Below are 111,585 nucleotides of genomic sequence, written 5' to 3' on the forward strand. Positions count from 1 at the left end.
GGAGCTCAAGCCCCAGTTCTTCCCCGACCAGCTCCATTCCTGGCTCGGCCTGACCCTCGCCCCCGAAGGACACGCCGCCCGCGTCCTCTTCCCCGAGATCACCCCCGGCACCGAGCCCGCTCTCCGCGACGAGGACCGAAGCGTGGGTGCCGACGACTTCTTCACCGCCGGTACCGAAGACCGCTACCCCGACGTCTTCGGCCTCCTGCCCACCGGCCTCCCCGACACTCAGCCTCTGCTCGACCTCCTCGGCGGGCTTCCCCGGAACGCCCTGTCCCTAGGGCACGATGTGAAGGCGAATACCGACTTCCTCGCGCAGGTGGTCACCGGCCCGCCCGCGTGAACGCGCGACGAGGGCCGCTTCCCGTGTTCGGGGAGCGGCCCTCGTCGTATGCGCGGTGGGCGGGACGGTCAGACAGGTTCCGGTGCGGGCTGGGGCTCTGCGTGTTGGGGTTCCGCGTGTTGGGGTTCCGCGACGGGTTTCGGGTCCGGGAGGGGAGTGAGGGGGTCGCGTCCCACTGTCTGGTGGTGCGGAGGTAGGCGTAGATGACCGAGAGGGTGGCCAGGATGAGGAGGGGGCCGAAGAGCCAGGGGTTTTCGGCCATCTCCACCGGGAGGAAGCGGTAGGCCAGCAGGAGCGCGGTGAAGACCGTCGTGCCGTAGGTGATCAGCAGGATGCCCGAGCGGTCCGGGCCGCGGTCGTAGAGGCGCATGGCCGCCTCGATGGTGAGGGCGAAGACCACGCCGGCGATGACGTCCGAGCCGTAGTGGTAGCCGAAGCCCAGGGTGGCGCTGACGGTGGCGACCAGCCAGAACGCGCCGCCGTACCGCACCCAGCGGGGCCCTTGCGGGAGTGGATGAAGATCGCGGTGGCCCAGGCCGTGTGCAGGCTGGGCATGCAGTTGCGCGGGGTGAGGTCGTCGTACGTGAAGGGGTGCGGGACGCCGATCGACGGCAGGGTGTGCGGCCAGATGTTGGCCGTCGCCCACTCCACGCCGCCGGTGCCGGAGGCGCCCGGGCCGTAGGCGAAGACCGGGCCGACGACGGGGAAGAGCATGTAGATGCCCGGCCCGAGGAGGCCGATCACCAGGAAGGTGCGGACCAGGTGGTGGCGCGGGAAGCGGCGCTCGGCGGACACGTTCCGGAGCTGGTACAGCGCGAACACGATCGCGGCCACCGCGAGGTGCGCGTAGACCAGGTCGAGGACGTGCGGGCCGATCGGCTCGGTGGCCTTGAGGATGCGGCCCGCGATCCACGACGGGTTGCCGAGCGCGTGGTCGGCGGTCGCCACGTACTGGTCGAGCACCGTCGGGCGGGTCTTCCACGTGATCATGAGCCAGGAGTCGCCGACCTTGCGGCCGGCCACCAGCAGCAGGCCCAGTCCGACGCCCTTGAGCAGCAGGGTGCGTTCCCGGCCGGTGCGGCGCGTGATCGCGATGACCGCCACGCCCAGCATCACCCACAGCGCGCCGTTGCCGAAGTACCGGCCGTCGGTCACCTTGACGTCGGCCGCCCACCGCCCGAGGACGAAGACGAGGTCGATGCCGACCGCGAAGGCCGCCGCGATGAGGCGTTGCCGCCAGGTGAGCACCACCATCATCAGCGCCAGACCGGCGTACAGCGGGCCCGGCTTGGGCGGGAAGACGAGCTCCTTCGCCTGGGTGACCAGCGGGCCCGGCTCGCCGCCGACGCGGCGCGCGACGATCTCCAGCACGATGAAGAACGCGAGCGTCACCACGCCCGCCACGGTCCACAGGATCACCCGTGGTTGCCGCCACGCGGCGAGCTTGCCTCTGCTGCTTATTCGCGCGAACACTCAGGACACTATAGACGTCAACTGTTGCGATGATTTGTTTGGATCTGTGGGGGGTGCGGGGCGCTCCGTTGACGTTCGGGGCGGGGGTTCCGGCGCCGGTGCCGTTACGGTCGGCGACTCCTGGTGACCGGGGGTGCGGTGACGTCGGGCGACGGTGTCATGTCGTGCGCGCACGCCGGAGGGCGGCGGCATCCGGTTTCCGGTGCCGCCGCCCTCCGGCGTTTTGTTTCGCGCTCTCCGTCAGTAGGCGGAGTTCACGTTGTCCATCGAGCCGTACTTGTCGGCCGCGTAATTGCAGGACGCCACGATGTTGGCGACCGGGTCCCAGATGTCCCAGGACGTGCCCTCGACGTGGTACGCCTTGAACGTCGGGTCGATGATCTGCAGCAGACCCTTCGACGGCACACCGTTGACGGCGTTGACGTCCCAGTCGTTGATCGCACGCGGGTTACCGGTCGACTCGCGCATGATGTTGCGCTTCACGCCGTCGTAGGAGGCCGGGATGCCCTTGGCCTTCATGATGTCCAGGGCCTGGGAGATCCAGCCCTCCAGATTGTCCCCGTACGCCTTCGGCGCCGCGGCAGCGGGCTTCCGCACCGGTTCGCGGGTGGTGGAACGGTTCGCGGCCTGCTTCCCGGCCCGCTCCTTGTCCGCCTCGGCCTTCGCCTTGGCGGCCGCCTCGGTCTTCGCCCGGGCCGCGGCCTCGTCCGCGTGACGTGCCGCCTCGCCCTGGCCCTGACCTGCGAACGCCTTGGCCTCGAACGCCACCGGCTTGACCACCGGACGCGCGTCCGCCACGGCCGTACCACCGGAGACCACCGCGAACGCGACCGCGGCGGCACCCGCGGCACCGAGACCGGCGGCGGAGAACTTGTGGACCTTGGAGAGACGGGTATAGCCGGAGTGGGTGGAACGCATGGAGAGGTGAACCTTTCGGATCGGGAAACCGCCACGGGCCTGGACCGGCGCAAAGAAAAGCGCCGTTCTCGGTCGGACGGCGCCGTGCGGTCCACCCATTCTTAGCGGCGCTCGAAAACCCCGACAAGCACTGTGACCTACTCCCCCGCGTCGTTCACGCACCCACGAAACATGGGCGAATCCCCGGGAATTCGGGAACGCACAGCACTAAAGAAACCCGTATGTGATCGAGGCCCTATGCGCGGCCTCACAGCAGCCGCTCCCCACCGTCACCGTTCCCTCACCGAGGGGTGCGCGAAAAGGGAGTGCGGGGCGCGGGCGGGCGCGTCAGGATGGCCGGCGTCGTCCGAGGGAGGGGATTCCATGGGTCCTGGCGGGTGTCTGATCCTTTCCGGGCTGCCCGGGGCCGGGAAGTCGAGCGTGGGGCGGGAAGTGGCCGGCAGGCTGGAGCGGTCGGCGCTGGTGTCCGGGGACGCGGTGGCGGACATGATCGTTCGTGGGCGGGTGAGCGTGGTGCGGCTTCCGGAGCCCGAGGCGCGGCGGCAGCTGCTGCTGCGGGCCCGGAACATCTGCTCGCTCGCCGGGAACTTCGCCGACGCGGGTTTCACGGCGGTCGTCGATCACGTCGTCCCCGACCGGGAGGTGCTCGACCTCATGGTCGGGCTGCTCCGGCCGCGGCCGGTGCGGTTCGTCGTGCTCGCCCCGCCGGTCGCGGTGTGCCGGGCGCGCAACGCCGCGCGGCCCGAGCGGGAGCGGGTGGACTACGACGTGGCCCCGCTCGACCGGTCGATGCGGCAGCGGCTGGCCGGCGTCGGCTGGTGGCTGGACTCGGCGGGGATGACCGTGGAGGAGACGGCCGGGCTGATCCTGGAGCGGGCGGATGAGCTGGGCGTCGTGTCCGGGGGCTGACGTCCGGGGCTGCCGCCCGGGAGCCGACGGGGCGTGCGGCGGGCGCCGCCGGCCGTCCCGCTCACACGGGCGCCGTGGGCCTTGGCGATCCGGACGGCCGGGTGGCAGACGCCCCTCCCGGAGGCCGTGTGGACGAGCACCCGGACCGGGATCCGGCCGGGGCCCGGCGCCGGGACGGGCAGCCGGACCTCCCCTCTCAGGACCTCCGGGCCGCCGAAGGCGTCCTGGCTGATCGCCCGCATGCCGGCGGGAAGGGCGCTCGCCTTCATTCGCGCGCCCCTCAGCGCTGCGGGAGCGAGCCGACGAGGCCGCCGTCGACGATCAGGTCCTGCCCGGTGATGTACGCGGCGTCGTCCGACGCGAGGAAGGCCACCGCCGCCGCGATGTCCTCCGGCCGCCCCAGGGTGCCGAGTGGCACGTCGGCGGCGTTGCGGGCGTGCTGGGCGGGGTCGGTGACGGACTCCCGGTACATCTCGGTGTCGATGTAGCCGGCGCTGACGGAATTGACGCGGATGCCGCGCGGCGCGAAGTCGGCGCCGAGGGTGCGGGCCAGGTTGTGCACGGCCGCCTTGCCCGCGGAGTAGACGGAGGCGACGGCCATGCCGCGGTGCAGGGTCCAGGAGGCGTTGAGGACCACCGCGCCGCCCTTCCGCAGGAGCGGCAGCGCTTTCTGCACCGTGTAGAAGACGCCCTTGACGTTGACGTCCAGCATCCGGTCCACGTCGTCCTCGGTCAGCTCGGCGGCAGGTTTGAAGACGCCGACGCCCGCGTTGGCGAAGACCGCGTCCAGGCCGCCACGCCAGGCCGCCACGCGCCGCATCAGCGCGTCGAGGTCGGCCGGGGAGGCGGCGTCGGCGCGGACGGCTAGGACGCGGTCCGGGTCACCGCCGAGGGCCTCGCCGAGATCCTCGACCGCGGCCTTGAGTCGGACGTCGTCCCGGCCCGTGACGACCACGTGCGCGCCCTCGTCGAGGAGGCGCCGGGCCGTGGCGAGGCCGATGCCGCTGGTACCGCCGGTGATCAGGACCGTCTTGTCGGTGAAACGATTCATGCCTCATATCGTCGGATCGCGGGCAAGGGTCTGGGGAGCTTTCGCCGAACCTGTTGTCGACACCACCACCCTCGCGCTCTCACGACCACCCGGACGGCTCGCCGGGACCGGAACCTTCCCCCTTCCCGGGGTCGTCTCCAGTCCCCGAGGCGCTCGCACAGGATGAAGGGATCCCAGCGGTGACCGCACGTTCTTCGGGGACCGGCGAGAGCCGCGGGCGCGGCGCACGGGCCGGGACCGCGGCAGGGGTCTCGGCCGGGGCCGCCCTGGCCGGGCTCGTCGTGGTGGCGGTGCTGGTGCTCCGGCACGGCAAGGGCGGGTTCCCGGTCGACGTGGACGTACGGAGCTGGGCGCTCGCCCACCGGCCGGCCGTCGGGGTCTCCGCCGCCCGGGCGGTCACCGCCACCGGCACCGGCCCCTACCCCTACCTGCTGGCCCTCCTCGCCGGGTGCCTCGCCGTGCGCGACGGACGGCGGAAGCCGTGGGCGGCGGGCGTGGCGGTGGCCGTCCTGGGCTGCGGGCAGGCCATCCGGTACGCGGTGATGGAGTCGGTCGCCCGGCCCCGGCCGCCCGTCGACGGCTGGGCGACGCACGCCGACGGCTGGTCGTTCCCGTCCGGCCACACCTCCACCTCGGCCATCACGGCGGGCCTGATCGCCGCCGCCGTCCTGCTCCGCTCCCGCCGGGCCGCCGGGCCCGTGGTGACGGTGGCCGGGTGCTGGGCGGTGACGGTGGGGCTGAGCCGCGCGTATCTCGGGGTGCACTGGTTCACCGACGTCGTCGGCGGCTGGCTGTTCGCCACGGCCTGGCTGGGCGCCTGCGCGTGGGCCGCCCTCCGTTTTCTGCCCGCCACGCGGTACGGGTCCGTCCTGCGCGAGGGCCGGAGGGGCGGCAGGAATGGTGGGGACAGCGGGGGCGGCAGGGGCGACGGAGAAAATGGAAAGGGAAGCGGGGACGGCGGGAGCGGCGGCAGTGGCAGCGGTTCCCCCGGCCCGTCCGGCACACTCGGCCGCACCCGCCCCCTGCCCCCCTCCCATCCCTCCAACCCCTCTGAAACGTCCAGCCCCTCCGACCCCACCGGACCGCCCGGCGCACCCGACACTTCCGACCCCGCCTGACGGCCAAGCCCGCCCACCCCGTCCCCCCACAACTCACAGGCGCACCACCCCACCCACCCCTAGGGTGACCCGCATGCGCCCCCAGTACCCGTCGAAGCCCCGCTCCGGTGACCGTGTCGCCGTCGTGTCCCCCTCGTCCGGACTGCCCGGACTCCTCCCCCTCCCCTTCGAGCTCGGACTGCGGCGGCTGCGGGAGGAGTTCGGGCTGGTGCCGGTGGAGTATCCGGCGACCAGGAAGATGGGGGCGTCGCCGCGCGAGCGGGCGGACGATCTGCACGCCGCCTTCGCGGATCCGGACATCGCGGCGGTGTTCAGCAGCATCGGCGGCGACGACCAGCTGACCGTCCTCCCCCACCTGGACCGGGACCTGATCCGCGCGCATCCCAAGCCCTTCTTCGGTTACAGCGACAACACCAACCTCCACGCGTGGCTGTGGAATTCCGGCATCGTGAGCTACCACGGAGCGAGCGTGATGGTGGAACTGGGCCGGCCCGGGGCCCTGCATCCCGTGACCGCGGCCTCGCTGCGGGCGGCGCTGTTCGGCTCCGGGCCGTACGAACTCGTCGAGGCGCGGGAGTTCAACGAGGTCGACCGGCCCTGGGACGACCCCGAGACGTTCCGGAGCGCACCCCCGATGCGCCCCTGTCAGGGGTGGGCCTGGCGGAACCCCGACCGGGTGGTGGAGGGCGTCTCCTGGGGCGGCAACATCGAGATCCTGTCCTGGCTGCTCATGGCGGACCGGGAGATCCGGGAGCCGGCGGCGTACGACGGATGCGTGTTCTTCTTCGAGACCTCGGAGGACCAGCCGCGCCCCGCCGACGTCTATCGGGTACTGCGCTCCCTGGGCGAACGCGGAGTGCTGTGCCGTTTCCCCGCCGTCCTGGTGGGGCGGGCGAAGGGCTGGTCGCTGGACCGGCGGCGCGGCCCCGAGGAGGCGGACGCCTATCGGCGGGCGCTGCGGGCGGCGGTGGAGCGCGCGCTCGACGAGTACGCCCCCGACGTGCCGGCCGTCTTCGACGTCGACCTCGGGCACACCGATCCGCAGCAGGTGATCCCGTACGGGGGCACGGTCCGGGTGGACGGGCCGGCGCGGCGGATCACGGTCACCTACTGACGCGCGGGGAGGACGGACGCGCAGGGGCGGAGGACGGATGCGCGGGGGCGGGGGCTGACGCGCAGGGGCGGAGGACGGACGCCGCCCAGGAGTGGGGGCTGACGCACAGGGCCCAGGACAGCCCCCGCCCCCCGCGTTCCTGGTCACATGCCCGGAACGGGCCTGCTCCCCCGCCCGCGGCCGTGCTTCAATAGGGGCATGGCCAGCCACCGGAACATCGCGAAGGGTCGCAGCGACCTCGAGCCCTTCTGGCCGTCCCGTCAGCACCACGACTTCGACCGAGTGTGTTGTCGCGCGTGTCCTTCCGCGCAGGCCCACCTCCCTCGCTGACCCCCGTCGAAGTCAGCCGCCGGCACCATTGCCGGCCAACGGCCCGCGCCCAGCACGTCTTTTCGACGGCCATCGCGCGAAAGAGCTGAGCTCATGTCGAACTTCCGTACGCTGACCGCCGCTGCGACCCCGACCCCCTCTCCCGTCCGCCCCGCCCGAGCCGTCCGGCCCGCCCATCCCGCCGCCTCCCTCCCGGCCCAGCGGCACCGTCTCCGCGCCGTCGCTCCCGACGAGGCGCCGCCGGTCGCCGACCTGTTGCACCCGGGGACGACCTGGCTGCCGGCGCCGCAGGAGGCGCTGCCGGTGCTGCCGGGCCGGCCGCCGATGATCGGCTACCTGGTGCTCGTACCGGCCGACCTGCAGCCTGCCGGCGGTGTCGGCGGTATCGGTGCCGCCCACGTGACCGCCGGGGAGCCGGCCGGAAGCCTCCCCGGCACCGGTCCCGGCATCAATCCCGGCGCCGGCCCCGGCGCCGACTCCGCCGGCCGGGGCGACGGCCTGGTGAGCATCGATCCCGACCAGCGGATCGCCCGCGTCGCGGGCCGGCCGCTGGACCTCACCTACCTGGAGTTCGAGCTGCTGGCCCACCTGGTGGCCCATCCCCACCGGGTGCACACCCGCGACCAGTTGGTGACCACCGTGTGGGGCTACGGGCACGTCGGCGACGGCCGTACGGTCGACGTGCACGTGGCCAGGCTCCGCCGCAAGATGGGGGCGGAGCACCGGTCGTCGATCGTCACCGTGCGCCGCGTCGGCTACAAGTACGCGCCCCTGACGTCGGTCTGACACCTCATCAGTTCCCCCGGCGTACGCGGCGTACGCGCCCCCGGCGGCTATCCGACGTCCCGTCAGTTCCTCGGCGTCCGCGACATCCGCGCCGTCCGCCAGCCGCGTTCGCCGAGGAGGGCCAGCACCGCCGGCAGCAGCACCATCCGCACCACCGTGGCGTCCAGCAGGACCGCGACCGCCAGACCCACGCCCATCTGCTGCATGTCCTGCATCGACAGAGTGGCGAAGACCGCGAAGACGGCGACCATGATGGCGGCGGCGCCGGTGACGGCGCCGGCCGTCGAGCGGATGCCGTCCCGGATGGCCTCCGGGGCGGTGAGCCCGGACAGCCGGGCCTCGCGGATCCGCGAGACGACGAAGACGTGGTAGTCCATCGACAGTCCGAAGAGGATGACGAGCACGAACAGCGGCAGCCACGCCTCGACCGCGCCGGCGCTCTCCACGCCCAGCCACGACGCGCCCCAGCCGTGCTGGAAGACGGCGGTGAGCACCCCGTACGCGGCGGCCACGGACAGCAGGTTGAGCAGGACCGTGGCCACGGCGACGGGCCAGGACCGGAACGACGCGAGCATCAGCAGGAACGTCACGGCGGTGATGAACAGGAAGACCGGCACGATGCCGTCGCCGAGCCGGTCGGTGAAGTCGGCGGAGGACGCGAGCGGCCCGGTGACCTTGGCCTCGCGGGCCACGGGCTCCAGGGTGCGCGGCACCAGGTCGTCCCGGAGCGTGTCCAGGGCGCGCCGGGCGGCCCGGTCCGTACCCCCTTCGCCGCCCGGTCCCGCCAGTGGTACCAGGATCTCCGTCACGTGCTGCCGGGGGTGCGGTGTGACGGTGACGTCCTTCCCGAACCGTCCGCTCTCCGCCGCCCGCCGCCTGAACTCGGCGACGGCCGCGGTGAACCGGGGCGAGGTCACGTCGTCCGCCCGGACCACGACCTTCGCGGGGGCCGGGCCGCCGGGGAAGGTGGCGGTGATCCGCTCGTACGAGGTGCGCAGCGGGGCGCCGGCCGGCATCTGCCGTTCCAGGCCGAGCTGTTCGGTCCGCATGCCGAGGGCGGGCAGGGCGAGGACGAGGAGGACGGCGGTCGCCGCGGCGGCCATCAGGCCGGGGCGGCCGAGGACGGGCCGGAGCACCGCGCCGGAGATCCGCCCGGCGGGACGCCGGCGGGCGCGCCTGCCGCGCGGCAGCGGTATCCGGCCCTTGCCGACCCGGTCGCCCAGCCAGGAGAGCAGCGCGGGCAGGACGGTGACGGAACCGGCCATCGCGATGAACACGACGAGGATGGTGGCGAGCGCGAACCCTTCGAAGAGCATCAGCCCGGAGAGGAACATCCCGGCCATCGCGACCATCACCGTGAGCCCGGAGACGAGGACGGCCCGGCCGCTGGTGGCGGCGGCGATGCGCAGGGCGGTCTCCGGGTCGCGTCCGGCGGCCCGTTCGTCGCGTTCGCGCCGCAGGTAGAAGAGGCAGTAGTCGACGCCCACGGCGAGGCCGATGAGCAGCATCACGGAGCCGGTCGTCGGTGACACGTGCAGGGCGTGACTGGCGAGGGCGAGCAGGCCGTTGGCGGCGATGAACGCGGTGACGGCGAGGCCGACGGGCAGCAGGGCGGCGACCACCGCGCCGAAGACGACGAGCAGGATGCCGAGGGCGAGGGGGACGGCCGTCCACTCGGCGGTGGCGAAGTCGTCGCCGAGCACGTCGTCGAGCCACTTCCCGGCGACGGCCTCGCCGTACTCGTCGAAGACCAGGCCGGGATGGGCCTTGCGGGCCGCCGCGACCGCGTCGGTGACGGGCCCCACCCGATCCCCCGCCGTCGCCGGGTCGCCCTTGACGGCGAACCGGATCAGGGCGGCCCGGCCGTCGGCGGACGGCACCGGCGGCTTGCGGCCGGTGGTGACGCCGGTGGCGTCGAGGGCCCGGCCGAGACCGCCGGCGGCGGCCCGCCAGTCGCCCGGCGCCCGCCCGGAGATCATCACCGTCTCGCCGGCGGGCTCCTTGATGCCCGCGTCGGCGAGGATCCGCTCGGCGCGGGCGGAGTCCCCGGCGCCCTGTTCGGCGGGGGTCATCTCGGCCGTGCCCGCCATGCCGCCGAGCACGGACGTCAGCACGACGAGCAGCAGCCAGCCGAGGACGGCGGTCCGGCGGTGCCGGGCGCTCCAAAGCCCCAGCCGGGCGGCCAGGTTGAGGCGCGGGACGGGGCGGGGCGCGGGCGGGGGTACGAGCCGGTGCTCCGGCCCGGACGCCGGCGGGGACACGAGTCGGTGGTCCGGCCCGGACGCCGACGGGGGTACGGCCCCGGACGCCGGCCCGGGGTTCGTGGGGATCGTCATGCCCCAGACGCTACGAACGGAAGCCGCGCCTCCCCAGCCGTCCCGCACCCCTGTCGCCGGGACCGAAGGCCAGGTGAGAGGGTGTTGCCAGGTACACCCCCGGTCCGCCGTCTGCACCCCGTGACCGGGCGGCCGGCGGGGCGGCAGACTGGGGGCCGGATCCGGGGGCGACCGCCCCGGACGGGGTCACGGAACAACGGGGGAACGAAGAATCCATGAGGATCAGCAGAGCTTTCAGCGCCCTCGCGAGGTCCACGGGACTCGCGTGGTCGGGGGTGGTGGGATCGACCCTCGTCTACACCTACGTGGTGACGTCGCTCTGCCTGGTCCCCGTCGGGATCGGCGTCCTCACCACTCCGCACGCCATGAAGGTCCTACGGGCCTACGCGGACCGGCGCAGGGCGCGGTCCCTGGAGTGGGTGGACATCCGGATCCCCAGCCCGTACCAGCCGCTGCCCACGCGCGGCGGCTTCGTGGGCCAGGCCGAGCGCACCCAGGCACTGCTGCGCGACCCGGCCACCTGGCGCGACCTCCAGTGGCTGCTGGTCGACATGATCGCCGGCTCCCTGCTGGCCGCGCTGCCGGCCTCGCTCGTCCTCTACCTGCCGTGGGGCATCGTCCTGGCCGCCGGCGTGTGGAAGCCGATCGTCGAGGCCGGCGGCAACGTGTGGTTCACCTTCCTGCCCGTCGACGACCAGAACACGGCCAATATGGCCGCCGCCCTGGGCGCGGTGTACGCGATCCTCGGCGTCGCCTTCGCCCCGTTCCTGCTGCGCACCGACTTCCGGCTGGCCCGCACGCTCCTGCGGCCCACGCCGCAGCGGGAGATGGCGCTGCGCATCGAGCACCTGACGGAGACCCGGCACGACGCCGTGGACAGCTCCGCCGCCGAACTCCGGCGCATCGAACGGGACCTGCACGACGGCGCGCAGGCGCGGCTGGTCGCCATGGGCATGAGCCTGGGCACCGTAGAGGCGCTGATCGAGAAGGACCCGGCGCAGGCCAAGCGGCTGCTCGCCGCCGCCCGCGCGGACTCCGCCGAGGCCCTGACCGAACTGCGCGACCTGGTACGCGGCATCCACCCGCCGGTGCTGGCCGAACGCGGCCTTGGAGACGCCGTCCGAGCACTGGCGCTGCGGCTGCCGCTGCCCGTCGAGACGGCGGTGGACCTGCCGGGCCGGGCGCCCGAACCGATCGAGTCCGCCGCGTACTTCGCCGTGAGCGAGCTGCTCACCAACGCCGTCAAGCACTCCGGCGCCCGCCTGATCCGGATCGACCTGTACCACGCCGACGGGATGCTGCGGGCCGCCGTCACCGACGACGGCCGCGGGGGCGCCGACACCGGCGGCGGCACCGGGCTGCTGGGGGTCGAGCGGCGGCTCGGGGCGTTCGACGGGGTCCTGGCGGTCAGCAGTCCGCCGGGCGGGCCGACGATGGTCACGATCGAGATCCCGTGCGCCCTGACGGCGGTGGCCGGCTGAGGGAACGCCCGGGAGACCGGCTGCCGATCCCGTTCATCCCTCCGGAAGCACCCGGGAGACCGGCTGACCGATCCCGTTCGCCCCTCCGGAAACCCCCGGGAGACCGGCTGACCGAACCCGTTCGTCCCTCCGGAAACTCCGGCCCCGCCCGTACCGCCCGTCTCATCGCCGGGCGGCGGCGGGGCCGGCGCGATGGCACAGTGGACGCATGCCGGAGACCTCGCCCCTGGTGACCCTCTACGGACTGCGCCCGCACGAGGAGGGCGGCTGGTTCCGCGAGACGTGGCGCACCTCCCGCACCGCGGTGCCCGACGGTTACCCGGGCCCGCGGCCGTTCGCGACCGCGATCCTTTACCTGCTGCACCCGGGCGAGCGCTCCCGCCGGCACCGGGTGCGCTCCGACGAGCTGTGGCTGTGGCACCGCGGCGGCCCGCTGCGGATGCGCCTGGAGGGGGCCGGAGGGGAAGCCGGGGCGGAAGGCGACTCCGAACGGCTCCTCGGTCCGGTGGCCGAGACCGGACAGTGGCCGCAGGTGCTGGTCCCGGGCGGGGTGTGGCAGTCGGCCGAGCCCGCCGGCGACGAACCGGTGCTGGTCTCCTGCGTGGTGGCCCCCGGCTTCGACCCCGCGGACTTCACCATGGAGGGGTGACCGGGGCGTTGGCGAGACGCCGGCCGGAACGGCGGCCGGAACCGTGACCGGAGCTGTGACCGGAGCTGTGACCGGAGCTGTGACCGGAGCGGCGAGGGTGGCTTGTAAGAGACCATGGTGACACCGGGCCCACGGGGGCACGGGCCTGATCATCACTGTGGAGCCGTTGTGCGCGTCGTCATCGCCGAAGACCTCTTCCTGCTGCGCGACGGGCTGGTGAGGATGCTGGAGGCCTACGACTTCGAGGTCGTCGCCGCGGTGGAGAGCGGCCCCGAGCTGAGCAAGGCGCTGACGGAGCTGCGTCCGGACGTGGCGGTGGTGGACGTCCGGCTGCCGCCGTCGTTCACCGACGAGGGCCTGCAGTGCGCGCTGGCCGCGCGCAGGGCCGTCCCGGGGCAGCCGGTCCTGGTGCTGTCGCAGCACGTGGAGCAGTTGTACGCGCAGGAGCTGCTGGCCGATGGCACCGGCGGGGTCGGCTACCTGCTCAAGGACCGGGTCTTCGACGCGGAGCAGTTCGTGGACGCGGTACGGCGGGTGGCCGGCGGCGGTACGGCGATGGATCCGCAGGTCATCTCCCAGCTGCTGACCCGGCGTTCGCAGGACGCCCCGATGGCCCGGCTGACGCCGCGCGAGCGCGAGGTGATCGAGCTGATGGCCGAGGGCCGGTCGAACACGGCCATCGCCGAGCGACTCGTCATCACCGAGCGGGCGGTGGCCAAGCACACCTCCAACATCTTCGGGAAGCTGGGACTTTCCCCGTCCGACGACGACAACCGGCGGGTGCTGGCGGTGCTGGCGTATCTGGACCGGGGGTGAGGCGGGGGCACGGGGAGCGGGAGTGCGGTGAGGCGGGGGCGTGGGGGCCTGGCGATGTGGGGGCGTGGCGGTGTGGGGCGCGCACTCCGCGCGTGACCCGCGCACGCCCCTCACACCACGCGCATCCCCGCGCCGCGCGCCCTTTGAGGCTTCCGAAACTCACTGTTGTCGGTGTGCATCCTGGTGCTATCGTCAACGGCGCTGCGCAGCACGGGACTTCCACCCATAAAGAAGGAAGTCCTCCGCTTTTTCCGACCGTTATCCGACCCGCACGGCAGCACGGCACGCACGGTCCCGCCGCCCCGGCGGCCGGTGACCCCTCGAACCGGTCCGTCCTCTTCTCTCCCCCACCCACGCACCGGACGCGCCGCCGGCTCCAGGTCGGTTCCCTTCGCCCTGCCCTGCCCGATCGGCAGGGGTCAGACGTTCACGGATCAGGAGAGCACCCACCATGCGACTGTCCATGAAGACCGCCGTCATCGCCTCCACCGCGCTGCTCGGCCTGGGCGCCGCCGCCCCCGCCATCGCGGCCCAGGAGTGCGCCGTCAAGCAGTCCGCCACGGCGCAGTACGACTGCGGCCAGTTCGGCGTGCTGAACATCAGCCTCGAGGGATCGGCCGAGAACGGCGTCGGCTCCCTCTACCTCAGCAACGACCAGCACCTCTTCCCGGTGGACATCCCGGCGAACTCCACCTCCACGTCGCTCACCCTCCAGCGCCCCGACGGCACGACGGTGACCTTCTCCGGCACCTCGAACCCGGCCATCCCGGCCAACACGAAGGTGACCGTCGGCCCGCTGAAGGCGCAGGTCAAGGCGGGCGACAAGCTCGACTCGTACATCCCGGCGGCGGGCAGCCCCGACGTCTCGGCGAGACTGTCGATCCTGGGTGTCAACAACACCTGCAAGGCGGTCACCAAGCAGACGCCGGGCCCGTTCAGCTTCTGAGCGCGGGTCAGCCCGGACAGCCCCGACAGGCGGTGAGACCGCGAACGCGTGGGGTGCGGGGCATCGTACGGCCCCGCACCCCGCGTCCGCCCTCTCCCACGGCCGTACGGAGTACGCGCGTCCGGCCGGGAGGGGGCGTACGGCTTTTCCCGGGCGCCCGGGTACGGTTCCGCGCCTCTCCTCGCCCTCGTGAAGCGACCCTCGCACGGCGGTGCCGTCGCGGGCTCGGCTACGGTTCTCCACAATAAAAGTGGAAAGCGGAAAAACGCCCGCGACAGTGCCGAAGGCCGACAAGAGGGAGACGCGCGCATGCCGCAGTTCGACGCCTCGACCATCATCAACCTCCGCGACCTCGGAGGCATCGCGCTCGTGGGCAACTCCGCCGTCCGCCCCGGCCTGCTGCTGCGCTCCGGCCAGCTCGACCGGCACGACCCGGCCGCGGACCCGGCCGTCGCCGCGCTCGGCATCCGCACGGTGGTGGACCTCCGCAGCGAGAACGAGCGCCGCGAGCACCCGGACCGGCTCCCGCGCGGCGCCCGGCTGATCGTCGCCGACGTCCTCGCCGAGGGGACGCTCCCGGGCGGCGCGGCGATGCCGGCGCGCATCGAGTCGGTGCTCGGCAACCCGGCCGCCGCGGACGAACGCCTCGGCGGCGGCAAGGCGGAAAAGCTGATGTGCGAGTCCTACCGCGCGTTCGTCACCTCCGACGCCGCCTGCCGTGCCTACGGCCGGCTGTTCACCACCCTCGCCGAACCCGACTGCGGGCCGCTCCTGTTCCACTGCACCGCCGGCAAGGACCGCACCGGCTGGGCCGCCACGGTCCTCCTGCTGCTGCTCGGCGCCTCCCGGGAGACGGCGGAGGAGGAGTACCTGGCGGTCGCGCCCGCGGTACGGGCCGCCTTCGCCCCCATCACCGACCACTTCGCCGCGGCCGGCGGCGACCCCGAGATCGCCTCCGCGGTCTTCGGCGTCCGCCCGGCGTACCTGGCGGCGGCGCTGGAGGAGGTACGTCGGCTGTACGGGACGGTCGAGGGGTACGTACGCGTCGGCCTGGGCGTCCCGGACACGGCCGTGAACCGGATCCGCGCGCGGTACGTGGCGTAGGGCCGCGCGCGGAACGCGTCGGGCGCGGGGGCGTACGGACGCGCGGCGCCCGGCCCTCGGCGGTCCGACGGTCCGGCCTTACCCTCGGGCGCTCCCTTCGCGAAGGCGCCGCACGCGCGCGGGCACGGACGGCCGCCACCCAGGACGCCCGGCCTCGCGGCACGGCGCGAGCGCACCGGACACGGAAGCGCACGGACACGCAGGCGCCCGGCCCTCGGTGATCCGATGGTGCCCCTGGGCACTCCCCTCACGAAGGCGCCGCACACACGCGGGCTCGCACGCCACCATCCAGACGCCCGGCCCCGCGGCAGGCGCGAGCGCATCGGACACGGAGGCGTACGGACGCGCAGGCGCCCGGCCCTCGGTGATCCGATGGTGCCGCCCCGGGCGCTCCGCTCGCCGAGGCGCCGCACGGGCGGGCGCGCAAGCCGCCATCCGCGGGTCCCGGCCCCACCGCAGGGCGTGAATGCCCCTCCCCCAGCCGGGCCGCGCACCCGTGCGCCGTCGCTCGGCGGGGTGAGGTGACCATCCCACCATTCACTCGTTCTACCGACGTGGAGCAGCAAGCGACAGCCCCCCGGCCCCCGCCGGCACCGACGCCCCCGACGGTCACCCCAGCACCCCCGACACCTCCGGCGCCCTCTGTCCCCTCGACATCGAGCAGGCCGAGGCCGCGATCGTCGAGCACTACCCCCGCCTGGTGCGGCTGGGCTACCTCGTACTCCCCTCCGGTCTCGGCCGCAACCGCAGGGTCCTCACGGCGCACGCGCTGGTGCAGCGGTCGCTGCCGCGCAACCGGGTGAGCCTCGTCGAGTGCGCCCCGGACACCGTCCCGGGCCCGCGCGGGCCGGAGGAGCGGCGGAACGACGACCCCGGCTACGCCTACGTCCGGCTGCGGGTCCTGCGCGGCGCGCTGGCGGCGGGCCGGCCGCGCGGCCGGCTGTGGCCGCCGCGGCCCGGGCTGCTGCCGCCGCCGCTGCCGCAGGTGTGGGGCCTGCGCCTGTTCCCCCGCTCGGGTGGCGCCGACGAACTGGCCCTGGACCAGGCGCTCGGCCGGCTCTCGCCGCCCGCCCGGGCCGCGTTCGTGCTGCGCGCCCTGGAGCTGTCGTCCGACCGGGAGGTGCGGGCGCTGCTGGCGGCGGCCGGGGTGGCCGAGCCGGCCGCGGCCCTCGCCGAGGCCGCGGCCGTCCAGGTGCCGGCGGGGTCCCGTGACGGTGCGCTGCTGGAGTCGGCGGAGTTCGACCCCTGCTCGTTGCAGGCCCGTCCCACCGACCTGATGCGCCGCCGCCAGCACCTGCGCGCCGCGGCGGCCGCCCTCGCGGCGACCGCGGTCTGCGGCGCGCTGCTCGCCGTGCCGGGCGGCGGGTGGGGGCCCGACGGCGCCGCGGCCCCCGCGTACGCCCGGAACGCCGCCGCCGAACAGGCCCTCGACCCGGCCCAGTTGACCCGCGCCCCGGCCGACGCCTGGCGCCGCGCGGACCGCCCGGGCTTCGCCTCCTGGCCCGCGCGCGGCGACCGCACGGACGACGAGGCCCTGCTCCGCCGGGCGCTGTCCGTCTGGGCCCGCCCGGGGAGCACGGTCCAGGTGACCGCCACCCCCGGCACCCCGGCCGGCCCCGCGCCCGGCCCGCCGCAGCTGCTGTACGCGGGCGCGGTGGACTCGGCGGTGGTCGTCCTGCTCTACGACGGCCTGCGCGTCGTCCGGTACGCCGAACCGAGGAACGGCGACGACACGGCCGCCGCCCTGGACTTCGCGCGGACCGACGCGGCGGACGCGGACACGGCGACGGCCGTCGTCCTCGGCCGCACCGACGGCAACGTCCGCTATCTCACGGCCCCTTGGGTCACCTCGTCGGCCGTCCGCGACCTCCTCGACCCCGCCGGGGCCGCCCAGCCGCTGCACCGCGCCGCGGACGGGGTGACCGACCCGACGGCCGGCCCGGCCGCGGCGGGCGACTGCCGGTCCTGGCCGGTGCTCCAGCTGGGCGGCCGGCTGGCGACGGACCTCGGCGAGCTCGTCCCCGCGCGGCTCACGGGCGGGGCGCCCGGGGATGCCGACGCGGGCGCGCCCGAGCGCGCCGCCTGGGCGCACACCGCCTGCCTGCTGCCGAGCCTGCGCTCGCAGGGCGTACGGACCGTCAACACCTGGCAGTTCGCCCGGCAGCCACTGCCCGGCGGAGCCGGCGTCGCGGAGTGGCTGTGCACCCGCGCGGAGACCTGGCGCGGAGCGGGCAGCCGCGCGGTCGCCGGATTCCTGACGCCCGGCGGCCGGCCCGGCGCCCAGGCGGCCGTCGTCGCCCGGGCGGAGGACTCCCCCGCCTGTGGCACCCGCCAACCGCACGTCCTGGCGGGCGCGTTGTGGAAGTCGCCGGGCGGGAACTGGTACGCGCTGGCGGCGGGCAGCCCGGACGTCGCCTCGATCACCGCGACGGGCGGGGTCCACGGCACCGGGACCGGCCCGGTCCTCGCCCTCCCCGCCGGGCAGGGCGCGGTGGCCCGGCTGGCCGGGCGGACGCGGGACGGGAAGCGGGTGGCCGCGCTGCGGTGACGCCGGGGGCAGTGGGGTGGCCGGGGTCGGGCGCGGTGGCCGGGGTCGGGCGCGGTGGCCGGGGTCGGGCGCGGTGGCCGGGGTCGGGCGCGGCGTCACCGCCGGCCGGGCGTCGGCGGCGCTGGGCCTGGGCAGCGCTGGGTCTCAGTGGCGTCGAGGCCGGAACCGTGGCCGTGATCGGGTCCGACGGCGACGCCGCGGCCGGGCCGGCGATGACGCCGGGGCCGGGTCGACGGCGGCACCAGGACCGGGCCGCGGTGACGCCGCGGTCGCGTGCGGTCAGAGCGCGGCCAGCGCCGTCGCCGCCTCGGTGAACGGGCCGTCCGCCGGCTCCTCGGCCACGATCCGGCGCAGCACGGCCGCCATCCCGTCGTCGTGCGCCGCGCCCACCGCCGTCAGCGCCACGAACGAGTGCACGAGCTGCGACTCCAGCTCCGCGCGCGGGATCCGCCGGCCGTCCGGCCACCAGCGGGCGGCCGTCTCCGCGACCGAGATCCACGACCGAAGGACCACCTCCAGGCGGGGTCCCGGCGTCTCGACGCCCAAGTGCGCAAGCAGTTGGCCGTACGCCGCGTCCCGCACCTCGTCGATCAGGTCCGGGTGCGCGCGGAGCAGCGTGATGCGGCCGGAGCCGTGCGTCTCGACGAAGTCGAGGAACCGGCCGGCCACGGCCAGCAGCCCTTCACCGGGCGGCAGTTGGTCCGACGCCGTCAGGAGTTCCGTGAGGTCGTCCGCCGCGCGGCGCAGGGTCGCCTCGTAGAGGCTCCGTTTGCCCGCGAAGTAGTGGTAGACGAGGGGACGGGAGATGCCGGCCGCCGCGGCGATGTCGTCGAGGGAGACGTCCTCGGGGGGCCGTTCACTGAACAGGTCCAGGGCTACGGTGATCAGTTGCCGGCGGCGCTGTTCCACGTCCATTCTGCGGGGCGGCCGGGGATTCATGGGGGCATCCTAAGCGGTCGGTTGGGGGTGGGGGTGGGGTGCCCCGGTCCCACCCCTTCGCCGATTCCTGGGGGCTGCGCCCCCAGCCCCCCCTGTCGCGGCTCCGCCGCTCGTCCTCAAACGCCGGACGGGCTGACTGTTCAGCCCGTCCGGCGCTTGAGGACTCTCTGGGGGAGCGCGCAGCGCGCTTCAGGGGGTGCGGGCCCTCCCGCAAGAAACGGTGAAAGGGCGGGGCCGGGGCTCCACCACCACGGCCAGCGCCGCGTCCGCCCCCACCCTCGCCGTCAACCGGCCGTCGCGGCCCACGTGTACACGGCGCCCACTGAGCACGTCACAGTGCTCCCCCGCCGGCAACCCCGTCGCGAACGTCCGCTCAAGCGTCCTCCGCCCGTGATTGATCACCACAAACCCCTTCACACCCCGCCCAAAGGCGACCGCATCCGCACCGTCGTCCCACCACCGCGTGACCCCCGTGCCCCGCACCGCGCCGCGAAACCCGACCATCCCCGCCGTCTCCGCCCGCCGGTGCTCATACGTCCACCCAAGCCCCGGCGCACCGGCATCCCGGTCACTGAAGGCATACCCGGAGTGCACGTCAGGCGACCCGTAAGGCCACGCCAGCATCGCGACATTGGCCAGCGCGTACGCGGGCCCCACCGTCCGGTTGAGCGTGCTGCCGTCCCGCTCCGTATCCCAGTTGTCGACGAAGACGGACGCCTTGCCGCCGGGCACCCACCCGCGCGCCTCACCGAAGGTCCGCAGCTCGGCCAAGTGTCCCTGCCCCGGCGTCATGACGCGCTTGAGCTCGCGCGCGAAGCGGAACTCCTGGACGTCGCCCGTGCCGAGGTACTCCTCCGGGCGGACGGCCTCCCCCGCGCCGTAGATCGTCTCCTGCTTCCAGTAGACGTCCGGCTTGCTCAGCCGCGCCTTGACGGCCGCCAGGTCGGTGCTCGGGATGTGCTTGGCGGCGTCGATCCGGAAGCCGTCCGCGCCGAGCGCGAGCAGGTCGTCGAGGTAGCGGGCGAGGCGGTCACGGACCGCCTCGCTGCCCGTGTCCAGGTCGGCGAGGCCGACGAGTTCGCAGTTCTGGACGTCGTACCGGCTGGTGTAGTCGGAGATGGGCCGGCGGCAGCGGTGGAAGTCGGCGTCCCCGTACGTGCCGGGGTAGTCGTACTTCGTGTACGGCGTTCCGCCCGTGCCCGTACCGGAGCCGGCGGACATGTGATTGAGCACCGCGTCGACGACGACCTTCACCCCGGCCCGGTGGCAGGAGGTCACCATGTGGGCGAAGGAGGACCGGTCGCCGAGCCGGCCGGCGATGCGGTAGCCGACGGGCTGGTACGAGGTCCACCACTGCGGCCCCCGGATGTGCTCCTGGGGCGGCGACACCTGGACGTAGCCGTACCCGGCCGGGCCGAGGGCGGCGCCGCACTCGCGGGCCACGTCGTCGTACCGCCACTGGAACAGGACGGCGGTGACGTCCCGTTCACCGGGAGCCGCTCCCCGCGCCCCCGCGTGCGCCGGGGCGCGGACACGGTCGCACCCGCCAGCACGGCGAGGACGGCGGCCAGGGTGCGCCGGAGGACATTGGTGCGCGGCATGGCGACTCCCCGGATCGGCGGTCGGCGAACGACGGAAAGGCAGAGGACTGAAAGGCAGAGCAGCGAAGCCGCAGAACGAGCGAACGGCGCTTCGGCGGCGGCCGGTCAGATCCGCGCGGCCGGCCGTAACGGTCCCGTGCGCGCCGGAAAGCCCCCGGCAGCGGACTGCAAGGCCGTTGCAAACCACCGCAAGAAACCACCCGCACACTCCGCGAGCCCCGCGCCCCGAGACCGTACGAGCCCCACCCGCCCCGGTCAACCCTTCAGGACACACTCCGGCGGTGACGCCGCAATCCCCGCTTTCCCTCCTTGCAAGGTCTTTCGCAAGAGATTGCAGCCTGTTAGCTTCCTCCTCAGCTCGGGCCGCCCGCTCCTGGATCGGCCCTCGTGAAGAGGAGAACCGGATGCGAAGAGGCATATCGGTCGCCGCCGTCGTCGGTGTGCTGGCCCTGACCGCGACCGCCTGCGGTGGTGACGGCGGGGGTGGGGGCGGGGGCGACGGGTCCAAGGCGGCGAAGGATCCGGGCAGTGTGAGCGGGACGGTCACCTGGTGGGACACGTCGGACGCGACCAACGAGGCGCCGGCGTTCAAGAAGCTGGTGAAGGACTTCGAGGCCAAGTACCCGAAGATCAAGGTCGATTACGTCAACGTGCCGTTCGACCAGGCGCAGCAGAAGTTCAAGACGGCCGCGTCCACCGGCAAGGGCGCCCCGGACGTGCTCCGCTCGGACGTCGGCTGGACGCCGGGCTTCGCGCAACTCGGCTACCTCAAGGACCTCACCGGGACACCGGCCCTGGACAAACAGGACGACTTCCTCGAAGGGCCGCTGAAGAACGCGGCGTACGAGGGCAAGACGTACGGCGTCCCGCAGGTCACCGACACGCTCGGGCTGCTCTACAACAAGGACCTCTTCAAGAAGGCGGGCGTGGAGAAGCCGCCGGCCACCTGGCAGGAGGTCAAGGACGCCGCGAAGAAGATCAAGGAGAAGGCGGGCGCGGACGGCATCGGCCTCAGCCCGGACAGTTACTACTCGCTGCCGTTCCTCTACGGCGAGAAGAGCGACATGGTCGACGCGGCGGCCAAGAAGATCACCATTTCCGACGCGGCGTCCCGCAAGGGCATCGAGACCGCCGTGGACCTGGTGAAGTCCGGCGCGGCGCCCAAGCCGGCGGGCACCGACGGGTACAACGCGCTGAAGACGGACTTCAAGAACGGCAGGCTGGCGATGCTGGTCGACGGCCCCTGGGCGACCAAGGAGCTGTTCGGCGGCGAGGCGTTCAAGGACAAGGGCAACCTGGGCATCGCGGCGGTGCCGGCGGGGTCGACCGGGGTGGCGGGGGCTCCGGTGGGCGGCCACAACCTGGTGGTCTACGCCGGTTCGGGGAACTTCGACGCGTCGTACCTCTTCACCCGGTTCATGACGGACGCCGAGCGCCAGACCGAGATCTCGAAGGCGATCGGACTGCTGCCGACGCGCAAGGCGGCCTACACGCCGGAGGTGCTGGCCGACCCGGTCCGCAAGTCCTTCCACGACGCGCTGGCCACGGCGCACCCGCGCCCGCCGATCCCGCAGGGCGGCGACCTGTTCACCGTCTGGCTCCAGCACTACACGCGGATCCTGACGCTCAAGGAGGAGCCGCAGGCGGGTCTGGACGCCACGGCCAAGGAGTGGAAGTCCGCCCTCCTCAAGGACTACGCGGTCCAGGAGTAATGCCGTGACCGCTGCCGTGACCACGACCGCGCGCCCCAGCCTGGCGACACGTGCCCGCCGGTCGTTCGACACCCACTGGTACGCCTGGGCGATGGTGCTGCCGGTGGTCGTCGTCCTCGCCGTCCTCGTCGGCTATCCGCTGGGCCGGGGGATCTACCTCTCCCTCACCGACGCCAACGAGGCCAACGTCGGCCGCACGATCGGCGTCAACCACATCCCGTCGACGTACCGGTTCGTCGGGTTGGACAACTACTGGAAGGTGCTCTCCGGCCAGGAGGGCCACTTCTACGGCCGGCTCGGCTGGACCGTCGTCTGGACGGCGGCCTGCGTCTTCCTGCACTACGCGATCGGCCTCGGCCTGGCCCTGCTGCTCAACCGCAGGATGCGCTTCCGGGCGCTGTACCGGGTGCTGCTGATCCTGCCGTGGGCGGTGCCGGCGTTCGTCGCCACGTTCTCGTGGCGGCTGATGTTCAACGAGAAGTACGGCGTGCTCAACGCGATGCTGGAGAAGCTGGGCGTGGGCGCGGTGGACTGGCTCGGCGACAGCACGCTGCAGAAGATGTCGGCCGTCGCGGTCAACGTGTGGCTCGGCGTGCCGTTCATGATGGTCGCGATCCTCGGCGGGCTGCAGTCCATCCCGGCCGAGCTGCACGAGGCGGCCGAGATGGACGGCGCCTCGCCGTGGCAGCGGTTCCGGCACGTGACCCTGCCGGGGCTGCGGCCGGTGAGCGGGACGGTGATCCTGCTGGGCACCATCTGGACGTTCAACATGTTCCAGGTCATCTACCTGCTGATCGGGCAGGGCGCGAGCTCCGAGAGCGAGATCCTCGTGACGTACTCCTACCGGCTCGCCTTCCAGGGCGTCCGGGACTACGCGGGCTCGGCGACGTACGGGATCCTCATCCTCTCGCTGCTGCTGGTGTTCGCCGTGTTCTACCGCAGGCTGCTGGCACGGCAGGAGGAGGCACGGTGACCCGGACGGTACGACCGCGCGGGGAACGTTCCCGGGGCGCGTCCGTCGCCCTGCACGCGACGCTGGTCGTGGCCTCGTTGGTCTCCCTCTTCCCCGTCCTCTTCATCGTCTTCGTGTCGCTGCGGGGGCGGGACGGCTGGCAGGAGCCCACCCGGTTCTCGGGGTTCGGGTTCGGGAACTACACCCACATCTTCAACGAGACCGAGTTCCTGACCTGGTTCGGCAATTCGGTGATCGTCGCCTTGGGGGCGACCGTCGTCGGCGTGCTGATCGCGGCGACCGCCGGGTACGCGGTGTCGCGCCTGCGGTTCCCAGGCAGCCGGCCGCTGATGTGGACGTTCCTCGTGGTGCAGATGTTCCCTATGGCGGTGCTGATCGTGCCGCTCTACAACATCCTCGGGCAGTTGAAGCTGCTGGACTCCTACGGCGGCCTGATCCTCACCTACTGCTCGATCTCCGTGCCGTTCTGCGCCTGGATGCTCAAGGGCTACTTCGACTCCATACCCGCCGAGATAGACGAGGCCGGGCGGGTCGACGGCCTGACCCCCTTCGGCACGTTCTGGCGGCTCATCCTGCCGCTGGCCCGGCCCGGCCTCGCCGTCACCGGCTTCTACTCCTTCATCACCGCCTGGGGTGAGGTGGCCTTCGCCAGCCAGTTCATGAGCAGCGAGAAGCATTACACCCTGGCGGTGGGGCTTCAGACGTTCGTGGGGCAGCAGAAGGCGGAGTGGGGGCTGATGACGGCGGCGGCCGTGCTCATCACCGTGCCGGCGGGGTTGGCGTTCTTCTTCGCCCAGCGGCACCTTGTCGCCGGGCTGACGGCCGGCGGTACGAAGGGGTAGCCCTTCGGGGGTGGTTGCCCCCGGTCCCTCCCCCAGAGGGGGCACCCCCATTCGCCGATTCCTGGGGCTGCGCCCCAGACCCCCTTTCGCGGCTTCGCCGCTCGTCCTCAAACGCCGGACGGGCTGAATAGCGCGCCCACTCCAGCCCGTTGGGGGTCCCCCCTCTGGGGAGTTTGAGGACAACCGCGCGGAGCGCGGTTTGAGGGGGTCTGGGGGCTGGCCCCCAGGAATCGGCGAATGGGGGTGCCCCCTCTGGGGGAGGGACCGGGGCACCAGCCCGCCGCAGGCGCCCCTCCACCACCCTCCCCAACCCTCACCCGATAGGACCCCCATGACCCACAACCTCGCGCCCACCCCCACCACACCCACCACCCCGTCCGGCACGGACGCGTGGTGGCGCCAAGCCGTCATCTACCAGATCTACGTCCGCTCCTTCGCCGACAGCGACGGCGACGGCATCGGCGACCTCCGCGGAGCGAGGGAGCGGCTGCCGTACCTGGCGGAGCTGGGCGTGGACGCGGTGTGGCTGACGCCGTTCTACGCGTCGCCGCAGGCGGACGGCGGGTACGACGTGGCGGACTACCGGGCGGTCGACCCGCTGTTCGGGGACCTGCGGGACGCGGACGACCTCGTCCGCGAGGCGCACCGCCTCGGCCTGCGCGTCATCGTGGACATCGTGCCCAACCACACCTCGGACCGGCACGCCTGGTTCCGGGAGGCGCTGGCGGCCGGGCCGGGGAGCCGGGCGCGGGCGCGCTACCACTTCCGCCCCGGCCGGGGGACGGCCGGCGAGCTGCCGCCGAACGACTGGGAGTCGGTGTTCGGCGGCCCTGCCTGGACCCGCACCACGAACCCCGACGGCACGCCCGGCGAGTGGTACCTCCACCTCTTCGCCCCCGAGCAGCCGGACCTCGACTGGGACGACGCCGAGGTGCGCGCGGAGTTCGAGTCCGTGCTCCGCTTCTGGCTGGACCTCGGCGTGGACGGCTTCCGCGTCGACGTGGCGCACGGCATGGTCAAGGCCCCGGGTCTGCCCGACATCGGGCGAAAGGAACAAGCCAAACTCATCGGTGCCCAGGTCCTGCCGTTCTTCGACCAGGACGGCGTCCACGAGATCCACCGTTCCTGGCGCCGGCTGCTGGACTCGTACCCGGGGAACCGGATCGGTGTGGCGGAGGCGTGGGCGCCGACGCCCGAGCGGCTGGCCCTGTACGTCCGCCCGGACGAGCTGCACCAGGCGTTCAACTTCCAGTTCCTGACCTGCGCGTGGGGCGCGGCGCCGATGCGTGAGGTGATCGACGCGTCACTCGCCGCCACCCACTCCGTCGGCGCGCCCACCACCTGGGTCCTCTCCAACCACGACGTGGTGCGGCACCCCACCCGCTACGGCGGCGGCGAGCGGGGAACCCGCCGCGCCCGGGCCGCCGCGCTGCTGATGCTGGCCCTGCCGGGATCCGCCTACGTCTACCAGGGCGAGGAGCTCGGGCTGCCGGAGGTCGTGGACCTGCCGGACGAGGTGCGCCAGGACCCGGCGTTCTTCCGGGGGACGGGCAGGACGGCACCCGCGACGGCTGCCGGGTGCCGCTGCCGTGGTCGGGCGAGGAGGCGCCGTACGGTTTCGGGCCGGGCTCCGGGCCGGCGGCCAGCTGGCTGCCGCAGCCGGCGGAATGGCGGACGCTGTCGGTGGAGGCCCAGTCCGGCGACCCCCGCTCGACGCTGGAGCTCTACCGCTCCGCGCTCGCCCTGCGGCGGACCCTGCCGGGGCTGGGCGCCGGGGAGATGACGTGGCTGGCGGCACCGGAGGGCGTGCTGGCGTTCTCCCGGCCGGGGTTCGTCTGCACCCTCAACACCCTCCCCGAAGAGGTGGAACTGACGGTCCCGGGACGGCCCGTACTCGCCACCGCCGCCCTGGAATTCCACGGCGGAGCCGCCCGGCTGCCCGCGGATTCCTGCGTCTGGTGGGAAGTCTGAGATGGCGTCCGGCGGGAAGTCCGGGACGACGTCCGATAGGAAGTCCGAGAGGCGCCCGGTACAGTCACCTCCCGTGACCGCACGGCTGGCCGATATCGCAGCCCAGGCGGGTGTCAGCGAAGCAACCGTCAGCCGCGTCCTCAACGGCAAGCCGGGGGTGGCCGCCTCCACCCGCCAGTCCGTGCTGGCCGCGCTCGACGTGCTCGGCTACGAACGGCCGGTGCGGCTGCGGCAGCGCAGCGCCGGCCTGGTCGGGCTGATCACGCCCGAGCTGGAGAACCCCATCTTCCCGGCCTTCGCCCAGGTGATGGGGCAGGCCCTGACGCGTCAGGGCTACACGCCCGTGCTGGCCACCCAGACCCCCGGCGGCTCCACCGAGGACGAGCTGACCGAGATGCTGGTGGAGCGCGGGGTCGCCGGGATCATCTTCGTCTCCGGTCTGCACGCCGACACCTCCGCCGACATGCAGCGCTACGAGCGGCTGCGCGCCCAGGGTGTGCCGTTCGTGCTGATCAACGGGTTCTCCGCGCAGGTCAGGGCGCCGTTCGTGTCCCCCGACGACCGGGCCGCGATGCGCCTCGCCGTCACCCATTTGGCGGAGCTCGGCCACCGCAGGATCGGCCTGGCCCTGGGCCCGCACCGGTACGTGCCGGTGCAGCGCAAGGTCGAGGGTTTCCTGCGCGGCATGGAGGACCAGCTCGGCCTGGCGGTGGACGACGCGGCGGAGTTGATCGAGCACTCCCTGTTCACCCTGGAGGGTGGACAGGCGGCCGCCACCGCGCTCCTCGAACGCGGCTGCACGGCCGTGGTGTGCGCCAGCGACATGATGGCCCTGGGCGCGGTCCGCGCGGTCCGCAGGGCCGGCCTGGAGGTCCCCCGCGACGTCTCCGTCGTCGGCTTCGACGACTCCCCGCTGATCGCCTTCACCGATCCTCCGCTGACCACGATCCGGCAGCCCGTGCGGCCCATGGGCCAGGCCGCGGTGCGAGCCCTGTTGGAGGAGATCGGCGGGACGCCCGCGCCGCACAGCGAGTTCGTGTTCCTGCCGGAGCTGGTCGTCCGCGGTTCGACGGGCTCGGCGCCGGCCGCGCGAAGCAGCGCCCCGGGCGCACGTACGACGTCCGCGCGCCCGGCCGAAAGCGCACCAAACCCGACTTGAGATCGATCTGCGCTCCTGCGGACTCTGGCACACTGTGGGTCTATGGGTGAAGCGACAGCAAGGACCCTGGAAGGCCGCACGGCCTCCCCGCCGCCCAACGGGGAATGCGGGGACAGGCCGCCCGTGGAGCGACCGTCGCGGCGCGGGCCGCGCACGCCGCGCCGCCCGCGGCTGTGGTTCGAGGTGCTGCTCATCGCGATCGGCTACTGGACGTACTCCCTCGTCCGCAACGCCGTTCCGGAACAGCGCGCCGACGCCCAGCGCAACGCCGACTGGATCTGGTCCACCGAGCAGACGCTCCACATCGCCGTGGAGCACACCGTCAACAAGGCGGTGAACTCGGTCACGTGGCTCATCGTCGGCATGAACTACTACTACGCCACCCTGCACTTCGTCCTCACCATCGGCGTGCTCGTCTGGCTCTACCTCCGGCACCCCGGCCGCTACGGCGCCGCCCGCCTGGCCCTCTTCGCCACCACCGGCGTCGCCCTCCTCGGCTACTACCTGTACCCGCTCGCACCCCCACGGCTCATGGACGACGGCCCCGGCTTCGTCGACACCGTCCTCCAGCACCACACCTGGGGATCCATGGCCTCCGGCAACCTCGCCGACGTGTCCAACCAGTACGCGGCGATGCCGTCCATGCACATCGGGTGGTCGGTGTGGTGCGGCGTCACGATCGCGCTGCTGGCGCGGTCGGTGTGGGTACGGGTGCTCGGCGCGCTGTATCCGGTGGCGACGCTCGCCGTCATCGTGTCGACGGCGAACCACTTCTGGCTGGACGCGGTCGGGGGGCTGCTGTGCTTGGTGTTCGGGTTCGGGGTGTCGTACGCGTGGTACCGGGCGTTTCCGTACCGGCTGGCGCGGCAGGTTTCCGCTTCGCGGTGAGGGTGCCCCGGACCCGCCCTTTCACCGTTTCCTGGGGCTGCGCCCCAGACCCCCTTTCGCGGCTTCGCCGCTCGTCCTCAAACGCCGGACGGGCTGACTCTCAGCCCGTCCGGCGTTTGAGGACAACCGCGCGGAGCGCGGTTTCGGGGGTGCGGGGGCTGGCCCCCGCAAGAAACGGTGAAAGGGAGGGACCGGGGCACACCCCCCTACCCCCCATAAAACCGCTCCTCGACCACGGCCCGAGCCCGCCGCGTAACCCGCCGGTAGTCATCGAGCATGTCCCCGACGTGTCCCGGCTCATACCCCAGATACCGCCCCACCGCCGCCAACTCCCGCGGATCCCCGGGAAACGTATCCCCCGGCCGCCCCCGCACCAACATCACCGCGTTCCGCACACAGGTCGCGAGCACCCAAGCCTCGTCGAGAATGCGGGTCTCCTCCGCGTCCAGGAGCCCCGCCGCGCACGCCGCCGCGAGGGCCTCGCGCGTACGGGTCGTACGAAGCCGCGGCTCGCCGTGCCCATGCCGCATCTGCAACAACTGCACGGTCCACTCCACATCGGAAAGCCCCCCACGCCCCAGCTTGGTATGCGTGGTCCGATCGGCCCCCGGGGCAACCGTTCCGTCTCCATCCGGGCCTTGAGCCGCCGGATCTCCCGGACGGCGTCCTCGGACAGCCCCTCCGCCGGATACCGCAGCGGATCGATCAACTCGACGAACCGCCGCCCGAGGTCCGCGTCCCCCGCCACGGGCTCGGCCCGCAGCAGCGCCTGGCTCTCCCAGATCAGCGACCACCGCCGGTAATAGGCCGCGTACGAAGCGAGGCTGCGCACCAGCGGCCCGGACTTTCCCTCCGGCCGCAGGTCCGCGTCGATGAGCAACGGCGGATCGGTGGTCGGGAGTTGCAGCAGCCGCCGCATCTCGTTGGCGACGGCGAAGGCGGCCTTCGCGGCTTCCTCGTCGCCGACCCCGTCCCGGGGCTCGTGCACGAGCAGGACATCGGCGTCCGACCCGTACCCCTGCTCACGCCCCCCGAAGCGTCCCATCCCGATGACGGCGAACCGCGTGGGCAGGGTGTCGCCCCACTCCGCGCGGACGGCGGCGCGCAGGGCGCCCGCCAGGGCGGCGGCGTTGAGGTCGGAGACGGCCCGGCCGACGAGGTCGCAGCGGGCGCCGTGGTCGCGGGGCCCGGCTTCGGGCGCGGGTGCGCCGGGTCGTCCGTAGGCGCCCACGATGTCGGCCGCGGCGGTCCGGAACAGTTCCCGCCGCCGTACCCCGCGCACGGCGACGATCGCCTTCTCCGCGTCCTCGGCCCGGCCGACGGCCGCCAGCGTCTCCTGTTCCAGCGCCTCGCGGTCGCGCGGGCGCAGCCCCTCGGGGCGCCGAGCAGGGCGACCGCCTCGGGGGCGCGCAGCAGCAGGTCGGGGGCGAGCCGTCCGGCGGACAGGACGCGGGCGAGGTTCTCCGCGGCGGCGCCCTCGTCGCGGAGCAGCCGCAGGTACCAGGGGGTCTTGCCCAACGCGTCCGATACCTTGTGGAAGTTGAGCAGTCCCGCGTCGGGGTCGGAGGAGTCCGCGAACCAGCCCAGCAGCACGGGCAGCAGCGTACGCTGGATCGCCGCCTTCCGGGTCACTCCCGAGGCAAGCGCCTCCAGATGGCGGAGCGCGGCGGCGGGGTCCGCGTACCCCAGTGCTCCGAGGCGCTGTCCGGCGGCCTTGGGGCTGAGCCGGATCTCGCCGGGTTCGAGCTGGGCGACGGCGTCCAGCAGCGGCCGGTAGAACAGCTTCTCGTGCAGCCGCCGCACCTCGCGGGAGTGCCGCCGCCACTCCTTGCCCAGTTCGGCGACGGGTTCCGTCCGGAAACCCAAGGACCGTCCCAGCCGCCGCTGTTCGGCCTCGCTCTCGGGTACGAGGTGGGTGCGCCGCAGCCGGTGCAGCTGGATGCGGTGTTCCATGGCGCGCAGGAAGCGGTAGGCGGCGTCCAGCGCGGCGGCGTCGGCCCGTCCCACGTACCCGCCGGCGGCGAGCGCGGCCAGCGCGTCGAGGGTGCCGCCGCTGCGCAGCGTGGCGTCGCTGCGACCGTGGACGAGTTGCAGGAGCTGGACGGCGAACTCGACGTCCCGCAGGCCGCCGGGCCCGAGTTTGAGTTCGCGGTCGAGCCGGTCGGCGGGGATGGAGGCGACGACGCGGCGGCGCATCTGCTGCACGTCGGGGACGAAGTTCTCGCGCTCGGCCGCCTGCCAGACGAGCGGTGAGACGGCGTCCGCGTACTCCTGCCCGAGCGCGGGGTCGCCGGCCACCGGCCGGGCCTTGAGCAGGGCTTGGAACTCCCAGGTCTTGGCCCAGCGCTGGTAGTACGCGAGGTGGCTGCTGAGCGTGCGCACCAGGGGCCCGTTGCGGCCCTCGGGGCGGAGGTTGGCGTCGACGGGCCAGATGGTGCCCTCGGGGGTGATGTCCGAGCAGACGCGCATCATGCGGGAGGCGAGCCGGGTGGCGGCCCGGAGCGCGGTGCCCTCGGGGGTGTCGCCGCGTGGTTCGGCGACGAAGACGACGTCCACGTCCGAGACGTAGTTGAGCTCGTGGCCGCCGCACTTGCCCATGGCGATGACGGCGAGCCGGCAGGCCGCCGCGTCGTCGGGGTGCTCGTCGGAGGCGATGGCGAGGGCCGCGCGCAGGGTGACGGTGGCCAGGTCGGCGAGTTCGGCGGCGGTCTCGGCGACGTCGATGGTGCCGGTGACGTCCCGGGCGGCGACGGTGAGCAGGCAGCGCCGGTAGGCGGCGCGCAGCGCGTCGGACGGCGTCAGCCCGGCCTCCCGCCCCGCTTCCGCGCCCTCGGCGAGGGCCCGTTCGAACTCGGCGGTGCCGGGGTGCAGGTCGGCCCGCTCGAACGTGACGAGCGCGTGCCAGTCGCCGGGGTGCCGCGCGAGATGGTCCCCGAGCGCCTCGGACGCGCCGAGCACCCCGAGCAGCCGGTCGCGCAGGGGCTTGGCAGTGACGACGGTGTCCAGCAGCGCCTGCCGCTCGGCCGCCCCGTGCTTCGCCTCCAGCGACTCGGCGAGCCGGACCAGTCCGAGCAGCGCGAGATCGGGATCGGCGGTCGCCCCGAGCGCGTCCAGGAACACCGGGTCGCCGCGGAGCGCCGCGAGCCCGTCGGAGCCGTCCAGCAGCCGCTCGGCGGCGGCCGGATCCGCGAACCCGCTCCGCACCAGCCGGGTGTACGTACTGCCGCGCCGGCTCTCGGGCCGCCCGTCCGGCACTGTCATCCCATCGCCCCATCGCCTCCGACTGACCATGCCCGGTCAAGGCCCGATCTCCAGCGTATCGGCAGCGGCGCCCGGGGGAGGCGCGGCACCCGCTCCCCGATCGGGGCCGAAACCCCGGTTCCCGCCCCGGGCCGTCGCCGTGCCTGCCACGCTGCCGACCAGCACCGCGGGGACGCCGGTGGCCGGTACGTGGAGGTGGCGCGAATGAGTGACGAGAACGGGTGGGAGCTCGACCCCGACGACGAGTCCGTGGTGCTGGTCGCCGCGGTGGGACGGCAGCTGAAGCTGTGGCGGGAAGCGGCGGGGATGGACGCGGCCGGGCTGGCGGCGGCCCTCGGTTACGGCAGGGAACTGATCTACAAGGTGGAGCGGGGCGAGCGCGTCCCCCAGCCGCGCTTCCTGGAGAAGGCGGACGAGTTGCTGGGGGCGGGCGGAAAGCTCGCCGCCCTGCGGGAGGACCTGACCGAGGCTCGCTACCTGAAAAAGGTCCGGGACATCGCGAAGCTGGAGCGGGACGCCGTCGAGCTGTGGGCGTATAACAACTCCGTCATCGACGGGCTCCTCCAGACGGAGGCTTACGCACGGGCGGTGTACACCAACCGCCGCCCGCCGTTCGGCCAGGACGAGATCGAACGGCGCGTGGCCGCGCGGATGGCCCGCCAGAAGACCATCACGGCTTCGGCGCGACAGCCCTTCTTCAGCTTCGTGCTGTGCGAGGCTACGCTGCGCCGCATCGTCGGGGGCAGAGCAGCCATGCGGCAGCAGCTCCAACACCTGCTGGAGATCGGCCAAGGGCCAAACGTAGAGCTCCAAGTCCTGCCCCTGCGCAGCGAGGAGAACTGTGGTCTCGACGGGCCGTTCAGACTGCTGAAGCTCACGAACGGCACGATGGTGGGACTGTACGGGGTGCAACTCTTCAGCCGCGTGGTCACCGACGCGAAGGAGCTCCAAGTCCTGGACCTGCGTTACCGAGCCGCCCGAGCGCAGGCGCTCGGTCCCAAAGAGTCCCTGGCCTTTGTCGAACAGGTACTGGGAGAGACATGACCCTCGGATCCACCGGCGGAGCCGACCTCGCTCTGGAGTGGAGGGAAGCAGCCACAGGACATCAGCCGTCACCCCCTTGACGCACGCCTCGTTCACGGGATTCGCTTCCGATGGGCGACTCCACGGCTGCCCGGGGTGGGTAGATCGGCGCTGAGGAGGTGAAGGAAAATGCCGTCGACTCACGAAAACGCTGCAGGTCACGAAGTATGGTCCCCCACGCACGCGGGGGTGGTCCTCCCTACTCGCTCACCGCGCCGCATGCGGCGCGATGGTCCCCACGCACGCGGGGGTGGTCCGCCGGTTATTCGCGTCCTCAAGCCGTGGTCCGAGTGGTCCCCGCCCACGCGGGGGTGGTCCCGGGTAAGGGGTGGGTATCTACGCCCACCCTCAGTGGTCCCCGCGTACGCAGGGGTGGTCCGCAGGGCAAACGACTCCGGGCCGATCCTATTGCGTGGTCCTTGCGCACGCAGGGGTGGTCCGCCCAGGTCGGGCTCGGTGGCCCGGTACAGGAGGTGGTCCCCACGCACGCGGGGACAACGCCAAAGCGCGGGGCCCGCAGCCGACAACCGCGGGCCCCGCCATACCCCTTGAGGCAGGAGACCCGCCCGCCCCGCCGGGCTAAAGCACCGGCAGCATCTTCCGCAGCTCGAACGCCGTGACCTCCGACCGGTACTCCTCCCACTCCTGCTTCTTGTTGCGCAGGAAGAAGTCGAAGACGTGCTCGCCCAGCGTCTCCGCGACCAGCTCGCTCCGCTCCATGAGCTCGATGGCCTCGCCGAGGTTCTGCGGGAGGGGCTCGATGCCCATGGCGCGGCGCTCCGCGTCGGAGAGGGCCCAGACGTCGTCGTCGGCGCCGGCGGGGAGTTCGTAGCCCTCCTCGATGCCCTTGAGGCCGGCGGCCAGCAGGACCGCGTACGTCAGGTACGGGTTGGCGCCGGAGTCGATGGAGCGGACCTCGACGCGCGTGGAGCCGGTCTTGCCGGGCTTGTACATGGGGACGCGGATGAGGGCGGAGCGGTTGTTGTGGCCCCAGCAGATGTAGGAGGGGGCCTCGCCGCCGGCGCCCGCGGTGCGCTGGGAGCCGCCCCAGATGCGCTTGTACGAGTTGACCCACTGGTTGGTGACGGCGGAGGTCTCGGCCGCGTGCCGGAGGAGGCCGGCGATGAAGGAGCGGCCGACCTTGGAGAGCTGGTACTCGGCGCCGGACTCGTGGAAGGCGTTGCGGTCGCCCTCGAAGAGGGAGAGGTGGGTGTGCATGCCAGAGCCGGGGTACTCGGAGAACGGCTTCGGCATGAACGTGGCGTGCACGCCCTGCTCCAGGGCGACCTGCTTCATCACCAGGCGGAAGGTCATGATGTTGTCGGCCGTGGAGAGGGCGTCGGCGTAGCGCAGGTCGATCTCCTGCTGGCCGGGGGCGCCCTCGTGGTGGCTGAACTCGACCGAGATTCCCATGGATTCGAGCATGGTGATGGCCTGGCGGCGGAAGTCCATGCCCACGTTCTGCGGGGTGTGGTCGAAGTAGCCGGAGGAGTCGGCGGGCACCGGGCGGGTGCCGTCCACCGGCTTGTCCTTGAGCAGGAAGAACTCGATCTCGGGGTGGGTGTAGAAGGTGAACCCGAGGTCGGAGGTCTTGGCGAGGATCCGCTTGAGGACGTAGCGGGGGTCCGCGTACGACGGGGAGCCGTCCGGCATCAGGATGTCGCAGAACATCCGGGCGGTGCCGGGGCCTCGGCGCGCCAGGGGAGGATCTGGAAGGTGCCCGGATCCGGCTTGGCGATCATGTCGGATTCGTACACCCGGGCGAATCCCTCGATCGCGGAGCCGTCGAATCCGATGCCCTCGTCGAACGCCTGCTCAAGCTCGGCCGGGGCGACGGCGACCGACTTCAGGTAGCCGAGCACATCGGTGAACCACAGCCGCACAAAGCGGATGTCGCGCTCCTCGAGGGTGCGGAGCACGAACTCCTGCTGCTTATCCATAGCTACCAATCCTCGCTGGTCAGGCCGTCCGTTCCCGGCCGCGGGGCAGGCCGGGGGCACATCAGCATCCCACCACACGATTTCGGACGCGTTGCGCCCGGGCGTCCCGCGGCGGTCGGTTCCATTGTGGGTGCCGTCGGGAGCGGACGCAGGGGGTGGGCCCCGCGGGCCCGCCCGCACCCGTCCCACACCCCGTCTCGTACACCCGTTCACCCCCCGGTGATCCTCTTGTACGCTCCTCGCGTGCCGAGCACCGGGCGGGCGGGCCGTTCACGGGTCACGGCGTGGCGCCCGGGGGTCGGGGGCGTCGCGGAGGTCCTGCACGCCCGCTTCTTCGACCACGCGTACCCCATGCACACCCACGACACCTGGTCGCTGCTCATCGTCGACGACGGCATGGTCCGCTACGACCTCGAACACGACGAGCACGGAGCACTCCACCACCAGGTGACCCTGCTGCCCCCGCACATACCGCACAGCGGCTCCCCGGCGACGCCCGGCGGCTTCCGCAAGCGGGTGCTGTACCTCGGCGCGGACGTGCTGGGCGAGCAGCACATCGGCGCCGCGGTGGACCGGCCGACGCTGGCCGACCCCCTGCTGCGCCACCGCGTCCACCAGCTGCACACGGCTCTGGCCGAGCCCGGTGGAGAGCTGGAGGCGGAGAGCCGGCTGGCGTTCGTCGCCGAGCGGCTGGTGCGCCACCTGGACCTGCGGTCCGCGCCCGGGCCCGGCACCCGGCCCGCGCCGGGCGGACGCGACGCCGCCGTCCTCGCGGACCGGCTGCGGCAACTGCTCGACGCGCGCGTCGTGGAGGGGCTGACGCTGCGCGAGGCAGCGGTCCGGCTGCACGCCCATCCGACGCGCCTGGTGCGGACGTTCAGCCGGGCGTTCGGCATCGCCCCGCACCAGTACCTCACCGCGCGCCGCGTCGACCTGGCGCGCCGGATGCTGCTGGACGGGGTGCCGCCGAGCACGGTGGCGGCGGCGGCCGGGTTCTACGACCAGTCGCATCTGACACGGCACTTCAAGCGGATCGTGGGGGTGGCGCCGGGCCGGTACGCGGCGGGGGCCGCCGTCCTCAGCCGACAGCGGCCTCCGTGACCGCGAGGATCGCCGCCAGCCCGGCCCGGCTCTCCTCCAGCTCGGCGATGCGCTCCTCCATGCCGCGCAGCTGGTCCCGGAGCCGGTCGCTCACGCAGGGGTGCACGAACAGCCCGTCCCCCTCCACGCAGGGCAGCACCTCGCGGATGACGCGCGTGGGCAGCCCCGCGTCGAGCAGTGCCCGGATCCGGCGGACCGCCAGGGGCGCCTCGGGCCCGTACGAGCGGTGGCCGCCGGACGTGCGGACGGGGGTGAGCAGTTCCTGCTCCTCGTAGTAGCGCAGCAGCCGGACGCTGACGCCGGTGGCCGTCGACAGTTCTCCGATCCTCATGATGGTGATCCCCCTCACAGTGCCGGGTTCCGGCTTGAATCTCACACCTGTGTGAGCTTCTAACTTCTCCGGCATGCAGCAGAACACAGCGCACGCCACGGCCACCACCCACCCCCAAACCCACACCATCGGCGACGGCCCCGACGGTCTCGTCGTGCCGCGCGTGGGCTACGGCGCCATGCGCCTCGCCGGCCGGCCCGACCAGCGGCGCGGCTTCACGGCCCCGATCTGGACGGCCCCCACCGACCGCGCGGACACCATCGCCCTGCTCCGGCGGGCGGTCGAGCTGGGCGTCCGCCTCTTCGACACGGCGGACGCGTACGCGCTGGGCGAGAACGAGAAGGTGGTGGCGGAAGCACTCCGTCCGTTCGCCGGCGAGGTCGTGATCGCCACCAAGGCGGGCGTGGTCCGGCCCTCCCCCACCGAGTGGATCACCCACGGCCACCCCGCCTACCTGCGGCAGCAGGCCGAACTGAGCCTGCGCCGGCTGGGCACCGACCGCATCGACCTGCTCCAGCTCCACCGCGTCGACCCCGAGTATCCGCTGGCCGACCAGGTCGGCGCCCTGAAGCAGCTCCAGGAGGAGGGGAAGGTCCGGCACATCGGGCTGTCGGAGGTGACCGTCGAGCAGCTGCGGGAGGCGTCCGGCATCGTCCCCGTCCGTACCGTCCAGAACCTTTACAACCTCGGCGAGCGCGGGCACGACCCGGTCGTCGACTACGCGGCCGGGCACGGGATCGCGTTCCTGCCCTTCTGGCCCATCGCGATGGGCGAGCACGCGGGGCCGGACAGCCCCGTGACGGTGGTGGCGGCCGTGGCGCGGGAGCTCGGAGCGACCCCGGCGCAGACGGCTCTGGCGTGGCTGCTGCACCGCTCGCCGACGATGATCCCGATCCCCGGCACGTCCTCCCCCGGGCATCTGGCGGAGAACTGGGACGCGTTGGAGCTGCGGCTCAGCGCGGAGCAGTACGCGCGCATCGACCGGGCCACGGCCTCGGAGACCCCGGCGTCGTGAACGGCAGCCCCTTCCATCTCAACAGCAGCCCCTTCCATCTCAATAGCAACCCCTTCAACCTGCGGGTGATCGAGGAATTCCGCGCCAACGGGGGCGTGGTGGGCGGCGAGTTCGCCGGTACGCCGCTGCTCCTGCTCACCACCCGGGGCGCCCGCAGCGGCGAGCTCCGCACCACGCCCCTGGTGTACCTGCCGGACGGCGCCGGCCGTCCGCACGTCTTCGCCCTCAACGGCGGCGCGCCGGCCGCCCCCGCCTGGTACCACAACCTGCGCGCGCACCCGGCGGCCCTCCGCGTCGAGCTGGGCGGCGACTCCTTCCCCGCCCGGGCGACGGAGGTGACGGACGCGGCGGAGTACGAGGAGCTGTGGCGGCGGCAGATCGCGGCCGAGCCGAAGTTCGCCGGCTTCCGGGAACGGGCGGGGCGCAGGGTGCCGGTGGTGCGGCTGGAACGTCGGGGATAGCCCGCCGGGGTTTGAGCGGTTGCTCAAAACGCCGTACGCTGCGTTTTGAGCAACCGCTCAAACCGTCACTCCGGGGGAGACGCCCGATGGGCCTGTACGTCGAGGCGCTGATCCGCGCCGATGCCGACGACCTGTGGGACCGCACGCAGCGACCCGCGCAGCACCGCCGCTGGGACCTGCGGTTCACCGACATCACCTACCTGCCGTGCGCGCCCGGCGAGCCGCAGCGCTTCCGGTACGCCACGCGCGTGCTGCCGTTCCTCACCGTCGCCGGCGTGGGGGTCGCCGCCGGGGAGCGGCACCGCCCCGACGGCACCCGGACCTCCGCGCTCCGGTTCTCCTCGGGGCATCCGCTCTCGCTCATCGAGGAGGGCCGCGGCTACTGGCGCTACGTCCCGACGGACGACGGCGTCCGCTTCCTGACGGGGTACGACTACCGTCCGCGGTGGGGCCGTTGGGGACGTCCGGCCGACCGTCTCGTCCTCAGGCCGCTGATGGGCTGGGCCACGGCCTGGTCCTTCGACCGGCTGCGGCTGTGGTGCGAGCGCGGCATCCCGCCGGAGCGGTCGCTGCGGTACGCGCTCGGCGAGTCCGCCGCCCGCCTGCTGGCCGTCGTCGCGATCGCGAAGACCGTCCCGGCGGCCGGCCCGTTCGCCGCGGCGCTCGCGGTGCTGCTGCCGCCCTCACCGGTCACCCCGGCGGCCCGCCGCTGCCTGCGCCGCCCGCCCGCCGGGCGCGCCGGGACGGCACCGCCCGCCCTGCTCGCCACCCTGCCGGCCGCTGCTGCTGCCGCTACCGGCACCGCCACCGCCACCGCCACCGCCACGACCGTCCCGGAGCCGTCATGACCTCGATCTTCCAGCGCGCCCTCGGCGCCGACTTCAACCGGCTCCACCCGCAGATCCGGCGGCGCTTCTCCGTGGGCCTCGACAGCGGGACGGCCTGCGTCGGGCGCGGCACGATGGACCGCGTCCGGCACGGCCGGGGCTTCGTCCGGCCGTTCCTCGCGCTGGGAGCCACCCGCAACATCCTCGTCCCGCGCGCCGGGCGCGACGTACCGTTCACCATCGAGAACGTCCCGTACCGGGACTCGTACGGACGCGAGACCGTCACGTTCGTGCGGACCTTCGCCTTCCCCGACGGCGACCGGCGGTTCGACGCCACGATGATCTGGAGCCCCGAGCGCGGCCGCGTCGTCGACTACCTCGGCACCCACCAGCACCTCGCCACCGACCTGCACTTCTCGGCGGACGCCGACGGGTCGCTGGTCATCCGGTCCGGCGAACACCGCTTCCGCGAGGGCCCGGTGAACGTCCGCGTCCCGGACCTCGTCGCGGGCGACGCGGTGGTGCGCGAGTCGTACGACGACGCGGCGGGGTGCTTCCGCATCCGGGTGGCCGTCACCAACCGGCGGTTCGGCCCCCTCTTCGGCTACACCGGTTCGTTCACCGCGGAGTTCACGGACGTGCGGAAGCACGGCGTCAGGCGGGGGCTGCGGCCGGTGCGCGAGGAGGCGCGGGTATGAGGGCGAGGACGAGCGGGGGTACGGGCGGGAGTTCAGGCGGAGGTACGGGCGGGGGCGCGGGGACGGGAGTGAGCGACGGGAGGGGTATGAGCGCGGGCGCAGGTGCGGGAACGGGCGAGGGCCGAGGTATGAGGACAGACGCAGGCGCGCGAGCGGACGACGACAGGGGTCCGAGCGCGGGAACGGGGGCCAGCCGCGGCCGGGGTACGAGCACGGGAACGGAAACGGCAACCAGCCACAGCCGGGGCACGAGCACGGGAACGGAAACGGCAACCAGCCACAGCCGGGGCACGAGCACGGGAACGGAAACGGCAACCAGCCACAGCCGGGGCACGAGCACGGGAACCGGAACCAGCCGCGGCCGGGGGAAGGCCGCAGGATCGGACACCCGTGCCAGGCTGATGGACGCCGCCCTGCGCACCCTCGCCGAGCAGGGCATCGCCAAGGTCTCCGCGCGGAGCATCGCCGCCACGGCGGGGGTGAACCAGGCCCTGGTCTTCTACCACTTCGGCAGCGTCGACGAACTGCTCTCCGCCGCCTGCCGGAACGGCGCCGAGCAGCGGGTCGCCCGCTACCGGGAGCGGCTGGACCGGGTCCGCAGCCTCTCCGAACTCCTGGAGCTGGGCCGCGAACTGCACGCGGCCGAGCGCGCCGAGGGGAACGTCGCCGTACTCGCCCAGCTGCTGGCCGGGGCACAGAACCAGCCGCGGCTCGCCCCGGCCACCGCCGCGGGCCTCACCCTCTGGATCGACGAGATCGAACGGGTACTGGTCAGGGTCCTGGCGGACACGCCCCTCGCCGGCTTCGTCGACTCCCCCGGGCTGGCGCGCGCGGTCGCGTCGGCCTTCGTCGGCCTGGAGCTGTACGAGGGGGTGGACGCGGACGGCGCCCTGCGCGCGCTGGACGCGCTGGACCAGCTCTCCGGACTGGTGTCCGTACTGGAGGGCCTGGGCCCGGTCACCCAACGGGCGGTCCGCGCCCGCTTGCGGCGCGGCGCGGCCGGCAGGGGCGACGGGGGCGGCAGGAGCGGCAGGGGACGGACGTGACGCCGGGCGCCCCCGCCCTGAACCGGCGCCGGGCGCCCCCGGCCCTCACCCGCCCCTCAGCCCTCCCCCGCCCCTCCTTCCCCCGCGTCCGCTCCCCCGTCCTCCACCCGGTACCCCGGCACGGACGGCCACCGCACCGTCAGCACCACCGACTCCTCCTCGGCGCGCCACGAGTGGTCGACGCCTTCACCCCACACCACGTAGTCCCCCTGCTCGCTCAACAGCACGCTGCGCCCCGGGAGTTCCACCCGGAAGCGTCCGCTGATGAGCACCAGCAGGGCGGTACGGGCCTCGCCGGTGACCCAGCGGGCGCGTTCGTCGCCGGGCGGGTGGACGCCCCACTTGATCTCGACCGCCTCGCTGTGGCGGGGGTCGGAGGCGTCCTTGAAGTGACCGAGCAGCCAGCCCCGGTCGAGGGCCGCGTCCTTGCCCGCGTTGCCCACGTACACCGTGTCGTTCATGGTTCGGGACCGTATCAGCAGGTCAGGGGCGTTCTCCCAGGACCGCCGCCGGCTCGGCCGCCACGATCTCGGCCGCCCGGCCCGCGCCGTCCTCCTCCGCGACCCGGGCCGCCAGCCGGCGGGCCGCGTCCGCGTACGTCCGTTCCGTCGTCGCCCGGGTCAGCGCGGCGGCCAGCCCTTCCGCCGTGAGCTTCCGGAAGGGGACGGCGGCCGGGGCGGCGCCGCGGGCGACCAGGCGGGCGGCCCAGAAGGGCTGGTCCGCCATGACCGGCACCGGGACGGACGGGACGCCCGCGCGCAGTGTGGCGGCCGTGGTGCCCGCGCCCGCGTGGTGGACGACGGCGGCCACGCGCGGGAACAGCAGCTCGTGGGGCACGTCCCCGATCGTCAGGACGTCGTCCGCGTCGGTGGCCAGCCCGGCGCTGCCGGACTGCAGGACGCCGCGGACGCCCGCGCGGCGCAGCGCGTCCACCACGAGGCCGCTCAGCCGCTCGCGGTCGTCGGCGGGCATGCTGCCGAAGCCGACGAAGACCGGCGGCGGGCCGGCGGCGAGGAAGTCCTCCAGGACGGCCGGGAGCCGGTCGGTGTCCCGGTGCGGCCACCAGGTTCCCGTCACGATGTGGCGCGGGTGCCAGTCCGCCGGGGGCTCGACCAGGGCCTCGCTGAAGCCGTACAGCACCGGCCGGCCCGCCTCCTCCTGGCGGCGGCGGACGGCGGCCTGCTCGGCGGGCGGCAGGCCGAGCTCCGCCCGCAGCGTCCGGGCGGCGTCGGCGAAGAGCCGGTCCGTCACCCGCAGCGAGAACCGGCCGACGGCCCGGTTCCCCCATCGGCCGAGCGAGCGGGTGCCGCTCACGACGGGCGGGAAGTCGCCGGTGGGGGCGTTGGGCGTGAGGTGGACGTCCAGGCTGCGGACGCCGGTGGCCTCGGCGAGGTGCCAGCCGAGCGGGGCGGTGGTGGCGGAGAACAGCAGCAGGTCCACGTCGCCCTCGGCCCCGGTGACGGCCTCCGCCATCCCCTGCCCCAGTCGGCCGGCGAACGCGGCCGCGGCGGTCATCAGTTGGCGCTTCCCTCCGGCCTGTCCCCCGGTGCGCGGGTCGGCCGGGAGCGAGCGGAAGGAGAGTCCGGCGGCGCGCACCAGCGGCGCGAACAGCTCGTCCGTGGCGATGGCGACCTCGTGGCCGTCCGTGCGCAGCCGGGCGCCGAGCCCGGTGTACGGGGCGACGTCGCCGCGCGAACCGGCCGCGGTGATCAGGATCCTCATCGCACTTCCTCCCCGGCGTCCGCCAGACCCTGCCGGGCGGCGTTGGCGCGGACGGCCGCCCGCACGTACGCGGCCAGTCCCGGCCGCTGCTCGGAGGGTGGCACCAGCAGCGCGAACGCGCGCGGGTCGGTGGCGAAGTCATCGGCTACGCGGACGTGCGTCTCGGGCGGGCAGGACATGAACCAGCGGTCGAGGTGTCCCCGGTGCGCCTCGGCCAGGTCCATGGCCCGCTCGCCGTCCGCCGGCTCACCGCCGTCGAAGACGACAAACAACTCGCGTCGCCACTCCGCGAGTTCGCTCATGATGCACCGCCAGTCGTCCTTGCTGTGGGCGGCGGCGCTGGCGAGGGACTGCCGGTGCTTGTCGCTGTCCCGCCACTTGAGGGCGGCCTCGGTGGCGTAGCTCAGGTCGAAGGCCACCTCGCCGAACACGTCGAAGCGCTCGCCCGGCGTCAGCGCGACACCGGTCTCCTGCACCTCCATCGCCCGCTCGGCGACCTCCACCAGCCGCCGCAGCCGGCCGATCTGCTCGCTGAGCAGCTTGTGCCGGGCGCGCAGCTGGTCGATGGCGTTGGCCTGGGGGTTCTCCAGGATGGCGGCGATCTCCTCCAGCGAGAAGCCGAGTTCCCGGTAGAACAGGATCTGCTGGAGGCGGGCCAGGTCGGCCTCACTGTAGAGGCGGTAACCGGCCGCGCTGCGCTCACTGGGCGCGAGCAGCCCGGTGCGGTCGTAGTGGTGGAGGGTTCGCACGGTGACGCCCGCGAAGCCCGAGACCTGTCCGACGGTGTACGTCATGGGGTCCTGCCTTTCGTCGCGCGCCAGCTTGCGGCCTGACGTGGGGTGAGGGTCAAGCGGGGGCCTCGTGACACCGCACGTCGGAACGACAGCCCGACGATCCCCCACCCCCGCGCGCACGCCTCCCGCACCACTTCCGCCCACTCGCGGAGGAGAACGGCGAACTCGCCGCGGCCGACGATCCAGCGGCCGGGGGCGTCAGTTCGAGGACGAGCGGCGCGGCCGCTCTCACCTGGGCGCGGGCCCTTCCGCCGACACCGTGGAAGGCCGGGCCCGCGGTGCCTCCAGGATTACGCTCGCCAGCGCCTCCGGGCGGTCGTACATGAGGAGGTGGCCGGCCGGGGCGATGGTGGTGAAGTGGGCGTCGAGGAGGGTGGCGAGGGTGCGTTGGCGGGTGAGGCGGCGGCGTTCGAGGCGGGAGTCGGTGCCGGTGGCGGCGGCGAGGACGTGGGTGGGGACGGGGGCAGGGGGTGGGTGGCGCGGAGGTGTCGCAGTTCGGCGGCCACGTCGAAGTAGTGGGCGTTCTCCATGAGGAGGGCGCGTACCACGCGGCCCGTGCCGTACGTGCAGCGGATGAGGTCGGCGGGGACGGGGTCGGCGCGTCCGACGGAGGAGGCGCGGACGGCCAGCCGGCGCAGGGCCGGGCCGAGGGCGCGCGGCAGGCCGGCGGTGGTGAAGGCGTGGCCGCGCGCCCGGGCGGCGGCGGTGCGCAGGGCGCGGGCGGGGAGCGGCCGGGCGTTCTCCTCGACGCTGGTGTCGACGAGGACGAGGCCGGCCGTGCGCCGCGGGTGCAGCCGGGCGAACGCCTCGGCGTGGAAGCCCGCCAGCGAGTGGCCGACGACCGTCGCCGGTCCGGTGTGCCCGAGGGCGTCGAGTACGCCGGCGATCCGCGCGGCCTCGCCCCGGGCGGTGGGCGGCTCGGCCTGCGGGGCGCTGAAGCCGAGGCCGGGCCGGTCGAAGCGGACGACCGTGCGGTGCGGGGCCAGCAGCGGGACGACGGGGTCCCAGTCGAACCAGCCCATGCCCAGCCCCGGGCTCAGCACGCACACCGGTCCCGAACCTTCGCTGAGGACGTGCAGGGCCGTGCCGCCGATCCGCAGCATCCGGCCCGGCGGCCGGCCTTCGCTCATCCTCGTCCGCCCTCTCCTCGTGCTCACGTTGGCGGGGAGGAGCGGCGGCGCCGGCCGCCCCTCCCCGTCGTGGAACGGCGGGCGCGCGGCGAGGGTTCCGGCGGGCGGGAGATCCGCGTGGGGCTCAGTCCGCGTCCGGTGCCGCCCAGTGCGGTCTGCGGAACGCCAGGAAGGCGAGCGGCGCGAGGAAGCCGATGGTCAGCAGCCCGCCGCCGACGGTCAGCAGGTACCGCCACAGCGGCTGCCCGCCGAACTGCTCCGGCGGTACGAAGCCGATGCACATGGCCGCCAGCGAGGCCGCGAACCCGACCCCCGCGACGAGCCGGACGGCCGGGACGCGGAAGCCGCGCGGCCGGTCCGGCTGGAGCCGCCGCAGCCGGACCACGGCGGCGAACATCAGCAGGTAGACGACCAGGTAGATCTGTGTCGTGATCACCGAGAAGATCCAGTACGCGCTGGAGACGTCCGGCAGGAACGCGTACAGCAGCGCGATGACGGTCGTCAGCACGCCCTGCGCGACGAGGATGTTGCGCGGCACGCCGTTCCGGTTGAGCTTCTGGAGGACGGGCGGCAGATAGCCCTCCTGCCGGGCGACGAGCAGCAGTCCGCTGGACGGCCCGGCCAGCCAGGTGAGCATGCCGCCGAGCGCGGCTGCGACCAGCAGCACGCCGGTGACCTTGGTCAGCCAGCCGACCCCGAAGTGGTCGAAGAAGCCCTGGAACGCCTGCATCACCCCGGCCGTGAGGCTCAGGTCCTCGCCGGGCATCACCCAGCTGACCGCCAGCGCGGGCAGGATGAAGATCAGCAGGACGAGCCCGGTGGCCAGGGCCATCGCGCGCGGGAACTGCTTGCCGGGCCGGCGCAGGGACGCGACGTGCACGCCGTTCATCTCCATGCCCGCGTAGGAGAGGAAGTTGCCGACGATGAGGACGAGGCTCGCGACGCCGGTCCACGGCGGCAGCACATGGCCGCCGTCCATGGGCGCGGCGGACGGGTTGCCCTGCCCGAGGAAGACCAGGCCGAGGACGACGAGGACGACGCCCGGCAGCAGCGTGCCGATCACCAGGCCGATGCTCGACAGCCCGGCGACGGCCTTGGTGCCGCGCGCCGAGATCAGGACGCCGGACCAGTAGACGACGACGATCACCAGCGCCACGTACAGCCCATTGTCCGCGAGCGACGGGTCGACGATGTACGCGAAGGTGCTGGCCACGTACGCGAGCAGGCTCGGGTAGTAGGCGATCGTCATCGCGAACTGGCACCAGACGGCGAGGAAGCCGAGCGGCTTCGACAGCCCCTCGCTCACCCAGCGGTAGACGCCGCCCGTCCAGCCGGACGCGAGCTCGGCGGAGACCAGGGCGGTCGGCAGCAGGAAGACGACGGCGGGGAGGAGGTAGAGGAAGACGGCGGCGAGGCCGTAGAGGGCCATGGACGGCGCGGGGCGGAGGTTGGCCACCGAGGCGGTGGTCATCAGGGCGAGGGTGGTCCAGGAGATGAACTGCCGTCGGCCGGTGGCGGCGGGGTCGGCGGGTGCGTGGTCCTCGCCGGGGGCGGCGGGGGCACGGCCTGCGGGGGGACGTTCGTCCCTGACCTGTTCCGAGAGGGGCATGAGAGGGAGGAGCGTCCTTCGGGGCAAAGCAATCGATCGGTTTCGTCCCATCATCGGACAGAGGGCTCGTTTCGCGCACATCCGCTCGATCGGACGGGCGTGCGGGCCGCCCGGGGACCGTATACCCCGCAGGGGTAGGGTGCGCGCGTACGGGGAATCGTTCCGGCGCGGGAGGGCGCGATGCGCGGGCAAGCGGGTGCCGCCGGCCGCCGCGTCGGCGCCTGGTGCGGCCGGCCGCTGCTCCTCGCCGCGCTGTTGCTCGGCATCGTGACCATGCACACCCTCGGGCACCCGATGGGGCACGGGCGGGCGGAGGCGCATGCGTCCTCGTCCGAGGCGCTCACGCCCTCGTCAGCCACGGTGCGTACGTCCCCGCTCGGCGTGCTCGCGTCCTCACCCACGACGGCGCCGGTGCGCCACCAGGCGGGCGGGCCGCCCGTCCAGGCGGCAGCCGGCGACGCCCCCGCCGCACACCACGCCCGGCCGCCGGCCGACCCGCCGGCCGCCGTCGCGCCCGGCGGCCGCACCACCCCTCCCCCGTCCCACCACCCGGGCCTCGACCCCTCCTCCGTCTGCCTCGCCGTCCTCCTCGGCGGCGCCCGGTGGGCGGTCGTCCTCCTGCTGGCCCTGGCCGTCCTCCGCCGGCCGGCCGACGCCACCGGGGCCATGCCGCCCGCCCTGGCCGTCCACGCCCTGCGGCCCATCCCGCCCCCGCCCCGGCGGAAGTCCCTCGCCCGGTTGTCGGTGCTGCGCGTATAGGAGGGCGTCTCTCGCGCTCCTCATCACGGCGCGTGCACGCCTCCGCACACACCACCGACGACACGTACAGGGGTTCCTTCACCATGCGCACCACCACGCGCCGCGCCGTGCTCGGCGCCGGCCTCGCCTCCGCCGCCGGCGGACTGCTCACCGCCTGCTCGGGCTCGGGTTCGGGATCGAAGCCGGAGAAGCCCGTCGCCTACGTCGCCCCCGACGGCAAGGAGGTGGCCGCCGCCGAGGCGCGCCGGCACCGCGCCGGCGGCTCGGTCCGGGAGGTGAGGCTGACCGCCGCCCGGACCACGCTCGACCTCGGCGGCCGAAAGGTCGCCAGCTGGGCGTACGGCGACGTCCTGCCGGGCCGGGAGGTCCGGCTCACCGCGGGCGACACGCTCGCCCTCACCCTCGCCAACCACCTCCCCGAGCCGACGTCCCTGCACTGGCACGGGCTCGCCCTGCGCAACGACATGGACGGCGTCCCGGACGTCACCCAGCGGCCCGTCCGCCCGGGCGGATCGTTCACGTACCGCTTCGCGGTCGACCGCCCGGGCACGTACTGGTTCCATCCGCACTCCGGCACGCAGCAGGACCGCGGCCTGTACGCGCCGCTGATCGTCGAGGACCCCAAGGAGCCGCTGGCGTACGACAAGGAGTGGGTCGTCGTCCTCGACGACTGGGTGGACGGGGTCGACGGCAGCACCCCGGACGCCGTCCTCGCGGAACTCGCCAAGGGCATGGGCCACGGCGAAAGCGGTGGCATGGACCACGGCGGGGGCGGCGGAATGGGCGGCATGCACCACATGGCGGCCGCCGAGCCCGCCCAGGACGGCCCGTCCCGGATGCTCATGGGCGCCTCCAGCCCCGTCCTCGGCGGCGACGCGGGCGACGTCGCGTACCCGTACTACCTGGTCAACGGCCGGACGCCGGACGCCCCGCAGACCTTCTCGGCGAAGCCGGGCGACCGGATCCGGATCCGGTTCGTCAACGCGGGCGGCGACACCGCGTTCCGCGTCGCGCTCGGCGGCCACCGCATGACCGTCACGCACACCGACGGCTTCCCGGTCGAGCACGTGGAGACGGAGTCGCTGCTGCTGGGCATGGGCGAGCGGTACGACGTGCTGGTGACGGCCGGCGACGGCGTCTTCCCGCTGACCGCGCTCGCGGAGGGCAAGAAGCGGACCGCCCTGGCGCTGCTGCGCACCGGCGGCGGCGCGGCGCCGGCCGCCGACGTCCGCCCGGCCGAGCTGGACCGCACGCCGCTCACGGCGGGCCGGCTGAAGGCCGCCGGGCCGGTCCGGCTGGAGGAGCGCCGGCCGGACCGGACGCTCACCTTCGAGCTGACGGGTTCGATGGAACGCTACGACTGGGCGCTGAACGGGCGGCGGTACGCGCCCTCGGAGCGCTACCCGGTGGCGGCGGGCGAGCGGGTGCGGCTGGCGTTCGTCAACCGCAGCGCGATGTGGCACCCGATGCACCTGCACGGCCACACGTTCGCGCTGCCGGGCGGCGGGCCGCGCAAGGACACGGCGGTCGTGCTGCCGGGGCAGCGGCTGGAGGTGGACTTCGACGCCGACAACCCCGGGCTGTGGATGCTCCACTGCCACAACGTGTACCACGCGGAGTCGGGGATGATGACGCTGCTGGGTTACCGCAAGTAGCCGCGAGCGGGCGGGAGGGGCCCACCCGGGCCACCCTGTGTGGCCGCCCTGTGCGGTCACCTTGTGCGGCCACCCCGTGCGGCCACCCCGTGTGGCCCCCTTCCACCCCCCCATCGCGTCAGGAAGACGATTACACTGACGGCGTGGCTCGACTCCGTCTCGCACTGCACCAGATCGACTCCACCGTCGGCGATCTCGCCGGGAACGCGGAGTCGGTCCTCCGCGGGGCCCGCCACTCCGCCGAACAGGGCGCCCACCTCGCGGTCTTCCCCGAGATGGCGCTGACCGGCTACCCCGTCGAGGACCTGGCCCTCCGCTCGTCCTTCGTCGACGCGAGCCGGGACCGGCTGCGCGTCCTCGCCGCCCGGCTCGCCGACGAGGGCCTCGGCGATCTGCCCGTCGTCGTCGGCTACCTGGACCGCTGCGAGGAGGCCCGCCCCCGGCTGGGCCGCCCCGCGGGTGCGCCGCTCAACGCGGCGGCGGTGCTGCACGGCGGCCGTGCGGTGCTCACGTTCGCCAAGCACCACCTGCCCAACTACGGCGTGTTCGACGAGTTCCGGTACTTCGTGCCGGGCGACACCCTGCCCATGGTCAGGGTGCGCGGCGTGGACGTGGCGCTGGCCATCTGCGAGGACCTGTGGCAGGAGGGCGGCCGGGTGCCCGCCGCCCGCTCCGCCGGGGCCGGGCTGCTGGTGTCCGTCAACGCCTCGCCGTACGAGCGGGAGAAGGACGACACCCGGCTGGAGCTGGTCCGCAAGCGCGCGCAGGAGGCCGGCTGCACCACCGCGTACCTCGCCATGACCGGCGGACAGGACGAGCTGGTCTTCGACGGCGACTCCATCGTCGTCGACCGGGACGGCCGGGTGATCGCGCGGGCGCCGCAGTTCGAGGAGACGTGCCTGGTCCTGGACCTCGACCTGCCGGAGGCGCCGGCCGCGGCGCCCTCCGGCACGGTGGACGACAGCCTGCGGATCGACCACGTCACGATCTCCGCCGACCCGGCCCCGGCCGCGGAACCGACGCTGCCGGGCACGGTCGCCGAGCACCTGGACGACGACGCCGAGGTCTACCAGGCCCTGGTGACCGGCCTCCGCGCGTACGCCGCCAAGAACGGCTTCCGCAGCGTCCTCATCGGCCTCTCCGGCGGCATCGACTCCGCCCTCGTCGCGGCCGTCGCCTGCGACGCGGTCGGGGCCGCGAACGTGTACGGCGTCGCCATGCCGTCCCGCTACTCCTCCGCACACTCGCTCGCCGACGCCGAGGAACTGGCCCGGCGCACCGGACTCAACTTCCGTACCGTGCCCATCGCCCCGATGTTCGACGCCTACATGGGCGCCCTCGGGCTGACCGGCCTCGCCGAGGAGAACCTCCAGTCCCGGCTGCGCGGCACGATGCTGATGGCCATCTCCAACCAGGAGGGCCACATCGTCCTCGCGCCCGGCAACAAGTCCGAGCTGGCGTGCGGCTATTCGACGCTCTACGGCGACTCGGTCGGCGCGTACGGCCCGATCAAGGACGTCTACAAGACGGGCATCTTCCGCCTCGCGAAGTGGCGCAACCGCCACGCCGAGGAACGCGGCGAGACCCCGCCCATCCCCGAGAACTCCATCACCAAGCCGCCGAGCGCCGAACTCCGCCCCGGCCAGGTCGACACCGATTCCCTCCCCGACTACCCCGTCCTCGACCGCATCCTGGAGCTGTACGTCGACCGGGACCACGGATACGCCCGGATCGTCGCGGAGGGCTTCGACGAGGAGCTGGTGGCGCGGGTACTGCGGCTGGTGGACACCGCCGAGTACAAGCGGCGTCAGTACCCGCCGGGCACGAAGATCTCCCCGAAGGGCTTCGGCAAGGACCGCCGCCTGCCGATCACGAACCGCTGGCGCGAACGGGTCTGACGCCCCGCACTTCGAGCCCGTCCAGCAGCCGCGCCGTCGCCTCCGCCACCGCGTCGACGGCCTCGTCGAAAACGGCCTGGTTGTGCGCGGCGGGCGCCCGGAAGCCGGAGACCTTGCGGACGTACTGGAGGGCGGCGGCCCGGATGCCGTCCTCGCCCGGGTCGGGGGTGACGGGGGCCCTGAGCGTCTTGATGCTGCGGCACATGCTTCCAGTGTGCGCCTGCGGCGGGCTGATGCCCCGGCCCCTCCCCTTCGCCGCTTCCTGGGGCTGCGCCCCAGACCCCCTTTTCGCGGCTTCGCCGCTCGTCCTCAAACGCCGGACGGGCTGGATGACACCCCATGTTTCCGGCGAACGTGCTCCGCCTTGTTGCCGACGTACTGCTCCCGCTGCCGCTCGGCGGTGGCGCGCTCCCACCGGTCCCGGGCGGTCCGCGCCCGCACCTCGGTCCTCCCGATCACGGTGTCCCACCACTGACACGCCTCGCACCCCGTCACCACGGGCGCCCCTCCCGGTTCAGTTCACTGACGCGGGCGCGCAGCTTGTCGGTGGCGGTGGCCCGCCGGTACCGCACCGGCCGCCAGGTCCGCCCGCCGGCGAGGGGACGGAGAGTGATCCGCCGGGTGTCCTGGTCCCAGCCGACGACGGTCCCGAACCGGTCGAGTTCGACGTCGAGGATGAGTTCCAGCGGTTGAGGGATCCAGTCGTCAACCACGATGCACCTCTTCCCCATGCCGCAGCCCCTCCCGGCGCAGCAGTTCCACGCGCTTCCAGTCGCGGGCACGCTCGGCGGCGTACCGCGCGTCGGCGATCCGCGCGCAAGCCGCGCACGGCACGCGCGGATTGGGCACGAGCGCGGGCCGCGCCCCCACCCCGAAGGGCATGTGCGTCATATGTTCGAACCTCCGTGTGTCTGCGGCCAGTTGGCCGGGCATCACCCTGGAAGGTCCACGGTGTCGGTACGGCTAGAGTGCGCGCTACCCGCTGATGTCCCGACGTGAAGTCGGGAGAACGAATCGCCCCAAACCACGTGGAGTTGAGGCAGTGCCCGCAAGGCCCAACGAACTGACGCCCGACAGGTCGGCCAGGCATCTTTTCGGAGCGCGGTTGCGGCGCCACCGGGAGCAAGCGGGGCTCTCACTCGAAAAGCTGGCGCTCATCGTCAAGAGCAGCCGAAGCAACCTGAGCCGGGTGGAGAACGCCGAAATCATGCCGCCGCCGGAACTGCCGGCTTTGTTGGACGCGGAGTTCGATACGGACGACCTCTTCCAGGACCTGTACTTGCTGGCAGTAAAGGAGCTGCATCCAGAGCCGTTCAAGCGGCGGATGGCGTTGGAGGCGCGCGCCAGGCGCATCCGCGAGGTGGCCGTGCAGATCATCCCCGGGCTGCTTCAGACGGAGCAGTACGCCCGCGAGCAATTCAAGGTCCATGACCTGCGGGCGGCCCCGGAGCGGGTTGAGGAACTGGTGACCGCACGCATGCATCGTCAGGCCATACTGCGCGGCAAGCCGGACGCGGACTTGGCCTGGATCCTTGACGAGGCCGTAATCCGACGGGGCTTTGGCGGTCCCGAGGTCATGCGAGTGCAGCTGGAAAGGCTGATCGCATTGACGTGCACTCCTACGACCACTCTGCAGGTGCTCCCCTTCAGCGCGGGTGGTTACGCACTCATGGGTGGAGCCCTGACGCTCCTCACTCTGGACGATGGTGAGGAAGTGGCGTTCGAAGAAGCCATCACCACAGGGACGATGCTCGAAGACCGAGCATCGGCGGATCGGCATCGCCGATCGTACGATCTGCTCAGCGCATGCGCGCTGTCGCCGGATGACTCGGCGCGACTCATCACGTCCGTCATGGAGGATCTCCAATGAGCAACACCCCCGACCTGCGCTCGGAATGGGTCAAATCCAGCTACAGCGGCAACGGCGGCGGAAGCTGCGTCGAATGGGCCCCCGCCCACGCCCCGTCCGGAACCATCCCCATCCGGGACAGCAAGCGCCCCACCGGCCCGGTACTGCGTCTCCCTACGGCCGCCTTCGCGGACCTGGTGTCCGCCCTAAAGGACGGCGCCCTCAGCCCGTCCGGCGTTTGAGGACGAGCGGCGGAGCCGCGAAAAAGGGGGTCTGGGGCGCAGCCCCAGGAAGCGGCGAAGGGGCGGGGCCGGGGCACCCCACCCCCCACGGGCACCCTCAGAGCTTCACGCGCGCCGCCACCGGCAAGTGATCACTGCCCGTCTCAGGCAGCGTCCAAGCCGACCGCGGGTCCATCCCCCGCACCATGATCTGGTCGATCCGCGCCATCGGGAAGCTGGCCGGCCAGCTGAACCCGAACCCGTCCCCGGCGGCCCCCTGCGCCGACCGCAGTTGCGACGTGACGGGGGCGAGCGACCGGTCGTTCATGGTGCCGTTGAGGTCACCGAGCAGGATGGTCCGCTTCAGCGGCTCGGCGGCGATGGCGTGACCCAGGGCCGCGGCGCTGTTGTCGCGCTGACCGGCCGTGAAGCCGGCGTTGAACTTCACCCGCACGGACGGGAGATGGGCGACGTACACCGCGACCGGGCCCTGCGGGGTCTCGACCGTGGTGCGCAGCGCGCGCGTCCAGCCCATGCGGATGTCGACCGGACGGGTGCCGCTCAGCGGGTACTTGCTCCAGATGCCGACCGTGCCCTGCACCGAGTGGTAGCGGTAGGAGCCGGCGAGGGCGCTCTCGTAGCGGGAGGCGTCGCTCAGTTCCTCCAGGGCGATCACGTCCGCGCCGGAGGCGATGAGGGACCGCGCGGTGCCGGCCGGGTCGGGGTTCTCGGCGTTCACGTTGTGGGTGACGACGGTGAAGTCGCCGCCGGAGCCGGACTTGTCGGTGAGGAGGCCGCCGAAGAGGTTGATCCAGGCGACGGCCGGCAACAGGACGGCGATCAGCGCGCTCGCGGAGCGCCGCAGCAGGGCCAGGGCCAGCAGGACCGGGACGAACAGTCCCAGCCAGGGCAGGAAGGTCTCGGTGAGGCTGCCGAGGTTGCCGACGCGGTTGGGGACGCTGGAGTGCAGCAGCATCAGCAGGCCCAGCACCAGCGCCAGTACCGCGATCACCAGTCCGCGCCGCCAGATCCCGGGGCCCCGCCAGTCGCCCAGCCAGTCGCCCACGCGGCGCCGGACCCCGGAGCCGGCCCGCTCCGGGCCGACTCCCTCACGGCCCGTCTCCTGCATGTGCGCCTGCGGCATCCGCATGTCCTCACTCGGTCTCGCTGTGTCCCGTCACCCGACGATAGGTGATCGACGGTCCGTCGTGATCACCGCGGGAGGGCTGTCCCGGCCCCCGCCGGAAGGGGGGCTTCGCGGAGGAGGACGGCCCGTCGGCCCGGGCGGGTTCCTGCCGACGGGCCCATGGGGGCGTCCTGTGACACAACGGGCACATTCGGGCTCCGGTCGACCCTCAAGGCCGTACGCCCTCCAGCACCGTGTCCACGATCCCCTCGGCCAGCCCCGCCGGCAGCTCCTGCCACTCGTGCAGCACCGCTCGCACCAGCATCGGGCTGACGAAGAGGTCGATGAGCAGGTCCACGTCCACGTCCCGGCGGATCTCGCCCGCCTCCGCGCCCCGCCGCAGCACCGCCCGGAAGGACTCCCTCCGGGCCGCGACGACCGTCTCGTGGTACTCCCGCCACACCCGCGGCTGCGCCTGCACCTGCCCGACGACCGTGCGCATCACCGCGGAGGACCGCTTGGCCAGGCCGCGCCGGCGCAGGAAGTCCAGCAGCGCGATCAGGTCGTCGCGGACGGAGACGCCCGCGAGCTCGGGGGCGTCCTCCTCCAGGGAGCGCAGGACGTCGAGCATCAGCGCCTCCTTGCCGGCCCAGCGCCGGTAGACGGTCGCCTTGCCGACGCCGGCCTCGCGGGCGATCCGTTCCATGGACAGCTCACCGACGGTGACGCCGCCCTCCAGGAGCCGCAGGACGCTCTCGATCACGGCGGTGTCGACGGCGGCGCTGCGCGGCCGGCCACGCTGCTGCACGGGCAGCGGAGCGCCGGCGTCCCGGGGTGAGCCGCTCACCTGCGGGCCTCCTCCTGTTGTCGCTCGGCGGGCCGGCCGGGGCCCGCGGCGGGCGGGGCCGCGTTCTTGCCCGGCAGGAAGACGCCGGCGACCAGCGCGCCCAGCGCCGCGACCCCGGCCGCGCCCAGCGCGGTGACGTGCATGGCGTGCAGGAACGCGTCCTGCGCGGGCCCGACGAGGTCCCGTCCGGCCGGCCCGAGCCGGCCGGCCAGGCCCAGGGTGGCCTCTATGGACTCGCCGGCCGCGTGCCGGGCGGCCCCGGACAGGCCGGGGACGCCGTCCAGGTGCGCGGAGATGCCGTCGCGGTAGGTGGTGGAGAGCACCGAGCCGAGCACGGCCACGCCGAGGGCGCCGCCGACCTGCCGGAAGGTGTTGTTCACGGCCGAGCCGGAGCCGGCCTTCTCGCGCGGCAGCGACTGCATGATCGAGACGGTGGCGGGCGGCATGACGTGCGCCATCGCGGTGCCCTGGAGGAAGAACAGCACCTCCAGCATCCAGATCGGGGTGTCGGCGTCGAGCAGCACGAAGCCGGACATCGTGCAGGCGACGAGCACCATCCCGGCGCAGCAGACGGCCCGGGCGCCGAACCGGGCGACGACGAGCCGGGCGCGCGGCGCGAAGAACATCTGCGCGGCGGCCAGCGGGAGCAGCAGCAGACCGCTCTCCAGCGGGCTGTAGCCGCGCACGCTCTGGGTGTAGAAGACGGTGAAGAAGGTGACGCCCATCAGCCCGAAGAAGACCAGGCCGATCGAGGCCACCGCCGCCGAGAACTGCGGCTTGCGGAAGTACCGCATGTCCAGGGCGGGATGGGCGCTGCGCCGCTCGTGCAGGACGAAGAGGACGAGGACGAGCAGTCCGCCGCCGACCGTGCCGAAGACCTCGGGGTCGGTGAAGTCGGCGAGCTGGCCGCCCTTGATGATGCCGTACACCAGCAGGACCAGGCCGACGACGGACAGCAGCACGCCGACCGGGTCGAGGCGGCCGGGCGAGGGGTCCTTGGAGTCGGGGACGAGCACCACCATCGCGATGACGGCGACGATCACGATCGGCACGTTCACCAGGAAGACCGAGCCCCACCAGAAGTGGTCCATGAGCAGGCCGCCGGTGATCGGCCCGATGGCGATGGCGAGTCCGACCGCGCCGGCCCATATGCCGACGGCCTTGGGCTGTTCGTCGCGCTCGAAGACGTTCATGATGATCGCGAGGGTGGCGGGCATCACGAAGGCGCCGCCGAAGCCCATCACCGCGCGGAACGAGATGAGTTCACCGGGCGAGCCGGAGGTGGCCGACAGCACCGAGCCGATGCCGAACACGACCATGCCGAAGAGGAGCACCTTCTTGCGCCCCAGCCGGTCGCCCAGCAGGCCGGCCGTGAAGAGGATGCCGGCGAAGACCAGGGTGTAGGAGTTGATCGCCCACTCCAGCTGGCTCTGGGTCGCCCCGAGGCCGGTGGGCGCGGGTGAGGCGATGGTCTTCATCGCCACGTTGAGGATCGAGTTGTCGAGGACGACGACGAGCAGGCTGAACAGCAGGACGGTGAGGATCGCCCACCGTCGTTTGTGCACGGCCTCGGGTACCTGGCGCACCGGCGCTTCACCGGCAGGGGATGTCATACCTCCCACCGTAGACCGGTTTCCGATACGGCACCGTCTCGTATTGCGGAGGTTTTGCCCGGCGGGCAAGCACTGGCCCGAGGACGACCCCTCCGTCACCCCCCGGCCCCTCCTCCTGCCACCCCCGGCGCCTTCCTCCCGTCACCCCCGGCGCCTTCCTCCCGTCACCCGCGGCACCTTCCCCTGTTACCCCCCGCACCTTCCTCGCGCCGGGCGGCGCGTGTCAGCATGGAGGGGATCCGGAGACGCCGCGAGGGCGCTTCGAGACGACGTACAGGAGCCACCGCCATGACGCATGCCGTGACACCGACATCACCGAGCACGACCGCACCCACCACGGCCGACAGCAGCAAGCCGGGCGCCGCGCCCGGCAAGGCGCTGTACGGCGGGACGGGATCCCGGCGCATCACCGTCCGTGACATCGCCGCCGCGAAGGGACGCGGCGAGAAGTGGCCCATGCTGACCGCCTACGACGCGATGACCGCCTCCGTGTTCGACGAGGCGGGCATCCCCGTGCTGCTCGTGGGCGACTCGATGGGCAACTGCCACCTCGGCTACGAGTCCACGGTGCCGGTCACCATGGACGAGATCACCCTGCTCTCCGCCGCCGTGGTGCGCGGCACCAAGCGCGCCCTGATCGTCGGCGACCTGCCGTTCGGCGCCTACCAGGAGGGTCCGGTGCAGGCGCTGCGCAACGCGACCCGGCTGGTGAAGGAGGCGGGCGTCGGCGCGATCAAGCTGGAGGGCGGCGAGCGCTCGGCCCACCAGATCGAGCTGCTGGTCCAGGCCGGCATCCCGGTCATGGCCCACATCGGGCTCACCCCGCAGTCCGTCAACGCCTTCGGCGGCTACCCGGTCCAGGGCCGGGGCGAGGAGGCGGCCCAGCAGCTGCTCCGCGACGCCAAGGCGGTGCAGGACGCGGGCGCCTTCGCCGTCGTCCTGGAGCTGGTCCCGGCCGAGCTGGCGGCCGAGGTCACCCGCATCCTGCACATTCCGACGGTCGGCATCGGGGCGGGCGCGGAGTGCGACGCCCAGGTGCTGGTCTGGACGGACATGGCGGGCATGACGTCCGGCCGGGTGCCGCGCTTCGTCAAGCGGTACGCGGACCTGCGCGAGGTCCTGGGCGGCGCGGCCCGGGAGTTCGCGGAGGACGTGGTCGGCGGGGCGTACCCGGCGGAGGAGCACTCCTTCCACTGACCGGACCGGTCGAGCGGACCGCTTGACCGGTCCGCTCGACCGACCTGCGCGACCGGTCCGCTCGACCGACCTGCTTGGCCGGTCCGCTCGCCGAGAGTGAGAGGGTGGCAGGGCGCCGGCACCGGCCGTGCCGGCGCCCTGTCGGGCGGATGTCGGCCCGTTGTCAGTGGGGCCTGTCAACCTCTTCCCATGACACGAAACGACATCCCCGAAGACCGCGGCAACGCCGTGGAGGTCCGAGGGCTGGTCAAGCACTACGGCGAGACCAGGGCCCTGGACGGGGTCGACCTGGACGTCCGCGAGGGCACCGTCCTCGGCGTCCTCGGACCCAACGGCGCGGGCAAGACGACGCTGGTACGCGTCCTGTCCACGCTGATACAGCCCGACTCCGGCAGCGCCCGCGTCGCCGGTTACGACGTCCTCGCCCAGCCCCGGCAGCTCCGCCGGGTGATCGGCCTGACCGGCCAGTACGCCTCGGTGGACGAGAAGCTCTCCGGCTTCGACAACCTCTACATGATCGGCCGGCTGCTGGACCTGCCCCGCAAGGAGGCCCGGCGCCGCGCGAACGAGCTGCTGGAGCGCTTCTCCCTCACCGAGGCGGCCAAGCGGCCCTCGGGGCAGTACTCGGGCGGCATGCGCCGCCGGCTGGACCTGGCCGCCTCGATGATCGGCCGGCCCTCCGTGCTCTACCTCGACGAGCCCACCACCGGCCTCGACCCGCGCACCCGCAACGAGGTCTGGGCCGAGGTGCAGTCCCTGGTGCGGGACGGCGCCACGGTGCTGCTCACCACCCAGTACATGGAGGAGGCCGAGCAACTGGCGAGCGAGCTCACGGTCATCGACCGCGGCAAGGTCATCGCCGGCGGCCGGGTGGACGAGCTCAAGGCCAAGGTCGGCGGCCGGACGCTGCAGATCCGCCCGGCCGACCGGGCCGAACTGCCGCGCATGGTCGGCGCGGTGGCCCAGTCCGGGCTCGACGGCATCGCCGGCGCCACCATGGACGAGGCCGAGGGCCTGGTCAACATCCCGATCGTGAGCGACGAGCAACTCACCGCCGTCGTCACCATGCTGGGCGCGCGCGGCTTCGCCATCGCCGGCATCAACACCCATCTCCCCAGTCTGGACGAGGTGTTCCTGGCCATCACCGGCCAGAAGACGTCCCTCACCGACGACGCCGCGCGCGCCGACGCCGGCGCCGAAGCCCTTCAGGAGGCCGCCGCATGACCACCGCGACGATCGGCGCGCCCGTGGCGGCGCCCGCCGGCGAGGGGCGGATCCCGCTCCGCTCCCACCTCCGGCACATCGGCGCCCTGGCGCGCCGCAACGCGCTCCAGATCAGGCAGGACCCGGAGTCGATGTTCGACGTCCTGGCCATGCCGATCATCTTCACGCTGATGTTCGTCTACGTCTTCGGCGGCGCGATGTTCGGCCCCGGGCAGCAGGAGGCGTACGTCAACTACCTGGTGCCCGGCCTGATGGCGATGACCGGCCTCAACATCGCCATGGCGGTGGGCTCGGGCGTCAACGAGGACTTCCGCAAGGGCATCATGGACCGCTTCCGGACCATGCCCATCGCCCGTTCCTCGGTGCTCATAGCCAAGATCGTGACCGAGATCGGCCGGCTGCTGGTGGCCGTGGCGGTCCAGCTCGCCATCGGCTTCGCCCTCGGCCTGGACGTCAAGACCTCGGTCTTCCACCTGCTGGGCGCGGTCGCGCTGAGCGTGGTGTTCGGCTCCGCCCTGATGTGGATCTTCATCCTGATCGGTCTGACGATGAAGACCGCCCAGGCGGTGCAGGGCATGGGCATGCTCGTCCTGATGCCGCTCCAGTTCGCCAGCTCGATCTTCGCCAAGCCCACCACCATGCCCGGCTGGCTGCGGAGCTTCACCGAGTACAACCCGCTGGCCAACCTCGCCGACGCCTCCCGCAACCTGGTGATCGGCGGCCCGGTGGCCCACTCGGTCTGGCTGACGCTGGCCTGGTCGGTGGGGATCACGGCGGTGACGGCACCGCTGGCGGTCCGCCGCTTCCGCAAGAAGACCTGACGGCGGTGGCGTGCCGGGTCCTCGGCCGGACGGGCCGCGTCGGCAGGGCCCGCATCGGCCGGGCTCACGTCGACCGGGCTCGCATCGGCCGGACTCGCATCGGCCGGACGGGCCGCGACCACCGGGCCCGCATCGACCGGGCTCGCATCGACCGGCGGGCCTCCGTCCGGCGGCCGGGGGGGTCACACCAACGCGGCGGCCTCCTCCAGCGTGAGGCGGCCGCCCTCGGCGTACGCCCGTTCGTACGCCTCCTCGTCCTGGGCGGCTAGGGCGGCGGCCGTCGTCCGCTCCCGGAGTTCCCGTTCGACGGACGCCTCGTACAGCCCGGCGGGGCGCAGGGCGGCGACCGCGCCCAGCAGCCGGGCCGCCGTCGCGGCGTGCGACGGGCCGGGCAGCTCGGAGTGGGCGAAGGCGGCGTTGAGGAGCATGTGCACGGGCAGGTGCGCGGCGACGAGGGCGGTGAGCGGGTCCTCGGTCGCGGTCAGCGCGGTCCGGAGCCTGGGCAGCGCGTCGGCCGGTCTGCCCTGGAGGACGTCGAGCCAGCCGAGCACGCTCTGGAGCATGCTGGCGAACAGGGGGATGGAATGGTCCTGCAGGTCCCCGTACAGCGCCTCGAACATCTCCCGCGCCTCACTGTGACCGCCGTTGCGGGCGATCCGGATGCCGAGCGCGATCCGGATGAAATAGGCGGCGTCGGGGTTCAGCGGCTCGGCCTCCTCCAGCGCCTCCCGCAGCAGCCGCTCGCCCTCCGCCCCGTCGACTTCCCCGGACTCGATGAGCACTTCGACGAGCCGGCACCTGAGCATCGGGAGCTGCGCGCGCGACCCCAGGACGCGGGCGTTGTCGAGCGCCTCGCGGTAGTCCCGCGCGGCCTCCTCGAACGCGCCCCGCCGCTCGTGGCTCTCGGCGCGCCCCGACAGCGCCTCGGCCACCCCCCAGGCGTCCCCGATCCGGCGGAACAGCTCCAGGCTCTCGTCGGCGTCCCGCAGCCCCCAGTCGGCGCGGTCCGGTATCTCGTTGAGCACCTTGGCCCGCTGCTGGAGGTGGAAGGCGAGCTCCCACTCGTAGCCGAGCTCGCGACACATCTCGATGCCGGCGTCCAGGTTGCGGTAGATGCTCTCCACGTCGCCGATGAACAGCCGGACGAAGTACCAGGCGAAGCCCGGCACACGGCAGTTCTGCGGCTGCCCCGGTTCGTAGGCGGCGGCGACGCGGCGCATCCACGCCTGGGTCTCCGGGTCGTCCATCGCCCGGATGTCGTGTTCCCGGTTCGCCAGCCAGACCAGCCGGACCCCGCGCCGGGCCTCCCACAGCAGCTCGGGCGACATCGGCGGCGGCGCGTCGATACACCGCTCGTACAGCGGCGGGGCCGGCTGCACCGGTTCGTCGAACGGGTCGGGGCCCAGGCCCATGGCCGCCTCCGACCAGGCGCTTCCGTCGACCCGGTGGTCGCGCAGCTGCCAGAACCAGCCGAGGGACAGCACCAGGCACAGCGCCTCCTGCTCGTCCCGCGCGGCGACCGCCCGCCGCAGCGCGGTGCGCAGGTTGTCGTGCTCGCGCTCCAGCCGGTCGAGCAGGACGCGCTGGCCGGGGCCGCGCAGCAGGGGCTCGGTGGTCCGGGCGAGTTCCCGGTAGTGGACGAGGTGCCGGCGCTCGACGGCGGCCCGCTCGCCGGCCTCGTCCAGCCGCTCGGCCGCGTACTCCCCCACGGTCTCCAGCAGCCGGTACCGCATCTCGCCGTCGTCGGCGGGCGCGGCGACGACGAGCGACTTGTCGACGAGCGAGCCGACGAGCACGGCGACGTCCTCCTCGGGGACCTCGGCCGCGGGGATCTCGGTCGCGGGGATCTCGGCCGCGCGGCCCGGGCCGTCCGAGCAGACCGCCTCCGCCGCCGCCAGGTCGCAGCCGCCCGCGAACACCGACAACCGCCGCAGGACGGCGCGTTCGGGCGCGTCCAGCAGGTCCCAGGACCAGTCGACGACCGCGCGCAGGGTCTGCTGGCGCGGCAGGACCGTGCGGCTGCCCGAGGTGAGCAGCCGGAAGCGGTCGTCAAGGCGGTCGGCGAGGCCGCGCGGGGTGAGCATCCGCAGCCGGGCGGCGGCGAGTTCGATGGCGAGCGGCAGTCCGTCGAGCCGGTGGCAGATCTCGGCGCACGCCGCCGGATCGTCCTCGATCCGGAAGCCGGGCCGCGCGGCGGCGCCCCGGTCGGCGAGCAGCCGCAGCGCCACCGGGTCCGGCAGCGGCTCCACCGGCCGTACGGACTCGCCGGGCACGGCGAGCGGTTCGCGGCTGGTGGCGAGGACGGTCACGCCGGGGCAGTGTGCGAGCAGCGTCTCGGCGAGCCGGGCCGCGGCGTCGATCACGTGCTCGCAGTTGTCGAGGACGAGCAGCATCCGGCGCGGCCCGCACAGCTCGGCCAGCCGGACCAGCGGGTCGCCCGAGGTGGCGTCGGAGGCGGCCCGCAGCCCCTCCGCGGCGCCGCGCACCACGGTCTCGCGGCCGCCGAGGGCGGTGAGTACGGCCTCCGGCACGGTCGCGGGGTCGTCGACGGGCGCGAGCTCGGCGAGCCACACCCCGTCCGGCCAGGCTCCCGTCTCCCGCGCCACGGCCTCGGCGGCCTCCTGCGACAGCCGCGTCTTCCCGGCCCCGCCCGGCCCGAGCAGCGTGACGAGCCGGTGCCGCTCCAGGTCCCGTCGGATCACCAGGACGTCGTCCTCCCGCCCGACGAAGGAGGTGAGCCGGGCCCGGAGGTTGCCGCGCGGGGCGGCGGCCGGGACCGGGGCGGCCGAGGCGGGAGCGGCCGAGGCGGAGGCGGATCGTTCCGCCGCGCCGGCCGGCCGGCCCCGGGCGCCGTCGGCGGACGGGCGCGGCGAGGCGTGCGCGACGGGCGCACCCGGTCCAACCGGCTCCGGCTGCCCGTCCGGACCGTACGGGCCGTCAGTGCCGTCAGGGCGGCCCGCCCCGGCGGTCGCGGTCTTCTCGGCCGCCTCCGCCGGCCCGGCCGTCCCGCCCTCCCGGGCCGTCCGGCCGGTACCGGCGGATCCGCCCTCCCTGGGCCGTCCGAAAACCCCGCCCCCGGGCGTCCCGGAACTCCCCGCGCCCGCGCCTCCGCCGCTCAGCAATTCCAAGTGCAAAGCCCGCAGCTCCGGCCCCGGGTCCGTGCCCAGCCGGTCGGCGAGGGCCGCCCGGACGTCCTCGTAGGCGGCCAGGGCCTCCGCCGGGCGGCCCGCGGCACGCAGGGCGCGCAGCCGCAGGGCCTGAAGCGGCTCGTCCAGGGGGTGGTCGGCGCAGAGTTCGGCCAGTTCGGGCAGGGCGGCGTCCGGGTCGCCGAGGGCGACGGACGCGGCGAGCCGGCCGCGCCGTGCGGCGAGGTGCCGGGCGTCCAGCCGGGCGGCGAGCGCCTCGTGGCCGGACAGATCGGACAGGGCGGGCCCGCGCCACAGCGCGAGCGCGTCGTCCAGCAGCCCGGCCGCCTTCACCGGGTCGCCGTCGGCGAGCGTCCGCTCGCCCTCGTCGGCGAGGCGCTGGAAGCGGTGCAGGTCGACGTCGTCGGGCCGGGCGCTCAGCCGGTAGCCGCCGGCCACCGACTCCACCGCCCCGGCGCCGAGCGCCCGCCGCAGCCGCGCGACGAGCGCCTGGAGCGCGCCGGGCGCGTCCGCCGGTGGCTCGCCGGTCCAGACGAGGTCGATGAGCGTGCCGGACGCGTGCCCCCGCCCGGGGTTGAGGGCGAGCGCCGCGAGCAGCGCGCGCAGCCGCGCGCCGCCGACGGCGACGGGGTGCCCGTCGTCGGTATGGGCCTGGGTGGTGCCGAGGATGCCGTAACGCACCGGGTCATTGTCCCCGCTCGGGCCCGGCGGGCGTTACGACTTTCCGGCGCGACCAAGTACCGTCCTGCCGGTACACCACCGCGCCGGGCCCCCGGCCGCCCCCGCAGACCCCTGGAGCGCAGAACCATGGCATCCGACGCGACGCACGCCGAGCGGCGCGTGAGCCCCGTCTTCCTCGCCCTCGTCGCCGTGATGGCGGTGTCGATGTGGGCGGTGTGGACGGACTACGCGGCGAGCCCCGGCTTCGCCGTGTTCCTCTTCGTCGTCTCGGGCTGGGTCGTCTCGCTCTGCCTCCACGAGTACGCGCACGCGCGCACCGCCCTGCACGGCGGGGACATCACGGTCGGGGCGAAGGGGTACCTCACCCTCAACCCGCTCAAGTACACGCACGCCGTGCTGAGCGTCGTCCTCCCCGTGATCTTCGTGATCATGGGCGGGATCGGCCTCCCCGGCGGCGCGGTCTTCATCGAGCGGCACCGCGTCCACGGCCGCTGGAAGCACAGCCTGATCTCGGCGGCCGGGCCGCTGACGAACGTCCTGTTCGCGGTCGTCTGCGCGGCGCCGTTCTGGCTGGGCGCGCTCGACGGCGTGCCGGACGCGTTCCGCTACGCCCTGGGCTTCATGGTGCTGCTCCAGGTCTCGGCGGCGATCCTCAATCTGCTGCCCGTCCCGGGCATGGACGGCTACGGGATCGTGGAGCCGTGGCTGTCGCCGGGGGTGCGGCGGCAGGTGGAGCCGTTCGCGCCGTTCGGGTTCCTGGCGCTGTTCGGGTTCCTGATGATCCCGGAGGTCAACAACGCGTTCTTCGACCTGATCCACGCGGTGCTGCGGGTACTGGGCGTCGACGAGTGGGACGCGTACTGGGGACGGCGGCTGTTCCGGTTCTGGGACGCGCCGGAGAGCGTCCCCTCGCCGTCCGACGAGTGGCAGTGGATCCGCGTCGGCTGACGGCGGCCGGGAACGGCGGCCTCACTCCGTGACGGCCGCCGCCGTCCGCGCCGCCTCGCGGTCCATCTTGCGCTTGCGGATGTAGAACCAGGCCATGTTGGAGGCGACGCCCGCCAGCAGGATCCAGACGACACCGAGCCAGCTGCCCCGGGAGAACGAGACGACGGCCGCGGCCACCGCGAGGACGCAGACGGCGAGGGCGTAGAGGGCGAGGCGGGGCATGGGGGACGGCTCCTGTCCGGGGACGGGGAACGTGAACGGTGATCCGGCGCGAGTGCGTACGATCCCGGTCATTGTCCCCCATGCCCGTCGGCGGCCCACGGGCGCCCCGCCCCGGCCGGGCGCCCGCCCGGCAGCGGAACCGGGACGATCAGACGTCCGTGACCCGCAGCCCCGCGTGCGCCTTGTACCGCCGGTTGACGGAGATCAGGTTGGCGACCAGCGACTCCACCTGGTGCGCGTTGCGCAGCCGCCCCGCGAAGACGCCGCGCATCCCGGGGATGCGGGCGGCCAGCGCCTGGACGAGGTCGGTGTCCGCCCGCTTCTCGCCGAGCACCATCACGTCCGTGTCGATCTCGTCGATCTCCGGGTCGGACAGCAGTACGGCGGACAGGTGGTGGAAGGCGGCCGTGACCCGGGACTCCGGAAGCAGGGCGGCGGCCTGCTGGGCGGCGCTGCCCTCCTCCGGCTTCAGCGCGTAGGCGCCCTGCTTGTCGAAGCCGAGCGGGTTGACGCAGTCGATCACGAGCTTCCCCGCGAGCTCCTCGCGCAGCCCCTCCAGGGTCTTGCCGTGGCCCTCCCACGGCACGGCGACGATCACGATGTCGCTGCGCCGGGCGCAGTCGGCGTTGTCGGCGCCCTCGACGCCGAGCCCCAGTTCGGCGGCGGCGGCCTCGGCGCGCTCGGCGGCGCGGGACCCGATGATCACCCGCTGGCCGGCCTTGGCCAGCCGGTAGGCGAGGCCGCGCCCCTGGTCACCGGTGCCGCCGAGGACGCCGACCACCAGGCCGGAGACGTCCGGAAGGTCCCAAGGGTCCTTGGCTGCGGGCTTTGTTGTGTCAGCGGAAGTCGTCATGACAGCGATACTGTCACGCCCGCCGCGCACGGCATCGAGCAGCGCCACGAGCCACGTCGAGCAGCGCCGCGAGCCACGTCCAGCAGCGCCACGAGCCACGTCCAGCAGCGCCACGAGCCGCATCGAGCAGCGCCGCGGCCCGCGTCGAGCGGCCCTGCGGGCCCTGTCCGGCAGCCGCGCGGGCCCCGTCGCGCAGCAGCACCGTCGGCCTCGTCGCGCAGCACTGCGGGCCGCGTCGTGCAGCACCGCGGACCGCGTCGGGCACGCCCGGAGTCCCGTTGCCCGGCGGCAGCCCCGGCCGCCCCCGTGCAGCACTCACGCCACACCGGCACCGCCGGGCGTACCCCGGCCCGGGGCACGAACGGGTGAGCCGGGCGGCTTCCCCGTTTTCCTCCCGGTTCGTCGCGGCAGGATGGTGAGTCATGAACGCTGTGCGTGTCGCGCTGTTGCGCGAAGTGCTCGACGGAACCGACTGGTTGCGGGACACGCGCCGTTTCGCGGGGACTCCGCGCCGGTCGGCCCGGCTGCGTGGCGGGGGCCCGCCGCTCGTCGGAACGGCGGGGTACGGGCCCCGGCACCTCGCGGCGCACCCGGAAGAGGAGGCGGCCCGCTCCGGCCGCCCCGAGCCGCGCCCTGCCCTCGTCCACCACCGCGGGCAGCCGTCGGACCCGTCGGGACCGTCAGAACCATCGGAGCCACCGGAGCCGTCAGGACCGACGGGACCGGCGGGACCGTCAGAACCGCCGAAGCCGTCGAAACCACGGAAACCACCGAAGCCGTCGGGACCACCCGAGCCGGCGAAGCCCTACCCCAGGGAGCCGTGGTGAGCGGGCTCGCGCGGCGCCTCCGGGCGCGTAAGGCGCCGCCCCGGCACTCGGGCCGCGGCTCCGCGCCGTCGGCCGGCCCGGCCTCCCGCGTGAGACCCGTCACGCACCGCCGCCGCGTCACCCACCACGCGCGCGGCCGCCCCGCCCGCCCCAGGGGCCGGGCGGCGCACCGCAAACTCCCCACCCCTCGTGGGATCTTCGCGACATTCCGCGAATTCACCCACCTTCGCCCCTTCCGCCCACTCCGTCCCCTCCGCTCCCTCTGGAGCTCGCGCCCCGCGCGCCGCCAGGGGAAAAACGTTTGCTCATACCACTACGGCCACGGACCATGGACCCCCGTGACCGAGCACGATCCCTCCGCCTCCGCCGCTCCTCCCGACCCCCTCCCCGTCCCGCCACCCGCCCCGGGCCGGCTGCGGGCCCTGCTGCCCGACCTGACCCCCTGGCGCTCGTCGCGCGACTTCCGGCGGATGTGGATGGCCGGGCTCGTCACCGTCTTCGGCAGCTTCCTCACCTTCGTCGCCCTTCCGGTGCAGCTCAAGGACCTCACCGGCTCGACGCTCGCCGTCGGCGCGATCGGCGCGGTGGAACTCGTCCCGCTGATCGTGTTCGGCCTCTGGGGCGGCGCCCTCGCCGACGCCCTCGACCGCCGCAAGCTGATCCTCTGGACCGAGGCCGGACTCGGTGTGCTGAGCGGCCTGCTGCTGCTCAACACGCTGCTGCCGCACCCGCTCGTCTGGCCGCTGTACCTGGTCGCCGGCCTGGTCAGCGCGCTCACCGGACTCCAGCGCCCGGCCCTGCAGTCGATCGTCCCGCGCATCGTCGCGCACGAGCAACTGCCCGCCGCCATCGCCCTGAACACCATGCGCTGGCAGGTCGGCGCCATCGCGGGACCGTCCCTCGCGGGCGTGATAATCGCGTTCGGCGGCCTCCAGTGGGCCTACGCCCTGGACGTCGCCTCGTACGCGGTCTCCGTCCTGTTCACCATCGGCCTGGCCGCCTCCCCGCCCGCGCGCGACGCCGAGAAGCCGTCCGTGCGCGGCATCCTGGAGGGCGCCCGCTACGCCTGGAGCCGCAAGGAACTGCTCGGCACCTACGCCGTCGACATGGCCGCGATGTTCTTCGCCTTCCCCAACGCGGTCTTCCCGTTCCTCGCCGACGACCTCCACGCCCGCTGGGCGCTCGGCCTGATGTACGCGGCGAGCGCGATCGGTTCACTGCTGGTCAGCCTGACCAGCGGCTGGGTCTCCCGGGTGCACCGGCACGGCCGGATGGTCGTCGGCGCGGCCCTCGCCTGGGGCGCGGCGATGGCCCTGGCGGGCTGGATGGGCGACATCTGGCTGGTGCTGGTGATGCTGGCGCTGGCCGGCGCGGCGGACACGGTCAGCGGCCTGTTCCGCTCGGCCATGTGGGACCAGACCATCCCCGACGAGCTGCGCGGCCGGCTCGCGGGCATCGAACTGCTCTCGTACTCCGTGGGCCCGCAGCTCGGCCAGGTCCGCGCCGGCGGCATGGCCGCCCTCACCAACGTCCGCGCCTCCGTCTGGGCGGGCGGCCTGGCCTGCGTCGCCTCGGTCGGCCTGCTGGCCATGGCCCTGCCGAAGCTCCTCTCCTACGACCAGCGCACCGACGAACACGCGATCCGGATGCGCGAACGCCGGGCGCGGAAGGCGGAGGTGGCGGAAGTGGTGGAGGCCGCGTAGGAGACGCGGGCGCGGGAAGTGTTGGGGGCCCGTTCGCCGGTCAGCCCTTGAGGGCGCTGCGGGCCTTCCACTCGGGCCACGTCAACTGCCAGGCGCCGAAGCCGTTCCCGAGCTCCGTGGCCTCGGTGTTCTTCGTGTTCTTCACGACGACCGGGTCGCCGACGCGGATGCGGTCGAACAGCTTCTTGGCGTCGCCGCTGAGCATGCCGACGCAGCCGTGGCTCTTGTTGACCGAGCCGATCACGTCCGCGTTCCAGTCGGCGGCGTGGATGAAGGTGCCGGACTCGGTGAGGTGCACGACCGAGGTCGTGGGCAGGCTCGGGTAGGCGTCGCCGAGGCCGACCGATTCGGACTTCATCGTCTCGTGGGCGTTCTTGGTCAGGACGACGTGGGTGCCGCCGCGCGTCGGGTAGGTGTCGGAGCCGGCGGATATCGGGTAGGAGGCCACCTCCTTGCCGCCCTCGGCGACCGACATGCGGTGTCCGGCGACGTCCACGGTGACGACGCGGTTCTCGCCGACGGTGAACGCCGTCGCGTAGTCGCGGGCGAAGGCACGCCCCTGGCCGCTCGGCAGGCCCGCGAGGTCGCCCTTGAGCTCGACCTTGGTGCCCGGCTTCCAGAAGTCCTTGGGGCGCCAGTCGATCCGGTCCTTGTGGTCGAGGTCCTTGACCCAGCCCCAGGACCCCTCGGTCCTCGGCGAGGTCTCGACGCGCAGGTTCCGCTCGATGTCCGCCTTCTGCGCGTCCGTGACCGGGTGGTCGAACAGCACGGAGACCGGCTGGGCGACGCCGACCGTCGACCCGTTGCCCGGCACGAGTTCCAGCTTGTTGGGCTTCTCGGGCGCGGCGGTGGTGACCGTCCCGGAGCCGCTCCGCTTGCCCCCGCCCTCGGCCTTCGCCGTGTAGCCGACCTTGTAGGTACTGGCGGGCCGGGTCCCCGAACCGGACGTCCAGGAGCGGCCGTCGGCGGAGAGCCTGCCGTCGAGTCGCCGGCCGTGCTGGTCGGTGACGGTCACCTCGGCGAGGCTGCCGGCGCCGGAGGTCACCTTGAGCGTGATCGGGGTTCCGGCGGCGGCGCCCTTGGTCCTGTCGGCCGGCGTCATGCCGACCTTCACGTCCTCCGCCCCGTGGGCCCCACCGGCCCCGCTGCTGCCGCTGCCGCCGCCGGAACCGCCGCACGCGGTCGTGAGCAGCAGCCCGGCCGCCGCGGTGAGCGGCAGCAGGGCGCGGGGGACGGACGGCGTACGGATCACGGCGGCGGCTCCGGAAGGTCGGGGATGCGGGGCCGACCGGTCGTCGGCCCTTACGCCCCCAGAGACCGGTGGCGCGCTGGACCGGTTCCGGCCCGATCGCGCCGTTTCGTCATGATCTGCGTCACGCGGTGGTGAAGGAACCGGATGGGGAAGGATCCGGTCCTGTATGGGATCGGACGTCCGGCCTGTACGGGATCCGGCATCCGGACCTGTACGGGATCCGGCATCCGACCTGTACGGGATCCGGCATCCGCGCCTGTACGGGGTCAGGCGCTCACCGCCGTCTCCAGCAGTTCCTTGAGCCGGGCCAGGTCGGCGACGACCATCGCGGTGTCCCGCTCGAACTCGGCGACGGTCATCCCCGGCTGCCGGCGGAGGGTGAACACGGCCTCGGTCCCCGTCCCGTCGGCGATCACGCGGAACGGGTTGTAAACGGTCTCCCCCGACGGGAGCGTGACGTCGTGGTCGAGGACCCCGAACGCGTTGCGGGGCGCGAAGGAGATCACGACCCGGCCCATGGGGGAGGACTCCGCGACCCAGTGGTCCCCGCGCTTCTCGATGGAACCACCCAGGCCGCGGGCCCACGCGGGCAGGTTGGCGGGGTCGGACGCGTAGGCGTAGACCTCGTCGAGGGGGCGGTCGATGTGGATGCCGATGTGGCGGCTTTCCTTGTCGGTGCCGTTGCTGCCGTTGGTGTCGCCGGTGCCATTGGTGCTGCTGTCGGTGCTGGTCATGGCGGTGACGGTAGCGGGGCGGCGGCGCCGATCTCTTGAACGGATCGGACACGCGGGGGGCGCCGCGCGCTCCGGTCACCCACTCGCTCCCCGCGCCCCGGTCACGCAGCGGGCCCCGCTCAACCGGCCGCCCGGTGGACCGCCCAACCGGCCGCCCGGGAAGCGGCGGACCACCCCGCCACCGTCACCCCTCCCCGCCCGGCCCCCGCTCCCCGTCGTTCCACCGCGGGTCCCGCCGCCACTCCTCCTCGCGCTCCCGCGCCCTCTCCATGGCGTGGGACGCCTCCTCGCGGGTGGCGTACGGGCCGAAGCGGTCGGCGGCGCGGCACTGCGGGCCCTCCTCGACCGTGCCGTGTTCGAGGCAGTAGTACCACTCGCCCGGTTTGCCCGCCGGGCGCTTCTTGAACAGTGCCATGGCTCCTCCTTCGCCGGTCTCCGCGACCTCTCGCCCCCATGCTCCCCGACCGGCCGTGACTACACTCGCAGGCATGTCTGGCCAGTCACTTCTCGTCCCCGGGAAACTCTCTCCCGCCCGCCCCGTACCCGCGTCGATCCCGCGCCCCGAGTACGTCGGCAAGGAAGCGCCCACCCCGTACTCCGGCCCCGAGGTCCAGGACGCCGAAACGATCGAGCGGATGCGGATCGCGGGCCGCATCGCCGCACAGGCGATGGAGGAGGCGGCCAAGCACATCGCGCCCGGCGTGACCACCGACGAGCTCGACCGGGTCGCGCACGAGTTCATGTGCGACCACGGCGCCTACCCCTCGACGCTCGGCTACCGCGGCTTCCCCAAGTCCCTCTGCTCCTCGGTCAACGAGGTCATCTGCCACGGCATCCCGGACTCGACCGTGCTGCGCGACGGCGACATCGTCAACCTCGACGTGACGGCCTACATCGGCGGCGTGCACGGCGACAACAACGCGACGTACCTCTGCGGCGACGTCGACGAGGAGTCGCGCCTGCTGGTGGAGCGCACCCGGGAGGCGCTGAACCGGGCGATCAAGGCGGTCAAGCCGGGCCGCCGGATCAACATCATCGGCCGCGTCATCGAGTCCTACGCCAAGCGCTTCGGCTACGGCGTGGTCCGAGACTTCACCGGCCACGGCATCAACTCGTCCTTCCACTCCGGCCTGATCGTCCCGCACTACGACAGCCCGCACCACGACACCCTGATCCAGCCGGGGATGACGTTCACCATCGAGCCGATGCTGACGCTGGGTACGTACGAGTACGACTTGTGGGAGGACGGCTGGACGGTCGTCACCAAGGACCGGAAGCGGACGGCGCAGTTCGAGCACACGCTGGTGGTGACGGACACGGGCGCGGAAATCCTGACGCTGCCCTGACCGGCCGGCCCTGACCGGTCGCTCCTGACCGGTCGTTTCCACGGCCCCTCCCGCGGGAGCGGCGGCGGCGGTATCGTCTTTCCGACAGCGCGTCGGCAAAACGATTGACTTAGGCAAGCCTAACCACGGACAATCGGCTCATGGGGCGCTTCGGTGTCCTCGTGGACCGGTTGTTCGTCGCTCGCCCGTCGCTCCCGTCCCTTCGTCATCGGAGGTCCGCCGTGGACTCGCCCGACACGACCCCGCCCGCCCCCTTCTCCGTGCTGATCCGCACCGCCTCCCAGGACCCACACACCGAGGCGGAGAACTCGACGTTCATGAGCGACCTGCTCGGCGGCCGGCTCGGCGTCACCGCCTACCGCCGCTACACCGAGCAGCTCTGGTTCGTCTACCGGGCGCTGGAGGCCGTCGCCCCGGCCCTGGCCGGCGACCCCGTCGCGGGCCCGTTCATCCGCCCCGAGCTGGCCCGTACCGCGTGCCTGGAGCGTGACCTCGCGCACCTGGGCGGTCCCGGCTGGCGTACGGGGCTGGCGCCCCTGCCCGCCACCGAGGCGTACGCCGCCCGGATCGAGGAGTGCGCCCGCGACTGGCCCGCCGGCTACGTCGCCCACCACTACACCCGCTACCTCGGCGACCTCTCGGGCGGCCAGGTCATCCGCGGCACCGCCGAGAAGACCTGGGGCTTCGACCGCAAGGGCGACGGCGTCCGCTTCTACGTCTTCGACGGCATCGGCAGCCCCACGGCCTTCAAGCGCCACTACCGCGAACTCCTCGACGCGCTGCCGCTCGACGACCTGGAGAAGCAGCAGGTGATCGCCGAGTGCAGGCGCGCCTTCGAGTTCAACACGGCGATGTTCCGGCAGCTCGGGGAGGAGTTCCCGCTGAGCGCGTGAGCGGAGGCGCCTGAGCGGGGGCGCCTGAGCTGAGCGCGTAGCCGCGTCGCGGGCCATGCCCAACGTCCCGCCCCGCCACGGGTGGGCCCCAAACCGGCCGTTCCCAGGCGGGAGCCATACGCGCGCGCCACGGCATCGGCGCACCGGCGCTCCACCGCCCCGTGCGACCGCCGCCGGCGCTCCGGCGGAAAGCCGGTCTCCCGGGAAGTGCCCCGCGGAGCCGGTGCGAAGGCTACGGACGGTCCGGCGCCGCGTCCGCCGCGCGCCTGGCGTCCGCCGTGCGCCCGGCCTGCCCGCCCGCGAGTGCGCGCCCCAGCCGTACCATCGCGGCCCGTTCCGCTTCCGGCCCCGGAGCACCTCCGAAGATCATGCGTACGGCCTGCGGAACGCTGAACCACCAGGCCCCCAGGGCGAGAAGGGCGTAGAAGAGTTCACCGGGTTCGAGCGGAGAGTCGAGCGTGCCCCGGACCCGGGCCTCGGCCAGGGCCGCGACCCGCGCGCCGTAGGTGGCGGTGCGCTCGGCTTCCCGGAGTGCCGGGCCGCCCCGGTCCTGGAGGCCCTCCCAGTGCAGGAGCCGGATGAACTGCGGGTGGGAGCGGTGGTAGTCGTACAGCTTCCCCGCGTACTCGCCGAGGTCCGCCGCCTGGTCGGCGGTGAGCGGGATGGCCGTGGCGATCCGCTCCAACTCGGCTTCCAGGACGCAGCCGAAGAGCTTCTGCTTGTTGCCGAAGTACTGGTAGATGCGCTCCTTGTTGACTCCGGCGCGCGTGGCCACACGCTCGACGCGCGCGCCGTCGAAGCCGTACTCGGCGAACTCGTCGACGGCGGCGTCCAGCAGATCCTGTCGGGTGCGTGCGGTGTCCCAGGCCATGGGCCCACTCTAAACCATCTCCAACCGTTCGTTTGGAGATGCGCCGACACTGCGGCTAATCTCCAACCATTCGTTTGGAGATTTCCGCGAGCACCGACTCCCGAGCCACGAACAAGGAGTGTTCCGCCATGACGCCCCACCCCGCCCTCACGGGCCCGCCCCCCAAGCACCACATGGCCCTCATGATCTGGCTGGCGGTCTTCCCGACCCTCACGGTGCTGCACCTCCTCTTCCACCGCTGGCTCCAGGACCTGCCGCTGGTGCTCCAGACGCTGGTCCTGAGCGCATTGGTCGTGCTGACCGTCGTCTACGTCCTGATGCCACGGCTGCAACGCGCTCGCGGCGCGCTCCTCGCGCGTACCGCACGCCGCCGGGGCTGACGGCCCGGAAAGTCAGGCGCCGCGCGCCGCACCCGACCGGATGCGGCCGGACGGCAAGCGGAAGCCGCCCTCCACGCCCGCCTCTCCTTCCCCCGGAGCGCCGGGTCCCCGCCGGCGGGCACGCCCGGCCGGCGGGTCCGCGTGGCTCCGGGCGGGAGCCACCGGCCTTCTTCACCGATCGCGCCCCGGAGGCGACGGGGCCAGGGCCGGACGGCTGTCGGCCGCCGCCGGTCACACCACCCGCTCCCCCACCACCTCCGCCCGCCCCCCGACCTCGATCGTCCCGTCCGGCAGCGGGCGTGTGACGATCCGCGAGCCGGTGCCCTGCCTGATGTCCAGGGCACGGCCGAGTTCGGCGGTGAGGACGAGGGCGGCGGCGCCCGTCGCCTCGTCCTCGGCGATGGCGTCGCCACGGCGCGGGAAGGCCCGTGCCCGGACCCGGCCCGCCGCCTCGTCCTCCCAGGCCCAGGCGTACAGCCAGCCCTCCCCCGGTGGCGGCGCGGGCAGCGCGTCGACCTCCGCCACCGAGCCGTACCGCTCCATGCGCCGCCCGGACGCCCACTCCGCCCGCCCGGCGATCCGGATGACGTCCCCGTCGCGGCGCACCGGTACCCCCGGCGGGCGGACGCAGCACGTCCGCTTCCGTGAGCAGCGAGGCGACGCCGATGAGCGGGTGCCCGGCGAACGGCAACCGGACGCTGGGCGTCCAGATGTCGACGACCCCGCGCTCCGCGTCATCGACGAACACCGTCTCGCTGAAGCCGAGTTCGGCGGCGAGCGCCCGCCGCCGCTCCGGCCCGGCCACGGACGCACCGTCCAGGACGACGCCGAGCGGATTCCCGCCCCCGCCGTCGGCGCCACGGAACACGCTGAGTACCTGAATGCGGATCATTTCGTCATCCAACATCACCGGCGCCGGCGCCGCCCGGCCGGGTTTCTCCGCCGTCACACGGGCCGGCCCGTCCCCGCCGGCGGCCCGGCGGCCGGGCCCGCCGCCCGCCTGCGTTTCCTCGCGATCTGCTCCTTGGTCGGCTCGCGCAGGTCCGTGACGACGCCGAGCCTGCCGAGTAGGGCGAGGAGCCATCCGCTCGGGTCGGGCTCGAACCAGGTCACGCCGTGCCGGTAGGAGCCGGGGAAGGCGTGGTGGTTGTTCTGCAGTCCCTCGCCGAGGGTGAGCAGGGCGACCGGCCAGTTGTTGGCGCTGCGGTCGTCGGTGCGGAACGGACGGCTCCCGACGGCGTGGCAGACGGAAGTGACCATCCAGGTGGCCTGGTTGGCGAGGAAGACGCGGGCCAGGCCGCCGAAGAGCACCCCGGTCACGGCGGCCTTCACCGTGCCTTCGACGGCGTAACCGATCAGGCCGGGCACGGCGAGGCCGACGACGAGCCAGTACATGTAGGTGCGGTGGTAGTACATCAGGCGGCGGTTGCCGAGCAGGTCCGGCGTGAAGACCGTCCACCGGGACTCCTCGTCGCTCAGCATCCACGGCATGTGCGCGTACCAGAGCCCGCGCATCCGCTCGGTGAGACTGCCCCCGTGCAGATTGGGCGAGTGGGGGTCTCCTTCGCGGTCGCTGAAGCGGTGGTGGCGGCGGTGTGTGGCGACCCACCACACCAGCGGCCCCTGGGCGCCCATCGATCCGGTGATCATCATGACGGCCTCGAACACGGGCCCGGAGCGGAACGCCTTGTGGGCGGCGTAGCGGTGGTAGCCGACGGTGACACCGAATCCGTGCACGAGGTACATGCCGCCGAACAGCCACAGGTCGGTCGGTGTGAAGTCGCCGGTGGCCAAGAGGTACCCGGCCGCCGCGGTGCCCAGTGCCGGCAGGATGTTGGTGGTCAGCATGGCGAGCCGCTTGGTGCGGAGGCTGACCGGATCGAGCCGGACGATGGCGTGCGCCATCCCCGGTGACACGGACGTGGACATCAGGCTGCTCCGTTCCTGGGCCGGCCCGGAGGGGCCGTCGGTTGCTGTCGTTTCCCCCCACGTGCTCCATGACGTCGGTCAGGGGTTCCGGGTCAGGACGAGGACGACGTTGTGGCCGCCGAATCCGAAGGAGTGGCTGACGGCGACGCGGACGTCCTGCCGGCGGGCCTGCTTGGCGACGCAGTCGATGTCGAACGCGGGGTCCACCGCCCGCAGATTGGCGATGGGCGGCACGGTGCCGTGCTGGAGGGTGAGTACGGTGAGGGCCGCCTCGATGGCCCCCGCCGCTCCCGCGCTGTGACCGAGCACGCCTTTGGCCGCGGTGACGCTGGGGCGGTGCGGCAGCACACGGGCGATCATCGCCGCTTCGCCGGCGTCGTTGAGCGGGGTGGAGGTGCCGTGCGCGTTGACGTGGTCGACCTCGTGGGGAGCCAGCCCCGCGTCGGCCAGGGCGGCGCGCAGGGCCGCCTCGGCGCCGGGGGCTCCCGGGGCCGGCGCGACGGGGTGGCAGGCGTCGGTGGTACTGCCGCAGCCCGCGAGGAAGGCCCGGGGGCGGGCTCCGCGGGCGGCGGCGTCGCGTGTGCGCTCCAGGACGAGCACACCGGCCCCCTCCGCGCCGACGAAGCCGTCGCGGTCCACGTCGAACGGCCGGGACGCCTCGGCGACCGCGCCGGTGCGCTGTGACAGGGCGCCCATGCGCCAGAAGCCCGTGGACACCAGGCGGGTGAGGGCGGATTCCGCGCCGCCGGCCACGGCGACGTCGCACTGCCCGGAGCGTACGAGGTCCCGGGCCACCGCGATGGCGGTGGCGCCGGAGGCGCAGGCGGTGTTCGGGGCCAGGCTGGGGCCGCGGGCTCCGAGGGCGATGGCTACTTCTCCGGCCCCCATGTTCGGGATGATCAGGGGGATGGTGAGCGGTGAGACCATCTCGGGCCCCAGCCGTTCGAGCCTCCCGCCCTGTTCGTCCCTCGCCGCGTCCGCTCCCAGGCCGCAGCCGATGACGACGGCGACCCGGTCGCCGTTCCACGTCCGCGGATCGAGCCCGGCGTCACGCACGGCTTCGCGAGCGGCGAGCACCGCCAGCCCGGCGTACCGGGCCATGCGCCAGGACGCACGTCCGACGCGCCGGCCGAGGTCGTCATCGGACAGCGGGACGCGGCAGGAGAAGTCGACGGGGAGACCGGCCAGCACGGGGTCGGGGGCCGCGGTGCTCACGCCCCCGCACACCGCGTCCCAGGTGGTGGCGGCGCCCTCCCCGGCCGGGGTGACGAGGCCGATCCCGGTGACGGCGACGGGCCCTGTCATGACGGGATCTGGCGTGACGGGCTCTCTCATGACGGGCCCACCGCCGCGTGCCGCAGCGCGTCGAGGCGGGCGGCCATTTCGGCGACGGTGGTGTCGGCGGGCACGCGCTCGCCCCCGAGGTTCACCCCGAACCGCTCGTGGATGATGAGCGACAGTTCGACCAGGGCCAGGGAATCCAACTCCAGTTGCTCCAGCGTGGCCTCGGGGCGGATCACATCCTCGGGAATGCGGAAGGCATCGGTCAGGAGGGAGCGGACGGCTTCGTAGTTCTCCGGCATGACGTTTCCTTGCTGTTCGGTCGGGTCGGTCACCATCGCGCGAGGGCCACACCGAAGCTGAATCCGCTGGCCATGCCGAGCATCGCCACGGCGTCGCCGCGGGTGAGGCGGCCGGATTCCCGCGCCTTGACCAGTTGCAGGGGGAGCGAGGCCGCTCCGCAATTGCCGTGCTCCGCCACCGCCGGCATACACCGCGCCTCGGGGAGCGCGAGCGTGTCGAGCGTCTTGTGGAAGTGCACCATGCTGATCTGGTGGAAGGCGATGAAATCGCTCTCCCGCGCCGCCCGCAGCTCGTCCTCGACCTCGGGCAGGGCCTTCGGGAGGGTCTCCAACGCGATTCGCCGCAGGTCTCCGTTCAAACGCAGGGTGGCATGGTCGTCGTGCATCGAGCGCCCGTGCAGGGTGCCGCCGGCGGCCACCGTGCAGGCTTCCCACGCCGCGGAGTTGGAGACGAACCGAAGGGCCAGGATCTCCGCGCCGTCCTCGTTCACGGGGGCAGCCGCCGCGAGCACCATCGCGGCACCGGCGTCGGAGGCGGTGTAGCCCGGCATGGCCCGCAGTAAATCCCCGCAGTCCGGGGCGTGCCAGCGCGTGACCAGGGTGCCGGACTCCCCGCAGGCGATGAGGATCGTGCGGTAGCGCCCTGCCGAGATGAGGGAAGAGGCGACTTCCATGGCGTTGAGGACGCTGTTGCAGGCGTTCTTGACATCGAACACCGGGCAGGAGGCTCCCATTTTCGCCGCCACGAGGTGTGCCGTGGCCGGTTCGATCAAGTCCTGCGAGGTCGCGGCGAAGAGCAGCAGGTCGATGTCGCCGATTTTCAAACCCGCCTGTCCGAGAGCGGTACGGGCGGCGGCCACGGCCAGATCCGAGGCGTTTTCCCCGTCCTCGCGCACATGGACACCGCGCACCCCGGTGAGGCGTTCCAACAGGCCGGGCGGCGGCGTGTAACCGCCCGTCTCCGCGATTTTCTCGCGGGTTTCCTCCATGGTCCGGTAGCGGCCCGGCAGATGTACGGCCACGGATTCGATACGGGTGCGCGGGGCTTTGAGCACCTCGCCACGGTAGCCGTGGGACGATTCACGCCGAGCCGGAAATGCGGCGGGCGACCGCCCGCCCATTCCAACGGGTGATCCGCGTTCGCCCTTCTGCTCATGCGCGAATTCGACGCTCCGGAAAGCAAGGCGAAGGCATATCCGGTTGGTTGCGCATTTTCGGGAAATCCTACGGCAGGACGCGGCGCCGACGCCGGTCGCCGTCACACCGGGCGGAGAGACCTTCGGCCACCGGCGCCCCCGGCGCCTCTCACACCGAGGCCGGCAGCCCGTACCGGACCCCCGTCGCCTCCTCCGACAGCTCCCACAGCCGGCGGCCGGTGGCCGGGTCGGCGGCGGGCGGGGCGAGTTCGACCTCCTTCGGGGTGCCGCGTAGTTCGCCCTTGCCGGACGGGCCGATGAACAGGCCGCCCGGCAGGCCGGGTTCGGTGGCGGCGTAGAGCTGGGGCAGGGCGCCCTGCTCGGGGGTCTGGGCGAGGAGCGCGTTGCCGACGCGGCCGAGGAGGAGGCGCAGCAGGGCGCTCGACGACTTCATCTGGAGGCCGGTCGCGGTGTACCCGGGGTGCGCGAGCAGGCTGCGCACCGGGCTGCCGGCCTCGGTCAGCCGGCGGTGCAGCTCGCGTCCGAAGACCGCGTTGGCGAACTTCGACTGGTTGTAGGCGCCCATCGGCGAGTACCGGCGTTCGCCGGTGAGGTCGTCGAAGTCCAGGCCCGCCTTGCGGTGGTTGACCGAGCTGACGGTGACGACGCGCGGGTCGCGCCCGGCGGTCAGCAGGTCGAGCAGCAGCCCGGTGAGGGCGAAGTGGCCGAGGTGGTTGCAGGCGAACTGCAGCTCGTGTCCGTACGGGGTGAGCGAGCGCGGCAGCGCCATCACTCCGGCGTTGTTGACGAGTACGTCCAGGTGGCCGTGGTCCGCGTGCATCCCGTCGGCGAAGGCGCGGACAGAGTCGGGGTCGGCCAGGTCGAGATGGCGGACTTCCGGCTGCCGCGCGCCGCCGTCCGGATGCGACGCGACGACGTCCGAGACCGCCCGGCGCCCCTTCTCCACGTCCCGCACCGCCAGGATCACGTGCCCGCCCCGGCGGACGAGCGCCCGGGTGGTCGCGAGGCCCAGCCCGCTGTTGGCTCCGGTGACGACGAACACCCGGCCGTCGAGGTCCCGGATCCAGTCAGCGGTCCACTGCCGCTCCCTTTGTTCCCTTGTCATGCGACACACGCTGCCGCGCGTGGCACCAAGTGTCAAGATGCGCCTGAGTGTCACCTCTGCCACGGCACCGGTAGGATGCCTCCGTGACCACCCGCCCCGACACCGGTCCACACGCCGGCCCCGCCCTCACCCTTGCCGAGCGCAAACGCCGGCTCGTCTCGGACGAACTCTCCGAGGCGGCCTTGCAGTTGCTCGCCTCGAAGGGGTTCGACGCGGTAACGGTGGACGAGATCGTGGCCGCCGCCGGCGTGTCGAAGCGGACCTTCTTCCGCTACTTCGCGTCGAAAGAGGACGTCGTCGTCCGCTTCCTCGCCGACATGGGCACCGGCATCCACGCCGAGCTCACCGCCCGCCCGTCCGACGAACCCCCGGCCACGGCCCTCCGCCACGCCGTCTGGGTACCGGTGGCCGCCTGCGCGGGCCACTCGGAACGAGCCTTGCGCGTAGTGCAGTTGATCCTCCGCACCCCTGCGCTGCTGGCCCGTTTCCTGGAGCGGCAGGCCGAGTGGCGCGAGCACCTCGCCACCGAACTCGGCCGCCGTCACGGCCTCGACCCCGAGACCGACCTCTATCCGCGCATGGCCGCCGGAATGGCCCTCACCGCTTTCGACGCCGTCCTCCGGCGCTGGAGCGACAGCGAGGGCACGGAGGACCCGGCGAACCTCCTGGACCAGGCGTTCGCGGTGATCGCCCCGGCCCTGGACGCAGCCGTGGCCTGACCCGAGGGCAACCAGAACTCGGCGCCGCTGCGCCCCCAGCGACTGATGTGGCGGATGGTGCGGGCCATGACGGTGGCGGCGGCACGGTCCGCCCGCGCGGCGTCCTCGGGTGCCGGTGCCACGACGGGTGGCAGCTCGCGAGGGCGCAGCGCGCCGTAGTCGGTGAACCGCCGCGTCCCGCAGGTACGGCAGCGCTCCTCACCGCCCGCCGCTTCCCATCCGTCAAGGTGACGGCAGTGCCCGACGAGCCGCCCGACGGTTCGCTTCACGTCCACGCCCTCCCTCACTTCGCGGTCTGCGGGCCGGGGCACCGGAAGGCCCGGCTACGGCTGGGACAGGCGAGCAGCACGAGCCGGACGGTCCGGCCGTCCTCGGTCGTCCACTGCAACGGCAACTTGCGCTCGCCGTGGTCGAGTTCCCCCCGCGCGTACCCGACGAGCGACGGCGCCGGCACCCGCGCCACAGGCGGATCGGCGGCGAGCCGCCGTTCCAGCCAGCCGAGGCAGGCGGCGGCGTCGGCGAGCCGCGCGGCGTGCAGAGTGGCGGGTTTGCGCACCCAGGCGGCGGACGCCGCGTTGACGGCGGGCGGCTTGGGGCAGTCGGGATCGGCTTCCTCGTCACCGGTGGGAGCCGCGGCCCCGGCCCAGTAGAAGGCGTGCCAATGCGGCGCGGCTCCCCTGGCCGCCGAGGACGGCCTGCCCAACGGCAACCGGCAGGTGACGACCTTCCCACCGCCGGGTGACCGCTCCGCACCCCACGCCCCGTCCGTGAGCCGGTCGACGATCAGCAGCCCCCGCCCCTCCTCGCACTCCCGCACCCCATGCGCCACAGGCCACTTGGCGACGGGCAGGACCGACGAACCGTCCCGCACCCGAATGTGCAGCACCCCGCCACACACCCGCAGACTGAGTCCGCACTCCCCCTCCCCCACGTGCTTCACCACGTTCGCCAGCAACTCACCGACGACGGCCAGCCCGTCGTCCACGACGTCCTCCGCCAGCCCCCACCAGCGCAGTTGCAGCCGCACGAAGCTGCGCACCTGCGGCAGCTTGGTCGGGGTGGGGACGAGGGCGAGCGACATCTCAAGCTTCAGGTCGTGCACAGGGAGGGTCATCGCAGCTCCAAGCGCGGGCAGCGCAACGCACCAGGACAGGGGCGGACTTCGGGTCACGCCGCGAGTGCGCTGTGTGATCGGTGCCATAGTGGACTGCCGAGCCGTCGGCGGGCAACTATTGCCGTCCCGGCAATACATTGCCGAGTGATTTGGCATATGCCAGGCTGACGCCCGCCGGGATGAGCCATCATGCAGTCATGGATCAGAGGAGCATGCCCACCATGAGGAGCAAGCGGCTCGGCAACGAGCTGCGGCGCCTGCGCCGGGCCAAGGGACTGACTGTCTCGGAGGCAGCCGTCCGGCTGGGATGCGGGCAGCCCAAGATCTCCCAGATCGAAAACGGCAAGCGCGGCATCAGGCCGGCCGACCTGACCGCGCTGTTGGATCTTTACGGCGTCACCGACGCCGGGCGCCGCCGGAGCATCAAGCAGCTGGCGCGCGACATCTACAAGGTCGACTGGTGGACGTCGGAAGGACCGTTGACCGGCAGCACCTTGACCGACTACCTCACGTTGGAGGTCGATTCCGAACTCATCCGCACATACGAATCGACGGTCATTCCGGGTCTGCTCCAAGCCGAGCCCTACATCCGGCAGGTCATCACTCCGGCCAATTGCGGTGACGAGGCGGAGGCGCGCATCCAAGCACGACTGAAACGCAAGGAACTTCTCGATGGCTACCCCGCACTTCAGATGAATTTCATCATCGACCAGCTGGCCCTGCACCGCATTCCGGGAAGCCGCGAAGTCATCAGCGAACAGCTACACCACCTCATCGACATGGGTCACCATCCCAACGTGATGATGCAGGTGCTGCCGCTCAAGGCAGACTTGCCGCCCAGGCAGTACGTGCCCTTCAGCCTTGCTCGCTACCGCGGGGAGTCGTCGCTCGAAGTCGTATGGCTGGAACATACAAACGGAGGCACGTTGTTGGAGCAGGACCACGATGTCCGCACCTACATGCAGGTGTGGGCAGAACTCACCGCAGCAGCACTCTCTCCTGCGGACTCTCGACTGTTTCTCGGTGAGCTCATAAAGGAACACGCCCCATGAGGTCCGCCACCTCAGTATCTCCCCAGGCAGAGCCCGGAACGCACTGGAACACCAGCAGTTACAGCGGCCATGCGAACAACTGCCTTGAGCACGGCGTGCTGCCCGGAGCCCGACAGGCGGTCCGCGACACGAAGGACCCCACCCGTAAAACCACCCTCGTTTTCCCCGCCCCCGCGTGGCACGCGTTCCTGAACGCCTTGGGCGGCGAGGCGATATGACCATGCGGGCGGCCCCGCGACATCGGCCGACCGTTATCCGGTCCCCTGGCCCGAACGGGCGCTGCCCCGCCGCCTGGCGGTCGGCGACCGAGGTCGAGGACCTCCGGGTCAGGTGCGCCCGCCGGCATGAGTGCCGGCCTGCGGGGGATCAGGCAGAGGCGTATCTCTGCGGTTCGACAGCCGCGAGCAGGGACTCCCGGTCGCCCTTGCTGATCAGTCCGTCCGGAAGGGTTTCGTCCGCCAACAGCGCGCGCAGCGCGGAAGCGTGTGTGGCAAAGGCGGCCCTGCACCCTTCGCGTTCCGGGTGGTCGCAGTCGTTGCCGAAGAGCAGGACCTCGCTTTCGTTGTCGGCGTCGACAGGCTGGGAAAGCTCCGCGGCGACGGCCAAAAGGTCGACCAGGCCGGGGCGCACCGCAATATCAGGGACGGCTGCCAGGCTGATCAGGAAAGGCAAGGCGGGTGGCATGGCAGCGCTCAGGTGAAAGACGCTGTTCATCAAGACGTTGCCGAGCACGCGCAGGGCCTCGGGGCCGGCTGCCTGATCGAGAAGACCACGGAACAGGGCCGGGATCCCGTCGGGACACCCGGGAATCCGCGACCACGGGACATCGGCGCAGCCCAGCAGCGCGGGGTGGTCGCATTCAGCCTGCTCTATCCGCGGATATGCGCGGAGGAACCGAGCGACCGCAGCCTCCTTGGCCACCACATCCATGACGCACATGCCTCTCCCCCCTTGCCCCAGCTCACCCGACGCCGCCCCGAGGCGCGGCCCGCCGGATGAGACTCTTCCGAGGGCGGTCGCCGAACGCAAGCCGGCACCCACTCCGGGGGCAGGGCATGACAGCCCGGCGTATTCCTGGACAGCCCTTACGGACGGCACACCCGACCGAGCGGGCCACGCGACGGCCAGGCCCGGAGGCACCCCCTGGACACCCCTCATCCCCTTCCTATGAGGGATCTTCCGCTCCTGGCCTTGCCCCGGAAATGAGGAATGCGGTCCCGAACAGGCCCTTCTCTCCCCACACCTTGGGGAATCCAGAAGTGAAGCGCACCATTTCCGGCGTACTTTCCGCCGCCCTGCTCGGCGGCATCCTCGTGACCGGCACCGCGGGCGCGGCGTCGGCGGCAGGCCGACCCGCGGTGGCCCGAGCTGCCATGACGGAGGCCAAGGACATCGCGGCAAAGGTCGTCATCACGGGCGCGACGGCATGCTGGTCGTCCTTCGCCTGGCCAGGCCATGTCTCTCCGATCACGAGCGGCGCCACAGCGCGACTGCGGTGACGTGTCGCGACAGACCTGGCCGCGCCGGTCTTGGTGGATCACCATGCCACGGAACTGCCCACCAGGCCCTGACACGGCCTCAGCAACCCTTCATATGATCGAGGGCATGAACAGCTTCACGATGGTCGAGTTCCCCACCACGTCGGCTCAGGAATCAGCAGAGTTCTTCGGGGCCGTCTTCGGCTGGGCGGCGACACCGTACGGCCCGGAGTACACCGATGTGGACTGCGGCGGCGGAGTCAGCCTCGGCTTCCAACAGGACCACTCAGAAGCCCCCGCCGGGCCGCTCGCCGTGATCCAGGTGAACGACCTGGAGACCACACGAAGCGCGGTACTCAAGGCGGGCGGCACCATCACGGTCGAGGCGTTCGACTTCCCCGGCGGCAGGCGCTTCCATTTCCGAGAGCCGGGTGGCAACGAGCTTGCCGCATGGACCCCGACGGGAGGGTGAACCGACTCGGCCCCGGCCACGCTTCTCCGATCATCCGACTCGTTGGCTTGTCATGACTGGCCGCGGTGATCCGACGGACGAGGAGCGGGCTCGCGTGGAGCCGCTTCTGCCGGTGAGCAACGGGCGATGTGGCAGGTGGCGGGATCACCGGCAGGTGATCAATGGGGTTCTGCACCGGGTGTGGACCGGGATGCGGTGGCGAGACCTGCCCGGGAGGTTCGGCCCGTGGAAGACCGCGGCAAAAGGCATCTGCAGTGGCCTGCGGACGGCACCTGGGAGCGAATGCCGCAGCAGGTCCAGGCTGTCGCCGACGCCGAGGGGTCCATCGACTGGGACGTCTCGGTCGATTCCACGGTGATGCGCGCACACCAGCACGCCGCCGGTGCCCGCAAGGCCGCGCCGTCGGCCGCCTCGAAGAGGGCGACGGCGACGGAACATCAGATCGGTCCGGCGTGGGCATGCCTGCTCGGCCACCTGGAGGAGGCGGGGCTGTGGGTGAGGGCCTTGGCCGCTCACGCGGCGGGTTCACCACAAAGGTCCATCCGAGCGCCGACGGCCGGTGTCGTCCGTTGTCCTTGGTGGTCACGCCCGGGCAGCGGGCCGACTGCACCCGGTTCGAGCTGGTCATGGAGAAGATTTGCGTCCCGCGAGTCGGCGCCGGCAGACCCCGTACCCGTCCGGACAGCGTCAACGCCGGCAAGGCCTACAGCAACCGCCGCACGCGGGCTTACTTGCGCGAACGAGGCATCCGGCACGTCATTCCGGAGAAGGCCGACCAGGCGGCCAACCGCATCAAGCGCGGCTCGCGCGACGGCCGCCCCCCTGGCTTCGACAGAGAGCGGTACAAGAAGCGCGACGTCGTCGAGCGGGCGATCAACAAGCTCAAGGGTTTCCGAGCCGTGGCGACCCGCTATGACAAGCGAGGCCACGTGTTCCTGGGCACCGTGACCTTTGCGGCCGTCATCATCTGGATCCGCTCATGATCGGAGAGACATGGCCTGGCCTGACCACGTGAGCGAGCCCGAACCGCCGCTGCTCGCGGACGTCCATCCCGCGCTGGTGTCGTTCCTGAAGGCGACGCTGATCTCCGAGGGAGAGCCCGGACTGGCGCGGGCCGTAGGGAGGTTGCGCTTCCATGGGTGGTGCGATTGCGCCCCGACCTGCACCTACCTGCGCACGGCGCCGGCCGACCGCGCCGGCGGCACTTGGATTCATCTCGACGACGAAGCGCCCCGCGTATGGCTTCAATTCGACCGGAATCATACTTCGTTCGCCGGGATGGAGATCTGTGAGTTCGACCTCGGGCCGCCCCCGGCATCCGACCTTGACCTGCCTTCGCGGTGAAAACCGCACCGTGAAGGCGGCATGAGCAAAAACCATCGACCACCTCAGCAGAGACTGGCGGAGGCGCGTAGGACACGGTTGCTTGTCCATGGTGACCGTGGTCTTCCGGACTTCCTCCGCACCTCCGCGCCACGCCTTGGGAGCCCCTGAACGCACACGATGATTACCGCCGGGTTGGCCTTTGCCGGCGTGGCCATGCTCGTCAACATGGCACCCGGTTCCGACTCGCTGCTCGTCGTCCGAACGTCCGTGGCGCAAGGCAGACGGGGCGGGCTGGCCGCCGCCCTGGGTATCCTCACCGGCTGCATGGGCTGGGGCATCGCAACAGCCGTGGGCCTGACGGCCCTGCTGCTCGCGTCCCATCCGGTGTACGACACGCTCCGGGTGTGCGGCGCCGCGTACCTCGTCCTTCTGGGAGCCACGGCCCTCCGGCGTTCCGGAAAGCCGGCCGACCCCGGGCCGGCAAAGCGGACCGCTCTCCCGGCCGACCGCTGCGCGGCATTCCGCGCCGGCCTGGGAACGAATCTCCTCAACCCCAAGGCGGGCGTGTTCTACATGAGCCTGATCCCACAGTTCGTCCCACGGGACGCACCGACGTTCAGCGCGACGCTGCTCTTCACCGCCATCGACGTGATCGAACTGGCCGCCTGGTACTGGCTTCTCACCCGTGCTGCCTCGGCGCTGAGCGAGCGCGTCGTACGCCCCGCGTTCCGCCGCCGCCTCGAACAAATCACCGGCGTGGCCTTCCTCGGTTTCGCCGCCAACCTCCTCACCGACCGCTCGTAGACCCCCAGCCGGTCTCCGCGCCCGTGACCCCGCCGGCCGACGGCACCGACCGAAGCGGATCTCCCCGTCGGCGCCCAGTCCATGGACATGGCGGCTGCCTACCCACGGCCACCCCAAAGCGCAGGCGCGTCACCCTGCGCGAACTGGCTCTCGCGGCCACCGCCCGAGTGGCCTGAGCTCGTCCTGTGGACCCGTCCCGTTCTCCCTGGCCTGGCCGGACGGGGAACCGCACGGCCCAGGCGCTGCGTTGGCCGTCCAGTCGGTCGTCCAGTCGGCCGCCCAGTCGGTCGTTCGAGGAAGGAGGCCCTGTGAAGAAGACACGTCAGCGTGACCGTGACGCGCCGGGACCGCAGACGCCCTGGGACGAGATCGTGCCGGGGCTGTGGATGGGCGGCCACTACTGGACCGATCCCGCCGGCGAACTCCAACAGGCCATCGTCCGCGACGAGTTCAACATGGTCGTCAGCCTGTCCACCCGCTCCGGTCACGGGCCGTGCCCGGGCGTCGAGCACCTCGTCGCCGAGATCCCCGACAGCCCCCTCACCGCCCGGCAGATCGACGCCGTGCAGCGGATGGCACACGCCACCGCACGCGCCCACGCGGCCGGCCGCACCACCCTGGTCCGCTGCCACTCCGGCTACAACCGCTCCGGCCTGGTCGTGGCGCAGACTCTCGTGCACCTCGGCCACGAAGCCACCGCGGCAATCCGGCTCATCCGGCACAAGCGGTCTCCATGGGCCCTGAACAACCAGATCTTCCATGACTACCTGACCACGGGCCTTGACGTCGCCTACCTCCTGGCAGATCTCCAAGGTTGAAACCTGGGCCCAGGCCCAGGCCCAGGCCCAGGCCGGGCCGGACGGCCGGATCGGCCGGTCGGGCGGATCGGCCGGTCGGGCGGATCGGCCGGTCGGGCGGATCGGCCGGTCGGGCGGTGCGGTGCTGTTCATGCCGGTCATCGTTCGGCCCTGCCGCGCCGGCGGCAAGGTCAAGCGGCTGTCTTGGGGCCGACGGTCAAATGCCAGGATGGCCACCGTGTTCGCGGTCCGCACCCTCCGGTGCCGGTTCCACCGGGGGAGGAGCGGGCCCGGCCGGTCGTACCGGTCACCCGCCGGAGAGAGATCGGCGCCGCCCGCTACACCGGCGTCGCCCTGGCGGCCGATGCGGGCGAAGCGGCCGGCGGGGTGACCGGCGCGGTTTCCCCGGTCGTACGGTGCGCGGAACGGCCGCCTCCCCGCGCGCCATCGACAAAACGGGGGGGGCGGACCCGTGATCGTTCACCGCGACGGAGCCGCCGGGCTCGGGCCGCGCGTCGGCGCCCGTGCGCCGCTCTCTCCTCTCCCGCCGCAGCGACCCGCCCGTCAGGCCACGGGCGTCGCCGCCGCCAGTCCGTTGATCTCGGCGGCGACGGCGGCCGGGTCGGGGGCGACGGTGGTGTGGGCGACGCCGTCCAGGTCCGGGAGGGTGCCGACGCGGACGGCGTGCCGTGCGTTGCGCAGCAGGTCGAGGTCGTTGACGTCGTTGCCGAAGGCGTTGTACTCGTCGATGCCCAGCGAGGTCAGGGCCTCCCACTTGTTCGTGGCGCCCGGGGCGAAGTCGATGAGCGCCTCGTCGACGTGGTGGTTGACCGTCATCCCGAGCCGGCGGCCGGCCTCGGCGAGGGCGGGCATGTCGGTCGCGTCGACCACGAGGAACTTCACGACGGCGGGGAGGCCGGCGAGGCCGACGCGGCGGGCGAGGCGGCCTTGGTCGACGCGGCCGAGGATCGGGTGGTCGGCGGGTCCGGTGTAGGCGTAGTCCCACGGGCCGTCGGCGAGGTAGCCCGCCTTGAACCGCTCCGCCAGGGCCAGGAGTTCGGCGAGGTCGCCGGCCTCGAACGCGGCCCGTGCCCGGACCCGGCCGTCGACGGAGACGAGGCTGCCGTTGCCGCCGATCAGCGTCGCGGCGGGGAAGGCCCCGCCGAGGACGGGCAGGAGGTCGCGAACCGGCCGGGCCGAGGCGAAGACCAGGTCGTGACCGGCACGTTCGCAGGTCTCGATGGCGGCGAGGATCCGGTCGTCGATCGTCCTCCCGTCGAAGCAGAGCGTGCCGTCGACGTCGAAGACCGTGGTGCGGGCGCTGGTGATCACGACGGGATCGTATCGAGCCGATGTCGTGGACGGTCCGCCGCCCGCCGTGTCACCGGCAGGTGGTGCCGGGCGCGACGCGGGCCGGCGCTCCCCATCCCCGATTCGCCGTCAGGAGCGCGTGGTTCCCTCCAGGATCTCCCGCAGGACCTCCTCGACGGTCTTCGGGGGGTGGCCGATCACCGCCTCCAGGGTGGGGTCGGTGGCCTCGAACTCGCCCGCGCGCGACGCGGCGAACATCGTCAGGGCGAACTCCGCGGCCGGCCGCGGCATTCCGCCCGCGACCGCCGCGGCCGTCCACGCGTCGTCGTCCATGACGACGCGGGTGACGGCCCGGCCGGTGAGGCGGCTCAGGATCGCGGCGACGTCGGTGAAGTCCAAGGCGTTCGGGGACGTCAGCGGTGGTGTGATCCCGGTGAGCGCGCCCTCTTCGCCCGGGTGTCCCGTCAGGGCGGCGGCCGCCGCTTCCGCCAGGTCCTCGTGGGCCGTCCAGGACACCAGGCCGTCCCGCGGCGCGGCGAGCGTGCCCGTCTCCAGCGCCGTGCCGACGTAGGAGGCCAGGGTCGCGGCGTAGAACCCGTTGCGGAGGACGGTGTAGGGGACACCTTGCCGCTTGAGGTGCTCCTCGGTGGCCGCGTGGACCCGCTGCGGCGGGAAGAGCGACGTGGGGGAGGCGGCCTGGTGGCTGGTGTACACGATGTGCCGGGCGCCCGCTTCCCGTGCGGCGTCGACGGCCGCCCGGTTGGCGGCCGACGCACCGTCGCCCCGGATGGCCGCCGAGACGACCAGGACGCGCTCGGCGCCTTCGAAGGCGTGCCGCAGACCGCCGGGTTCGGTGAAGTCCCCCGCCCGGACCCGGACGCCGCGCGCGGCGAGGCCGGCGGCCTTCTCCGCGTCGCGCACGCTGACGCCGATGCCGTAGGCCGGCATCCGTTCCAGCAGGCGGTCGACGATCAGCGCCCCGAGGCGGCCGGTGGCTCCCGTGACGATCAGCATGGGTGGCTCCCGTTCGATGCTTCTGTTTCCGACGGAACGAAGAAAACGGTATCAGTGATATTTCCATTGATCACGCGGTGATCGCGGGCGATCGCGGTTTGATCGCGGGGCGCAGGGCGGCCGGGCAGGCACCGGCGGTATCACCGATAACATCGCTCTCATGGCAACCAACACGCAGCGGCGAGACCTCACCCGCGACCGCATCGTGAAAGCCGCGGCCGGCCTGCTGCGCGAGCAGGGGCCGGCGGCGGTCACCACGCGCCGCGTGGCCGAGGAGGCCGGGCTGCAACCGCCCGCCCTCTACCGCCTCTTCCAGGACAAGGACGATCTGCTGAACGCCGCCGCGGAGCACGTCTTCGCCGAACACGTGGCGGGGAAGCGAACCGTCGCGCCCTCCGACGACCCGGTGGCGGACCTCCGGGCCGGCTGGGACACGCAGATCGGCTTCGGGCTGGCCCATCCCTACGTCTACGGGCTGCTCCTCGACCCGGTCCGCGCCCGCGACACCCCGGCGCAGGCCCGGGGCGTGCGGATCCTCGCCGAACGGGTCCACAGGGTCGCCGCCGCCGGCCGGCTCCGGGTGAGCGAGGAACGTGCCGTCAACCTCATCCGCGCGGCGGGCACCGGAACCGTCCACACCCTGCTGACCCTGCCGCCGGGACAGAGCGACCCGCACCTGGCCGACGCCGCCTTCGACGCGGTCGCACGCGCCATCCTCACCGACGGGCCCACCGCCCCCGCCCGCGACGCGTCGGCCGTCGTCGCGGCGTTCCGCACCCTCGTGCCCGAACTGCCCCGGCTCAGCGCGGCCGAGGCCGCCCTCCTCGACGAGTGGCTGCGCCGCTGATCCGCCGCTTCCGGTCGCCCGGTGCCGGGTGACGGGCCGCGCCACAGGCGCGTTGACGCCCCGGCCCGGCGTCCGCGCGGAGGCAGCGGAGGTATCCGAGCCCGCCCGCGCCTTCCGCGGCCTCGCCACCTTCCACGAGGCGGACGCGGGCGACTTCTTCGGCCGTCGGGCGGACGTCGCGGAGGTGGCCGGCGCCCTGCGGGGCGACGGGGTCCGGGGTGCCGGAGGGCGGCAGCGTGGCCGTCGTCCGACCCCAGGAGAAGACCGACCCCGTCGCTCGGGGTGGCCCGCTACCAGGCGGTACGCGTGGCGGACCGGCGGGCGCCGCGCGGCGACCGTGAAGGCGCCATGAGCCTGCTCCGCCTCGACCCGGCGCTGTGAAAGCGCCACCTGTGCGCCGTCCTGGGCCGTGACCTCACCGAGGAGGAGCGGGGTGGCCTGCCGCCCGGGCTGCCCGCCCCGTGCCGGGCTGCGGCGTGACGGGTGGGAGGGGCGCGACGGGCGCAACAGGCGGGACGGGTGTGTGGCCGACCTGTGCGCGGGGCGCCGGCGCGTGGCTCGTTCCTCCCGAGCGGTGTGATGGGATACGCCGCATGGGTCCCCGGCAGCCGTTCCCCCCGCCCCGCACCGCGCCCCGCCCGAAGGCCGGGCGGCCGTGAGCGCCCACCGGGAGCCGCAGGAGCCCGGCGCCGTCCCCCTCGACCCCGAACTGGCCGCCGTCCTCGCCTCCTTGGGCGAGGAGGCGAAGGAGCCGGTCACCCCGGAGAACCTCGCGGCCCGGCAGGCGCGGGATGCCGCGAACCGGCCGCGGCCCACGGTCGAGGCCCTCCGCGCGGACGGCCTCTTCGAGGTGACGGAACTGTCCGTACCGGGACCACCGGGCGGCCCGGACGTCACGCTGGTGAGCGCGCGGCCGTCGTCAGGACCGAGCGGCCCTCTGCCGTTGCTGTACTACCTGCACGGCGGCGGGCTGATCGCGGGCAACGCGTGGTCCGTCCTGCCGCGCGTCCTCCGGGACTGGGCGCTCCCGCTGGGGCTGGCGGTCGTCTCGGCCGAGTACCGGCTGGCGCCCGGGGCGCGGTATCCGGAACCGCTGGAGGACTGCTACGCCGGGCTGGCCTGGGCGGTCGGGCACGCGGACGAACTGGGCGCGGACCCGGACCGCGTCGTCGTCGGGGGAAAGAGCGCCGGCGGCGGGCTCGCCGCGGCCCTCGCCCTGCTGGCCCGCGACCGCGGCGGCCCCCGCCCGCTGGGCCAGCTGCTGCTGTGCCCGATGCTCGACGACCGCGCGGACACCTTCTCCGGCCGCCACCTGTCCGTCCCGGGGCCCTGGACCGGACCTCCGCCGCCACGTCGTGGCACGCGTACTTGGGCGACCGGCACGGCACCCCGGACGTCCCGCCGTACGCCGCCCCCGCCCGCGCCACGGACCTCTCCGGCCTCCCGCCGGCCTATATCGACGTCGGGTCGGCCGAGATGTTCCGCGACGAGTGCGTCGCTTATGCGAACGCGCTCTGGCAGGCCGGCGGCCGGGCCGAGCTCCACGTCTGGCCCGGCGCGTACCACGGCTTCGACACCATGGCCCCGGAGGCGGCCCTCAGCCGCACCGCCCGTACCGCCCGTACCGACTGGCTCGGACGGCTCCTCACCGGCCCAGGGCGGTGAGGAGGACGAGGACGAGGGTGGCGACGGCGAACAGGCCGTGCGGCAGGACGACCGCGACGGGGAAGTGCCGTTCGGCGGGTACGGACTCGTCGGTCCCCGAGGGCACCGTCGCGGCGCGGGCGCGATACGCGGGGATCCAGCGGGCCGGCATCACGAACCCCAGCAGGGCGACGGGCAGCAGCAGGCCGAAGGCGGCCCACGCCAGGGCGGACCGGCCGGTCGCGAGGTAGCCGATCCACACCACGAGTCCGATCGCGGCCAGGGCGAAGTGGCCGAAGACGACGGGCGCGGGCAGGCGGCTGGTGCCGGTCCGCTGCTGCCGGACCCCGCCGCGCCGGATCCAGACGCCGAGCATGTGGAAGCCGCCGAGGGCGGTGATCACCCAGGTGATCAGCGCGGCGATGCGCATGGGCAACTCCGGGGGTGTGGTGGGGGGGATGGATCAGCCGTCAGGGCGAGCGGTCCCGCGGCCGCGGCCGGTCGGCCGGTCGTGTAGCCCTCGGCCTGGGTGTCCTCGTCGGCGACGCGCACGCCGTAGCGGTAGGCGAGCTTGCCGCCCAGGTGTTCCGAGACGGCCAGGGCCGCCACGCTGACGGCGGAGAGCGCGAGCTGTCCGGTCCCGACGCTTCCGCCGTCGGCGTAACCGCCGTGCCGCCGGCCGAAGTTGGCGGCGTACGCGACGGTCACCAGCAGGTTCAGCGTCATGTGCGCCAGGGCGGTGCGGAACGCCGGGGTCCCGGCGGGGATCGCGAACAGACCGAGGAAGCCGGCCGTGGCCGCCGCCGGCGTCGGGATCTCCCGGAAGCTCGCCGCCTTCCACCTCGACAAGCTGGTCGACGCCGGTCTCCTCCGCGCCCGCTACGAGGCGCCCGGCGGCATCCGCAAGGTCGGCCGGCAGCCGAAGGTGTACGAGCCCACCGACGCGCAGATCACCGTGAGCATCCCCGACCGCCGCCACGAACTGCCGGCCGACCTGCTCCTGGACGCCGTCCTGACCGAGGGCGCGGACGAGAACGCCGCCCAGGCCGCGGTACGCGCCGCCGGGCGGCGTGGCCGGCGGCTGGGCGAAGCCGCCCGGGAGGAGACCCGCCCCGGCCGCCCGGGCCCCGAACGCGGCCTGACCGCCTGCGAACTCCTCCTGGACCGGCACGGCTACGAACCCGTCCGGGACACCCCCACCCGCCTCCGCCTGCGCAACTGCCCCTTCCACCCCCTGGCCGCCAAAGCCCCCGACCTGGTGTGCGGCATGAACCACGCCTTCCTCGCCGGCTGCCTCGACGGCCTCGAGGTCAACGGCATCCAGGCCGTCCTCGCCCCCCACCCCGGCGAATGCTGCGTCCGGCTGGGTCCGGCCGGGAGCGAGGGCGGGGACGGCGCGTCCTGAACGGCGGGATGCCACAGGCGGCAGAACGCCCGGGGCGGCGGGACGGATCGAGCGGGAGGACGGAGTGAGCGAGAGGATGGGGTTGCGGGAGGACGGATCGAGCGGCCGGACGGATCGAGCGGCCGGACGCCCCGGGCGGCTACGCGGACGGTTCCGGCGCGGGGCAAGGCGTCGTCCGGTCGCGGCGGGGAAGCAGGAGCGGTGTGGCCAGGGCGAGGAGTCCCGCGGCCGTCAGGGCGGTGCGCGGGCCGGTGGCGTCGGCGAGGACGCCGCCGAGCGCGGTGCAGAGGGCGATGGACGCCTGCTGGCCGATCGACCAGGCCGTCAGGGTGCGGGCGAGGAGGTGCCTGGGGGTGCGTTCGAGCCGGTAGGTGGCGAGCACCGGAATGTACAGGCTCATGTTGACGATGATCGCCAGCTCGATGGCGATGACGGTGACGAGGCCGATGACGCCGGGGCGGACGAAGGCCAGGCCGATCAGCCAGACGGCGCGCAGGGTGCCGGCGGTCCGGAAGACCGCGGGCCGCCCGAAACGGGCCACGGTGCGGCGGGCCAGCCGGGAGCCGACGAGGCCGCCGAGGCAGGGGAGGGCGAAGGCGAGGCCGTACTGCCAGGGCGGGAACCCCAGCCGCCGGAGGAGGAGTACGGCCAGCAGCGGCTCGGTGGCCATGATCAGGCCGGAGACCATGATCTGGTTGAGGTAGAGCGCCCGCAGGGCGGGGTCGCCGAGGATGTGCCGCCAGCCGTCGAGCAACCCGCCTGCCCGGGACGGGTTTTCGCCGACCGGTCGCGGGTCTTCCTCCCGGTGGCGAATCGCGGTGATGCCCAGGGCGGAGAGCAGATAGCTGAGCGCGTCGGCCGTCACGGTCGTGACCGGCCCGAACAGGCCCATCGCCGCGCCGCCCAGCGGTGGTCCGACGGCGACGGAGCTCCAGTGGGTGGACTCGAAGCGGGCATTGGCCACGAGCAGGTCGTCCGGCGCCACCAGGGCCTTGAGGAAAGCGCCGCCGGCCGCGTTGAAAGCGATCTTCGCCGCGGCCACCACGGCCGAGACGACGAGCAGGTGGGCGAAGCCGAGCAGCCCGACGGCGTAGGCGACCGGGATCGTCGCCATGGCCGCGAACCGGACCAGGTCCATCGCGATCATGACCGGGCGCTTGCGCCGGAACTCCATCCACGGCGCGATCGGCAGCGCGATCAACGCACCCACCGCGGGCCCGACGGCGGACAGCGCCGACACCTCGGCGGGGCCGGCGTGCAACGCCAGTACGGCGATCAGCGGCAACGCCCCGAACCCCAGCCCGGATCCGTACGCGCTCACCGCGTTCGCCGCCCAGAGCCGGCCGAAATCGGGGCCCAGCCGCCTCCTGCCCACCATGCTCAGCATCCTCCCACGAGGGGTACCCCACAAACCGACGTTGACCGGCAGAGCCAAGCGTGCGGCGGGTCGGCAGGTCAAACAACCGCCTCACCCGGTCCGCACAACCAATGGTTGATCACTACGCTCGTCCGGCATGGACCTCGAAGCCGTACGCACCTTCGCCGCCGTCGTGGAAACGGGCCAGTTCCAGAAGGCGGCCGCCGACCTGTCGATCACCCAGCAGGCCGTCTCCAAACGCGTCGCCGCGCTCGAGCGCGAGCTCGGCGTACGGCTGTTCACCCGCACACCGCGCGGTGCCGAGCCGACCATCGACGGGCAGGCGTTCCTGCCCCACGCGCGCGACCTGCTGCGCGTCGCCGAACGCGCGGTCGCGTCCGTCCGCACCGGCCGCCGCCCCCTCCGCGTCGACGTGATCAGCTCGCGCGGCGCGGCATCCGGCCTGCTGCGCGACTTCCACCGCGCGTACCCCGAGACCGAGCTCGACGTGGTGATGCTGCTCGACATCGAGACGGCCGTCACCGCCCTCCGCTCCGGCGCGATCGACGCGACCTTCCGCGCCGTCGCCGCGCCCGGCCGGCCGTTTCCCGACGACATCGCGTCCGTCCGCGTCCTCGACGAGCCGCTGGAGCTCCTCACCGGCCCGTCCCACGCGCTGGCGGACGCCCGCTCGGTGAGCGTCGCGCGCCTCGCCGGCCACCGGATCTGATGCCGGGCATCGTCCCCCGCAGCGAGTGGGCCGCCTACTACGACGATCTCGTCGCCGAGTTCGGCCTCACCATCGAGGCGACCGGCCCCAACTTCGGCTCCGACGCGCTCCTCGACACCGTGGCCGACACCCCGGCCCTGGCCACCTTCATGGGTGGCCACACCCGCCTCGTCTGGCCCGCCGGCCACGGCCTGCGCCGCATCCCGGTGACCGATCCCGCGCCCGTCTACCCCCACTCGCTCCTCTGGCACCGCGACAACCCCCACCCGGCCCTGCCCGCCCTCCGCACCCACCTCGCCGCCACGGCACCCGGCCACGACGCCGTGGGGACGTGGCGGCCGGGGTGGGTACTGCCACGCTGAACGGCGATGCGGCCGCCCCGCCCGCGCACACCCCCGGTTCAGCCGGCGGGGACGTCCTCCGGTTCCGGAGTCGCCGTGCCGAACGGGTTGTCGATGACGTACCGCCAGCGACCGTCCGGCCCGCGCCGGGCGACGTCCGTGGCGGTCCCCTCGATATGAACGCGACGGCCGTCCGGCCCGGGGCCGTCGATGACCCAGTCGACGATCAACAGCGCGATGTCGTCGGCGACATAGGTGTGCCGGGGACGGACCTCGACGGGAACGCCGAGCGCCTGGAACGCCGCGTTGGCCGCCCGCAGTTCCGGACCGGTGGCCGACTCCCCGGGCCGGGGGACGAACACGGCCCCCTCGTCGTAGACGCGCGAAAGGGCGGACGGGTCGCCGGAGTTGAAGGCGGCGGCGAAGACCTCGGGGTGGTGCCGGGCCTCGGTGGCGAGGCGGATGGACGAGGTGGTGGGGGATGTGGTGGGAGAGGTGGAGGAGGCAGGGGCGGTAGGGGCGGTTGAGGCTGCGGAGGCTGCGGGGCCGACGGGAAGCGGGGAGTCGTCGGGATTCGGGGGACCGACGGGAAGCGGGGGCCGTCGGAATCCGGGTGGCCGGTAAGGTCGGGACCGTGTGCGGAACGCGTGTCGATACTCATGACGGCAGCCAAACCGGTCGTCGCGAGACTCACCAAACGGAAACCCACGTCCCGGATCACGCCCGGAATGACGTCCGGGATCACGCACGGAGTGGCGCCCGGGATCACCGCTGGGACACCGAGCTGGTCCCGCCGGGGCCGGGCCGCACGGTGCGGCCGGAACCGACGTGTCCGGTCGAGGCCGCACTGGCCGCAGTGGCCGGCCGCTGGACCACCCTGGTCCTGCGCGAACTGATGCACGGCCCGCACTCGTTCGGCGCCCTGCGCGACCGGCTGCCGGAGATCAGCCCCAAGGTGCTCTCGGACCGGTTGCACACCCTCCTTCAGCGCGGCCTTCTCGTCCGGGAACGCCTGCCGGGCTTCCCCGTCAGCACCCGCTACACCCTCACCCCCGCCGGCCGCGCCCTCCGCCCCTTGCTCATCGAACTCCACCGGACGGGAGAACGGCTGGCCAGCTTCCCCGTCACGACCGACGCGGAGTAGGCACCGGCCGGGGGGCGGGCCGGCGGAGGCCGGAGCGGTTCCGGGCCGGGAGATGGCGGGTTCCCCGGAGCGGTTGGCGGGCGGCCGCGCTCCCGGTACCGGACTCCTCGCCCGAGCGGCCGGGGAGCCGGGTGGCGTCCATACTGGGCAGGGTCCGCACGGCCGGTTGCCGGGCTGCCGGGCGACCGGCCCGCGCCCCCCTCCGCCCCGGGAGCACGTCATGAGGATCCACCTGACCAGCGTCTTCGTCGACGACCAGGAGAAGGCCCACCGCTTCTACACCGACGTGCTGGGGTTCGTGACGAAGCACGACGTCCCGGTCGGGGGTACGGACCGGTGGCTGACCGTCGTCTCGCCGGAGAACCCCGACGGGACCGAACTCCTCCTCGAACCCTCCGGGCACCCCGCGGTGAAGCCGTACAAGGAGGCGCTGGTCGCGGACGGCATTCCGGCCACCGCCTTCGCGGTGGACGACGTCCGCGCCGAGTTCGATCGGCTGCGCGGGCTGGGGGTGCGGTTCACACAGGAGCCGGTGGAGATGGGGCCGGAGGTGACGGCGGTGCTGGACGACACATGCGGCAACCTGATCCAGCTCGCCCAGCCGGCGTAGGCGGCGGGCGGGCCCTGCCGCGGGGGCCCGGCCCTGCGGGCTCGGTCCCACAGGCACAGCCCCACGACTTCAATCCTGACGTCCTCGTACGGCCGACCGCACACCCCGTGGAGACGGCCGCCGACTCGGTGAAAACCTCCGCGAAAACCGGCCCGTAAAAGCAGCCGATGCCGGCCATGGCCGGTAAAGGCATGGTCGGCATCAGGGCGGCCCGGGGCATACGGATTACCTGTCACGACGAGACGAGGGAATCCGGCTGGACGCCGGAAAAACGGTGGCAAGGGGGAGGCGCGCCCCACGAGAACCGTGTCGGCCCCGGACCGCTGAAACGTTACTGCCGCGTCAGAGGATTTCGATGGAGTTCACCTTGGGCGGGCGGTTCGGGAAGGTGATTTCATGCCAGCGCTCGATTTTCACCGAGTCGCCGTTGGCGTCGTAGTAGATCAGGTCGTTGTTGCCGGTGGAGATCTTGTCGACCCACCATCCGCCGAAGTCGGTCCTACCGCGGTTCGCGTAGCAGTCGACGCTCTGACGTCCGCCGCTGTGCGACCAGATCTTCAGGAAGGGCTCCCCGCCGCGGCAGGGGATGTGGTCGATGGCGTAGGCGTTGCCGGCCGGGACGACCACGGTCAACGCGGCGGCGGCCGCGAGGGCCAAGGCGGCGGAAGTCGCGGTCTTTTTCGCTTTCGACAGCACTGGACGAGTCTCCTTCTTCGAATGTCGAACCGGGAGTTCACCGGGCAACCGCCATGGGTCGCGCCGGGGTTCATGCGTCGTGCGTCACGCGTCGCGCCGAACGAGAGGAATTCGCGCCGACTTCGATTGCGGAAGGCCGCCACGCCATCTCGTCTCGCGCTCGCATAACGACGATCCCCCGTAACCGCTGTACATAGCAACCGTTGACTGCTCAACTGACTGGAACACCCCCCTCCGGTGTCCGGATCGCAACTCCCTGGGGCAATCGGCCGGGATGGTCCGCGTGCGATGACCGCCCCATGACAGGCGAACGGGGAGCGGTGGGGCAGCAGGACACGGGGTTACCGGCTGGGCAACCGGCAGACCGAGGCAGGCGAGCGGTTCGCCGCGCTGTCGGAGCCCTTCGACGCGTCGATGTTCCGGCACTTCGAGCGGATCGGTGCCGGCGAGGGGTGGCGGCGCCGGCGGGAGGTCGGCGCCGGCGGGGCCGGCGTCCCGGCATGGCCGGCCGCGCGCGTCGGGCCGACCGGGCACGTCGTGGCCACCGACCTCGACACGTCCTGGCTGCCGGACGCGACGGCTGAACGTTCCGCCCCGACGTCAAAGAAGGCGCGACAGGTGACGCGACAGCTCAGGAATCATGGCGCCCTGCGCCTGAGCGGCCATGAGTTGCCGGACGTACTCCTGGGCCACGGCCTCCAGCCGGTCTCACATCCGGTCGCTCACGGCAGGCTACGCCGCCGCCCCGCGCCCTCCCGGGCCCGCGGAGCGGGACCCGTCGTCGCCCTGCCGGTGCGGGCGGCGGTGTGAGGTGAGCGGGGCGGCGTCCGGGGCGCAGGGCGGGGGCCGATATCGCAGGGGCCCGCCGAGGGTTACTTCAGCAAGGAGTTGACGGCGCTCGACAGGCCCGAAGTGGCGGACTGGCCCGTGCTGTTCGCCGTGTCCTTGGCGCTCGACACGGCCCCGGACTCGGGCGTCGACGCCGGGGACGGCTGCGCGGCGGACGGCCCCTCCGGCGTCATCGACGAGCCGCCGGACGCCGTGGGGTCGTACCGGTAGGTGTCGGTCACCTTGTGCTCCTGGGTCAGGTTCCCCGGCGCCGGCGACACCACCAGCACCGGGTATCCGTCGTCGCCGTGGTGGTGATGGTGGTCGTCCGCCAGTGCGGCGGGCGCCAGGCCCAGCACCGCCGTTCCGACGACGGCGGCCACCACCGTGACCATGAGACGACTGCGCAGCGATGCCATGACGTTCACTCCCACTCTCGTTGAAGGAACACACCGGCTGCCGGCACACGGGTAACTCCCGTACCAGCAGCGGGAATCAAGCAGAGCATGGCATTCCCGTGCCGCCCGGCACAGGTGCCAGTGGCGCGCGGGACGGCGCCCTGCGCCTTGTCGCTTCGTAGGAAGAATCCGTGACGCCCGGTGCGGCGTTTTCTCAGGGAGCGATGGGGAGTTGGCGCTTGTGGTCGGTGAGGCGGTAGCGGCGGACGATCGTCTCGAAGGCCCGCTCCTCGACCGGCTTGCCCTCCAGGAAGTCGTCGATGTCGTCGTACGTGACACCGAGCGCGTCCTCGTCGGCCTTGCCCGGGTCGAGGGTCTCCAGGTCGGCGGTGGGGGTCTTCCACACCAGCTCGGCGGGCGCGCCCAGGGCGTCGGCGACGGCGCGTACCCGGCGCTTGGTGAGGCCGGTCAGCGGGACGAGGTCGGCGGCCCCGTCGCCGTACTTGGTGAAGAAGCCCGAGACCGCCTCGGCGGCGTGGTCGGTGCCGACGACCAGGCCCTCGTGCGCCCCGGCCACCGCGTACTGGGCGATCATGCGCTGCCGTGCCTTGATGTTGCCGTGCAGGAAGTCCTGGTGGTGCGCGTCGCGGAAGCGGGTGCCGCCTGCGAGGACGGCCTCCAGCGCGGCGTCGGCGGCGGGCTTGACGTCCACGGTCAGCACGTGGTCGGCGCGGATGAAGGAGAGGGCGAGCTGGGCGTCGTGCTCGTCGGCCTGGACGCCGTAGGGCAGCCGCATCGCGTAGAAGTGCGCTTCGTGGCCGGTGGCGCGGGCCCGCTCGACCGCGAGCTGGCAGAGCCGTCCCGCGGTGGTGGAGTCGACGCCTCCGCTGATGCCGAGGACGAGGGAGCGCAGGCCGGTGGAGGTCAGCCGCTCGGCGAGGAAGGCCACCCGGCGCTCGATCTCCCGCTCGGCGTCGAAGTCCTCGGACACCTGGAGTTCCCGGGCTATCTCCTGCTGCAGGGCGGTGGACGCCGGCTCGCTCACGTCTGCTCCTTGGTGCGTGCGGTTCGCGTGGTGCTGTTCCGCCAGCCTACCCAGTGGGAGCGCGGGGGCCCTGCCCACCGCCGCCGGGTGGCGGCGGTGGGCAGGGCCCGAGCGGACGGACCGACGAAGATCAGCCGGTCAGCTTCGCCGACTTGCGACGCGCGGTCCAGACCGCCGTCCCGCCCGCGAGGACGAGCGCCGCGGCACTGCCGACCAGGGGGCCGGTGGGGGTGTCGTTACCGGTGTGGGCGAGGGAGTCGTCCGTGCCAGTGCCCGTACCCGTACCCGACGAGCTGCCGGTACCGCTCGTACCGGTGCCGGTACCCGACGGGCTCGTACCGTCGGTGTTCGTGCCGGTGGAGTCGTCGTCGAGCTTGGCGTCCTTGTTGACCGCGATCTTCGCGGTCACCGGGTCGAGACCGTCACTCTTGTTGGGCTTGAATCCCCGGATGGTCAGCGCCTTCTTCCCGTCCTCGGTGAGGGTGGCCTGCACCGTGTTGAGCGTGACGACGCCGTTGGCGGCCGTGAGGGAGTCCGTGTAGAGGAGGTCCGCCAGCGCGACGTCGCCCTCGAACGCGGGCTTCCCGCCCACCTTGTTGGAAACATGGCCCCACAGCTGCTTCTTCGCCCCGTCGATCTTCAGCTTGGAGACGGTGACCTCGACCTCCGCCCCCTTCTCCGTCTGGTAGGCGAGGAAGCGCACCGAACCCTCGAACTCGGCCGTGACCAGCTGGGACTTCGCCGTGTCGTACTTTCCCTTCGCCTTGGTGAAGCGGAACCCGGTGTCCCGCTGCTCCGCGCCGCCCGAGACCTCGATCTTCCCGTTGGCCGGCGAACCGGTGATGGCGGTACGGAACGCCTGGGAGACGCCCCAGTCGAGACGGCCGTCGTAGACCGTGGAGTCCGCGGCCAGCTGGTTCGACTGCTCGGTGCTGCTGCCGGTGCTGCCGGTGGTCCCCGGCGTCTCCGAGCTCCCGGTGCTTCCCGTGGTCCCGGGGGAGGCGGAGGAGCCGCCGGTCCCCTCGGTACCGCCCTTCGGGTCGCCCGTCCTCGGGACCAACGACTCCTCCTCCGGGCCCCAGACCTTGCCCTCGTCGACGCCCTCCGGCTTCGACTCGGAGGACGGGGTCTCCTTCGACTCAGGGGTCTTCTTCGGCTCGGAGGGCTCCTTCGGCTTCGGCGCGGGCACCTTGTCGGAGTCGGGAGCCGGCTTCTTGCTGGGTATCGGGGCCGGCTCGTGATCGTCGGGGAGCGGGAGCGGAGCGCTCTGCTTCACCGAGAGGGAGAGGTTGTCGAGGGACGCCCCGGTCTTGTAGACGGAGTGCTTCTTGTAGGTGAGCGCCTTGGCGCCGTCGGCGGTCAGGCTCGCGGGGACCTTGGCGAGTGCCGGGACGTCGTTCTTGCCGTCGGCTTTGTCGTCGCTCTTGGCGTCCTTCTTGGCGTCCTTGGCGTCGCTCTTGCTGTCGTCCTTGGCGTGATCCTTGCCGCCCTTGTCTCCCTTGTCGCCCTTATTACCGTTGTCGCTCTTGTCGGCTTTCTTCTCCGTCTTCTTCTCGTCCTTCTCGGCCTTGTCCCCCTTGCCGTCCTTCTCGTCCTTCTCGTTCTTCCCCGCCGACTCCCCCTTCGCCAGGTCGAGCGTGGCGAGGGTGACGTCGTCGCGGGTCTTGCCGGAGGTCGTGACGTCGGCGGTGACGCGACCCTTCCCGCCCTCGCCGATCACCTTGAGGTCACTGAACTTCACGTCCAGGTCCCAGTGCTTCTTCTTCCCCTCGCCCTTGGCGTGGCCCAGGAAGCGGACGCTGCCCTTGAAAGCGGTGGTGAAGGAGTGCTTCTCGCGGTCGTAGGTGCCCTTGCCGCCGGAGAAGGTGAAGGCGCCGTTGCCGTCCGCCTGTTCGGCGCCGTCGGCGACGCGGATGGTGCCGTCGGCCTCCTTGCCGGTGACGTACTGGCGGAACGATTCCTTGATGCCCCAGGTGAGGGTGGCGTCCTTGAGCTGGAACCCGGTCGGCTGCTTGGCCGCCGCGTCCGGCTCCTCACCGGCGGCTCGGGCGGGCAGGGTGAGCACGGTGGCCCCGAGGGCGATCGCCGTGGCGACGGCGGCGGTGAACGCCGTCCGTCTCTGAGTTACGGCCATGTGTCAACTCTCCTTAGGGGTAGTGCGGCCGGTGCCTGCCGGCACATGAAAGGTAGTCAGTCGAATGGATGCGCGGAAAGCGGAAAAGGGTCCCTCACACGGCACATGAGTCGTCACATCACGGCACATGAGTCGCCACCCGCGTCATCACGAGTCGCCGCAAACGCCATCGCGGCTCCCCCGGATGCCATCGCGAGTCGCCACTCGCGCCATCACGAGTCGCCGCACACGTCACCACTCGCGTCGTCCCCCAGTCGTCACACGCGTCATCACGCGAGTCGTCACCCGCACCGCGCGCCCCACCGGACGGCCACCCGCCCACGTCCGAGGTGGCCGGATTCGTCCCCCATCCGTTCGTGGGCCTCCCGGCGGCCGACGGGCCCGGTACGCGCGTCTACGCCGCGTCGGCATGCACGTCGCGCACACCCCGGCGAGGTGTCGAGGCCACCGCAGCACCCCGGGCGCATTGCGCGAGGGATCGCCTCCCGAGGCAAGCGGGTTTCCGATCGGCCACCCGATCTCGCCACTCCGCCCCCCGCTCCCCCACCTGCTCACCCCTCACCCACCCCTCGCCCGCTCCCCACCCCCACCCCACCCCCCGCGACAGAAGTGACCCGGCGGACCCAAGTGATCAAGCTGTCGACTGGGGCAAGATTTTGCCGCATGAGAGCAGAATCACGTGCACTTTGGGGAACGACTCAGGCAAGCCTCAGATAAGTTAGGTCGGCCTTATTAGAGGTGCTTTTTCAGCCACATCGCCTCCCTTTGTGACGGAGATGTGATGAAAAGGCAGGATTCCGACTTCCGAGCACGCCTGGAGCCCGTATGCGAGCCCTCCGCTCCTCCGCTGTCACCGTCGTCGCCGCGGCGGCGGCTTTGGCCGTCGTGTCCGGCTGCGCAGAGAAGTCGGACGCCGGTGACGCCGACGCGATCCGCGTGACCGCCTCCGACGACAAGTGCGAGGTGTCGAAGACCTCGTTCCCCGCCGGTGACGTGAAGATCAACATTCAGAACAAGGGCTCCAAGGTCACCGAGGTCTACGTCTACGCCGCGGACGACCGGATCGTCACCGAGCGCGAGAACATCGGCCCGGGCACCAAGGCGGAGATCACCGCCACCGTCAAGAAGGCCGGCGACTACGAGATCGCCTGCAAGCCCGGCATGAAGGGCGACGGAATCCGGCAGAAGATCTCCGTGACCGGCGGCGACGGCAAGGAGAAGAAGGCCGACCCGGCGCTCGACAAGGCCGTCGCGGAGTACCGCAAGTACGTCCAGGAGCAGGCCGACGCGACCCTCCCGCTCGCGCAGAAGTTCGCCGACGCCGTGAAGTCGGGCGACCTCGACGCGGCGAAGAAGGCGTACGCCCCGTCCCGCCTCGGCTGGGAGCGGACCGAGCCCGTCGCCGAGTCGTTCGGTGACATCGACCCCAAGGTCGACGTCCGCGAGGACGGCCTGGAGAAGGGCCAGAAGTGGACCGGCTGGCACAGGCTGGAGAAGTCGCTCTGGGACGACAAGAAGATCACTGACGAGGACAAGGCCCTCGCCGACCAGCTGATGAAGGACCTCACCGACTGGCAGAAGCGGGTCGGCACCGCCGAGATCACGCCGACCAGCATGGCGAACGGCGCCAAGGAGCTCCTCGACGAGGTCTACCGGAACAAGATCACCGGTGAGGAGGAGCGCTACAGCCACACCGACCTGGTCGACTTCGAGGGCAACGTCCAGGGCGCGGAGAAGGCGTACGAGCTGCTGAAGCCGGTCGCCGGCAAGCAGGACGCGGCGCTCGTCCAGGAACTGGACAAGCAGTTCGCGGCGGTGAAGAAGTCCCTCGACGACTACCGCGAAGGGGACTCCTTCAAGTCCTACGACACGGTCGGCAAGGACGACCGCAAGAAGCTGTCCGACGTCGTCAACGCCCTCTCCGAGCCGCTGTCCAAGCTCGCCGGCGCCGTCGTGAAGTGACCGGGGATACGTGCGATGAGCGACGCGATGAACGAGAAGAACGAGACGACGAACGGGACGGCTTCCGGCGACCGAGCCGCGGAGCCCGCGGAAGCGAAGACGGAAGCGAAGGCCGAGCCCCAGGCTGAAACGAAGGCCGAACCCAAGGCCGAAGCGAAGGCCGCACCCCAGGCCGAAGCGAAGGCCGCCCCCAAGGACGAAGCGAAGGCCGCACCCGAGGCCAAGGCGGAAGCCGGCGCGGCCGGAAAGGGCTCCTCCCGCAAGCCCTCCCGCCGCGCCCTCCTCGGCTGGGGCGGCGCCGGTCTGGCGCTCGGTGCCGCCGCGGCCGGCGGCACGACCGCGGCCCTGCGCCTGGGCGACGACGACAAGACGCCGGCCGCCGCCGAGGGCGAGGCCGTGCCCTTCTACGGCCCCCACCAGGCCGGCATCGCCACGCCCGTCCAGGACCGGCTGCACTTCGCCGCCTTCGACGTGCGCACGGACGACCGCGAGCAGTTGATCCAGCTGCTGAAGGAGTGGACGGCCGCCGCCGCCCGGATGACCGCGGGTCACGAGGTCGGCGAGGGCGCCATCAGCGAGAACGACGAGCTGCCGCCGGACGACACCGGCGAGGCGCTGGGCCTCAAGCCGTCCCGGCTGACGCTCACGTTCGGCGTCGGTCCCACCCTGTTCGAGAAGGACGGCAAGGACCGCTTCGGCCTCAAGGGCCGCCGCCCGAAGGCCCTGATCGACCTGCCGCCGTTCCCCGGTGACAACCTGGACCCGGCCCGCAGCGGCGGCGACCTCTGCGTCCAGGCGTGCGCGGACGACCCGCAGGTCGCGGTGCACGCGATCCGCAACCTCGCCCGCATCGGCATGGGCCGGGTCGCGATCCGCTGGTCGCAGCTCGGCTTCGGCAAGACCTCGTCGACCACCCCCGACGCCATGACGCCGCGCAACATGATGGGCTTCAAGGACGGCACCCGGAACATCGCGGGCACCGAGACCGACCGGCTCGACAAGTTCGTGTGGGTGGGCGAGAAGGACGCCGACGGCTGGATGGCCGGCGGCTCGTACCTCGTCGCCCGCCGCATCCGCATGCACATCGAGACCTGGGACCGCACCTCCCTGAAGGAGCAGGAGGACGTCTTCGGCCGCGACAAGGCCGAGGGCGCGCCGCAGGGCAAGCGGCGGGAGCGCGAGGAGCCCAACCTCCGGGTGCTGAAGCCCAACGCGCACGTCCGCCTCGCCCACCCCGACACCAACGCGGGGGCGACGATCCTGCGCCGCGGCTACTCCTTCACGGACGGCACCGACGGCCTGGGCCGGCTCGACGCCGGACTGTTCTTCATCGCCTACCAGCGCGACGTCCGGGACGGCTTCGTGCCGATCCAGACCCGGCTGTCGCGTTCGGACGCCCTCAACGAGTACATCCAGCACGTGGGTTCGGCCGTCTTCGCCGTCCCGCCGGGCGTCCGCGACAAGGACGACTGGTGGGGTCGGACGCTGTTCGGCTGACGGCCCCGCACACGAAGGAGGCGCCGCGTGTTCGGCAACTACCTGATCGGCCTGCGCGAGGGGCTGGAGGCCAGCCTGGTCGTCTGCATCCTCGTCGCCTACCTGGTCAAGAGCGGCCGCAGGGACGCCCTGCGGCCGGTCTGGCTCGGCATCGCCGCGGCCGTGCTGCTCAGCATGGGCTTCGGCGCCGTGCTCCAGTACGGCTCGCAGACCATGACGTTCGAGGCGCAGGAGATGCTGGGCGGCTCGCTGTCCGTCATCGCCGTGGGCCTGGTGACGTGGATGGTCTTCTGGATGCGGCGCACCGCGCGGCACCTGAAGAAGGAACTGCACGGCAAGCTGGACGCGGCGCTGGCCATGGGCACCACCGCGCTGGTGGTGACGGCGTTCCTGGCCGTGGGCCGGGAGGGCCTGGAGACCGCGCTGTTCATCTGGACGGCGGTGCAGGCGACCGACGACGGCGTGCGGCCGCTGGTCGGCGCGCTGCTCGGGCTGCTCACGGCGGTGCTGCTGGGCTGGCTGTTCTACCGGGGCGCGCTGCGGATCAACCTGGCGAAGTTCTTCACCTGGACCGGCGGCATGCTGATCGTGGTGGCGGCGGGCGTGCTCGCGTACGGCTTCCACGACCTCCAGGAGGCCGACGTCCTGCCGGGGCTGAACTCGACGGCGTTCGACATCAGCGAGCAGGTGCCGGTCGACAGCTGGTACGGGACGCTGCTGAAGGGCGTCTTCAACTTCCAGCCGGACCCGACGAAGCTCCAGGTGTGGGTGTGGGTGCTGTACCTGGTCCCGACCCTGGTGCTGTTCTTCCGCCCCGGCCGCACCGGTAAGGTGGCGCCGTCCCCGGCAGCCACCGCTGCCAGCGCAGTCACCGAGGAGTCCAAGGCCGATGCGACGTCGGACGCGCCCGCGTCTTCCGCGCCCGCCGCGTCGTCTGCCGCGCCTTCCGCGTCGTCCGCCGTGGCCGGTGCCGTCCCGGGTGCTCCCGCTGCTCCTGCTGCCGGCGCTGCTGGCGACCGGGTGCGTGACGGTGCACGGCGAGCGGGAGATCGTCCCGGCGGTGGAGAAGGCTGAGGCCGCCAAGGCCCTCGGCGATTTCACCGCCGGCTACACCAAGGCGTACCGCGCGCTCGACCCGGCCCTCGTGGACCGGGTCGAGACCGGCGCCCTCGCCGAGATCGGCCGCGCCGACGTGACCGCGCAGCGCAAGCTGCTGCCCCAGGGCAACCCGGGCTATCCGGCGCTGGAACTGCGCGACGCCCGGTTCGCCATCCCCAAGTCGGCGGGCTGGCCCAAGTTCTTCGTCGCCGACACCCTCAGCAACCGGGACAGGAACCGGTGGCTGGTGGTGTTCACGCGCGACAGCGCCAAGGACCCGTGGAAGGCCGCCTACCTGACGCTGCAGGCGCCGGGCACGGTCCCGGCGTTCCGGACGGACCGGGACGGCTTGGCGGAGGCCGTTCCGGTACGGGCCGGGGAGCCGTCCGGGCTGGCGCTGGACCCCGACGCGGTCAGCGGCGCGTACACCGGCTTCCTGCGCACCGGCAAGGGCGACGACTTCGCCCCCGACCTCGCCACCACCCAGCTCCGGGCCGACCGCGCCAAGCTCGCGCGGACGCCCACCTTCTGGACCGACTGGATCGACACCCCCGAGCAGGGGCCCGGCTTCCCCGCGCTCGCGCTGCGCACGGCCGACGGGGGCGCGGTCGTCTTCTTCACCGCCCACCACCGCGAGAAGCGGACCATGGCCAGGGGCGTCCGTCCGGCCGTCACCGAGCAGCGGACGAAGTCCCTGCTGACCGGGCGGCTGTCGACGGCGATCACGTACACACGGGTGTCGGAGTCGGCGGTGCGGGTGCCGGCGAAGGGAGAGCGGGTCAAGGGGGCGGCGTCCCGGGTGCGGTTCCTGAACCGGATCGAGTCGCTGATCGCGGCGAAGGGCGAGTAGCCGAAGGGCGGGCGGGGACGGGGGCGGGGCAAGGGCCGGGCGCGGGCCCCGGCGAGCCCGCGGGCGGTCCTCGACGTCCTCGCCTGGACGTCCTCGCCTGGACGTCCTCGACGGGGTCAGCGGCCGATCGGCCAGGCGGCCTGGTGCTCGTGGTCCGGCCGGTCCCCCGCGTACTGCGCGCACGCGTCCGTCAGCGTCTCCAGCAGCGTCAGCGGATCCGGCAGCGGCCGTTCCGGGCCCAGCAGCCAGGCCACGTGCGCGTCGTCGCCGGGCAGGCGGGAGGGCGGCAGGAGGACGTAGCTGCCGCGGCAGTGCCAGCGCAGGCCGGGGTGCTCGTCGAGGGTCTCGGGGTGGCAGTCGAGCTCGCAGGGCCACCACTCGTCCTCGTCGTCCGGGGTGCCGCGGGTGGCCGTGAAGAAGAGCATGCGGTCGGGGGCGACGGTGGCGACGGGCCCGACCTCGACGCCGGCGGCCGTGAGCCGGTCCAGCGCCTTGCGGCCGGCCTCGGCGGGGACGTCCAGGACGTCGTGGGCCATGCCGGTGGCGGTGACGAAGTTGGCCTCGGGCTGGGCCCGGAGCCATTTGGCGACCTTCTCCGGGTCGGTGGTGGCGAGGGTCTGCCAGGCGAAGGAGACGGGATGCCGGCCCGGGGTGGGACAGCCGATGCGTTCGCACGAACACCCGTAACCGGACGGGTGGGCGGCCGGGGCCAGGGGGAACCCCGCGGCGGCCGCGGCCAGGAGCAGTTCCTCGCGGGCGGCACCGGTGGCCGCCCCCGCACCCGCATCGCCGCCCGCTCCGCTCCTGGGGCGGCGCAGCCACTGGGAGAATCTGCTCTTGCGTTCCATCTATCCCCTCACTTCGACCGCGGTCTCCGCTCAATGCTGCCACCATCCTGCGCCCGACGTGACCGTCGGGCGCATCCGAGGGTGTGACACGGGCCGCTCCGGCGGGTGGGCCGGGCGTGGACGGGCCCGGCGGCGGCGCCCTGCGGCGGGGTTCAGCGCGGGCTGAGTCCCCGCAGGGTGATCTCGACGATGCTGTCGGCGTAGGCGTGGGTGAGGGGCTGGGTGCGCAGCATCCAGCGGTGGGCGAGCGGGCCGACGAGCAGTTCCAGAGCGATGCGCGGGTCCACGTCCGGGTCGGCCTGCCCGGCCTCCTGGGCGGCGCGCAGCCGGGTGACGTACAGCTGGAGCTGCGGTTCGAGCACCGCCCTGGTGAACTGGGCGCAGAGGTCCGGGTTGGCGATGCTCTCGGCGGCGAGGGCGCGCGAAGGCGCGTCGTAGCGCGGGCTGTTGAGTTCGTCGACGGTGGCGCGGAGCACGAGCTTGAGGTCGGCTTCCAGGTCGCCGGTGTCGGGAAGCTCGTGGTGCCCTTCGGCGGCCTCCTCGCCGAGGGCGACGAAGGCGTCCAGGAGGACGGCGGCCTTGGAGGGCCACCAGCGGTAGATCGTCTGCTTGCCCACGCCGGCCCGGGCGGCGATGGCCTCGATGGTGAGCCGCTGGTAGCCGGTCTCGCCGGTGAGTTCGAGGGCGGCTTCCAGGATCGCGCGACGGGAACGCTCGCTGCGGCGGTTGGCGTCGGGCGGGGTCTTGGTAGTGGCCATGGGGCAGGGTAGCGGTTCGATGAGGCGAGACGTTTCGTCTCGTTGGGGGTTGACGGAGGGGTGTGGCGCGTGGCGTAATAGCGGAGTCATCGCGAGACGAGACGTCTCGTCTCAATCGAATGCGAGGCACCGACGGAAGGAGCCCCCATGACCCGGGGAAACGGCAGGATGCTCGGCGTGGGCGGGACCCGCAGCAACCTCTCGCGCAAGGCGCTGCGCGGCAACGCGTCCGGCGGGGCCGGCCGGGGCGCCGACCCGCTCGCACAGAAGCGGGAACTGCTGCGCGCGTTGCGGGAAGGAAGGAGCGGTACCACCGGGGCGTGACGGGCCGTGCGTAAACCACCCGTACGGTTCATGCGCGAACGGCGCCCAGCGTGGACGATTTGGGCACGTACGCTCGCCGCGTACGTGCCCAACACCACCGTGAGGAGCGCGACTTGCGTACCGCAGCACCACGGGCGGCGAGCCCCCGCCGTTATCTGATGTGCCCGCCCGCCCACTTCAAGGTCACCTACTCGATCAACCCCTGGATGGACCCGGCCAAGCCGGTCGACCTGCCGCTCGCCCTCACGCAGTGGGAAACCCTCCGCGACCGCTACCGCGCCCTCGGCCACACCGTGGAGGAGCTCGAACCCCGCCCGGACCTGCCCGACATGGTGTACGCGGCGAACGGCGCCACGGTCGTCGACGGCCGCGTCCTCGGCGCCCGCTTCGCCCACCCGCAGCGCGCCGCCGAGGCGGCCGTGCACGCGGAGTGGTTCCGGTCGCATGGCTACGAGGTGGTCCGCGAACCCGAGCACATCAACGAGGGCGAGGGCGACTTCGCCGTCACCGACTCCTGGCTGCTCGCCGGCCGCGGCTTCCGCAGCAGCCCGCTGTCGCACCCCGAGGCACAGGAGTTCTTCGGCCGCCCGGTCATCGGCCTGGACCTGATCGACCCCCGCTACTACCACCTCGACACGGCCCTGTGCGTCCTCGACGCGGCCGGCGACGAGATCATGTACTACCCCGGCGCCTTCTCCCCCGGCAGCCGGGCCGTCCTGGAACGCCTCTTCCCCGACGCGCTCGTCGCCGACGCGGAGGACGCGGCGGCGCTCGGCCTCAACGCGGTCAGCGACGGCCGCCACGTCCTCCTCCCGCAGGCGGCCGTCGGCCTCTTCGGCCCCCTGCGGGAACGCGGCTTCGAACCGATCGGGATGGACCTGGGCGAGCTGCTGAAGGGGGGCGGCAGCGTGAAGTGCTGCACGGCGGAGCTGCGTTGAGCGGTGCCGGATGATCCGGGGGGCATGTGCCGGGTCGTCCGGGGCGCACGGATTGGATGATCCGGGGCGCATGTGCCGGGACGTCCGGGGCGCACGGATTGGATGATCCGGGGCGCATGTGCCGGGCGGGCCGGGTGCCGGCCCGGCCGGTGGCGGGTGCGGGTGCGGGTGCTGGACGCTCGGGAGCCCGGGCCGGCGCTCGGGGCGGCCGGTGTGCCGGTGTGCCCGGGGTGGGGGCGTCCAGTGCCCGAGATGCCCAGGCCGCAAGCGGAGGCGTGGGCGCCGGGTGCACCGTTCGAACACCGCCCGCCCGCGCGACCGCCGCTGCCCGGCCGGGTCAGTCCTCGCCGGCCTCCGGCGGCCACGCGTCGCCCCAGTCCGTGTCGCGCGCGGCGCGGTAGAGGTCGCCGTGGCGCTTGGTCACCGTCTCGCGGCGCAGGCCCTCGTCGCGGGTGCACAGCTCCAGGAGGACCTGGCCCTTGCGGATCTGCGGGCGGCGGACGACGCGAGCGCGGGCGCCGGGGAGACCGTCCACGTCACCGGTCCGCACGGCCGCGACGTACGAGAACTTCTCGTCCTCGTACGCCAGCGAGCCGCCCTTGACCTGCCGGTGCAGTGAGGACCTGCTGACGCGGGCGGAGAAGTGGCACCAGTCCGCGCCCGGCTCTATCGGGCAGGCGGCGCTGTGCGGGCAGGGGGCGATCACCTCGAAACCCGCCGCGATCAGCCGGTCGCGGGCGTCGATCACCCGGCGGTAGCCCTCCGGCGTGCCCGGTTCGACGATCACGGCGGCCCGGGCCCGGGCGGCCTGGTCGACGACGGACCGCCGGGCGTCGTCGGTGAGTTCGCCGAGGACGTAGGAGACGGTGACGAGGTCGGTGCCGTCGGGGACGGCCGGGCCGCCGCCGATGACCTGCCGCTGCCACCGCACGGCGCGCAGCGCGGGCGAGGCGGCGGCGCCGGCGAGTTCGGCGCCGAGGGCGAGGGCGGGTTCCGCCCAGTCCAGGACGGTGGTCGTCCGCCCGGCGCCCTCCGGCCAGGCCGCCGCGACGGCCCAGGTAGCCGCGCCCGTACCGCCGCCGAGGTCCACGTGCGAACCGGGCGACCAGTCGGGCATCCGCTCCCGGAACGCCTCCAGCGCGTGCCGGACGGCCTCGAAGGTCGCGGGCATGCGGTACGCGGCGTAGGCGGCGACGTCGGATCGGTCGCGCAGGACCGGCGCGTCGGTCGGGGTCCGCCCCCGGTAGTTGGCGATCAGCCGCTCGACGGCCCGCGCGGCCTGCCGGGGCGGCAGACCGTCGAGCAGTCCGGCGAGCGCGGCGCGGAGGTTCTCGCCGGTCGGCGGCGTGTTCTCGGGGGCGTGCATTGGGTGGATTTTACGGGGTGGGGGCGGGGCGGGCGCCGCTTGCCCGTGCCGCGGGCGGCGTGGTGGGCGCGGCCTGCCGGGCGGCGGGGCGGGTACGGCGGGCGGGGGCGGGTGACGGCCGCCCCCGCGCGACTCTCGTACCCCGGACGTTGCCCGGGGCGCGCCGCCGAGGAACCGTCGCCCCCGGGGTACCGCGCGCCCGGCCCGCGCGGACCGGGCTACTCCGCGGCCACGGTGCCCGTCGCGCCCGTACGGCCCTCGGGGCTCTCGCCCGCCGGGGCCGACGAGGCCCCGGGCCCGCGCTGCCATGCGGGCCGCGCGAGCCGCGCCGCCCGCACAGCAGGACGAAGCTGAGCACCGCCGCCACCGCACAGCCGAGCTGGACGGTGGCCATCGGGACGGCCGTGTGCTCGCCCGCGATGCCGACGAGCGGGGAGGCGATGGCGCCGAGCAGGTAGGTGGAGGTGCCGAGCAAGGCGGAGGCGGAGCCGGCCGCGTTGCCCGAGCGCATCAGGGCCTGGGCGTTGGTGTTGGGCATGGCCAGGCCCATGGCGGCCATCAGGACGAACAGCCCGGCGGCGACCGGGGCCAGGCCCGGCTCGCCGAGGACGCCCGTCGTCAGCACCAGCAGTGCCGCCGCGGCCAGGGTGATCACGGCGAGGCCCCAGCCGAGGGCCTTGTCCAGGCTGACGCGGCCGACCAGCACCTTGCCGTTGATCTGTCCGACGATGACGAGTCCGACGGAGTTGAGGCCGAACAGCAGGCTGAACGTCTGCGGCGAGGCGCCGTAGATGTCCTGGACGACGAACGGCG

The 111,585-nt window shown here is 72.9% G+C and carries 99 protein-coding genes and 12 pseudogenes (2 of these 111 cut by a window edge); 60 read left to right on the forward strand and 51 right to left on the reverse strand.

Features of this window, described 5'->3' with window-relative positions; all coding sequences use genetic code 11:
• Nucleotides 1-343: the 3' portion of a lactate/malate family dehydrogenase gene (locus tag ACQEVS_RS09015; protein WP_433017655.1), read on the forward strand. The gene continues 1,700 nt to the left of window position 1, outside the view; only the last 343 of its 2,043 coding nucleotides appear in the window; the start codon falls outside the window, past its left edge; its stop codon occupies nt 341-343.
• 136 nt (nt 344-479) lie between these two features.
• On the opposite strand, the pseudogene ACQEVS_RS09020 reads toward ACQEVS_RS09015, so the two are convergent.
• Both ACQEVS_RS09020 and ACQEVS_RS09025 read right to left on the reverse strand, forming a co-directional pair.
• Nucleotides 480-1,759: pseudogene (locus tag ACQEVS_RS09020) on the reverse strand (phosphatase PAP2 family protein); the annotation flags it as partial.
• Nucleotides 1,760-2,056: 297 nt separating this feature from the next.
• Nucleotides 2,057-2,734 carry a transglycosylase SLT domain-containing protein gene (locus ACQEVS_RS09025; RefSeq protein ID WP_433017658.1) on the reverse strand — a complete coding sequence of 226 codons (678 nt, stop codon included), beginning with the start codon at nt 2,732-2,734 and terminating at the stop codon, nt 2,057-2,059.
• Nucleotides 2,735-3,097: 363 nt separating this feature from the next.
• Here ACQEVS_RS09025 and ACQEVS_RS09030 point away from each other — a divergent pair, with 363 nt between their 5' ends.
• A complete protein-coding gene (locus ACQEVS_RS09030; protein WP_433017661.1) occupies nt 3,098-3,643 on the forward strand; it encodes an AAA family ATPase in 546 nt (181 codons plus the stop codon).
• A gap of 280 nt (nt 3,644-3,923) precedes the next feature.
• Here the strand turns inward: ACQEVS_RS09030 and ACQEVS_RS09035 are convergent, their stop codons facing one another.
• On the reverse strand, nt 3,924-4,694 hold the full coding sequence (locus tag ACQEVS_RS09035; RefSeq protein WP_433017664.1) for an SDR family NAD(P)-dependent oxidoreductase: 771 nt from the start codon (nt 4,692-4,694) through the stop codon (nt 3,924-3,926).
• A 179-nt stretch (nt 4,695-4,873) separates the two neighbouring features.
• Here ACQEVS_RS09035 and ACQEVS_RS09040 point away from each other — a divergent pair, with 179 nt between their 5' ends.
• From ACQEVS_RS09040 to ACQEVS_RS09050, 3 genes are all read left to right on the forward strand, one after another.
• The gene (locus ACQEVS_RS09040) at nt 4,874-5,812 is read left to right on the forward strand and encodes a phosphatase PAP2 family protein (protein WP_433017667.1); all 939 of its coding nucleotides are present in this window, start codon (nt 4,874-4,876) and stop codon (nt 5,810-5,812) included.
• Nucleotides 5,813-5,885: 73 nt separating this feature from the next.
• Nucleotides 5,886-6,926, forward strand: a complete 1,041-nt coding sequence (locus ACQEVS_RS09045) for a S66 family peptidase (RefSeq protein WP_433017670.1) — start codon at nt 5,886-5,888, stop codon at nt 6,924-6,926.
• Nucleotides 6,927-7,349: 423 nt separating this feature from the next.
• Nucleotides 7,350-8,042, forward strand: coding sequence for a winged helix-turn-helix domain-containing protein (locus ACQEVS_RS09050; RefSeq protein WP_433017673.1), 693 nt, complete (start codon nt 7,350-7,352; stop codon nt 8,040-8,042).
• Nucleotides 8,043-8,104: 62 nt separating this feature from the next.
• Here the strand turns inward: ACQEVS_RS09050 and ACQEVS_RS09055 are convergent, their stop codons facing one another.
• Entirely contained in the window at nt 8,105-10,378 is a 2,274-nt protein-coding gene (locus ACQEVS_RS09055; RefSeq protein WP_433017676.1) for an MMPL family transporter, read from the reverse strand.
• A 215-nt stretch (nt 10,379-10,593) separates the two neighbouring features.
• On the opposite strand from ACQEVS_RS09055, the gene ACQEVS_RS09060 reads away from it, so the two are divergent.
• The 6 genes from ACQEVS_RS09060 (at nt 10,594) to ACQEVS_RS09085 (ending at nt 17,922) form a co-directional block, all read left to right on the forward strand.
• The gene (locus ACQEVS_RS09060) at nt 10,594-11,859 is read left to right on the forward strand and encodes a sensor domain-containing protein (RefSeq protein ID WP_433017679.1); all 1,266 of its coding nucleotides are present in this window, start codon (nt 10,594-10,596) and stop codon (nt 11,857-11,859) included.
• Between the two features lie 208 nt (nt 11,860-12,067).
• Entirely contained in the window at nt 12,068-12,508 is a 441-nt protein-coding gene (locus tag ACQEVS_RS09065; RefSeq protein WP_433017682.1) for a cupin domain-containing protein, read from the forward strand.
• Between the two features lie 168 nt (nt 12,509-12,676).
• A complete protein-coding gene (locus ACQEVS_RS09070; protein WP_433017685.1) occupies nt 12,677-13,324 on the forward strand; it encodes a LuxR C-terminal-related transcriptional regulator in 648 nt (215 codons plus the stop codon).
• 451 nt (nt 13,325-13,775) lie between these two features.
• Nucleotides 13,776-14,270 (forward strand): hypothetical protein, encoded by a 495-nt coding sequence (locus ACQEVS_RS09075; protein ID WP_433017687.1) that lies wholly within the window; start codon nt 13,776-13,778, stop codon nt 14,268-14,270.
• A gap of 309 nt (nt 14,271-14,579) precedes the next feature.
• Nucleotides 14,580-15,374, forward strand: coding sequence for a tyrosine-protein phosphatase (locus ACQEVS_RS09080; RefSeq protein ID WP_433017689.1), 795 nt, complete (start codon nt 14,580-14,582; stop codon nt 15,372-15,374).
• Nucleotides 15,375-16,074: 700 nt separating this feature from the next.
• Nucleotides 16,075-17,922 (forward strand): hypothetical protein, encoded by a 1,848-nt coding sequence (locus tag ACQEVS_RS09085; RefSeq protein ID WP_433017692.1) that lies wholly within the window; start codon nt 16,075-16,077, stop codon nt 17,920-17,922.
• Between the two features lie 279 nt (nt 17,923-18,201).
• On the opposite strand, the gene ACQEVS_RS09090 is transcribed toward ACQEVS_RS09085, so the two are convergent.
• Together ACQEVS_RS09090 and ACQEVS_RS09095 are read right to left on the reverse strand one after the other, a co-directional pair.
• On the reverse strand, nt 18,202-18,861 hold the full coding sequence (locus tag ACQEVS_RS09090; RefSeq protein WP_433017695.1) for a TetR/AcrR family transcriptional regulator: 660 nt from the start codon (nt 18,859-18,861) through the stop codon (nt 18,202-18,204).
• Between the two features lie 189 nt (nt 18,862-19,050).
• The gene (locus tag ACQEVS_RS09095; RefSeq protein ID WP_433017698.1) at nt 19,051-20,304 is read right to left on the reverse strand and encodes an alpha-amylase; all 1,254 of its coding nucleotides are present in this window, start codon (nt 20,302-20,304) and stop codon (nt 19,051-19,053) included.
• Between the two features lie 562 nt (nt 20,305-20,866).
• On the opposite strand from ACQEVS_RS09095, the gene ACQEVS_RS09100 reads away from it, so the two are divergent.
• The 6 genes and pseudogenes from ACQEVS_RS09100 (at nt 20,867) to ACQEVS_RS09125 (ending at nt 28,007) form a co-directional block, all read left to right on the forward strand.
• Nucleotides 20,867-22,174: an extracellular solute-binding protein gene (locus tag ACQEVS_RS09100; protein ID WP_433017701.1), complete on the forward strand. Its 1,308-nt coding sequence runs from the start codon at nt 20,867-20,869 to the stop codon at nt 22,172-22,174.
• A 4-nt stretch (nt 22,175-22,178) separates the two neighbouring features.
• Entirely contained in the window at nt 22,179-23,147 is a 969-nt protein-coding gene (locus ACQEVS_RS09105) for a carbohydrate ABC transporter permease (protein WP_433017704.1), read from the forward strand.
• Complete coding sequence (locus ACQEVS_RS09110) at nt 23,144-23,989, forward strand: sugar ABC transporter permease (RefSeq protein ID WP_433017707.1); 846 nt, start codon at nt 23,144-23,146, stop codon at nt 23,987-23,989. Before ACQEVS_RS09105 ends, ACQEVS_RS09110 begins: the two co-directional genes overlap by 4 nt.
• A gap of 331 nt (nt 23,990-24,320) precedes the next feature.
• Nucleotides 24,321-25,960, forward strand: a pseudogene (locus ACQEVS_RS09115) (glycoside hydrolase family 13 protein).
• Nucleotides 25,961-26,033: 73 nt separating this feature from the next.
• Entirely contained in the window at nt 26,034-27,119 is a 1,086-nt protein-coding gene (locus tag ACQEVS_RS09120; protein ID WP_433017710.1) for a LacI family DNA-binding transcriptional regulator, read from the forward strand.
• Nucleotides 27,120-27,161: 42 nt separating this feature from the next.
• Nucleotides 27,162-28,007: a phosphatase PAP2 family protein gene (locus ACQEVS_RS09125; RefSeq protein WP_433017712.1), complete on the forward strand. Its 846-nt coding sequence runs from the start codon at nt 27,162-27,164 to the stop codon at nt 28,005-28,007.
• Between the two features lie 206 nt (nt 28,008-28,213).
• Here the strand turns inward: ACQEVS_RS09125 and ACQEVS_RS09130 are convergent.
• Nucleotides 28,214-31,268 (reverse strand): annotated as a pseudogene (locus tag ACQEVS_RS09130) (bifunctional [glutamine synthetase] adenylyltransferase/[glutamine synthetase]-adenylyl-L-tyrosine phosphorylase).
• A gap of 204 nt (nt 31,269-31,472) precedes the next feature.
• Between ACQEVS_RS09130 and ACQEVS_RS09135 the strand changes: the two are divergent.
• Nucleotides 31,473-32,312 carry a DUF5753 domain-containing protein gene (locus ACQEVS_RS09135; protein ID WP_433017715.1) on the forward strand — a complete coding sequence of 280 codons (840 nt, stop codon included), beginning with the start codon at nt 31,473-31,475 and terminating at the stop codon, nt 32,310-32,312.
• Nucleotides 32,313-32,930: 618 nt separating this feature from the next.
• On the opposite strand, the pseudogene glnA reads toward ACQEVS_RS09135, so the two are convergent.
• Nucleotides 32,931-34,291 (reverse strand): annotated as a pseudogene (glnA, locus tag ACQEVS_RS09140) (type I glutamate--ammonia ligase).
• A gap of 243 nt (nt 34,292-34,534) precedes the next feature.
• Here glnA and ACQEVS_RS09145 point away from each other — a divergent pair.
• Nucleotides 34,535-35,392: an AraC family transcriptional regulator gene (locus ACQEVS_RS09145; RefSeq protein WP_433017718.1), complete on the forward strand. Its 858-nt coding sequence runs from the start codon at nt 34,535-34,537 to the stop codon at nt 35,390-35,392.
• On the opposite strand, the gene ACQEVS_RS09150 is transcribed toward ACQEVS_RS09145, so the two are convergent.
• Nucleotides 35,370-35,723: a MerR family transcriptional regulator gene (locus ACQEVS_RS09150; protein ID WP_433017721.1), complete on the reverse strand. Its 354-nt coding sequence runs from the start codon at nt 35,721-35,723 to the stop codon at nt 35,370-35,372. The two genes, ACQEVS_RS09145 and ACQEVS_RS09150, sit on opposite strands and share 23 nt — an antisense overlap.
• Before the next feature lie 73 nt (nt 35,724-35,796).
• On the opposite strand from ACQEVS_RS09150, the gene ACQEVS_RS09155 reads away from it, so the two are divergent.
• The 5 genes from ACQEVS_RS09155 (at nt 35,797) to ACQEVS_RS09175 (ending at nt 39,770) form a co-directional block, all read left to right on the forward strand.
• Nucleotides 35,797-36,738, forward strand: coding sequence for an aldo/keto reductase (locus ACQEVS_RS09155; protein ID WP_433017725.1), 942 nt, complete (start codon nt 35,797-35,799; stop codon nt 36,736-36,738).
• Nucleotides 36,735-37,199: a nitroreductase/quinone reductase family protein gene (locus tag ACQEVS_RS09160; RefSeq protein WP_433017728.1), complete on the forward strand. Its 465-nt coding sequence runs from the start codon at nt 36,735-36,737 to the stop codon at nt 37,197-37,199. The genes ACQEVS_RS09155 and ACQEVS_RS09160 overlap by 4 nt, the downstream gene beginning before the upstream one ends.
• Before the next feature lie 86 nt (nt 37,200-37,285).
• On the forward strand, nt 37,286-38,047 hold the full coding sequence (locus tag ACQEVS_RS09165; RefSeq protein ID WP_433017731.1) for a hypothetical protein: 762 nt from the start codon (nt 37,286-37,288) through the stop codon (nt 38,045-38,047).
• Nucleotides 38,044-38,724 carry a DUF4166 domain-containing protein gene (locus ACQEVS_RS09170; RefSeq protein WP_433017734.1) on the forward strand — a complete coding sequence of 227 codons (681 nt, stop codon included), beginning with the start codon at nt 38,044-38,046 and terminating at the stop codon, nt 38,722-38,724. The genes ACQEVS_RS09165 and ACQEVS_RS09170 overlap by 4 nt, the downstream gene beginning before the upstream one ends.
• A 401-nt stretch (nt 38,725-39,125) precedes the next feature.
• Nucleotides 39,126-39,770: a TetR/AcrR family transcriptional regulator gene (locus ACQEVS_RS09175; protein ID WP_433017737.1), complete on the forward strand. Its 645-nt coding sequence runs from the start codon at nt 39,126-39,128 to the stop codon at nt 39,768-39,770.
• A 56-nt stretch (nt 39,771-39,826) separates the two neighbouring features.
• Here ACQEVS_RS09175 and ACQEVS_RS09180 read toward each other — a convergent pair whose 3' ends face one another.
• The 5 genes and pseudogenes from ACQEVS_RS09180 to ACQEVS_RS09200 form a co-directional block, all read right to left on the reverse strand.
• Nucleotides 39,827-40,231 carry a signal peptidase I gene (locus ACQEVS_RS09180; RefSeq protein ID WP_433017740.1) on the reverse strand — a complete coding sequence of 135 codons (405 nt, stop codon included), beginning with the start codon at nt 40,229-40,231 and terminating at the stop codon, nt 39,827-39,829.
• Between the two features lie 22 nt (nt 40,232-40,253).
• Nucleotides 40,254-41,492, reverse strand: coding sequence for a glycosyltransferase (locus tag ACQEVS_RS09185; protein ID WP_433017743.1), 1,239 nt, complete (start codon nt 41,490-41,492; stop codon nt 40,254-40,256).
• On the reverse strand, nt 41,489-42,286 hold the full coding sequence (locus ACQEVS_RS09190; RefSeq protein ID WP_433017746.1) for a MerR family transcriptional regulator: 798 nt from the start codon (nt 42,284-42,286) through the stop codon (nt 41,489-41,491). Before ACQEVS_RS09190 ends, ACQEVS_RS09185 begins: the two co-directional genes overlap by 4 nt.
• Nucleotides 42,287-42,514: 228 nt before the next feature.
• Nucleotides 42,515-43,416, reverse strand: a pseudogene (locus tag ACQEVS_RS09195) (alpha/beta fold hydrolase).
• Nucleotides 43,417-43,540: 124 nt separating this feature from the next.
• Complete coding sequence (locus ACQEVS_RS09200; protein ID WP_433017749.1) at nt 43,541-45,025, reverse strand: APC family permease; 1,485 nt, start codon at nt 45,023-45,025, stop codon at nt 43,541-43,543.
• Nucleotides 45,026-45,205: 180 nt separating this feature from the next.
• On the opposite strand from ACQEVS_RS09200, the gene ACQEVS_RS09205 reads away from it, so the two are divergent.
• The 3 genes from ACQEVS_RS09205 (at nt 45,206) to ACQEVS_RS09215 (ending at nt 49,337) form a co-directional block, all read left to right on the forward strand.
• Nucleotides 45,206-45,784: a hypothetical protein gene (locus tag ACQEVS_RS09205; RefSeq protein WP_433017752.1), complete on the forward strand. Its 579-nt coding sequence runs from the start codon at nt 45,206-45,208 to the stop codon at nt 45,782-45,784.
• Nucleotides 45,785-45,867: 83 nt separating this feature from the next.
• The gene (locus tag ACQEVS_RS09210) at nt 45,868-47,439 is read left to right on the forward strand and encodes a multicopper oxidase family protein (RefSeq protein ID WP_433017755.1); all 1,572 of its coding nucleotides are present in this window, start codon (nt 45,868-45,870) and stop codon (nt 47,437-47,439) included.
• Nucleotides 47,440-47,582: 143 nt separating this feature from the next.
• Nucleotides 47,583-49,337, forward strand: a complete 1,755-nt coding sequence (locus ACQEVS_RS09215) for an NAD+ synthase (protein WP_433017758.1) — start codon at nt 47,583-47,585, stop codon at nt 49,335-49,337.
• On the opposite strand, the gene ACQEVS_RS09220 is transcribed toward ACQEVS_RS09215, so the two are convergent.
• The 4 genes from ACQEVS_RS09220 to ACQEVS_RS09235 all read right to left on the reverse strand — a co-directional run bounded on the left by ACQEVS_RS09220 (nt 49,309) and on the right by ACQEVS_RS09235 (nt 50,228).
• On the reverse strand, nt 49,309-49,542 hold the full coding sequence (locus ACQEVS_RS09220; RefSeq protein ID WP_433017761.1) for a DUF2277 domain-containing protein: 234 nt from the start codon (nt 49,540-49,542) through the stop codon (nt 49,309-49,311). The genes ACQEVS_RS09215 and ACQEVS_RS09220 overlap by 29 nt on opposite strands.
• A 104-nt stretch (nt 49,543-49,646) precedes the next feature.
• The gene (locus ACQEVS_RS09225) at nt 49,647-49,796 is read right to left on the reverse strand and encodes a hypothetical protein (protein WP_433017764.1); all 150 of its coding nucleotides are present in this window, start codon (nt 49,794-49,796) and stop codon (nt 49,647-49,649) included.
• Nucleotides 49,797-49,828: 32 nt separating this feature from the next.
• Nucleotides 49,829-50,050, reverse strand: coding sequence for a hypothetical protein (locus ACQEVS_RS09230; protein WP_433017767.1), 222 nt, complete (start codon nt 50,048-50,050; stop codon nt 49,829-49,831).
• The gene (locus ACQEVS_RS09235) at nt 50,043-50,228 is read right to left on the reverse strand and encodes a hypothetical protein (protein ID WP_433017770.1); all 186 of its coding nucleotides are present in this window, start codon (nt 50,226-50,228) and stop codon (nt 50,043-50,045) included. Before ACQEVS_RS09235 ends, ACQEVS_RS09230 begins: the two co-directional genes overlap by 8 nt.
• Before the next feature lie 151 nt (nt 50,229-50,379).
• Between ACQEVS_RS09235 and ACQEVS_RS09240 the strand changes: the two genes are divergently transcribed.
• Both ACQEVS_RS09240 and ACQEVS_RS09245 read left to right on the forward strand, forming a co-directional pair.
• Nucleotides 50,380-51,207 (forward strand): Scr1 family TA system antitoxin-like transcriptional regulator, encoded by an 828-nt coding sequence (locus ACQEVS_RS09240; protein WP_433017773.1) that lies wholly within the window; start codon nt 50,380-50,382, stop codon nt 51,205-51,207.
• Nucleotides 51,204-51,428 (forward strand): DUF397 domain-containing protein, encoded by a 225-nt coding sequence (locus ACQEVS_RS09245; protein ID WP_433017776.1) that lies wholly within the window; start codon nt 51,204-51,206, stop codon nt 51,426-51,428. Before ACQEVS_RS09240 ends, ACQEVS_RS09245 begins: the two co-directional genes overlap by 4 nt.
• Before the next feature lie 97 nt (nt 51,429-51,525).
• Here ACQEVS_RS09245 and ACQEVS_RS09250 read toward each other — a convergent pair whose 3' ends face one another.
• The 3 genes from ACQEVS_RS09250 to ACQEVS_RS09260 form a co-directional block, all read right to left on the reverse strand.
• Complete coding sequence (locus tag ACQEVS_RS09250; RefSeq protein ID WP_433017779.1) at nt 51,526-52,551, reverse strand: endonuclease/exonuclease/phosphatase family protein; 1,026 nt, start codon at nt 52,549-52,551, stop codon at nt 51,526-51,528.
• A 211-nt stretch (nt 52,552-52,762) separates the two neighbouring features.
• Complete coding sequence (locus ACQEVS_RS09255) at nt 52,763-53,380, reverse strand: TetR/AcrR family transcriptional regulator C-terminal ligand-binding domain-containing protein (RefSeq protein WP_433017782.1); 618 nt, start codon at nt 53,378-53,380, stop codon at nt 52,763-52,765.
• Nucleotides 53,377-54,993 carry an MFS transporter gene (locus ACQEVS_RS09260; RefSeq protein WP_433017785.1) on the reverse strand — a complete coding sequence of 539 codons (1,617 nt, stop codon included), beginning with the start codon at nt 54,991-54,993 and terminating at the stop codon, nt 53,377-53,379. The genes ACQEVS_RS09255 and ACQEVS_RS09260 overlap by 4 nt, the downstream gene beginning before the upstream one ends.
• A 288-nt stretch (nt 54,994-55,281) precedes the next feature.
• On the opposite strand from ACQEVS_RS09260, the gene panB reads away from it, so the two are divergent.
• From panB to ACQEVS_RS09275, 3 genes are all read left to right on the forward strand, one after another.
• Nucleotides 55,282-56,190 carry a 3-methyl-2-oxobutanoate hydroxymethyltransferase gene (panB, locus tag ACQEVS_RS09265; RefSeq protein WP_433017788.1) on the forward strand — a complete coding sequence of 303 codons (909 nt, stop codon included), beginning with the start codon at nt 55,282-55,284 and terminating at the stop codon, nt 56,188-56,190.
• 189 nt (nt 56,191-56,379) lie between these two features.
• Nucleotides 56,380-57,414: an ATP-binding cassette domain-containing protein gene (locus tag ACQEVS_RS09270; protein ID WP_433017791.1), complete on the forward strand. Its 1,035-nt coding sequence runs from the start codon at nt 56,380-56,382 to the stop codon at nt 57,412-57,414.
• Nucleotides 57,411-58,235 (forward strand): ABC transporter permease, encoded by an 825-nt coding sequence (locus ACQEVS_RS09275; RefSeq protein WP_433017795.1) that lies wholly within the window; start codon nt 57,411-57,413, stop codon nt 58,233-58,235. Before ACQEVS_RS09270 ends, ACQEVS_RS09275 begins: the two co-directional genes overlap by 4 nt.
• Before the next feature lie 182 nt (nt 58,236-58,417).
• On the opposite strand, the gene ACQEVS_RS09280 is transcribed toward ACQEVS_RS09275, so the two are convergent.
• Entirely contained in the window at nt 58,418-62,062 is a 3,645-nt protein-coding gene (locus ACQEVS_RS09280) for an AfsR/SARP family transcriptional regulator (protein ID WP_433017798.1), read from the reverse strand.
• A gap of 126 nt (nt 62,063-62,188) precedes the next feature.
• On the opposite strand from ACQEVS_RS09280, the gene ACQEVS_RS09285 reads away from it, so the two are divergent.
• Nucleotides 62,189-63,010: a site-2 protease family protein gene (locus ACQEVS_RS09285; protein WP_433017801.1), complete on the forward strand. Its 822-nt coding sequence runs from the start codon at nt 62,189-62,191 to the stop codon at nt 63,008-63,010.
• Between the two features lie 21 nt (nt 63,011-63,031).
• On the opposite strand, the gene ACQEVS_RS09290 is transcribed toward ACQEVS_RS09285, so the two are convergent.
• Both ACQEVS_RS09290 and npdG read right to left on the reverse strand, forming a co-directional pair.
• Nucleotides 63,032-63,232 carry a hypothetical protein gene (locus tag ACQEVS_RS09290; protein ID WP_433017804.1) on the reverse strand — a complete coding sequence of 67 codons (201 nt, stop codon included), beginning with the start codon at nt 63,230-63,232 and terminating at the stop codon, nt 63,032-63,034.
• Nucleotides 63,233-63,380: 148 nt separating this feature from the next.
• Nucleotides 63,381-64,085 carry an NADPH-dependent F420 reductase gene (npdG, locus tag ACQEVS_RS09295; RefSeq protein WP_433017807.1) on the reverse strand — a complete coding sequence of 235 codons (705 nt, stop codon included), beginning with the start codon at nt 64,083-64,085 and terminating at the stop codon, nt 63,381-63,383.
• Nucleotides 64,086-64,507: 422 nt separating this feature from the next.
• Between npdG and ACQEVS_RS09300 the strand changes: the two are divergent.
• A pseudogene (locus tag ACQEVS_RS09300) lies at nt 64,508-64,759 on the forward strand (hypothetical protein); the annotation flags it as partial.
• Between the two features lie 491 nt (nt 64,760-65,250).
• Complete coding sequence (locus ACQEVS_RS09305; protein WP_433017810.1) at nt 65,251-66,615, forward strand: MFS transporter; 1,365 nt, start codon at nt 65,251-65,253, stop codon at nt 66,613-66,615.
• Between the two features lie 40 nt (nt 66,616-66,655).
• Here ACQEVS_RS09305 and ACQEVS_RS09310 read toward each other — a convergent pair whose 3' ends face one another.
• From ACQEVS_RS09310 to ACQEVS_RS09320, 3 genes are all read right to left on the reverse strand, one after another.
• The gene (locus ACQEVS_RS09310; RefSeq protein ID WP_433017813.1) at nt 66,656-67,867 is read right to left on the reverse strand and encodes an Ig-like domain-containing protein; all 1,212 of its coding nucleotides are present in this window, start codon (nt 67,865-67,867) and stop codon (nt 66,656-66,658) included.
• A 266-nt stretch (nt 67,868-68,133) separates the two neighbouring features.
• Nucleotides 68,134-68,601, reverse strand: coding sequence for an SRPBCC family protein (locus ACQEVS_RS09315; RefSeq protein ID WP_433017816.1), 468 nt, complete (start codon nt 68,599-68,601; stop codon nt 68,134-68,136).
• A 184-nt stretch (nt 68,602-68,785) separates the two neighbouring features.
• Nucleotides 68,786-69,016: a hypothetical protein gene (locus ACQEVS_RS09320; protein ID WP_433017819.1), complete on the reverse strand. Its 231-nt coding sequence runs from the start codon at nt 69,014-69,016 to the stop codon at nt 68,786-68,788.
• 73 nt (nt 69,017-69,089) lie between these two features.
• Between ACQEVS_RS09320 and map the strand changes: the two genes are divergently transcribed.
• Nucleotides 69,090-69,947, forward strand: a complete 858-nt coding sequence (gene map / locus ACQEVS_RS09325) for a type I methionyl aminopeptidase (protein ID WP_433017822.1) — start codon at nt 69,090-69,092, stop codon at nt 69,945-69,947.
• A gap of 221 nt (nt 69,948-70,168) precedes the next feature.
• A complete protein-coding gene (locus ACQEVS_RS09330; RefSeq protein WP_433017825.1) occupies nt 70,169-70,840 on the forward strand; it encodes a heme oxygenase (biliverdin-producing) in 672 nt (223 codons plus the stop codon).
• Between the two features lie 232 nt (nt 70,841-71,072).
• Here the strand turns inward: ACQEVS_RS09330 and ACQEVS_RS09335 are convergent, their stop codons facing one another.
• Entirely contained in the window at nt 71,073-71,711 is a 639-nt protein-coding gene (locus ACQEVS_RS09335; protein WP_433017828.1) for a TetR family transcriptional regulator, read from the reverse strand.
• Nucleotides 71,712-71,839: 128 nt separating this feature from the next.
• Between ACQEVS_RS09335 and ACQEVS_RS09340 the strand changes: the two genes are divergently transcribed.
• Nucleotides 71,840-72,091 (forward strand): hypothetical protein, encoded by a 252-nt coding sequence (locus ACQEVS_RS09340; RefSeq protein ID WP_433017831.1) that lies wholly within the window; start codon nt 71,840-71,842, stop codon nt 72,089-72,091.
• Between the two features lie 231 nt (nt 72,092-72,322).
• Here ACQEVS_RS09340 and ACQEVS_RS09345 read toward each other — a convergent pair.
• The 6 genes and pseudogenes from ACQEVS_RS09345 to ACQEVS_RS09370 form a co-directional block, all read right to left on the reverse strand.
• Nucleotides 72,323-72,983: pseudogene (locus ACQEVS_RS09345) on the reverse strand (PhzF family phenazine biosynthesis protein).
• Nucleotides 72,984-73,036: 53 nt separating this feature from the next.
• Complete coding sequence (locus tag ACQEVS_RS09350; RefSeq protein ID WP_433017834.1) at nt 73,037-74,020, reverse strand: acyl-CoA desaturase; 984 nt, start codon at nt 74,018-74,020, stop codon at nt 73,037-73,039.
• A gap of 78 nt (nt 74,021-74,098) precedes the next feature.
• Nucleotides 74,099-75,325 carry a beta-ketoacyl-[acyl-carrier-protein] synthase family protein gene (locus tag ACQEVS_RS09355; RefSeq protein WP_433017837.1) on the reverse strand — a complete coding sequence of 409 codons (1,227 nt, stop codon included), beginning with the start codon at nt 75,323-75,325 and terminating at the stop codon, nt 74,099-74,101.
• 26 nt (nt 75,326-75,351) lie between these two features.
• A complete protein-coding gene (locus ACQEVS_RS09360) occupies nt 75,352-75,603 on the reverse strand; it encodes an acyl carrier protein (protein ID WP_433017840.1) in 252 nt (83 codons plus the stop codon).
• Between the two features lie 29 nt (nt 75,604-75,632).
• Nucleotides 75,633-76,865, reverse strand: coding sequence for a 3-oxoacyl-ACP synthase III family protein (locus ACQEVS_RS09365; protein ID WP_433017843.1), 1,233 nt, complete (start codon nt 76,863-76,865; stop codon nt 75,633-75,635).
• Between the two features lie 43 nt (nt 76,866-76,908).
• Nucleotides 76,909-77,865: an oxidoreductase gene (locus tag ACQEVS_RS09370; protein WP_433017846.1), complete on the reverse strand. Its 957-nt coding sequence runs from the start codon at nt 77,863-77,865 to the stop codon at nt 76,909-76,911.
• 83 nt (nt 77,866-77,948) lie between these two features.
• Here ACQEVS_RS09370 and ACQEVS_RS09375 point away from each other — a divergent pair, with 83 nt between their 5' ends.
• The gene (locus tag ACQEVS_RS09375; protein ID WP_433017849.1) at nt 77,949-78,584 is read left to right on the forward strand and encodes a TetR family transcriptional regulator; all 636 of its coding nucleotides are present in this window, start codon (nt 77,949-77,951) and stop codon (nt 78,582-78,584) included.
• A 53-nt stretch (nt 78,585-78,637) separates the two neighbouring features.
• On the opposite strand, the pseudogene ACQEVS_RS09380 reads toward ACQEVS_RS09375, so the two are convergent.
• Both ACQEVS_RS09380 and ACQEVS_RS09385 read right to left on the reverse strand, forming a co-directional pair.
• Nucleotides 78,638-78,895, reverse strand: a pseudogene (locus ACQEVS_RS09380) (DUF6255 family natural product biosynthesis protein); the annotation flags it as partial.
• Nucleotides 78,868-79,698 (reverse strand): ATP-binding protein, encoded by an 831-nt coding sequence (locus ACQEVS_RS09385; protein ID WP_433017852.1) that lies wholly within the window; start codon nt 79,696-79,698, stop codon nt 78,868-78,870. The gene ACQEVS_RS09385 and the pseudogene ACQEVS_RS09380, both read right to left, overlap by 28 nt.
• A 221-nt stretch (nt 79,699-79,919) precedes the next feature.
• Between ACQEVS_RS09385 and ACQEVS_RS09390 the strand changes: the two genes are divergently transcribed.
• Together ACQEVS_RS09390 and ACQEVS_RS09395 are read left to right on the forward strand one after the other, a co-directional pair.
• Nucleotides 79,920-80,750: a helix-turn-helix domain-containing protein gene (locus tag ACQEVS_RS09390; protein WP_433017855.1), complete on the forward strand. Its 831-nt coding sequence runs from the start codon at nt 79,920-79,922 to the stop codon at nt 80,748-80,750.
• Nucleotides 80,747-80,968: a DUF397 domain-containing protein gene (locus ACQEVS_RS09395; protein ID WP_433017858.1), complete on the forward strand. Its 222-nt coding sequence runs from the start codon at nt 80,747-80,749 to the stop codon at nt 80,966-80,968. The genes ACQEVS_RS09390 and ACQEVS_RS09395 overlap by 4 nt, the downstream gene beginning before the upstream one ends.
• Before the next feature lie 148 nt (nt 80,969-81,116).
• Here ACQEVS_RS09395 and ACQEVS_RS09400 read toward each other — a convergent pair whose 3' ends face one another.
• Nucleotides 81,117-81,689: a hypothetical protein gene (locus tag ACQEVS_RS09400; RefSeq protein ID WP_433017861.1), complete on the reverse strand. Its 573-nt coding sequence runs from the start codon at nt 81,687-81,689 to the stop codon at nt 81,117-81,119.
• Between the two features lie 320 nt (nt 81,690-82,009).
• Between ACQEVS_RS09400 and ACQEVS_RS09405 the strand changes: the two genes are divergently transcribed.
• The 6 genes and pseudogenes from ACQEVS_RS09405 (at nt 82,010) to ACQEVS_RS09430 (ending at nt 85,648) form a co-directional block, all read left to right on the forward strand.
• Complete coding sequence (locus ACQEVS_RS09405; RefSeq protein ID WP_433017864.1) at nt 82,010-82,249, forward strand: hypothetical protein; 240 nt, start codon at nt 82,010-82,012, stop codon at nt 82,247-82,249.
• A gap of 106 nt (nt 82,250-82,355) precedes the next feature.
• Nucleotides 82,356-82,700: a VOC family protein gene (locus tag ACQEVS_RS09410; RefSeq protein ID WP_433017867.1), complete on the forward strand. Its 345-nt coding sequence runs from the start codon at nt 82,356-82,358 to the stop codon at nt 82,698-82,700.
• Nucleotides 82,701-82,752: 52 nt separating this feature from the next.
• Nucleotides 82,753-83,683: pseudogene (locus ACQEVS_RS09415) on the forward strand (IS5 family transposase).
• A gap of 28 nt (nt 83,684-83,711) precedes the next feature.
• Nucleotides 83,712-84,044, forward strand: coding sequence for a hypothetical protein (locus ACQEVS_RS09420; protein ID WP_433017870.1), 333 nt, complete (start codon nt 83,712-83,714; stop codon nt 84,042-84,044).
• A gap of 207 nt (nt 84,045-84,251) precedes the next feature.
• Entirely contained in the window at nt 84,252-84,830 is a 579-nt protein-coding gene (locus ACQEVS_RS09425) for a LysE family translocator (RefSeq protein ID WP_433017873.1), read from the forward strand.
• Between the two features lie 308 nt (nt 84,831-85,138).
• Entirely contained in the window at nt 85,139-85,648 is a 510-nt protein-coding gene (locus tag ACQEVS_RS09430; protein WP_433017876.1) for a protein-tyrosine phosphatase family protein, read from the forward strand.
• 543 nt (nt 85,649-86,191) lie between these two features.
• Here the strand turns inward: ACQEVS_RS09430 and ACQEVS_RS09435 are convergent.
• Together ACQEVS_RS09435 and ACQEVS_RS09440 are read right to left on the reverse strand one after the other, a co-directional pair.
• On the reverse strand, nt 86,192-86,959 hold the full coding sequence (locus ACQEVS_RS09435; protein ID WP_433017879.1) for an HAD hydrolase family protein: 768 nt from the start codon (nt 86,957-86,959) through the stop codon (nt 86,192-86,194).
• Between the two features lie 108 nt (nt 86,960-87,067).
• A complete protein-coding gene (locus ACQEVS_RS09440) occupies nt 87,068-87,952 on the reverse strand; it encodes an NAD(P)H-binding protein (RefSeq protein WP_433017882.1) in 885 nt (294 codons plus the stop codon).
• A gap of 160 nt (nt 87,953-88,112) precedes the next feature.
• On the opposite strand from ACQEVS_RS09440, the gene ACQEVS_RS09445 reads away from it, so the two are divergent.
• Together ACQEVS_RS09445 and ACQEVS_RS09450 are read left to right on the forward strand one after the other, a co-directional pair.
• On the forward strand, nt 88,113-88,799 hold the full coding sequence (locus ACQEVS_RS09445) for a TetR/AcrR family transcriptional regulator (protein WP_433017885.1): 687 nt from the start codon (nt 88,113-88,115) through the stop codon (nt 88,797-88,799).
• A 655-nt stretch (nt 88,800-89,454) separates the two neighbouring features.
• A pseudogene (locus ACQEVS_RS09450) lies at nt 89,455-90,464 on the forward strand (alpha/beta hydrolase).
• On the opposite strand, the gene ACQEVS_RS09455 reads toward ACQEVS_RS09450, so the two are convergent.
• Together ACQEVS_RS09455 and ACQEVS_RS09460 are read right to left on the reverse strand one after the other, a co-directional pair.
• Nucleotides 90,445-90,873 (reverse strand): hypothetical protein, encoded by a 429-nt coding sequence (locus ACQEVS_RS09455; protein WP_433017888.1) that lies wholly within the window; start codon nt 90,871-90,873, stop codon nt 90,445-90,447. The pseudogene ACQEVS_RS09450 and the gene ACQEVS_RS09455 overlap by 20 nt on opposite strands.
• Entirely contained in the window at nt 90,855-91,292 is a 438-nt protein-coding gene (locus tag ACQEVS_RS09460) for a DUF2231 domain-containing protein (RefSeq protein ID WP_433017891.1), read from the reverse strand. Before ACQEVS_RS09460 ends, ACQEVS_RS09455 begins: the two co-directional genes overlap by 19 nt.
• Here ACQEVS_RS09460 and ACQEVS_RS09465 point away from each other — a divergent pair.
• On the forward strand, nt 91,237-91,848 hold the full coding sequence (locus tag ACQEVS_RS09465; protein ID WP_433017894.1) for a helix-turn-helix transcriptional regulator: 612 nt from the start codon (nt 91,237-91,239) through the stop codon (nt 91,846-91,848). The genes ACQEVS_RS09460 and ACQEVS_RS09465 overlap by 56 nt on opposite strands.
• Nucleotides 91,849-91,987: 139 nt before the next feature.
• Here the strand turns inward: ACQEVS_RS09465 and ACQEVS_RS09470 are convergent, their stop codons facing one another.
• Entirely contained in the window at nt 91,988-93,226 is a 1,239-nt protein-coding gene (locus tag ACQEVS_RS09470) for an MFS transporter (protein ID WP_433017897.1), read from the reverse strand.
• A 136-nt stretch (nt 93,227-93,362) separates the two neighbouring features.
• Here ACQEVS_RS09470 and ACQEVS_RS09475 point away from each other — a divergent pair.
• Nucleotides 93,363-94,297, forward strand: a pseudogene (locus ACQEVS_RS09475) (LysR family transcriptional regulator).
• 38 nt (nt 94,298-94,335) lie between these two features.
• Here the strand turns inward: ACQEVS_RS09475 and ACQEVS_RS09480 are convergent.
• Nucleotides 94,336-94,740: a YybH family protein gene (locus tag ACQEVS_RS09480; protein ID WP_433027401.1), complete on the reverse strand. Its 405-nt coding sequence runs from the start codon at nt 94,738-94,740 to the stop codon at nt 94,336-94,338.
• Nucleotides 94,741-95,132: 392 nt separating this feature from the next.
• Between ACQEVS_RS09480 and ACQEVS_RS09485 the strand changes: the two genes are divergently transcribed.
• Both ACQEVS_RS09485 and ACQEVS_RS09490 read left to right on the forward strand, forming a co-directional pair.
• Complete coding sequence (locus tag ACQEVS_RS09485) at nt 95,133-95,420, forward strand: winged helix-turn-helix transcriptional regulator (RefSeq protein WP_433017900.1); 288 nt, start codon at nt 95,133-95,135, stop codon at nt 95,418-95,420.
• Nucleotides 95,421-95,640: 220 nt separating this feature from the next.
• Nucleotides 95,641-96,030 (forward strand): VOC family protein, encoded by a 390-nt coding sequence (locus ACQEVS_RS09490; protein WP_433017903.1) that lies wholly within the window; start codon nt 95,641-95,643, stop codon nt 96,028-96,030.
• Nucleotides 96,031-96,372: 342 nt separating this feature from the next.
• On the opposite strand, the gene ACQEVS_RS09495 is transcribed toward ACQEVS_RS09490, so the two are convergent.
• Nucleotides 96,373-96,726, reverse strand: a complete 354-nt coding sequence (locus ACQEVS_RS09495) for a beta/gamma crystallin domain-containing protein (protein WP_433017906.1) — start codon at nt 96,724-96,726, stop codon at nt 96,373-96,375.
• A gap of 414 nt (nt 96,727-97,140) precedes the next feature.
• Between ACQEVS_RS09495 and ACQEVS_RS09500 the strand changes: the two genes are divergently transcribed.
• The gene (locus ACQEVS_RS09500; protein WP_433017909.1) at nt 97,141-97,536 is read left to right on the forward strand and encodes a hypothetical protein; all 396 of its coding nucleotides are present in this window, start codon (nt 97,141-97,143) and stop codon (nt 97,534-97,536) included.
• A 62-nt stretch (nt 97,537-97,598) separates the two neighbouring features.
• On the opposite strand, the gene ACQEVS_RS09505 is transcribed toward ACQEVS_RS09500, so the two are convergent.
• The 3 genes from ACQEVS_RS09505 to ACQEVS_RS09515 form a co-directional block, all read right to left on the reverse strand.
• Nucleotides 97,599-97,973 (reverse strand): hypothetical protein, encoded by a 375-nt coding sequence (locus ACQEVS_RS09505; RefSeq protein WP_433027404.1) that lies wholly within the window; start codon nt 97,971-97,973, stop codon nt 97,599-97,601.
• 193 nt (nt 97,974-98,166) lie between these two features.
• Entirely contained in the window at nt 98,167-98,997 is an 831-nt protein-coding gene (gene nadE / locus ACQEVS_RS09510) for an ammonia-dependent NAD(+) synthetase (protein ID WP_433017912.1), read from the reverse strand.
• Between the two features lie 130 nt (nt 98,998-99,127).
• Nucleotides 99,128-101,131 (reverse strand): HtaA domain-containing protein, encoded by a 2,004-nt coding sequence (locus ACQEVS_RS09515; RefSeq protein WP_433017915.1) that lies wholly within the window; start codon nt 101,129-101,131, stop codon nt 99,128-99,130.
• Between the two features lie 825 nt (nt 101,132-101,956).
• Here ACQEVS_RS09515 and efeO point away from each other — a divergent pair.
• Genes efeO through ACQEVS_RS09535 form a run of 4 tightly spaced genes read left to right on the forward strand, consistent with a single transcriptional unit; the run spans nt 101,957 to nt 106,538 of the window.
• The gene (efeO, locus tag ACQEVS_RS09520) at nt 101,957-103,093 is read left to right on the forward strand and encodes an iron uptake system protein EfeO (protein WP_433017918.1); all 1,137 of its coding nucleotides are present in this window, start codon (nt 101,957-101,959) and stop codon (nt 103,091-103,093) included.
• A gap of 15 nt (nt 103,094-103,108) precedes the next feature.
• The gene (gene efeB / locus ACQEVS_RS09525) at nt 103,109-104,590 is read left to right on the forward strand and encodes an iron uptake transporter deferrochelatase/peroxidase subunit (protein WP_433017921.1); all 1,482 of its coding nucleotides are present in this window, start codon (nt 103,109-103,111) and stop codon (nt 104,588-104,590) included.
• 27 nt (nt 104,591-104,617) lie between these two features.
• Nucleotides 104,618-105,664 (forward strand): iron uptake transporter permease EfeU, encoded by a 1,047-nt coding sequence (gene efeU / locus ACQEVS_RS09530; RefSeq protein ID WP_433017924.1) that lies wholly within the window; start codon nt 104,618-104,620, stop codon nt 105,662-105,664.
• The gene (locus ACQEVS_RS09535) at nt 105,570-106,538 is read left to right on the forward strand and encodes a hypothetical protein (RefSeq protein WP_433017927.1); all 969 of its coding nucleotides are present in this window, start codon (nt 105,570-105,572) and stop codon (nt 106,536-106,538) included. Before efeU ends, ACQEVS_RS09535 begins: the two co-directional genes overlap by 95 nt.
• A 116-nt stretch (nt 106,539-106,654) precedes the next feature.
• Here ACQEVS_RS09535 and ACQEVS_RS09540 read toward each other — a convergent pair whose 3' ends face one another.
• Entirely contained in the window at nt 106,655-107,386 is a 732-nt protein-coding gene (locus ACQEVS_RS09540; RefSeq protein WP_433017930.1) for a bifunctional DNA primase/polymerase, read from the reverse strand.
• 152 nt (nt 107,387-107,538) lie between these two features.
• A complete protein-coding gene (locus tag ACQEVS_RS09545) occupies nt 107,539-108,144 on the reverse strand; it encodes a TetR/AcrR family transcriptional regulator (protein WP_433017933.1) in 606 nt (201 codons plus the stop codon).
• A gap of 147 nt (nt 108,145-108,291) precedes the next feature.
• Between ACQEVS_RS09545 and ACQEVS_RS09550 the strand changes: the two genes are divergently transcribed.
• Together ACQEVS_RS09550 and ddaH are read left to right on the forward strand one after the other, a co-directional pair.
• Nucleotides 108,292-108,468, forward strand: a complete 177-nt coding sequence (locus tag ACQEVS_RS09550; protein WP_185940565.1) for a DUF6243 family protein — start codon at nt 108,292-108,294, stop codon at nt 108,466-108,468.
• 113 nt (nt 108,469-108,581) lie between these two features.
• Nucleotides 108,582-109,406, forward strand: a complete 825-nt coding sequence (gene ddaH, locus ACQEVS_RS09555) for a dimethylargininase (protein WP_433017937.1) — start codon at nt 108,582-108,584, stop codon at nt 109,404-109,406.
• Nucleotides 109,407-109,743: 337 nt separating this feature from the next.
• On the opposite strand, the gene ACQEVS_RS09560 is transcribed toward ddaH, so the two are convergent.
• On the reverse strand, nt 109,744-110,772 hold the full coding sequence (locus ACQEVS_RS09560; protein ID WP_433017940.1) for a small ribosomal subunit Rsm22 family protein: 1,029 nt from the start codon (nt 110,770-110,772) through the stop codon (nt 109,744-109,746).
• Between the two features lie 334 nt (nt 110,773-111,106).
• A pseudogene (locus ACQEVS_RS09565) lies at nt 111,107-111,585 on the reverse strand (multidrug effflux MFS transporter); its annotated part runs 784 nt beyond the window's last position; the annotation flags it as partial.

Origin of the sequence: Streptomyces sp. CA-181903 (assembly GCF_050937075.1) — a bacterium.
In the GTDB taxonomy this organism is placed as follows: domain Bacteria; phylum Actinomycetota; class Actinomycetes; order Streptomycetales; family Streptomycetaceae; genus Streptomyces.

Excerpts from the sequence above, each read along its gene's own strand:
- ACQEVS_RS09500 (WP_433017909.1), top strand. The coding sequence starts at position 97,141 with ATGTTCCGGCACTTCGAGCGGATCGGTGCCGGCGAGGGGTGGCGGCGC.
- ACQEVS_RS09045 (WP_433017670.1), top strand. The coding sequence starts at position 5,886 with ATGCGCCCCCAGTACCCGTCGAAGCCCCGCTCCGGTGACCGTGTCGCC.
- map (WP_433017822.1), top strand. The coding sequence starts at position 69,090 with ATGTCTGGCCAGTCACTTCTCGTCCCCGGGAAACTCTCTCCCGCCCGC.
- ACQEVS_RS09545 (WP_433017933.1), bottom strand. The coding sequence starts at position 108,144 with ATGGCCACTACCAAGACCCCGCCCGACGCCAACCGCCGCAGCGAGCGT.
- ACQEVS_RS09335 (WP_433017828.1), bottom strand. The coding sequence starts at position 71,711 with ATGGCCTGGGACACCGCACGCACCCGACAGGATCTGCTGGACGCCGCC.
- ACQEVS_RS09250 (WP_433017779.1), bottom strand. The coding sequence starts at position 52,551 with ATGCCGCAGGCGCACATGCAGGAGACGGGCCGTGAGGGAGTCGGCCCG.
- ACQEVS_RS09290 (WP_433017804.1), bottom strand. The coding sequence starts at position 63,232 with ATGCCCCGCCTCGCCCTCTACGCCCTCGCCGTCTGCGTCCTCGCGGTG.
- ACQEVS_RS09165 (WP_433017731.1), top strand. The coding sequence starts at position 37,286 with ATGGGCCTGTACGTCGAGGCGCTGATCCGCGCCGATGCCGACGACCTG.
- ACQEVS_RS09150 (WP_433017721.1), bottom strand. The coding sequence starts at position 35,723 with ATGAGGATCGGAGAACTGTCGACGGCCACCGGCGTCAGCGTCCGGCTG.
- ACQEVS_RS09050 (WP_433017673.1), top strand. The coding sequence starts at position 7,350 with ATGTCGAACTTCCGTACGCTGACCGCCGCTGCGACCCCGACCCCCTCT.
- ACQEVS_RS09560 (WP_433017940.1), bottom strand. The coding sequence starts at position 110,772 with ATGCACGCCCCCGAGAACACGCCGCCGACCGGCGAGAACCTCCGCGCC.
- ACQEVS_RS09400 (WP_433017861.1), bottom strand. The coding sequence starts at position 81,689 with ATGTGCGTCATGGATGTGGTGGCCAAGGAGGCTGCGGTCGCTCGGTTC.
- ACQEVS_RS09350 (WP_433017834.1), bottom strand. The coding sequence starts at position 74,020 with ATGTCCACGTCCGTGTCACCGGGGATGGCGCACGCCATCGTCCGGCTC.
- ACQEVS_RS09355 (WP_433017837.1), bottom strand. The coding sequence starts at position 75,325 with ATGACAGGGCCCGTCGCCGTCACCGGGATCGGCCTCGTCACCCCGGCC.
- ACQEVS_RS09385 (WP_433017852.1), bottom strand. The coding sequence starts at position 79,698 with ATGACCCTCCCTGTGCACGACCTGAAGCTTGAGATGTCGCTCGCCCTC.
- ACQEVS_RS09065 (WP_433017682.1), top strand. The coding sequence starts at position 12,068 with ATGCCGGAGACCTCGCCCCTGGTGACCCTCTACGGACTGCGCCCGCAC.
- ACQEVS_RS09075 (WP_433017687.1), top strand. The coding sequence starts at position 13,776 with ATGCGACTGTCCATGAAGACCGCCGTCATCGCCTCCACCGCGCTGCTC.
- ACQEVS_RS09245 (WP_433017776.1), top strand. The coding sequence starts at position 51,204 with ATGAGCAACACCCCCGACCTGCGCTCGGAATGGGTCAAATCCAGCTAC.
- ACQEVS_RS09395 (WP_433017858.1), top strand. The coding sequence starts at position 80,747 with ATGAGGTCCGCCACCTCAGTATCTCCCCAGGCAGAGCCCGGAACGCAC.
- ACQEVS_RS09515 (WP_433017915.1), bottom strand. The coding sequence starts at position 101,131 with ATGGCCGTAACTCAGAGACGGACGGCGTTCACCGCCGCCGTCGCCACG.
- ACQEVS_RS09055 (WP_433017676.1), bottom strand. The coding sequence starts at position 10,378 with ATGACGATCCCCACGAACCCCGGGCCGGCGTCCGGGGCCGTACCCCCG.
- ACQEVS_RS09490 (WP_433017903.1), top strand. The coding sequence starts at position 95,641 with ATGAGGATCCACCTGACCAGCGTCTTCGTCGACGACCAGGAGAAGGCC.
- ACQEVS_RS09185 (WP_433017743.1), bottom strand. The coding sequence starts at position 41,492 with ATGAGGATCCTGATCACCGCGGCCGGTTCGCGCGGCGACGTCGCCCCG.
- ACQEVS_RS09340 (WP_433017831.1), top strand. The coding sequence starts at position 71,840 with ATGACGCCCCACCCCGCCCTCACGGGCCCGCCCCCCAAGCACCACATG.
- ACQEVS_RS09235 (WP_433017770.1), bottom strand. The coding sequence starts at position 50,228 with ATGACGCACATGCCCTTCGGGGTGGGGGCGCGGCCCGCGCTCGTGCCC.
- panB (WP_433017788.1), top strand. The coding sequence starts at position 55,282 with ATGACGCATGCCGTGACACCGACATCACCGAGCACGACCGCACCCACC.
- ACQEVS_RS09390 (WP_433017855.1), top strand. The coding sequence starts at position 79,920 with ATGAGGAGCAAGCGGCTCGGCAACGAGCTGCGGCGCCTGCGCCGGGCC.
- ACQEVS_RS09220 (WP_433017761.1), bottom strand. The coding sequence starts at position 49,542 with ATGTGCCGCAGCATCAAGACGCTCAGGGCCCCCGTCACCCCCGACCCG.
- ACQEVS_RS09170 (WP_433017734.1), top strand. The coding sequence starts at position 38,044 with ATGACCTCGATCTTCCAGCGCGCCCTCGGCGCCGACTTCAACCGGCTC.
- ACQEVS_RS09205 (WP_433017752.1), top strand. The coding sequence starts at position 45,206 with ATGCGCGGGCAAGCGGGTGCCGCCGGCCGCCGCGTCGGCGCCTGGTGC.
- ACQEVS_RS09455 (WP_433017888.1), bottom strand. The coding sequence starts at position 90,873 with ATGCGCATCGCCGCGCTGATCACCTGGGTGATCACCGCCCTCGGCGGC.
- ACQEVS_RS09410 (WP_433017867.1), top strand. The coding sequence starts at position 82,356 with ATGAACAGCTTCACGATGGTCGAGTTCCCCACCACGTCGGCTCAGGAA.
- ACQEVS_RS09025 (WP_433017658.1), bottom strand. The coding sequence starts at position 2,734 with ATGCGTTCCACCCACTCCGGCTATACCCGTCTCTCCAAGGTCCACAAG.
- ACQEVS_RS09200 (WP_433017749.1), bottom strand. The coding sequence starts at position 45,025 with ATGCCCCTCTCGGAACAGGTCAGGGACGAACGTCCCCCCGCAGGCCGT.
- ACQEVS_RS09035 (WP_433017664.1), bottom strand. The coding sequence starts at position 4,694 with ATGAATCGTTTCACCGACAAGACGGTCCTGATCACCGGCGGTACCAGC.
- ACQEVS_RS09125 (WP_433017712.1), top strand. The coding sequence starts at position 27,162 with ATGGGTGAAGCGACAGCAAGGACCCTGGAAGGCCGCACGGCCTCCCCG.
- npdG (WP_433017807.1), bottom strand. The coding sequence starts at position 64,085 with ATGACGACTTCCGCTGACACAACAAAGCCCGCAGCCAAGGACCCTTGG.
- ACQEVS_RS09155 (WP_433017725.1), top strand. The coding sequence starts at position 35,797 with ATGCAGCAGAACACAGCGCACGCCACGGCCACCACCCACCCCCAAACC.
- ACQEVS_RS09270 (WP_433017791.1), top strand. The coding sequence starts at position 56,380 with ATGACACGAAACGACATCCCCGAAGACCGCGGCAACGCCGTGGAGGTC.
- ACQEVS_RS09135 (WP_433017715.1), top strand. The coding sequence starts at position 31,473 with ATGAGTGACGAGAACGGGTGGGAGCTCGACCCCGACGACGAGTCCGTG.
- ACQEVS_RS09285 (WP_433017801.1), top strand. The coding sequence starts at position 62,189 with ATGGCATCCGACGCGACGCACGCCGAGCGGCGCGTGAGCCCCGTCTTC.
- ACQEVS_RS09030 (WP_433017661.1), top strand. The coding sequence starts at position 3,098 with ATGGGTCCTGGCGGGTGTCTGATCCTTTCCGGGCTGCCCGGGGCCGGG.
- ACQEVS_RS09360 (WP_433017840.1), bottom strand. The coding sequence starts at position 75,603 with ATGCCGGAGAACTACGAAGCCGTCCGCTCCCTCCTGACCGATGCCTTC.
- efeB (WP_433017921.1), top strand. The coding sequence starts at position 103,109 with ATGAGCGACGCGATGAACGAGAAGAACGAGACGACGAACGGGACGGCT.
- ACQEVS_RS09090 (WP_433017695.1), bottom strand. The coding sequence starts at position 18,861 with ATGAATCCCCGGCCGCCCCGCAGAATGGACGTGGAACAGCGCCGCCGG.
- ACQEVS_RS09550 (WP_185940565.1), top strand. The coding sequence starts at position 108,292 with ATGACCCGGGGAAACGGCAGGATGCTCGGCGTGGGCGGGACCCGCAGC.
- ACQEVS_RS09425 (WP_433017873.1), top strand. The coding sequence starts at position 84,252 with ATGGCACCCGGTTCCGACTCGCTGCTCGTCGTCCGAACGTCCGTGGCG.
- ACQEVS_RS09470 (WP_433017897.1), bottom strand. The coding sequence starts at position 93,226 with ATGGTGGGCAGGAGGCGGCTGGGCCCCGATTTCGGCCGGCTCTGGGCG.
- ACQEVS_RS09275 (WP_433017795.1), top strand. The coding sequence starts at position 57,411 with ATGACCACCGCGACGATCGGCGCGCCCGTGGCGGCGCCCGCCGGCGAG.
- efeO (WP_433017918.1), top strand. The coding sequence starts at position 101,957 with ATGCGAGCCCTCCGCTCCTCCGCTGTCACCGTCGTCGCCGCGGCGGCG.
- ACQEVS_RS09320 (WP_433017819.1), bottom strand. The coding sequence starts at position 69,016 with ATGGCACTGTTCAAGAAGCGCCCGGCGGGCAAACCGGGCGAGTGGTAC.
- ACQEVS_RS09440 (WP_433017882.1), bottom strand. The coding sequence starts at position 87,952 with ATGCTGATCGTCACGGGAGCCACCGGCCGCCTCGGGGCGCTGATCGTC.
- ACQEVS_RS09190 (WP_433017746.1), bottom strand. The coding sequence starts at position 42,286 with ATGACGTACACCGTCGGACAGGTCTCGGGCTTCGCGGGCGTCACCGTG.
- ACQEVS_RS09540 (WP_433017930.1), bottom strand. The coding sequence starts at position 107,386 with ATGGAACGCAAGAGCAGATTCTCCCAGTGGCTGCGCCGCCCCAGGAGC.
- ACQEVS_RS09080 (WP_433017689.1), top strand. The coding sequence starts at position 14,580 with ATGCCGCAGTTCGACGCCTCGACCATCATCAACCTCCGCGACCTCGGA.
- ACQEVS_RS09505 (WP_433027404.1), bottom strand. The coding sequence starts at position 97,973 with ATGGCATCGCTGCGCAGTCGTCTCATGGTCACGGTGGTGGCCGCCGTC.
- ACQEVS_RS09260 (WP_433017785.1), bottom strand. The coding sequence starts at position 54,993 with ATGACATCCCCTGCCGGTGAAGCGCCGGTGCGCCAGGTACCCGAGGCC.
- ACQEVS_RS09445 (WP_433017885.1), top strand. The coding sequence starts at position 88,113 with ATGGCAACCAACACGCAGCGGCGAGACCTCACCCGCGACCGCATCGTG.
- ACQEVS_RS09100 (WP_433017701.1), top strand. The coding sequence starts at position 20,867 with ATGCGAAGAGGCATATCGGTCGCCGCCGTCGTCGGTGTGCTGGCCCTG.
- ACQEVS_RS09210 (WP_433017755.1), top strand. The coding sequence starts at position 45,868 with ATGCGCACCACCACGCGCCGCGCCGTGCTCGGCGCCGGCCTCGCCTCC.
- ACQEVS_RS09315 (WP_433017816.1), bottom strand. The coding sequence starts at position 68,601 with ATGACCAGCACCGACAGCAGCACCAATGGCACCGGCGACACCAACGGC.
- ACQEVS_RS09175 (WP_433017737.1), top strand. The coding sequence starts at position 39,126 with ATGGACGCCGCCCTGCGCACCCTCGCCGAGCAGGGCATCGCCAAGGTC.
- ACQEVS_RS09370 (WP_433017846.1), bottom strand. The coding sequence starts at position 77,865 with ATGACAAGGGAACAAAGGGAGCGGCAGTGGACCGCTGACTGGATCCGG.
- ACQEVS_RS09180 (WP_433017740.1), bottom strand. The coding sequence starts at position 40,231 with ATGAACGACACGGTGTACGTGGGCAACGCGGGCAAGGACGCGGCCCTC.
- ACQEVS_RS09060 (WP_433017679.1), top strand. The coding sequence starts at position 10,594 with ATGAGGATCAGCAGAGCTTTCAGCGCCCTCGCGAGGTCCACGGGACTC.